Below are 90,416 nucleotides of genomic sequence, written 5' to 3' on the forward strand. Positions count from 1 at the left end.
CGCGGGCTCGTAGGCGTCGAGCACCCGGTTCAGCAGGTCGAAATCGGACTGGTACTTCTCGAACAGCGAGCGGGCCAGCACATCTCGCAGCAGGAGCACGATGCCGAGCACCTCGTCGGTCTCCACCCCTCGGGGGAAGATGCGCTCGGACAGGTCGCGCGCGTAGGCCTGCAGCGCCTCGACGCTACCGGTCTCCAGCACCGCCACGTAGTTGTCGTAGACCGCGGTGACCTCGGAGAACATCTCCTCGGCTGTCATCGCGGTGAGCAGCTGCGCCTCGGTGATGAGCCGCGCCCACTCCTCGCGCAGGGCGGTCCGGTTCTGCCTGAGGTGTCGCACCAGTTCCGATAACAGACCGGCCCCGCCGCCGTTCACGCCGATTTCGGTCGCGACGGGGTCGAACACATCGGACACGTGGCCCTCCATCGATTTCGCACCGAGGGGCATCAGCGGTACTCGGGAATCGTATACCCGAGCGCGTTTCGGGCGCGGGGGTTTCACCGGTGCCGCGCCATCCTCCGGACGACGTGTCAAGCCCGCGTCGCGGCCAGCTCCACGACGGTGATGTCGGAGGGCGCGCCGACCCGGACGGGCGGGCCCGCCGCACCGGCCCCGCGCGTCACGTACAGCTGTGTGTCGCCGTAGCGCTCCAGTCCGGCGAGCGTCGGATTCGCCAGCGCCGCAATGAAATTCCCCGGCCAGAGCTGGCCGCCGTGGGTGTGTCCCGACAGTTGCAGGTCGACGCCGTGCGCCACGGCGTCGTGAATCTGCACGGGCTGGTGCGCCAGCAGGACAGCGGTGCGCGCACGGTCGCGATCGCCGAGCGCCTTGGCGAAATCCGGTCCGTGCCCGGTGTGTTCGCCCTCCACGTCGTTGACGCCCGCGAGATCGAAACCGGGCAGCTCGGTCCGATCGTTGGCGAGCAGGCGCAGCCCGAGATCCTGCACGTGCTCGACCCATTCCTCCGCGCCGGAGAAGTACTCGTGGTTGCCGGTGACGAAGTACGCGCCGTGCCTGGCGCGCAGCCTGCTCAGCGGTTCCACGGCGGGGCGCAGGTCCTCGACGCTGCCGTCCACCAGATCGCCGACCACCGCGATCAGATCGGGCTGGGTGTCGTTGATCGTGCGGACAACTCGCTCGGCGAATCCCCTGCCGAGAATCGGGCCCAGGTGCACGTCGCTGACGACGGTGATCCGGAATCCGTGCGCCGAACGGGGAAGCTTGGCCAGCGGCACGGTCAGTCGTTTGACCTGCGGCCCGTTCAGCACGCCGTACGTGCCGACGCCGACGGTGGTCGCCGCGGTGAGCGCGGCGGTCCCGGCCACCGCGCGGGACACGAAGATCCGCCGCGAGATCGGCTTCGGCGTGGCGGTAACCGCCTGCGCCGCTTCGGTATCGCCACTCGTACCGGTGTGCTTCCGAGCGCTCGCAGCGTCGGCGGGATCTCGGACTTGCTGCGCCGGAGCTGCCGACGCGGATGTCCGGCCTCGATCTGTTGGTGTGCCTGCTATGTCGGTGGATGTCGCGTGGCTGGTGGCCGGAGTGGCTACGTCGGTGGATGCCGCGTGGCTGGTGGCTGGTGTGGTTGCCGCCGCGGTGGATGCCGCGTGGCTGGTGGCCGGTGCTCCCTCGGTGGATGCTGCGCGGCTCTTATCCGGAGTGGTCGGCATCTCTGCCGGTCCTACGCCGGGTTCGGCCGAAGCGCTTGTCGCGTAGGCGGATTCGTCCCGCCGTGTCGAAGTGCTTGTGCCCTCGGCGGATTTGCGCGCGAACCAGCGCAGCAGCAACGGCCGCATTGCCTCGCCGACCAGCAGCGCGAGCAACAGATACACCATCAGCGCGCCCCACAGATAACCCGGCCACGCGATGGCCCGCACCAACGGGAACGGCAGTCCGGCCGAGTCGCCGACGGACGCGCCGATCAGCAGCAGCGGACCCGCCACCAGCACCGCGGTCCCGATCCGCCGCGCCATCGTTCGCGGCGCGGTGGTGTCCCGCACCAAGCGCCGCCACAAGTACAAATGCAGCCCGGCGAACACCGCGAGCACCCCGACACCGACCAGTACCATCACAACGACCACCGCGCAGCCCTCTCCCGTACCGACCGTCCCGACCTTACGCGGGACCGCCGTGCGGAGCTCGCGACGATGTCGGACACCCTCGGTAGCCTCGAAGCATGTGCCGAAACATCACTGCCCTGCGCGGGCTGGAGCCCGCGGCGACACCGGAGGAGATCCAGGCGGCGGCGCTGCAGTACGTGCGCAAGGTCGCAGGTCTGTCCAGCGTCTCCGCGGCGACGCGTCCGGTGGTGGAGTCCGCGGTGGCCGACATCGCCGCGGTGACGACCCGCCTGCTCGCCGAGCTGCCGGACCGCAAGGTGCCGCCGAAGTCGGTGCCGCCGCTGCGCCGCCCCGAGGTACAGGCCAGGATCGCCGCGCGGAGCTGAGCCGCCGCCGAAAAATCGGATGCGCCCGCGGACGCGTTTGGCTTACTGTCGCGCCCATGCGAATCGTGAGCGGCAAGCAGATCCGCGAGGTGGACGTCGGTTAAGCCCGAGAGCTGATCGGCCGCCATCCGGCGGTCCAGATCGACCTCGGTACGGGCGACGGACGCGCGGTGCTCGCCGCGGCGGCCGCCGTCCCGGAGCGGCTGGTGATCGGCGTGGACGCCCATGCGGCGGGCATGTCCGGGGCCTCCCGCAAGGCAGTGCGCGGCAAGCTCACGAACACGCTGTTCGTGGTGGCGGCCGCCGAGCGGCTGCCGCGGGAACTGGACGGCGTCGCCGACATCGTCACGGTGTATTTCCCCTGGGGTTCGCTGCTGCGCGGCGTAATCACCGCGGATCCGGTGATCGTCGCCGGGCTCGCGCGGGTGATGAAGCCGGGCGCGGCGCTGTCGATCCTCGTCTCGGTGACCGAGCACGACCGAGGTTCCGGCCTGCCGCCGATCGACGAGCACGCTCTGCGCGGTCTCGCCGAACCTTGTGCGGCACAAGGTCTCACGATCACCGGCGTGAATCCCGCGACGGCCGCCGACATCGCGGCCACCGGTTCCTCGTGGGGCAAACGCCTCGGCGCGGGATCGCAGCGCAGCGCCTGGCGGATCACCGCGTACCGCTCGGACGGTCCAGGCGATCCGGAACCCGCCACCGAGCATCGGGCGGTGCCCGCGTGAGGGCGGTCCGGAAGGCCGATGTGGCGTGGATCACCCGTCCCGGATGTCACGACGGCGAGGACGGGATCCGTCTCGAGTCTGTCAGCGAAAGATCGACAGCGAAGGACGCGACGATGACCGAGATCCTGATCCTTGGCGCGGGCTACACCGGCATGACGGCGGCGATGAGCCTGGCCGCCCGCACCCGCAAGCGTGACGACGTGCGCATCACCCTGGTCAACCCGCAGCGGCGGTTCACCGAGCGATTGCGCCTGCACCAGACCGCGGCAGGCGAAGAACTGACCGATCTCCGGATTCCCGACATGATCGAGGGCATGGGCATCGACTTCGTGCAAGGCCGGGTGACGGCGATCGACGCCGCCGCGCGGACGGTGCTGGTCGACGGCGCCCGGACGCTGGGCTACGACACCCTGGTCTATGCCCTGGGCAGCGTCGCGGACACCGAGTCGGTCCCCGGCGTGGCCGACCACGCGCACACCCTCTACAACCTCGCCGAGGCGCAGCGGCTCTCCTGGCGGCTGCGGGGCCTCGACGCAGGCGCCCGGGTGGTGGTCTGCGGCACCGGGCTCACCGGCGTGGAATCCGCCGCCGAGATCGCCGACCAGCACCCCGGCCTGCGCGTCACCCTGCTCGGCCGGACGGAGCCGGGCGCGGCGCTGAGCGACAAGGCGGGGACGTATCTGCGCGACGGGCTGGCGCGGCTGGGCGTCACCGTGCGCGCGGGTGTGGAGGTCGCGAAAGTCGGGCCCGACACCGTCGAGTTCGTCGGCGGCGACCACCTGCCCGCCGACGTGGTGCTGTGGACGGCGGGCGTGCGGGTCTCGCCGCTGGCGGAGCAGGCCGGGCTGACGGTCGACGACCACGGCCGGATCGTCACCGACACCGTGCTGCGCTCGGTCTCGCACCCGAACGTCTACGCCGTCGGCGACGCGGCCGCGGTGCGGCAGAACTACGGCGTCATCCACGGCACCTGCCAGAGCGGCATGCCGACCGGAGCGCACGCGGCGCTGGCCATCGCCCTCGAGCTGAAGGGCAAGCGGCCCAAGCCTTTCCGGTTCGGGTACTTCCATTTCCCGATCAGCCTCGGCCGCGGCGACGCGGTGGTGCAGTTCACCAGGCCCGACGACAGCCCGAACCGGTTCGTGCTCACCGGCAAGCGCGCGGTGGCCTACAAGGAGGCCGTCAACGCCGCGCCGTGGGATGTGTTCGCCCGGGTCAAGAAGTACGGCGCGCTGGCTTCGGCCGTGTGGCGCAAGGGCGGTCGCAGCACACGAATCGAGGCGGCATGACCGACCGGGATCAGGAAATCTTCGCCGAGTACCGGAATCTGTTGTTCGCGGTCGCCTATCGGATACTCGGGACCGCCGCCGACGCCGAGGACATCGTGCAGGACGCGTGGTTCAAATGGTCGGCGGCGGACCGGTCCTCGGTCGCGGATGCCAAAGCGTATCTGGCCAGAATCGTGTCGAATCTGGCGATGGATCGGCTGCGGTCGGTGCGGCACAAGCGGGAAACCTATGTGGGCCCGTGGCTTCCGGAGCCGATTCTCACCACCGGCGACACCGCCGACGCGGTGGCGGGCGCCGATTCGGTGTCGCTGGCCATGCTGGTCGTGCTGGAGACGCTGAGCCCGTTGGAGCGCTCGGTGTTCGTGCTGAAGGAGGTGTTCGACTTCAGCTACGCCGAAATCGCCTCGGCGGTGGAACGTTCGGAGCCCGCGGTGCGGCAGGCGGCGCTGCGCGCGCGCAAGCACGTGCACGCCCGCAGGCCGCGTTTCGAGGAGGACAGCGCCACCAAACAGCAGGCCACCGAACGATTCCTGAGCGCGGCCACCGGCGGCGACATCAACGCGCTGATGGAGTTGCTCGCCCCGGATGTCACGCTGTGGACCGACGGAGGAGGCAAGGTGCGCCAGGCGCTGCGCCCGATCGTCGGTGCGGGCACGGTGGCGGCCTGGTTCGCCGGGCTGGCCCGCCCGCGGACCTACGAGGGCGTCGAGGTCTCCGAGATGACCATCAGTGTGCTGCCGATCAACGGCGGGCCGGGCATCGTGTTCACCGGAGCCGACCGGGTGATCGCGGTGATCACCCTCGATCTGGACGCGCACGGCCGGATCGTCGCGGTGCACAACATCGCGAACCCGGACAAGCTGGGTGCCATCGCGGGCGGCACCGCGCACGACGTCGGTCCGCACCGCTGATGCGGCACGGACGTCACGTCGCCGCGCCGACGGTCCTGCCGAGGCCGGATCGGGCGCGGCAGTGTCGAATACCGTTGTGCCGCAGTAGAGGCCAGGTGGCACAACGGACTTCGCTCACAGCGACCTTGCGATGATCTCCTTCATGATCTCGTTGGTGCCCGCGTAGATCATCTGCACCCGGTTGTCGACCCACATGCGCGAGATCGGGTATTCGCTCATGTACCCGTATCCGCCGTGCAGCTGGAGGCATTCGCTGGCCACCGACATGGCGCGCTCGGTGGTCCACCACTTCGCCATGGCCACGGTCGGGATGTCGAGTTCGCCAACGATGTGCTTGGCGATGCAGTCGTCGGTGAAGACGCGCGCGATCTTCGCCTCGGTGGCGACCTCGGCCAGCTTGAACTTGGTGTTCTGGAAGCCGAAGACCGTGCGGCCGAACGCCTCGCGCTCCTTGACATAGCGCAGCGTGTGCTCCAGCGCGGTCTCCATGCCCGCCACCGAGCCCACCGCGATGATCAGGCGCTCCTGCGGCAGCTGCTGCATGAGCTGGATGAAGCCCTGACCCTCCTGCGTGCCGAGCAGGTTGGCGACCGGGATGCGCACGTCCTCGAAGAACAGCTCGGAGGTGTCCTGGCCCTTCTGGCCGATCTTGTCCAGCACCCGGCCGCGCCGGAAACCGGGCCGGTCCGCCTCCACGAGCACGAGGCTGATGCCCGCCGCGCCCTGGGTGGTGTCGGTCTTGACCACGACGATGATCAGGTCGGCCTGGGCGCCGTTGGTGATGAAGGTCTTGGAGCCGTTGACGACGTACTCGTCGCCGTCGCGGACCGCCTTGGTCTTGACGCTCTGCAGGTCGGAGCCGGTGCCGGGCTCGGTCATCGCGATCGCGCCGACCACCTCGCCGCTGGCCATCTTCGGCAGCCAGTGCCGCTTCTGCTCCTCGGTGCCGTAGGCGAGCAGGTAGTGCGCGACGATGCCGTTGTGCAGGCTCTGGCCCCACGCGGTGTCGACCACCCTGGCCTGCTCCTCGATCAGCACGGCCTCGTGCGCGAAGGTGCCGCCGCCACCGCCGTACTCCTCCGGGATGGACAGGCAGAGCAGGCCGAGTTCGCCGGCCTTGTTCCACAGGTCGCGATCGACGTGGTGCTGGGCGATGTACTTGTCGACGTTCGGCGCGACTTCCTTCTCGAAGAAGGCGCGCGCGAGTTCGCGCAGCGCGTCCAGGTCGTCGTTCATCCAACACGACCGGTAGGCGGCCATCGAGACTCCTTAGGCTCGGTGTACTACTGGCGATACTTGTGACCAGTATTTACGGGTACAGTGTGTACCATCGGGTGCGCTGGGACAAGACGGAACTTCGAGCGCCGAGGACGTCGGATACGGTGAGCCGCGTGGGACGACAGCGCTGGACCGACACCGCCGAAACCCGCCGCTCGGGCGCGCGGGGACCGGGCGGCGTCGAACGCCGCCGCGCGTTGGTGGCGGCGGCCGTCGCGGCGATCGAGGAACACGGACCCGACGCCTCGATCGGGCAGATCGCCGACCGTGCCGGACTGGTGCGCACGCACGTCTACCGGCACATCGCGGGCAAAGAGGAACTCGACCGCGCGGTCGCGCGCCACGCGCACGCGGAACTCACCGCCCGCATTCGGGCCACCTTCGACGTCGACGGCACGCCGATCGACGTCATCCGCGCTCCCATCGCCGAACACGTCGCCTGGGCGGGGGAGCATCCGAATCTGTATCGCTTCCTCGTGGAGCGCAACTACCGCAGCGGCAACGAGGAGCCGCGCATCGGCGGCAGCGCCTTCGCCTCCGAGATCTTCACCGCCGCAACGCGATACATTCCGCGCTTCGGTTCGGACCGGGCCGCGGCGGAGCGGCTCATCATCGCGCTGCTCGGGTTGATCGACGCCTCCGTGCGCTGGTGGCTCACGCATCGGGAGAGCACGAGGGAGGCGCTGGTCGACCAGCTCACCGCCGAGGCGTGGCTGCTGATCGACCACCGGCTGCGCGCGCTCGGCATCGAGCTCGACCCCGCGGCGCGACTGCGGGACCTGCTGATCGCCGGAGAGGACTACCGCGGCGAGGCCGCCGTGATGTGAGGCCGCGATCAGGAACCGAACTTCCGCCGCGCGTGCGCGACGATCGCGTCGAGCCGGGCGTGATGCGCGCCCTTCCAATAGGTTTGGCCGCAGTCGACGCACTGCGCGAAGGTGTCGTAGGTCTGTTCGGTCTGGTCGGGCAGCCGCCCGCGCATGTCCGCCTTGTCGGCCTCGCGCAACAGGCCGTTGCAGGTGGTGCATCGCGTCCACGGGGCGAGGCCGGGTACGAAGCGGGAGAGCACGTCGTCGAGTTGTTCGGCGGGCTTGTGGCTGTAAACGTAGGCGCCCGAGTAGATTTCGCGTCGCCGTAGCAGTCCGCGATCGCGGGAGAGCAGGATCCGACGCTCGGCCGCCGAGCGCGTGGCCAGGGCGGCGTCCCCGATGTCGGGGTTCTCGTAGGCGGCGTCGATGCCGAGCAGGCGCAGCCGCCGCGCCAAGGTGCCCAGGTGGATGTCGAGCAGGAAGCGCACCGGCTCGGGCATCCGCTGCGGACGCGTCACCGCCAGCACCGCGAGCGAATCCCCGTGGACGGGCACGTACGCGGGTCCCACCGTCTCGTCGTTCACCACCAACGCTCCCACCTCGGTGAGCGGCGTCCCGAGTGACTCGACCACGTGCCCCACGGTCGACACCCCGTCGACGCGCACGGTCGACGGACCCCCGCGCAGCCCCGCGGCGACGAACAACGTCAGCTCGGCCGCGAACTCGACCGTGATCTCCCCGGTACTCACCAGCCAAGCATGCCAGGCTGGGTACTGTGAGGCAGCCCGGCGAGCTCGCCGGTCGCGCACGTAGCCGACGTACCGTCTGCACTCGCGCTCGATCGGGATGCGTATGCCAATGCCTTGGGCGAGCGTCTGGCGATACCCGGCGCGGCGCTTGTCTGTGGCCTCGGCCCCGCGCTGTCCCGGCGCCGGCGTGCATCGGTGTCTCGGTGCGGCCCCCTTTCGGCGCCGTGGCGCTGCGCCTTTCGCTGTCGCTGCCGTGCAGAGCCGTAAGTCGTCTGAGGATCGGCGCCCTATCGCTGCCGTGGCACGGCGCTCCCCATCAGCGCCTCGGCGAACTCGGCGAACTCCGCGCGGAAATCCACATAGGACGCGCGAAGTTCGCGGCCCGGCCAGTGCGGGGGCAGGAGCTCGGCGGGCAGCATCGGGTCGTTGAGGATGTGGCGCACGGTCGCGGCGGCGACTTCGAAACGGTCGCCGATGAATTCCGCCTGCGCCATCGCGGACAACAGTAACCGGGCGTTCTCGGCCCAGGCGTCCGGCCGGAAAAGCCGTTCGGCCAGTTCGCCGTCCGGTTCACCGGGATGGCCGGTGAACGCGGTCAGGCGGCGTGCCGCGCCGGCGGGGAACTCGGTGCCGAGATTGTCCGGGCGAGTCCACACGCCCTCGCGCAACTCGCCGAACTTCTTGGCGCGCAACATTTCCCGGAAAGCAGCCCGGTCGGTGGAGTCGTCCGCACCGACGGTGACGATGGCCAGCCGCCAAGTGCCGTCCCATGCGCCGGTGGGCGGGTGCATGGCCTCGTCCTGGCGGTGCTGGCGTTCGATCAGCCGCGGCGCGAGGCGGTAGGCGCTGTCGCGGCGCTCCAGATCGCCGCCCGCCACCATCCTGGTCAGCGCCGCGCGCACCGCCGACTCCTGGAGCCCGAGCCCGACCGCCACCCGCACGATCCAGCTCACCGGCGCCTCGGCGGGATGCGCGCCGAGCAGCGCGCTCAGGATCGCCGACCGCGCGGTGAGCTTGCGCACCGGCGTCCCACGCGAATCCATGCCCCGATGCTAACCACTTCCGGTTCCCGCACATCTCGTGCACGCCTCGCACAGCCACCGCCTGTGTGAGGCGTGTGGACGGGGTGTGGCAGCGGCAGGGTATTGCAAAGTTGTGGCGCGTGACGCAGGGTTGTAATAGTCGAGTTGGAGGACGGGGTGCGATGGCGACGCATGTGGTGACGAATCAGGTTCCGCCGTTGGTGGATTTCGACGCGGCCGAGCAGCCGGCGATTCTGGAGGCGCTGCGCAGGGCGGGGGCCGAGCGGGCCATCGAGGACGTGCGGTCGGTCGGGAGGCTGGCGGGCAGCGCCGAAGCCCAGGCGCTCGGCGACCTCGCGGAGGCGCACCCGCCGGTGCTGCGGACGCACGACCGCTACGGGCATCGGATCGACGAGGTCGAATACGACCCGAGCTATCACCGGCTGATGGAGTACGCGGTGGGCTTCGGCCTGCACGGCGCGCCGTGGGCCGACAGCGGTCCGAGCCCGCACCTGGTCCGCGCCGCGAAGATGAGCGTGTGGAGCCAGGTCGACGCCGGGCACGGGTGCCCGATCTCGATGACCTACGCCGTAGTGCCCGCGCTGCGCGCCAACGCCGAACTCGCGGCGCAGTACGAACCGCTGCTCGTGGCCAAGGAATACGATCCCGGCCTGCGGGTGCCGTCGACCAAACGCGGTCTTATCGCTGGCATGTCGATGACCGAGAAGCAGGGCGGCTCGGACGTCCGCGCGAACACGACGACCGCCGTGCCGGTCGCGGACGGCACGTACCGCCTCACCGGGCACAAGTGGTTCACTTCGGCGCCCATGTCGGACCTCTTCCTGGTGCTGGCGCAAGCGCCGGGCGGACTGTCGTGCTTCTTCGTCCCGCGCGTGCTGCCCGACGGCACCCGCAACACGTTCAATCTCCAGCGGCTGAAGGACAAACTCGGCAACCACTCCAACGCGAGCAGCGAGGTCGAGTACGACGACACCGTCGGCTGGCTGGTCGGCGAGGAGGGCCGCGGCGTGCCGACCATCATCGAGATGGTGAACCTGACCCGGCTCGACTGCACGCTCGGCTCGGCCTCCGGTATGCGCGCGGGCGTCGCCATGGCCGTGCACCACGCCACCCACCGCCGTGCTTTCGGCGCGCACCTGATCGACCAGCCGCTGATGCGCAACGTCCTCGCCGACCTGGCGCTGGAGGCCGAGGGCGCGACCACCGTCGGGCTGTGGCTCGCCGAGGTGACCGACCGGGCCGTCTCCGGCGACGAGACCGCCGATCGGCTTCGCCGGATCGCCTTGGCGGTCAGCAAGTACTACGTGTGCAAGCGCGGGCCGATGCACGCGGCCGAAGCGCTGGAATGCCTCGGCGGCAACGGGTACGTCGAGGAATCGCGGATGCCGCGGCTGTACCGGGAGGCGCCGCTGATGTCGGTGTGGGAGGGCTCGGGCAATGTGGCCGCCCTCGATACGCTGCGCGCGCTGGCCAAACAGCCGGAGACCCTCGGCGTCTTCTTCGACGAGGTCGAGTTGGCCCGCGGCGCGGACGCCCGGCTCGATGCCGCGGTCGACGACCTGCGCGGCCGATTCGCCGACTTCGACACGATCCAGTACCGCGCCCGCCGCATCGTCGGCGAGATGGCGCAGGTACTTCAGGCCTCGCTGCTGGTGCGCTACGGCCATCCGGCCGTCGCCGACGGGTTCGTCGTCAGCAGGCTCGGTCACGATCGCGGCGATGTGTTCGGAACCCTGCCCAACGGACTCGACACCGGGGCGATCATCGAACGCGTCACGCCCAAGTTCTGACCCGCACCCGTCCGATCCTCGAAGGGAATTCCCGTTGCCCGACTACACCGACCACGCAGGCACCCGTCCGGCCGCCTGGTACGAAGGCCTGACCGAAGGCAAGGACTCCTTGTTCGCCGACCGGGAGCAGGCGCCGTCCGACATCAGGTACCGAACACTGACCTACGAGGTCACCGATCGGGTCGCGCGCATCACCTTCGACCGTCCCGAACACGGCAACGCGATCACCGCCGACACCCCGATCGAGCTCGCCGCGGCGGTCGAGCGGGCCGACCTCGATCCGCGCGTGCACGTGATCCTGGTGTCCGGGCGCGGCAAGGGCTTCTGCGGCGGCTACGACCTGTCGATCTTCGCGGAGAACGGCTTCACGCCCGACGGCGGCGCGGCGCCGGTCGACGGCACCGTCCTCGACCCGGCAGTGCAGGCACGCAACCACAATCCCTGGGGCACCTGGGATCCGATGGTCGACTACCAGATGATGAGCCGCTTCAACCGCGGCTTCGCCAGCCTGCTGCACGCGAACAAACCGACCGTGGCCAAGCTGCACGGCTTCGCGGTGGCGGGCGGCACCGACATCGCGCTGTTCGCCGACCAGATCATCTGCGCCGACGACACCAAGATCGGCTACCCGCCCACCCGCGTGTGGGGCATCCCGGCGGCGGGCATGTGGGCGCACCGGCTCGGCGACCAGCTCGCCAAGCGGCTGCTGTTCACCGGCGACTGCCTCAGCGGCAAGCAGGCCGCCGAATGGGGTCTCGCCGTCGAATCGTGCCCGGCCGACGAACTCGACGAGCGCACCGAGGCGCTGGTCGCCCGCATCGCGCGGATGCCGGTCAACCAGCTCATCATGGCCAAGCTCGCGCTCAACAGCGCGCTGCTCGCGCAAGGCGTGGCCAATTCGGGCATGGTCAGCACCGTGTTCGACGGCATCTCCCGGCACACCCGCGAGGGCTACGCCTTCCAGTTGCGCTCGGCCACCGTCGGATTCCGCGAGGCCGTGCGCGAGCGCGACGAACCGTACGGCGACTGGAAACGCGCGCAGTTCCGCGCATCCGGTGAGGAGGACGCCGAGCACTGACCGTTCAATCCGGCAGCTGACGCATCTCCAGCAGGGTGAGGCCGAGATTGTCGATCATGGCCAGAATGGCGCGCATCGCCGTGGGATCGGACACCGGCCCGAACAGCGAGGTGGTGCCGCTGCTGGACGGCGCGGCATCGAGATCGGGGAAGGCGGCCACGGCGCGGTCGGACAGCTCGCCGTCGATGATGAACTGGTATCTGGTCGGGACCGGCATGGCTCTCCTCCCTGTGGTTGCGCGATGGTCGAGTCTGCCGCGCCGCGCGCGTGGCTCACCTCACACACCGCGGATGAGATTTCCGGAAAGGCGAGCGCGCGTGGTCAGAGCACGCCGCTGCGCCGGGCGTAATCGAGCGCCGCGACGCGGGAGTTCGCGCCGAATTTCGCGTAGATCGACCGCAGATGCGTTTTCACGGTATTGATCGAGACGCCGAGGTCGGCCGCGATCTGTTGCGCGGTCCGGCCCGAGGGAAGGTGTTTGAGCACGGTCATCTCGGCCTCGGTCAGCGCCGGGTGCGTCGAGTTCCTCGCGGCGTTGCGATTCTGCCGGACGATATCGCCGAACGCGTCGAGGCGACCGAATCGGCCCGCGTACACGTCGAGCAGTTCTATCGCGTTCGGAACGTCGAGGAAGGGACGGACCAGGTGATCGACCGCGGCGTCCCGCAACGCGTTCTCCAGACCGCTGTGCGCCTTCGCGCCGTTGCCGAGGCTGTGGTGTGCCGACGAGTACAGCAACCATCCGGTGATCCGGGTGGACGGCCGCACGGCGCCGGCGCACTCGAGCAAGGGCTCGAGCAGCGCCAGCGCGGCCTGGCTGTGCTCGGCCGTCTCCGCCACCGCGGCGCGGGCCACGACGACGTCGGGCAGGTCGCCCAGCAACTGCTGTGCCCGTTCGGCCAGCAGCTGCGCGGCCAAGGGTTCGTGCACGCTCAGCAGGGCCCACACCACGTGCGGAATCACGGTGGCGGTCACGCCGGGCACGCTGTTCTTGTCGAGCAGCAACTGCGTACTGCGCCGCAGGTCGTCGATGGCGGCGCGCTTGTCGGCGGCCTGTTCGACGGCCAGTAGTTGTCCGATCACGTAACCGTGCCATCCGGCCAGCGGGCTCGCCGACCCGTCCTGCACCGCGTGACGGGTCAGCGCCGCCGCGACGTGCGCCCGATCGGGCTGCTCGCCGCGCAGGTAGGCGGCCACGCCTGCGGCCGTCATCGCCTGTGCCGCATCCGGTGTGTCGTTCAGGTCGTGCTCGGCGGCGACGACGAGCGCCTTGGCCGCCCTGTCCCGCATCGAGGCGGTGGCCTCGCGTCCGCAGGCGATGAAGGTGAGGCGGGTGAGCGCGCGCAGCGCCAGGCGCGGATGGCCGGTGTGCGATGCCAGCGCGAGACCGCGCAGCAGCACCTCCTCGCCTCGGTCGAGCTGTCCGCCGACCACCATCGCGGTGGCCGACTGAATCGCCAGGTAGCAATCGATATCGGGGTTGCCGGTCGGCGCGGCGTCCATGGCGAGATCGCCCGACACCGATCCGGTGGCGACGGCGGCATCCACCGTCGCGGCGAGGGTCAGCGCGTCGATCCAGTGTGCGGGCACGAACGAGGGCCGGTCCCGGCGCGAGCCCGCGACATCCAGGTAGGCCAGCGCGTCGGCGGCGCTGCCGTGGAAGAGCGCGTCGAGGACGCGCAACAGCCACACGAACGGGTCGTCGAGCAGGCTCGGCCGCGCGCGGTGCAGCTCACCGAACAGCGCCGCGCCGTCTCCGTCGAGGACCATCGTCGTCCCGCATTCGGCGAGGAACTCGCGCAGGTGCCGCGGATCGGCGACGGCGAGTAGATGCGTCAGCGCGTGACGCGGCAGCCCGGCGGCGCGCAGCGCGTTCGCGGTCCGCAGGTGCAGTTCGGAACGGGCCCGCGCGCCGAGGCGGTTCACCTCGGCGAGGAAGTACGCCCGGAGCATCGGGTGGAAGGTGAACCAGATGTCGTCGCCGCGCGCGATCGAGGTGAGCGGGAAGTTCATCCGGTCCAGTTCGTACAGCGTGAGTGCGGACCCGCCGCCGATCAGGTCGTCGGCCAGCCGCTCGGTGAACGAGTCGGGAACGCTGGTGTAGGTCAGGAACAATCGCACGTTCAGCGGCAGGGCGCCGATCAGTTCGCCGACCAGGAAGTCGGAGACGGCGCGCGGCGGCCGGGCCAGCACGGCCAGCGCCGCGGACCGGTCGGGATTGGCGGCCAAGTACATCGCGGCGATGCGGACGAGCGCGGCCCACCCGTGGGTCAGGTCGAGGACCGTGGCGAGTTCGGACTCGTCGAGTTCGCAGTGGTGTTCGCGGCACAGCGCGGCGATCTCCGCGCCGGACATCGCGAGGTCCGTTGCGCCCCAGCGGGTCGATCGCTCGGTCAGCCCGAGCAGATGCCAGCGCAGCGGCGGGGCGAAGCGGCCGGACACCACGGTGGTGACCGTCGGCGGCGCGTGCAGCAGGAAGTGTTCCAGCCCGGCGAGGGCGAGCGGTCCGGTGACGAGGTGGGCGTCATCGATGACGATCACGGTCGGTGTTCCACGTGCGGTCAGCGTCTCGACGAGCTGTGCCGCGTCGAAGCCGGGAGCCTGGACGGACGGGCGTTGCGGCGGTTTCGGCAGCCCCAGCTGGTCGCGCAGCGTCTGCCACAGTGCGGCACCGGGTTCGGGATGCTCGGACACCGAGACCCACCCGAGCGCCGGACGCCGGGCCGTCCGCGCCCGGAGCCGGCTCGCCCAGTCGGCGAGCAGGACGGTCTTGCCGCTCCCGGCGGGCGCGCAAACCACCAGCACCCGCAGTTGGTCGCCCGTGAGGAAGGCGTCGAGTCGGTCGATCAGCGTCGATCTGGCAATCGGCGCCGACGAGAACGTCGGCATTTCCGAAGGAATTCCGCTGTCGTCAGCGGAGATCGAACGTAGAGCAGGGCCGTGCGAGATGGTCACCGTGCCTCCTGGACCGACTGCCGACATAATTTTTCGCGCCTGGCTCAGGAATCTCTGTATTTCGGTTTTCATACTAAAGGTGTCCGGAAGGGAAATAGCGACGGCGCATCCGAATTTCGTGTGGCACGGATCGGAGCATGCACTGGCGTGTCATCGGAGAGATATCACCGCCCGGCATGCGAGGCTTGTCCGGTTGTACCCACGGAAAACGGAAAGGAGACACGATGACCCTCGGTTCCGCCGTGCTCGATCTGGTTACTACGGTGTTCGGAGTCCTCATGGATGTCATCGAGCTCGTCACCGGCTCAGCGGATTAAGAGTCCGGGCGAAGCTGGAGCGCGGGGAGGGGTGTGCGCCCCTCCCCGCGTCCGCGTCACCCCCGCGCGCGGAAAGCGTTCGTGTGGTGGGAGTACAGGTTCAACAGCCCGAGGACCTGCCCGTCCGAGACGAGCGGATGACAGTACAGCGACCGTATGTCGAGTTCGCGCAGGTGGGCGCAGTAGTCGCGCCAGCGCGTCTCCTCGGCCAGATCGGTGATCAGCATCCTCTTGCGCGTCCGGATGACGTCCATGCCAGGCGAATCCGGGAAGTCGGCGAGGGCCTGCTCCAGTTGCGCGGCCTGCCGACTCGACCAGCCGACGACTTCGAGGCCGTCGAGGCCCCAGGCCGTGATGCCGACCAGGGGGTGGTTGGGCAGCAGGCGCGCTATGTTCGCAGCGGCCTGCGCGGGTATCGCCGATGACTTGTTCGGGAAAAGACCGACTGAACCGGGGAAATTCGTCGAAATGGGTCGGGTATCGAGCATTCGGACACCTCACTCCACGGCGCGCACCGGCGGCAGGGCCACACGGGCCGACCTGCTGGTGTCTCCGGACGCGCCGACTTGCTACCACCTTGGAGCTGCCCTATCGGCAGCTTCGCCTCGCCCGTCCCCCGAACGGGCTCCTGCCACCCCGGTGTGACCGGTGGTGGCGTGAACGGTTGTGCGCCTGGGTCTCTCGAACCGCTGCCCAGGGCTTCCGGAGAGAACCGTTCACCTTCACGCGGGTCACATGCCACCGTGCGGCGATGTGACGGCCACCACATTAACACCGGGTGGTCGGTTCGGGTTCGGGTTTTCGCGGCCGAATCCGACCAACTGGCACGAGCATGTTTCGGTTTACGGCCGAGCGCAGTGTCGCAGCATCTGTCTCAGTCGCGCGTCGGTCAATTAGTAACAAGAACTGCTGATCCCTACGAAAATCGCGCCGAAAGGGTGGCGCGACACTCGATCGATTGCGACTGTCTGGGTCACACTTCTACGGTCGCGTAGGAAACAACTTCTACGCCCGAGTAAGTCACGGGAGACCTCGCCAACCAGTCGGTGGCCTGGCTTTCCGTGTGCTCCGACGAAGGGGACGCAGTCACGTGAGCTTGCCTGGACGTGCTCACCATGAGCCCGTTGACCGGCGCGATCTCGGGATTCGCCCCCACGAGGGAGCTGGCTCCGCTGCTGGCCACCTATGACCACTGCTTCCACCAGTTCCTCGACCCCGTCGACGTCGCGTTCTCGGCGCTGAAAGTGGCCGTGTTCGTGCTGCTCTCGACGTTCGTGTAGTGCTACTCCGGGTTCGTCGCCTCGGACGGCCCCGAGGGTGAACTCGCTGTCGGAGACGCTGGTCAGGCGGTCCAAGGCGACGGTGTCTCGCTCAGCGCGCTGATCACCCAGGCCGCGGATCTGGCGAATGGCCAGGGCGCTCGTCACTGGGTTGGACGAGCAGGGCGAGATGCTGAGGGTGGCCTTCGATCGGATCGCCGTCGACCGACCGGCTCGTGAGTCTGGTCGCGGAAATCCAACCGGGCATGGCCCGGGCCCAGCAGTACGCGACCACGGCCCGTGCCCGCGCTGCCACTATCCCGCACGCGCGTATCTGGTCACCACGGTCTTCGACGATGGCACGCACAGCGCGGCCACCGTCGCGACTTGCGATCTGACCTGCGGGTGGAGCGGCCCGGCCCCGCTGACCGCCATGACTCCGATTCCGTGCGCGAAACAAGCTGCGCCACAACGAGAATCACATAATCCAGCGCGGAGGATACCTCCCAGCCGACCCCGATGAGGCGTATTGTTCCAGGTGACCAACTTTCCGTCTTTCTTTCTTCCGATTGCCCAGTGACATCGCGGCGCCGTCGCTCGATACTCGGCAGCATCGGTTGATAGCTACTGCACGGCAACGTCGCTGGCGGAACGGAGTGGACATGCTCGCACATCCCTGTCCGGACGGCGAACTGCTCGGCCAGAGCGGCGATGCCGGGGTCGTCGCGAAATTCACCGACCGCGCCTTGCGCCGGTTCGCCCAGACCGTCGAAGGTCTCCCCGAGGCCACCCTGGAAGAGATCCTCGCGGTGGTGGACCTCTTCCGTGTGGCCGAAGGCATTCACATCGGCGTCGGCGACGTCTGAAGCCGGTGCTGCCGCGCGTGTCCGCTACGACCGGCGGCGCGCGCGGTTCCCGGTGGACGCGCGGCGGCGTGCGCCCTCCGCGGAGGGCGGTCGGTGCTCGGCCGCCACGCGGTTGTCGGTCGCGTCACGGAACAGCGCGACGGGCGGACCGTCGCCGATCGCGAGGGCGGCGAGCCGTTCGCCGTTCGCCGGGTCCAGATCCGCGGGGACGCCGACGACGGGGGAGAGGTCGATGCCTTCGCCCGGCCCGAGCACGCGCAAGCCGCGGTCGGCGCAGAATCCGTCGAGATCGGCGTCGGCGGTGAACGAGCCGTACATCAGCCGGACGCGTCCGGCGGCCGCGCGGTCGGCGGCGCAGCGCAGCAGCTTCGCGCCGACGCCCGCGTTGCGGAACTCCGGCTCCACCGCGAGCACGCCCACCTTCATGAGGCCGACGAGGGCGCGGGCCTGCGCGGTGGTTCCCCAGGGCTGGAGGCGTTGCACCACAAACGCTTCCGGTCCCGCGTAGAGCCCGCCGATGACCTCGCGATCGCGCTGGGCGACCAGGACCAGGCTGCGCGCGGCGACCGCGCCCGTCAGCCCGCCCCGGCCCGCGGCCGCCGAGATCGCGCGGACACGCGAGGGCGCCATGCCGGAGGCGAGCAGGCCGCGCCGCTGCGCCTGCGCGAGCTCCTGGCCGTAGCCGCCCAGTGGCGTGTCGCCCATGCCTGCCATGGCGCACCACCGCCGGTAGTTGCCCTCGATCTCCGCCGCCGACGCGTACGAGATCGTCACTCGCTCTGGTGAACTCATGTGCACAACACCTCATCGCTACCGTGGGACCGGCCGTCGGCGCCGTGATCCCCCGGGGCGGACTCGCGTCCGCCGAGCGCGCCGATCGTGCCCGCTCGATCGCGGCGATGACCGCCGCGTGCGCCACGGTTCGCCGTGGCGCCGACCTGGCGCCACTCAGTGTACAGTTGTGCACCGAATCTTGTGGTGTTCGGTAAGGGCGCCCGCCCCCGTCGGCACGGGTAGGTCAGCTCACCAGGCCTCGGCGAGCCAGCAGCGGTTCGATCTCGGGGGCGCGTCCGCGGAAGGACTCGAAGGCGGTGAGCGGATCCACCGAGCCGCCACGGGAGAGCAGTTCGCGCCGGAAGATCTCACCTTTCTCGCGGACGGGCGCTGCGCCGTCCTCGAACCACCGCACGGTGTCCGCGTCCAACACCTCGCTCCAGATGTAGGAGTAATAGCCCGCCGCGTAGCCGCCGGAGAAGATGTGGGCGAAATACCCGGTCCGGTACCGCGGCGGGATCGTCGCCATGGCCACGCCCGCTTTCTCGAGCGCCTGCTCCTCGAACGCCTCGGCGTCGACGTCGGTCAGCGCGTCGGGACCGGGGACGCGGTGCCACGCCCAGTCCAGCAGCGCCGCGGCCAGGTACTCGACGGTGCGGAACCCCTCGCCGAATCGCCCGGCCGCCGCCATCCGTTCGACCAGCTCGGCGGGCATCGGCTCACCCGTCTCGACGTGCTTGGCGTAATTGGCCAGCACCTCCGGCCTGCTCATCCACATCTCGTTGACCTGCGAGGGGAATTCGACGAAGTCGCGCGGCACCTCGGTCCCGGCGAAGAAGGGGAATCGAACATCCGAGAACAGGCCGTGCAGGGCGTGCCCGAACTCGTGGAAGAGCGTCCGGACGTTGTCCCAGGTGAGCAAGGCGGGCGCACCTTCGGGTGGCTTCGCGATGTTCAGGTTGTTGACCACCACCGGCCGCGTGCCGAGCAACCGGGACTGGCTGACCAGCTCGTTCATCCACGCTCCGCCGCGCTTCGACGGCCTGGCGAAGAAATCGGCGAGGAAGAGTCCCAGCGCGCCGCCGTCGGCGTCGAACACCTCGAAGACGCGGACCTCCGGGTGATAGCCCACCAGATCGTCGCGCTCCGCGAAGGTGATTCCGTAGACCTGCTCGGCGGCGAAGAAGACGCCGTCGCGCAGCACCCGCTCGAGTTCGAAGTAGGGGCGCAGCGCCTCGGTGTCCAGCGAAAACCGTTCCGCCCTGAGCTTTTCCGACTCGAACTGCCAATCCCATGCGCGCAGGTCGGCGTCCGCGTCGTCCGCGCGCATGGCCGCGGTGAGCTCCGCCGCCTCCCGTTCGGCATTGGCGATCGCAGGCGGTACCAGCCGCCCGAGCATGTCCTCCACCGCACCCGCGGTCTTCGCGGTCTGGTCCTCCACCGCGTACGCCGCGTGGTCCGGGTAGCCGAGCAGCGCCGCCCGCTCGGCCCGGAGGGCGGCGATGCGAACGGCCAGGGCGGCGTTGCGGCTGTCCGGGCCGAACCCGCGCCCGAGCGAGGCCGCCAGCATCCGGCGTCGCACGTCGCGGTCGGCGAGCTCAGCGAGAACAGGCTGGTTCGAGACGTTCTGGAGGGGCAGCGCCCACGCGTTCTCCCGGCCCAGCGAGCGGGCGTTCTCGGCAGCGGCGGACACCGCTGCGGACCCGAGACCGGACAGCTCCTCCTCGTGCTCGACCACGAGCGTCGCCGCGTTTGTCGCCGCAAGCAGGTTCTGGCCGAACTCGGTTGCCGCTGTGGTCAATTCCGCGTTGAGCTCGCGCAACCCGGCCTGACCCTCGGTGTCCAGCCGCGCGCCCGCCCGGACGAACCGGATGTGGTACTGCTCCAGCAGTCGCGCTTCCTCGGCCTCCAGCCCGAGCTCCGTGCGCCGCTGATACAGCGAGTCGATCCTGGCGAACAACTTCGGATCGAGGTACACGGCATCCCGGTGCGCGGCCAGCCGCGGGGAGATCTCCGCCTCGATCGCCTCGATCCGCTCGCTCGAATCCGAGCTCACGACATTGAAGAACACATTCAGCACCCGCGTCAGCAGCGCACCCGAACGTTCCAGCGCCACAACGGTATCGGCGAAGGTCGGCGTCCCTCCGTCCACCGTGATCGCCCCGATCTCGGCCAACTGCTCCGCCATCCCCCGCTCGAACGCGGGCAGATAATGCTCGTCGCGGATCTCCGCGAACGGCGGCAGCTCGTAGGGCAGCGCACTGCGCTCGAAGAACGGGTTGCTCGTCATGGGTGAACTCTATGCCCGCCCGGCACACCGCGGACAAGGGTTTCCCGCACGCCCGACCGAACGACGAGGCTGGGGCACACCGTCTGTCCTGGCAGTTATACGGCCGCGAATCGAATGTGAGGTGTGTAACAAGCAAGCTGCTGCGGCCGAATAGCACTGCGTCGCCGCTCGATTGCGGTGCCGATGCAATGGGGGTCAGCATCTGGACCGGCTGAACCCGACTGACTGTGATCGCGTGTGCCGAATCGAAGAGGGGTTCTCAGCTGTGACATCTCCGATGCTGTCCAAGGGCCAGAATGTGCCGCTTCCGGACGATGTCGATCGCATCGACGTCGTCATCGGATGGACCGAATCGGAAGTCGAGGTCGACGCGTCTGCGCTGTTGCTCGGTGCAGGCCGGAAGGTCGGTTCCGACGCCGACTTCGTCTTCTACAACCAGCCCGAATCGCAGGACGGCTCGGTACGGTTTCTCGGTACCAGTGCAACCGAGGAGGGCGCGCAGGCACGGATCGCGATCGACTTGTCGTCCGTTCCGAACACCGTCCACATGGTTGCCCTCGCGGGCAGCGTCGGCACCGGAACGTTCGGGGAACTGGGCAAACTCGCGCTGCGGGTGGTTGACGCTGCTGGCTTGTCGCTGGCGGAGTATGTCACTGCGGATGCCACCACGGAGTCGGCCTTCGTCTTCGGGGAGATCTATCGCCGAGAGGGCGAGTGGAAGGTCCGTGCGGTCGGGCAAGGGTGGGAATCCGGGCTGGCAGGTTTGGCAAAGGACTTCGGTGTCGACGTCGACGACGCCGAACACGAAACAGCCACTGCGGAACCGGACGCGCCGAACGTGAGCGAACCGGTGCCATCCGCCATCGTCGCCGATCCCGTCAGCCGCGCTGAGCAGGCGCCTGCGTCGAACGCGCGGACTTCCGGGGTGAGGCGAGGCGTGCGCACAGCCAAGCGGGCCATCAAGAAGGCCAAGCCGATGGAGTTCGAGCTGGCAGAGTTGGACACCTGGCAACCGGCCCGACTGTTCTCGGTGGTCGGTGTCGGTGCGGGGGAGGAACAGGAGCGTCGCGCCACATCGGCCCTGATTGCCGCGATGCAGGCCGTCCGGCCGTTCGCGCGTGCGGTGTGCGCCAGGATGGGCGCTCCGGTCGGCGCCTTCGAGGGGTATGTCGAGGTGCAATACGAACGAGGCGAATCGAAGGTCATCCCGGACGCAGTCCTGAGGGTGTCGCGAGGCGGCAGGGTGTGGACCGCGCTGCTCGAGGTCAAGACCGGAAACGGGAAGCTCAAGCGTGACCAGCTCGAGAGCTATCTCGATGTGGCACGCAAGAAGAAGTACGACGCGGTGGTCAGCTTGTCGAACGATGTCCCGGCAAGTCCCGGCGAGCTTCCGGTCGAAGTCGACCGGCGCAAGCTGGCCAAGGTCGCCCTGCGGCATCTGTCGTGGGCGGAAGTGGCTCACGAGGCGCGAATGCTGCTCTCACACGGCGGCATCGACAACGAGCTGCACGCCTGGATACTGAGCGAGTTCCTGCGTTACCTCGACCACCCGCGTTCCGGGGCAGCCGAGTTCGTCGACATGGGACGACACTGGGTGTCGGTGCGTGACGCCGTGACTGCAGGCACCTTGCGAGCAGGCGACCAGAAGGCATTTGCCGTCGCCGACACCTGGGTCTCGTTGTCGCGGCACCTCGCCTTGCGGCTGACCGCCGAGCTCGGCGTCACGGTCAAGCACGTCTTGCCTCGTCGGCACCGCTCCGAGCCCGCTGTCCGCAACGCGGCGGTCGCTGAGCGGCTGGCGGCGGACGGAACGTTCGAAGCGGTGTTGCGCATTCCCGACACCGCGGGAGATCTGGTCGTGGTCGCGGACGTACGCACGAACAAGGTTCGCTGCCGCACCGTTCTCGATGCGCCGAACGAGGGATCGGCAGGTCGACGAATGTCGTGGCTGCTGAGGCAATTGGAGGACGCACCGGGGGACGTCCAAGTCGAGGCCGTCTTCTCGGAGCGCGGCAATGAAGCATGCGAGCACCTCGCGACGGTCCGTGCGAATCCGAAGGTGCTGACCGATGGTCGATCGGGCGTGATCGTGTCGTTCTCGTTGGAGCAGACGTTCCCGATGGGCAACCGGCGATCCGGAACGGCGGCTAGTTTCATCGCCAGCGTGACCTCGGCGACCGATACCTTCTACGGATCGATTGTGCAGCCGTTACGCGGGTGGGTGCCCGCCGCGCCGAAACAGCCGGAGTCGGCGCAGTCCGATATCGCAGTCTCCACGGACGCATGACATCTCGAGATGCGGGGAATGCCCACGTCTAGTCAGCCGGGGCGCGGGGCTATCGTGGAGGTGTGGGCGTCATCGGTGAGCTGTTCCCGAGTAAGAAGCTGACCGACGAGGGCAGTGCGGACAGCGATGGACAGGTGTACGAACCGCGGGTCGACGTGGATCTGGACGCGGGCGTGGTGCGGCTGTCTCGCCCCGCACGCGTGGAGGACGAGCTGAGCGAGTGAACTCGCGTCGCCCGGCGGGTTGTTGTTGTATCACTTCGCCTTGCGCGATCAGGCCGTGACCTCGGGACTCATGTTCGACTGGTGGTCCACAGTGCGCTGATCGGCAGGCAGGACAGGCCGTCGCCGAATGGAAGTTGCTGGTCACCGCAGTAGAGGACGAAGCCGGCGTGAAAACGTTCGCCCAAACGACGTTGCAGCACGCGTAAGCCTCGGAAGTCGTCGGTTCGAATTGTCTCGGCTGCTTTGACTTCTATGGCGACGATCCGCCCGGCATCGTCCTCGAGAACAGCGTCGACTTCGTAACCGTCTCGGTCGCGGTAGTGATGAAGCGGAGCCATGGTCTGGCTCCAAGTGAGCCGACAAGGTTGCTGTCGATCTGCCGAAGGTTTGGGCGTTGTTTTGCCGAGAGGTATGCCGTCGATCTGCCGAAGCGAGTGCCGACGATCTGCCGACCGTATTGCCGTCGATCTGCCGATCGCTCGTCGGCCGCGAAAGCGCGAGATCGACCGCGAGCGGGTGCCGAAGGAGTGACGCGCGGAGGACGAGCCGAGCGAGTGAATTCGCGCCGTCGGCGGTCGAGTTGCGTCGTATCACTTCGCAGTGGTCCGACCGGGCCGTGACCCCGGCTGGGACGTCGATCAGCCGTCGGTCTGCCGATGGGTGGACGCGCTTCGTTTGCGGCGGAGGGCGGCGGACGAACGAGCGGACAGCTATCGTCGTCGGCGGAGCCGGTTTTCGGGCGCCGGCCCGGTTCGATGAGGGCCTGGCTCCCTTGCACCTCAGGCGGTTTCGGCGAGGGCGGGGCGGGGTTGGCGTCGGGTGAGGAGCCAGCCGACGATGGTCGCGAGCGGGAACATCAGGACGCCGTAAACGGCTGCGGGTACGGCCATTTCGGTGCTGTCGAGGACGCTGATGGCGATGGTGATCGCGATGGTGCTGTTGTGGATGCCCACCTCCATGGAGCAGGCGATGGCCTGGCGGTCGTCGACGCCGAGCCACCGGGGGACGAAGTAGCCCGCGGTCAGGCTGACGAGACAGAACAGCGTCGTGACCGCGCCGACGTCCAGGGCGTAGTCGACCAGGTTGTCCCGCTCGGCGGCCATGGTGCCGACGATGACGAGCAGGAGCGTCAGCGCGGACCCGATGCGCACCGGCCGATCCATGCGATCGGCGAAGTCGGTGGACAGCCGCCGCACGGCCATCCCGATCGCGACCGGAACCAGCACGATGGCGAACACCTGGACCACCTTGCCGAATTGCAGGCCGACGGTGCCCGCGCCCTGCTCGGGTTCGAAGTAGTCGATCGCGAAGTTGGTCGCCAGCGGCACCGTGACCACCGCGATGATCGAATTGACCGCGGTGAGCGACACATTGAGCGCGACGTCACCGCGGAACAGGTGGCTGAACAAGTTCGCGGTGGTCCCGCCTGGCGAGGAGGCGAGCAGCATCATGCCGACCGCGAGGATCGGCGGCAGATCGAACAGCAGCACCAAACCGAACGCGGCGACCGGCAACACCAGCAGTTGACAGGTGAGCGCGATCGCGACGGTCTTCGGGTTTCGTGCGATCCGGGTGAAGTCCGCGACCGTCAGCGACAAGCCGAGGCCGAACATGATCACCGCCAAAGCGAGCGGCAGGGCGACGGATACGAGCGGAGAGTCCATATTCTTCCTCGACATTCCGCGGGTAGGGCCCGCATCTGAGACCAATTCGTCTCAGAATGAATGGAGGGTAGCGGGATGTGACCTACGTCGCAACCAGTTCGGAGCGAATCGGGCCGCCTGGGAACGAGAAACCCCTTCCGGGCGAGCGGAAGGGGTTTCGGCATCCGACCCCGGGGTCGTCGGAGATTCCTACTTGCCGGAACCGCTCGCCGACAGCGAGCTCAGCAGGCAGCCCCAGTGCGGAGCGCCGCCGGGGCAGCCCGGATTGGCGACCTGCTCGGACTGCTGGGCCGGTTCGGCGGGCTCCAGCGGGATGGCCGACGCGGGCACGGCTGTGGCCAAGGGGGCCAGCAGGATGGCGCCGGTGAGCATGCCGGCGCGAAGGTACTTGCGCATCGAGAGATTCCTTTCGAGCGGCGAGGGGTGGCCGCTGCCGGAGACGCTATCGATGGCGATGGTCGCGGACAGACGAGGAAAGGTGGGCCACCGAAACTGGGGTCGGCGTACCAGCGTCTTCGCGCGATGCGTCCATCGACCGGGCATTACCGCTTTTCGCGGCCACCGATCTTGCACAATCGGTATATGGCCAAGCCCTGCTTGCTCTTGCAGTTGCGGCCCGAGCGTGCCGCGGCGGACGACGAGTATCGCGCGATCCTGCGCGCCGGCCTGCTCGACGCCGGCGATGTGGTGCGGGTGCAGATGGACGAGGAGTTCCCGCATATCGAGCTGGACGACTATTCGGCGGTCATCGTCGGTGGCGGGCCGAGCAACGTCAGCAGCCCCGACGCCGACAAGTACGACTATCAGAAGCGCTTCGAGCCTCGGCTGAAGAAGCTGATGATCGAGATCATCGGCCGCGACTTCCCGTATTTGGGCGCCTGCTACGGGCTGGGCATTCTCGCCGACGCGCTCGGCGGGAAGGTCGGCGACGACCGCTACGGCGAGACAGCGGGCGCGCAGACCATCGAGCTCACCGAGCACGCCGATGACGACCCGCTGCTGCGTGATCTCCCGCAGTTGTTCCGCGCCTTCGTCGGGCACAAGGAGGCCTGCCAGGAGGTGCCCCCGGAATCGACCTTGCTGGCGGGCTCGTCCGGCTGCCCGGTGCAGATGATCCGGACCGGGCAGAACGTGTACGCGACCCAGTTCCACCCCGAACTGGATGGCGAGGGCCTCGCGATCCGCATCGATGCCTATCGCCACGCCGGGTATTTCGCGCCGGAGGAAGCGGACTACCTCACCGAACTCGGCCACCGCGAATCGATCACGGTGCCGCCCGAAATTCTGCGCCGATTCGTCACCCGATACCGCAGCGACTAGGTGAGGCGCGGCTCGGCGTCGAACCGGAGATTCGCTCCTGGGCCGTCCGAAGCTACCTCCAGGCGATCCACCACGGTCTGTGACCTGCATCGCCTCCGAGATCGGCGTGGATGTCCCGACGCCGCGGCTGCGTCTCGACCGCCTCGTCGCCGACCGCCCCGTGCCGGTCGGGTGTCTGGGTCACGTTGCCCTGTGGCTAAGATCTGGCAATCGTTGAGGCAGGCCCCTGCCTGGGCATATGTCGCTGACACGTCACGACGTCGCGACCTGTGGTCTGATAGGGGCCGAAATTGCCCCGACAAATCGATTCCTTCTTGCTTTGTTCGACACCGGGCCGCCCGACGGCGGACCGGATCCGGCCGGGTTCGTGGGTCTCGACGAAACCCGTCGGCTGGATGTGAGAAGGATGTTGTACTCGGATGGATGGAGTTCGTCGTGCTGTTCGGGGTCGAATTCGTCGCAGGTCGAGTAATCCGCTCTTCGTTCAGCTGCTGACGGCCACGGTCGAGTCCGCGCCCGATTCGATAGCGATCTCCTATGACCCCACCGGTGCACCGGGCGCCCGGCGCGAACTCAGCTACACCGAGCTGGACCAGGCTTCGTCGCGGCTGGCGCGTGAACTGATCGACCGCGGCGTGGGTCCCGGCGATGTCGTCGCCGTCGGCTTCACCCGTTCGATCGAGTCGGTGCTGGCCGTCTGGGCCATCGCCAAGACCGGGGCGGCCTACGCACCGGTCGACCCCGCCCTGCCTCCGGAGCGGATCGCCTATCTCGTCGCCGACTCCCGCGCCGTGCTCGGCCTCACCGACTCCACGCATCGCCCGCGGCTCGGTGACGGCGTCGAATGGTTCGAGCTCGACGATCCGCAGCACGCGGAGCGGATCGCGGCACGGCCCGCGCACCCGATCTCCTACGTCGACCGGGTGCGCGCGCTGAGCCAATTGCATCCGGCCTACGTCATCTACACCTCCGGCTCGACCGGTCGCCCGAAGGGCGTCGTCGTGACGCACGCCGGTCTCGCGAGCCTCGTCACCGCCGTCCGGGAGCGCTACGCGGTGGACGCTGGTGCGCGGGTCCTGCACGTGTGCTCGCCGAACTTCGACGTCTCGGTGCTCGAACTGCTGCTCGCCTTCGGCTCGGGCGCCACGCTCGTGGTGTCGCCGCCGACGGTGTTCGGCGGCGCCGAGCTCGCCGACCTGCTCCGCCGCGAGCGCGTCACCCACCTGCTGATCACGCCCGCCGCGCTGGAGTCGGTCGATCCGGCCGGGCTCGACGCGTTGCAGGTGGTGGTCGTCGCCGGTGACGCGTTCGGTCCCGCGCTCGTCGAGCGGTGGGCGGTCCCCGGCCGGTCGTTCTACAACGGCTACGGCCCCACCGAGGCCACCATCCTCGCGACCGGAAGCACCGCGCTGGAGCCGGGCCGGCCGATCACCATCGGCGCCGCCCTGCCCGGCGTCGGCGCGGTGGTGCTCGACGCGCGGTTGCGTCCGGTGCCACCCGACGTGACCGGCGAGCTGTACCTGTCCGGTCCCGCGCTGGCGCAGGGCTACCTGGGGCGGGCAGCGCTCACGGCGGAGCGATTCGTGGCCGGTCCGTTCGGCGGGGAACCAGGCGCGCGCATGTATCGCACCGGTGACCTGGTGCGCCGCACCGCGGACGGCGACTTCGAATACCTGGGCCGCACTGACTTCCAGGTGAAGATCCGCGGCTTCCGCATCGAACTCGGTGAGATCGACGCCGCGCTCACCGCCCACCCCGATGTCGACTACGCCGCGACGCTCGGCAAGGTCGCACCCTCGGGCGCCACCGTGCTGGTTTCGTATGTGCTTGCCAGGGAAGGCGTTTCGCTGGACTTCGGCGAACTGTCCCGCTTCGCGGGGGCCGCGCTGCCTGGCCACATGGTGCCGTCCGCGTTCGTGACGCTCGACGCGATCCCCTTGACTCCCAACGGAAAACTCGATCGGCAGTCCTTGCCCGAGCCGGTGTTCGAGGCGGTGTCGCGTGCACCGCAGGGTGAGGTGGAATCCCGCATCGCCGAACTGTTCGCCCAGGTGCTCGGTGTGCGGCGGGTCGGGGCGGAGGATTCGTTCTTCGCCGCGGGCGGCGACAGCATTCTGTCCATTCAGCTGGTGTCGCGGGCCAGGGCGGCGGGAATCTCCTTCACCCCGCAGGATGTGTTCGAACACCGCACGGTCGCCGGGCTGGCGCGCGTCGCGGTGCTCGGCGCCGAGTCCGCTCCCGCGCTCGCCGAATTGCCGGGCGGCGGGGTCGGAGAGATTCCGCTGACGCCGGTGCTGGCCGCCTATCTGGCAGACGGCCAGTCGTTCGGGCGCTTCACCCAGCACATGGTGCTCGCGCTGCCCGAGCACATCGATCGTGCGGGCCTGGTGGCCACGCTCGCCGCGGTGCTGGACCACCACGACATCCTGCGCGCCCAGGTCCGGTCCGTCGACGGGCACTGGCGGCTGCGCACTCTCCCCGTGGGCGCGATGGACGTGGACGCGCTGATCACCCGCGTCGACGTCCCCGCGGGTCTCGGCCTCGAAGAGCTATGCGAAACCGCCAGCACCGCAATGGATTCCGCCATCGACACGTTGGAACCCGCGGCGGCCCGGATGATCGCCTGCACCTGGCTGTCCCGCCCGGACGGCCGTGACGCGCTGATCATCGCCGCGCACCACTACGTGATCGACGGTGTGTCGTGGCGAATCCTGATCGCGGACCTGGTGGCCGCGTGCGCGCAGCACACCGGCGGGCACCGGATCACCCTGCCGGCCGTTGGCACGTCGTTCCGGCGGTGGGCGCACGGCCTGGTCGAGGCGGCCGCCGACCGCGCCGACGAATTGCCCTACTGGCGGCGAACTCTGGCCGTCGCCGACCCGCCGCTCGGCGCGCGGGCGCTGAATCCGGCCGTCGACACTTCGGACACGGTGCGGCGCTTCACGATTGCCGTGCCCGCCGACGTCACGCGCGCGGTCCTGACCGAGCTGCCGACGGTGTACCGGGCCGGGACCAACGACGGTCTGCTCGCCGCGCTGGCGCTTGCAACGCGCGTCTGGCGGGCGAACAGGGGCGTCGACGCCGCGGCGACAAGGGTGCGGCTCGAGGGGCACGGCCGCGAGGAGGCCACCGTCGCGGGCGCCGATCTGACCCGCACCGTCGGCTGGTTCACCACCATGTACCCGGTGGCGCTCGATCTGTCCGGTATCGACGCCGAGGCCGCTTGGCGCGGCGGTGAGGCGACGGCGGCGCTGGTCAAGGCGGTGAAGGAGCAACTGCTAGCGGTGCCGGACAAGGGCATCGGTTTCGGCATGCTGCGGTACCTGAACCTGGACACCGCGCCCGAACTCGACGGTGCGCTCGGCCAGATCGGCTTCAACTATCTCGGCCGGATCTCCGCGGGCGACCTGCCGGAGGCGCTGACCGATCGGAGCTGGCTGCCGACCGACGACTGGGGCGCTCCGGACGCCGCGCAGGACGCGGCCATGCCCGCCGCCGCGGTGGTCGACATCAACGCGCTCGTCACCGACACCGACGCGGGCGCGCAGCTGACCGCGTCCTTCGCCTATGCGTCCGAGATCCTCGACGCGGACGCCGTCCGGGAGCTGGCCGAGCACTGGGTGGCCGCACTCACCGTCCTGGCCGGGCACGTGCGCGATTCGTCCGCGGGCGGTCTGACCCCGGCCGACGTCCCGCTGGTGCGGGTCGAACAAGCGGAGCTCGACACCTGGCGGCGGGAGCGCCCCGGGCTGGTCGACGTGCTGCCGCTCTCGCCGCTACAGCTCGGATTGCTGTTCCTCACCCAGATATCGCCGACCGCGGACCCCTATCTGCTCCAGCTGGCGGTGGAACTGTCCGGCGACATCGATCTGGAGCGCCTCCGGCGGGCAGCGCAGGCGGTGCTGGATCGGCACCCCATCCTGCGATCCGCGTTCGGGTCCTCGGCCGCGGGCGCCTCGGTCCAGTTCGTCTGCGAGGAACTGGAGGTGCCGTGGCGGGTCGTCGACACGCCGGACACCGATCCGGCGGCGTTCTTCGCCGCCGAGCAGCGCCTCGGATTCGATCCGGCGCGGGCGCCGCTCGTGCGATTCACGGTGTACCGCGGCGATTTCGGGCGCACGCACCTGGTGCTGACCGTGCATCACATCCTGCTCGACGGCTGGTCGATGCCGTTGCTGATGAAGGATCTGCTGATTTCCTATGCCGCGGACGGCGTTTCGTCGCCGCTGCCGGTGGTCCGGCCGTATCGCGACTATCTCGCGTGGCTCTCGCACTACGACCGGGACGCCGCCCTGCGCACGTGGGGCCGAGCGCTGGACGGCCTGACGCCGACCAGGCTGGCCGCCTCCGTCGCACCGCCCGTCCACCCCGCCGACGGCTACGGCGTGTGCGCCGCCGACCTGTCGCGGGACGAGACCGCGGCCCTGACGGCGTTCGCCGCGGCGGCGGAGGTCACCGTGAACACGGTGGTGCAGGCGGCGTGGGGCCTGGTGCTCGCGGCCTGTGCCGGACGCGACGACGTGGTCTTCGGCGCGGTGGTGTCCGGGCGGCCGCCACAGCTCGACGGCGTCGACGCCATGGTCGGCCTGTTCGCCAACACCGTCCCGGTCCGGGTCCGGTTCGACGCGGACACCTCGCTACGGCAGCTGCTGACTCGGCTTCAGGCCGAACAGGTTTCGCTGCTCGACGGTCATCACGTCGGGCTGGCCGACATCCAGCGTGCCGCCGGTGCGGGCGAGCTGTTCGATTCGCTCCTGGCCTACGAGTCGTACCCCGTCGACGCCGACGGCCTGCGGCAGGCCTACGGGACGATCGACGGCCTCGAGATCGTCGACCTGCAAGCCGTCAACTTCACCCACTACCCGGTGGCCGTCCAGGTCGACATGGGCGCCGAGCTGCGGCTGCAAGTCCAGCACCGCCGCGACACGATCACCGCCCCGGCCGCACGGGCCCTCACGGACCGATTGCGGACGCTGATAGGCGAATTCGTCACGACGCCGGAACGCACGGCGACGGAAACGCTCGCGCTGCTGGACGATGGCAACGATCTGATCGCGCAGACGAGGTACTGGCGCGACGCGCTCGCGGACCTGCCGGACGAGCTGAACCTGCCCACCGATCGCCCGAGGCCCGCGGCGCCCACCGCTGCGGACGGCCGGATCGGCTTCTCGATCGATGCCGACCTGCACCGGCGACTACACCAGGTCGCGCGGACGGCCGACACGACCGTGTTCACCGTCGTCCACGCGGCTTTCGCGGTCCTGCTGGCCCGACTATCCGGCGCCGACGACATAGCGATCGGCACACCGGTCACCGACGGATCGGGCAACACCCTGGTGTTGCGCACCCGGGTGCCGGGTGACCTCCCCTTCGACCATCTGCTGGCGCACACGAAAGACGTTGCGCTACAAGCCTTCGCGCGAACCGACCTGCCTTTCGACGGCCTGGCGGCGCTGCTGGATTCGGACCACCCGCTGGTGCGGACGATGTTCTCGGCCGGAGATCGGGCTCCCCATGCGGCCGAGCCCTCCGGTTCCGGTGACCCTCACTCGAAATACGACCTTTCCCTGCACATTCGGGAGCACGCGGCAGGTGTCGCGGCCGACGTCACCTTCTCGCGGGCGCTGTTCGACGAGCGCACCGTTCAGGCGTTCGCCGAGCGCCTCCTCCGGCTGCTCGCGGCCGCCGTGCGCCGACCGGAAGTTCCCGTCGGCGACCTCCCGCTGCTCGACGCGCACGAGCAGGCGCTGCTGACCCGAGTCGCCGCCGACGACGTCATGGCCACCGGCCTCTTGCCCGACCTGTTGACCAGCGGCGTCGCGCTGGGTCGCGATCGCATCGCGGTGCGCGACCGGAACCGTTCGATCGGCTACGGCGAACTCGACGAGCGCACTTCGCGATTGGCACGCGTGCTGATCCGCCGCGGCGTGGGCCCCGAGCGATCGGTCGCTGTCGCCCTGCCTCGCTCGGCCGACCTGGCGGCCGCGGTGCTGGCCATCGCCAAAGCCGGTGGCGCGCACGTGCCGATCGATCCGGGGTATCCCGCGGAACGGGTACGGCACATGGTGTCCGACTCCGGCGCGGTGCTCGGCATCACCAGCGCCGAGTACGCGGATCGGCTGCCCGGCGGCGTGGACTGGCTGGTGCTCGACGACCCGGCTACCGAGCGGGAATGCGCCGCTCAGTCGCCCGACCCGGTGACGGACGCGGATCGCCTTGCGCCGCTGCGCATGCGACACCCGGCGTACGTCATCTACACGTCCGGTTCGACGGGTGTGCCCAAGGGCGTCACCGTGACCCACGCAGGTCTGGGCGGCATGCTGGACGAAACGGTGAAACGCTATCGGCTGGAGCCGCATCACCGGTTCCTGCAGGTCTGCTCGCCGTGCTTCGACCCTTCGGTGCTCGAGTGGCTGTGCGCGTTCTCCGTGGGCGCGACGTTGGTCGTCGTGCCGCCCGGTGTGGTCGGCGGGGCCGAGCTCGGCGACCTTTTGCGCGACGAGGCGGTCACGCACACGATCATCACCCCGGCGGTCCTCGGCACCGTCGACCCGGCCGGGCTGGACGCGCTGGCGGTGGTGGCCGTCGGCGGCGACGTGACGACCCCGGAGCTACTGGCGAAGTGGCAGCCGGGCCGGCGCTATCTCAACGCCTACGGCCCGACCGAGGCGACCATCGTGTCGACGTTCGCGGAATTGTCGGCCGGACAGCCCATTACGATCGGCACGACGGTACACGGCCTGTCCGCGCTGGTCTTGGACGCGCGGCTGAACCCGGTGCCGCCGGGTGTGGCGGGCGAGCTGTATCTCGCGGGCGGGGCCCTGGCCCGCGGCTACCGCAATCGGGCCGGCTTGACCGCCGAGCGTTTCCTCCCCAACCCGTGGGGCGGACCCGGCGCGCGGATGTACCGCACCGGCGACGTGGTGCGCCTGCGTCCGGCATCCACCTGCACCGCCGCGGGATCGCACTCGGCGCCTTGGGATCTCGACTACGTGGGCCGCGCCGATACGCAGGTCAAGGTGCGCGGCTTCCGCATCGAGCTCGGCGAGATCGACGCGGTGGTCGCCGGACACGACGACGTCGACTTCGCGGTCACGATCGGACGGACGATGGCGTCGGGATCGACGGCGCTGGTGTCGTACGTGCTCGCCGCGCCGGGCCGCACGGTGGATCCGGCGCTGGTCACCGAGCACGCGGCGAGGATTCTGCCGCCGCACATGGTGCCTTCGGCGATCGTCGTCCTCGACGAACTCCCGCTGACCACCAACGGCAAACTGGATCGAAAGGCGTTGCCGGAGCCGGTCTTCGAGACCGCGCCGACTCGTGCGCCGCTCGGCCCCCTCGAATCGCGCCTCGCCGAGCTGTTCGCGCAGGTGCTCGGTGTGCAGTCGGTCGGGGCGAACGACTCGTTCTTCGCGGTCGGCGGCGACAGCATCATGTCGATCCAGCTGGTGTCGCGGGCGAAGGGAGCCGGAATCGTCTTCACGGCGCGCGACGTGTTCGAACACAAGACCGTGGCGGGACTGGCGCGCGTCGCGACGGCCGGCGCGGACGCGGCGCCGACGGTACTGGCGGAGTTGCCCGGCGGCGGTGTCGGGGAGGTGCCGCTGACGCCGGTGCTCGCCGAGTTCCTCGCCGACGGTTCCTGCGATCGCTTCGCCCAGACCGTCGTGCTCGCACTGCCCGATGGCATCGACCGTGCCGGACTCGTCGCGACGATCGCTGCGGTACTCGACCGGCACGAGGTGCTGCGTTCCCGGGTGTGGCAGGACGACGGCCGGTGGCGGTTCGAAACGCTGACGCGCGACGCGGTCGACGCCGACGCATTGGTCATCGAGATCGACGCGACTGCCGTGGCCGACTCCGAGTTGACCCGAACAGGTAGTGCGGCAATGGCTTCGGCGCTGGCCGCGCTGGATCCGGCCGCCGCCGAGATGATCGCCTTCGCGTGGGTGCGCAGGACGGGCGCGCGCGACGTGCTGGCCGTCGCGGCACACCACTACGTGATCGACGGGGTGTCCTGGCGCATCCTCATTCCCGATCTGGCGCTGGCCTGGGCGCAGCGTGCGGCGGGGCAGCCGATCGCGCTTCCCGCGGTCGGCACGTCGTTCCGGCGCTGGGCGCACGGCTTGGCCGACGCGGCCGCGGGCCGGGCCGCCGAAGCCGGTTACTGGCAGCGGGTGCTGGCCACGCCGGATCCGCTGCTCGGCGCGCGCACCGTCGACTGCGCGATCGACACCGAGCCGACCATGCGGTCGATCACCGTGCAGGTGCCGGTCGAGGTCACCGAGGCCATGCTGACCACGATTCCCGCGCTGTATCGCGGCGGCGTCAACGACGGACTGCTCGCCGCGCTGGCGCTGTCCGTGCGCGCCTGGCGTGCGCGGCGGGGTGTCGACGCACCGACGACCCGAATCCGGCTCGAAGGCCACGGACGCGAGGAAACCGCCGTTCCCGGAGCCGATCTCACGCGCACCCTCGGCTGGTTCACCAGCATCTACCCCGTCGCCATCGACCTGTCCGGCATCGACACCGAGCAGGCGCTCGCCGACGGCGCGGTACTCGCCGCCGTACTGAAGACGGTCAAGGAACAACTGCTCGCGGTGCCGGACAAGGGCATCGGCTTCGGCATGCTGCGCCATCTCGATCCGGGCACCGCCGGACGCCTCACCGGCGACATCGGACAGATCAGCTTCAACTATCTCGGCCGCGCCTCGGCGGGCGGCGCAGTCGATCAGATCGACGGAAGCTGGCTGCCGACAGCCGATCTCGGCGAGATCGAGATCGAATACGATCCCGCACTGCCCGCCGGGGCGGTGATCGATATCAACGCGATCGTCGCCGACACCGCGACCGGCCCGCGGATGGAGGCGAGCTTCCGCTACCCGAGCGGAATCCTCGACGAGGCGGCGGTGCGGGAACTCGCCGACGACTGGACGGCCGCGCTGGCCGCGGTCGCCGGGCACGTGCGGCACCCGGCCGCGGGCGGTCTCACGCCCTCGGATGTGCCGCTGACGCGGGTCTCCCAGGCCGAACTGGACGGCTGGCGCCGGACGTATCCCGGCCTGTCGGACGTGCTGCCGCTCTCGCCGTTGCAGTCCTCGCTGCTGGTGCTCATCGAGCTGCTCGCCGGGACGGTCGACGCCTACATCATCCAGTTGGCGGCCGAGCTGACCGGCGAGCTGGATACGAACCGGCTGCGCAGGGCGGCCCAGACCATCCTGGACCGGCACGCGAACCTGCGCTCCGCCTTCGTCGCCACGGCCGACGGGACGCCGGTGCAGCTGGTGATCGACGGCATCGAGATGCCGTGGCGGATCGTCGACGGCGTCGCCGATTCGGATCTGCCCGGCCTGCTGGCGGCCGAACAGCGCACCGAATTCGATCCGGCGGTGGCGCCGCTGCTGCGATTCACGCTGTACCGCACCGATTCCGGGCGCGGCCACCTGGTGCTGACCGGCCACCACATTCTGCTCGACGGCTGGTCGATGCCGCTGCTGATGAAGGAGCTGCTCGTTCTGTACGCGACCGGCGGCGACGCGTCGCCGCTGCCGCCGGTCCGCCCCTACCGCGACTACCTGCGGTGGCTGTCGCAGCAGGATCGCGCGGCCGCGGAGCGGGCCTGGTCGGAGGTGCTCTCGGGTGCCACGGCGACCATGCTCGCTCCCGAGCTGACCTGGCCCGCGGCCTCGGGCGACGGATTCGGCCTCTGCGAATTCGAGCTGTCCGTCGCGCAGACCGCCGAACTGACCGCGTACGCGGCCGCGACCGAGGTCACCGCCAATACGGTGATGCAGGTCGCGTGGGGTCTGGTCGTCGCGGCGGGCACCGGACGCGACGATGTCGTGTTCGGCGCGACCATCTCCGGCAGGCCCGCGGAACTCGACGGCATCGGCGAGATGATCGGCCTGTTCGTGGACGCGATCCCGGTGCGCGTCCGGTTCGATCAGGGCACGACGACCCGTTCCCTGATCGACAGCGTGCAGGCCGAGCAGGTTTCGCTGCTGGATCACCACCACCTCGGGCTCGGCGCCATTCAGCGCGTCGCGGGGCAGGGCGAGCTGTTCGACACGATGCTGGTCTTCGAGTCGTACCCGGTCGACGTGGAGGGCCTGCGGCAGGCGAGCGGCGCACTCGACGGAATGCGGGTGGACGGACTGAGCGGGGCCGACTACACCCACTATCCGATCACCGTGCTGGTCTTCCTCGGCAGCCGCACGCTGGTGCAGCTGAAGTACCGGCGCGACGTCGTCGCCGACACGACGGCGCAGGCCGTCGCCGACCGGCTGCGTCGCGTGCTCGGTGATCTGGTCGACGCACCCGACCGCCGCGCCGCCGAGACCGCGCTGCTGCTCGACGTCGAATCGGACGACGCCATCACCCGATCCCGGTACTGGCGCACCGCATTGGCGGGCTTGCCGGAACTGGAGTTGCCCGCAGCCGGGCCGACCACACCGCATTCGAATGATCGTGGGCGAGTGGACTTCTGGCTATCCGACGAGACGCAGCGTGGTCTGCGCCTGCTCGCGGACGCGGAAGGGGTGACCTGGTCGGCGGTCGTGCGCACGGCATTGGCGGTGCTGCTGGCACGGCTGTCCGGCGTCGACGACATCGCGATCGGATCGCCCGTGCGGGACGGCCGGTGCGCCGAACTGGTGTTGCGCACCAAGGTGGATCGGCGCGCGCGTTTCGTCGACCTCCTGCCGGACGCGCACCGGGTCGAGCTGGAGGGCTTCGCGCACTCGGGCATTCCGTTCGACGACCTGGTCGATTTGCTCGGCGTGCGGCGGTCGTCGGCTCGGCATCCGCTGTTCCAGGCGGCGCTGTCGTTCCACGGACCCGCGGAAGCGGTGGGGGATCTCGCCCTCTCGCTGACGGACGACGCCTTCGGAGTCCGTGGCGAGATGTGCTATGCCCGTGATCGTTTCGGCGACTTCGACGCGGATGCGTTCGCGCAGCGGTTCGTTCGAGTGCTGACCGCACTCGCGGACCGGCCCTACTTGCCGGTCGGTGATCTGCCGCTGCTGGCCGCGGACGAGTACGAGCGGTTGACCCGGATGGGTGGCGGCTGTCCGGCCGCGGTCGGCACGCTGCCGGAACTGCTGGTCCGTGGCGTCCGCTTCGGTCGTAACCGGATCGCCGTGCGCGACGCGGGGCGGTCCTACACCTACGGCGAACTCGACGAGTCGTCCTCGCGGCTGGCGCGCGTCCTGATCGAGCGCGGCGTCGCGCCGGAAACCGTTGTCGCGTTGGCGATGCGGCGCTCCTACGGGATGGTCGTCGCGGTGTGGGCCGTCGCCAAGGCCGGTGGCGCGTACCTGCCGGTCGATCCGACCTATCCGGCGGAACGGGTGCGCTACATGGTCGCCGATTCCGGTGCGGCGATGGGCATCACCGTCGCGGACGAGGCCGCCGGTCTGTCCGGCACCGTGGACTGGCTGGTGCTGGACGATCCCGCGGTACTAACTCGCTGCGCCGCGACTTCGGCTGCGGCGCTGAACGACACGGACCGGCGCGCGCCGCTGCGCATGTCGCATCCGGCGTATGTGATCTACACGTCGGGATCGACGGGTCTGCCCAAGGGCGTCGCCGTCACGCACGCCGGGCTCGGCGGACTGGTCGGCTACACGGTCGACATGCTCCGGCTCGCGCCGGAACACCGGATGCTGCATGTGTGTTCGCCGAGTTTCGACCAATCGGTGGAGGAGCTGTCCAGCGCCTTCCACAGCGGGGCCACGCTGGTGATCGCGCCCCCGGACACCGTCGGCGGCGCGGAACTGCGCGAACTGCTGCGCGCCGAGCGGGTGACGCACACGATCATCACGCCCGCCCTGCTCGGCACCGTCGACCCGCGCGGGCTGGACGACTTGGCCGTGGTGTCCGCCGGTGGCGAGGCCACCACCCCTGAACTGGTGGCCAGGTGGCAGCCGGGTCGCCGATTCATCAACGGCTACGGCCCGACCGAGGCGACGATCGGCGCTACCTACACGACTCTGGCCGCGGGACAACGCGTCACGATCGGCCGCCCGGTCCCGGGCGTGGGTGCGATGGTGCTCGACGAGCGATTGCATCCGGTACCGGCGGGCGTTGCGGGCGAGCTGTATCTGGCGGGTCCGGCGCTCGCGCGCGGCTATCACGGACGCGCCGGTGCGACGGCGGAACGTTTCGTCGCGCATCCGTGGCTGCCCGGCCACCGGATGTACCGGACCGGCGACCTGGTCCGGTGGGTGCCCGCCGCCGAATCGAGTGGCTGGGAGCTGGAATGCCTGGGCCGCACCGACTTCCAGGTGAAGATCCGCGGCTTCCGCATCGAGCTCGGCGAGATCGACGCGGTGCTCGCCGGTCATCCCGATGTCGAGTACGCGGTGACCGTGGGGCGTGAGAATTCCAGCGGAGCAACGGTTCTGGTCTCGTACGTGACCGGTCGCGACATCGATTCCGACCGGCTGGTGGGATGGGCCGCGCGGACGCTGCCGTCGCACATGGTGCCCGCGGCGGTTGTAGTGCTCGACGAGTTTCCGCGGACCGCGGTCGGCAAACTCGACCGAAATGCCCTTCCGGAACCGGAGTTCGCGGCCCGCGCCTACCGGGAACCGGCCACGGAACTGGAGCGGACGGTCGCCTCGGTGCTCGCCGAGGTGCTCGGCGCCGACCGGATCGGCGCGGACGACGACTTCTTCGAGCTGGGCGGCAACTCGCTGCTGGCCACCAGGGTGACCGCGCGCCTCGGCGCGGCGGTGGACGCCAGGGTTCCGGTGCGGCTGCTGTTCGCCGCACCCACCGTCGCGGGTTTCGCGCGCGAGGTCGCGAAGCTGACCGGCGCCGGAGGCCGTCCCGCCCTGGTGGCGGGCCAGCGGCCGGAACGTGTTCCGCTGTCGCCCGCCCAGCGGCGGATGTGGTTCCTCAACAGGTTCGACACCGCGTCGGCCGCCTACAACATTCCGGTCGCGATCCGCCTGACCGGCGACCTCGATGTCGACGCGTTGCGGCGGGCGTTCGCCGATCTCGTCGCGCGACACGAGATCCTGCGCACGGTGTATCCGCAGCTCGAGGACGGACCGGTGCAGGTCGTCCTGCCGCCCGACCACCCCGATGTGCCGCCGCTGCGGGTACGGCAGGTCACCGATATCGAATCTGCTGTGGCGGAGGCACTTTCGACGGTCTTCGACGTCACCTGCGAGGTGCCCGTACACTCCGTCCTTCTCCAGGCGGGCGCCCGCGAGTTCGTCTTGGCCATGGTGATCCACCACATCTCCGGCGACGGTTTCTCGGGTGGCCCGCTGACCCGTGATCTGGCGGCCGCCTACGCGGCCCGTGCGCTGGGGCAGGAACCGCGGTGGGCGCCGCTGGCGGTGCAGTACGCGGACTACGCGCTGTGGCAGCGCGCGTTGCTCGGTCGCGAGGACGAGCCGGGGTCGGTGGCGGCCGAGCAGATCGCCTACTGGCGGCAGGCGCTCGCCGACCTGCCGGATCAGCTGGAACTGCCGAGGGATCGGCCGCGGCCCGCGGTGCAGTCCTTCGCGGGCGGCCGCGTGCCGCTGCGCATCGAGCCGTCCACCCACGCGGCGCTCGCGGAGCTGGCGCGGGCGCGGGGCGCGACGCTGTTCATGGTCGTGCACACCGCGTTGGCTGTGCTGCTGGCCCGGCTGTCGGGCACCGACGACATCGCGATCGGCACGCCGGTGGCGGGTCGCGGTGACGCGGTGCTGGACGATCTGATCGGCATGTTCGTCAACACGCTGGTGTTCCGCACCCGGGTGGACCCGGACGCGAGCTTCACGGAATTGCTCGAGCGTCAGCGCGACGCCGATCTACAGGCCTTCGCCCACGCGGACGTGCCGTTCGAGCGCCTGGTCGAGGTGCTCGATCCGGCGCGTTCCACCGCCCGGCATCCGCTGTTCCAGGTGGGTCTGTCGTTCCAGAATCTGGCCGAGGTCCGCATGGAACTGCCGGGCTTGACGGTCGCCGCGTGGGAAACGGATCGGCGGCTGTCGCAGTTCGATCTGCACGTCATCGTGGCGGACGGCTATGACGAGCAGGGCGCGCCCACGGGTATCGGCGGCTTCCTGACCTACGCCGCGGATCTGTTCGACGAGGCGACGGTGCGTGGTTTCGCGGACCGGTTCGTCCGGCTGCTGGGCGCGGTGGTCGCGGACGCGACGGCGCCGGTCGGTGCGCTCGAGCTGCTGGTGCCGCGCGAGCGCGCTCGGATTCTCACGGCCTGGAACGACACCGCCCATCCGCTGGACACGAGCGCCACGCTGGTGTCCCTGCTCGACGCCACCGTCGCCGCAGCTCCGGACGCGGTGGCGCTGGTCACCGCCGACGGTATGCGATCGAGCTATGCGGAACTGGATGCGCGCGTCAATCGTCTTGCGCGGCATTTGATCTCGCTCGGCGTCCGTCCGGAATCGCGGGTGGCGCTCGCCATCCGGCGTTCGGTGGATCTGGTCGTCGCGATGTACGCGGTGAGCAAGGCGGGCGGCGCGTACGTGCCGGTGGATCCGGATCAGCCCGCGCGGCGTTCGGAGTACATCCTGGAGACGGCGGCCCCGATCTGCGTACTGACCGATGCCGACACGGATTTCGCCACCTCGGTCGCGCCGGTGGTGCGTCTGGATCGGGTCGATCTGTCCGGGGTGGACGCTTCGGTGATCACGGACGCGGACCGCATCGCGCCGTTGCGCGCCGAGCACACGGCGTATGTGATCTTCACATCCGGCTCCACCGGGCGCCCGAAGGGCGTCGCCGTGTCCCACGGTGCGATCGTGAACCAGTTGCGCTGGAAGACAGCCGAATTCAAGATGACCGACGACGACGCGGTGCTGTTGAAGACGGCGGCGACCTTCGACCTGTCCGTGTGGGAGTTCTGGTCGGCGGCGACGTGCGGCGGCCGGTTGGTGATCGCCGCACCCGATGGTCATCGGGATCCGGCGCACCTGAACGGGCTCATGGCGCGCGAGGGCGTCACCACGCTGCACACGGTGCCGTCGATGCTGGACGCCCTGCTGACCGGCCCGTTGCCGGATTCGCTGCGCCGGGTGCTGGCCATCGGCGAGACCTTGCCCGCCGCACTCGCGCGCCGGTTCGCGGCGGCGGCGCCGGGAACCGCGTTGTTCGATGTGTACGGTCCGACCGAGGCGGCGGTGTCGATCACCAGCCACGCGGTGTGCCCGGCCGACGAGGCGGACGTGCCGATCGGCGCTCCGGTCTGGAACAGTCAGGTGTACGTGCTGGATTCGCGATTGCGGCCGGTGCCGGTCGGTGTGCCGGGCGAGCTCTATGTGGCGGGTGCGCAGCTGGCCCGCGGATACTTCGGCCGGGTGGATCTGACGGCGGAGCGATTCGTCGCGAACCCCTTCGAGCCGGGTGCGCGGATGTACCGCACCGGTGACCTCGTCGCGTGGAATGCGATGGGGGAGTTGGAGTATCGAGGCCGCACCGATTTCCAGGTGAAGATCCGCGGCTTCCGCATCGAGCTGGGGGAGATCGACGCGGTGCTCGCCGAGCACGCGGACGTGGACTTCGCCGTCACCGTCGGCCGGGAGAATTCCGCCGGGGCAACGGTTCTGGTGTCGTACGTGGTGGCGGCTCCTGGCCGGGCCATCGATCCGGATCGGCTGACCGAATGGGCGGCGCGAATCTTGCCCGCGCACATGGCGCCCACGGTGATCGTCGTCCTCGACGACGTGCCGTTGACGTCGGTGGGCAAACTCGACCGCGCGGCGCTGCCGGAACCGGAATTCGCCGCCCGCGCCTATCGCGCACCGTCGACGGCGCTGGAGACCACCGTCTGCGCGGTGTTCGCGGCCGTGCTGCGCCGCGATCGGATCGGGCTGGACGACAACTTCTTCGAGCTGGGCGGCAACTCGCTGATCGCGACCGCGCTGACCGCGCGGCTGAGCGAGGCGGTCGGCACGACGGTCCCGGTGATGTGGGTGTTCACCGCGCCCACTCCGGCGGGCATCGCCGCCGAGCTGCGCGCGGGCGGCGCCGACAGCGCGGGCGCGGCCTTCGATGTGCTGCTACCGCTGCGGACCTCCGGCGCCGCCGAGCCGCTGTTCTGCGTCCACCCGATCGGCGGCATCGCCTGGTCGTTCGCCGGACTCGCCGCGCACGTGGACGCGGACCGGCCACTCTACGGACTCCAGTCACCCGCCTTGAGTTCCGCCGACCCCCTTCCCGATTCGATCGAGGACTGGGCACGGCTCTACGTCGAGCAGATCCGCGCCGTGCAGCCGGAAGGGCCCTACCACCTGCTCGGCTGGTCGCTCGGCGGCGTGCTGGCGCACGCCATGGCCGTGCGACTCCAGGACGAGGGCGAACGGGTGGCGCTGCTCGGCATGCTGGACAGCCACCTGCGCATGGGCGCGGACCTGTCCGGCGCGGTGCCGGTGCCGGAACTGCTCGGCGGACTGCTCGGCGATGGAGTTGTGGATTTCGACCTGGACGACACGGTGGATCTGCCGCGGCTGGCCGAGCGGTTGAGCGCCCTGCCCGAACCGTTCGCCTCCTTCGGGACCGCGCGGATCGAACGAGTGGTGGACGCCGCCGGTGCGTCGGCGGCCGTGGCCGCGGCCTACCGCCCGCGACCGTTCGAGGGCGACCTCGTGTATTTCACCGCCGCCCAGGACGATTCGACCGGATCCGACGGCGCGTCGACCTGGCACGGGGCGATCACCGGCGCCGTGCACAACCACGCGGTGGACGCCACGCACTGGCGTATGACCACCGACGGTGCGCTGCGACGGATCGCGGAGGCGCTGCGCGTCTGGCTGTGAGGATCGGCGGGATCGGCCGGGGTGCGTACCCGTCCGCCGATCCCGCCGCCCACGGTCTATCGTCCGGCCTTCAGCGCGGCTCCCCGCGCCCGGAGGTCGTCGGCCAGCCGCTTGCCCTGCGCCCGCGCCTCGGCCCGCACCTGCGCGATCTCCTGCTTGGTCGGCCGGACGAAACCCTGGGCCTCCTCGATCCGCAGACCGGATCGCGCCTGCGCCGCCTCCGCCGCGGCCATCCGCTGATCGGCCTTCGCGCCGGCGGTCTCCATGCGGGCGGCGAGCAGGTCCGAGAGGGTGTTGTGCGACATCGTTCTTCTCCTTGTGTTGGCGCCGGATCTCGTTGTTTCCGGCTGACAAGAAAGACAATGACCGCCGCCGCTGACAGCGCACCGACAGTCCGCTGACAGCCCCGCGGGCTCAGTAGTCGCAGAGCATGATCCAGCACGTCAGGGGTCGGCGCCGGGCAAACGCTGAAGAAGTCCTTGCAGCGTCGTCGAGTGCGATCGCTGTGGGAACCGGCACACGCACGCATCGTCGAGTAACGCTGGGCGGGTCCGTATTTGATATATCCATCGCCGCAGTCGACCTGCCGGAGCGATCGGAGATCACGACAATGCCAGTCATGCCAAGAACTTTCGGTCAACACGAACCAACCCTCCGCGCGTCGACGAGGCGATTCGCCGTCATGCTCGCGTCGGCGTTGGCGCTCGCGGCCCTGCCGGCGATCGCGACGGCCGATACGCCGCCGTCCCCCGGCTCGGTCGTCGCGACCGAGCTGCTCCCCGAATCCCAGCGGCTCCCGGGATCGGCGGCGTCGACGAAAGTCACCTATTGGACAGCTGATTCGCGCGACCGGCCTCGGCTGAGCTCCGGGGCAGTCTTCGTCCCCGAGGGTTCGCCTCCGCCCGGTGGCTGGCCGACGATCTCCTGGGGACACGGCTCCAACGGCCTGGGCGACCAGTGCGCGCCCACCGTCTTGGGACGGCCCGCACCGGAGTCGGCCTACCTCGCCGGCCTGCTGGCCGACGGCTTCGCGGTGGTCGCGAGCGACTACATCGGGCTCGGCACCGAGGGTCTGCCGAACTACCTCGACAGCGGCGGTGAAGCGAACGCTGTGATCGACATCGTGCGTGCGGCGCGCGAGCTCTATCCCGCGTTCGGCCCAGTCTGGCTGGCGCAAGGCCATTCGCAGGGCGCGCACGCGGCATTGAACACGGCGCCGCGGGCGAAGAGCTATGCGCCAGAACTCGACTATCGCGGCACAGTCGCCACCAGCGCGCCGCCCCAGATCGACGCGGTCGTCGGCCTGATCGGCCCGCAGATGCCGCCGATCCCTGCTCCCACTTCGCTGTTCGTGATGGCCATCGCCGGATTCCGCGACCTGCGACCCGACCTGGACGTCGACGGTCACCTCACCGAACTCGGGCGCCGCACCGTCGCGCTCGCCGAAACCCTGTGCAGCCCAGAGCTCGACGAGCGGACCGAGCACCTCTCGATCAGCGAGCTCGTCTCACAACCCCTCGGTGAGCTGACCGCACCGTTCCAGGACTATCTGCGGCTGCCGGTAGCGGGCTACCACGGCCCGCTGTTCCTCGGGCACGGAACGCACGACGAGACCCTGCCGTATCCGCTCGTCTTCACCCTGCTCACCGGTCTGCTGATCAATGGCGTTGCGGTCGACTTCCACAGCTACGACGCCGGTCACGACAGCATCATCCCGATCGCCGCCTCCGACGTGCGCGCCTTCCTCGCCGCTGCCGTGGACTAGCCGAGGTCGCGCACCGGTAGGACTCAGCGCTTGGTCGCGGCCCGCGCGACGGCGCGGAACGCGCGTTGCTTCAGGTGCCGCCGCGCCCTGGTGAGCAATGGCGCTTCCGGCAGCGGCGCCGCACCACCGAACCGGGGAAACAGCGCGGCCGCGTTCGTGCGCTCGATGCCGCGGCGGGCGGTCTCGTCGAGGTGCGGGTATTCGTGGAGCCCGGCATTGAAGTAGTGCACCGCGGGTGCGGGGGCGAACGGCCAATCGCTGCCGTACAGGACGTGCCCGGGCTCGGCGAAGGCGAGCAGGCTCGGCAGCGCGGCGGCGCTGGCGGACAGCGCGGTGTCGAAATAGAAGCTCGCGAAGTCGTCGAGGACGTCCACGGGACTCGCGCCGGTCTGGTTGACGATGCTCAACGCCATGCGGTGGGAGGCGAACGGGACGAAGCCGCCCGCATGGCCGAGGATGAAGCGAATGTTGGGGTAGCGGCGGCGGATTCCGTTGCGCACCAATAGATACGCCGCGCGCGTCGTGTCGAGCAGGAAGTCCGCGGCGAAGGGTGGGATGCCGGGCACCGTCTCGGCGGGCAGGTCCGCGGGATGGACGAGGACCACCGCCGAGCGGTCGTCGAGGACGCGGAACAGCTCGTCCTGCCCTTCCGCGCCGAGGTAGGTTCCCCGTGCATTGCCCAGGAGGACGACGCCGTCGGCCGCCAGATCGTCCAGGGCCCGTCGGGCCTCGGTGGCGGCCGCGGCCACATCGGGCATCGGCAGCGTGGCGAAGAAGCCGAAGCGCTCCGGGTGATCGGCGGCGAGTTTCGCGGTGTAGTCGTTGACCGCGCGGGCGAGTTCCGCGGCCTCGGCGGTATCGGCGAGGAACGCGGTGCCGGGAGTCGACACCGAGAGAACGGCGGACGCGATGCCCGCCTCCGACATCAACCCGAGCGCCGCCTCCGGCGTCCATTCGGGCAGCTCACGGCCGCCGGCCGCGTCGATGCCGTGCGCTCGCAAGGCCGCTAGGTAGACGGGCGGGATCAAGTGTTGATGCACGTCGATGCGGTTGCTCGACACGTCGATTCCTTCCTGCGCTGCCGACGAGCGAGGCGACGTGGTGCCTGCACGACTCCGCGACGCTACAGGTGCCGGGCCCTCGGCCGGAACTGCCGAGGGTGCCGTCGGCCGACATGTCCCAGGTCATACCGCCTCTCTTTGTGACGATATCATCAATAAAGACGAATCTCTAGATTCATGATGAAAGAATCAAATGACTTCGCGGTACCGCACCCGCGCTCCGGTGTACGACGGATCGAGGACGCGCGTGAGGAAATCGAGCTGGTCGGCCAGGACTCGCTGCTGGAACGGACCTTGGTAGACGTCGAAGTGGTCGACGGGGTACTCGCGCAGTTGGGCCAGCTGTCCGGCCTTCGCGGCGGTCCGGCGGGCCGCGTCCGGCGGCGCGACACGATCGTTCGTGCCGACCTGCATCAGCATCGGGCACGGCACGCGGCGCGCGAAGGTGGTCGGCCGGTTCAACCCGACCTCGAGCGCGGTGCGCGCGCACACCTCGTTGCGCCAGGTCGGCCCGGCCATCGAGAGGCAGGCCTCCTCGGCGCCGGGGGTGCTCATCATCGCCGCCGACCCGGGCTGCCCGACGATCGGTACGTGATGCGGTGACAGCTTCACGAGGGCACGGGCGACATCGAGCAGCCCGTGTCCGGCCGCCCGCGCGAGTCGGCCGACCCCTCCCTGACGCACGAGATGGGCCAAGGTGGCGAGTCCGTCCGTCGCCGGTGTCAGCGAGATTATCGCGGCGATACGCCGGTCCTGCGCCGCGACCGCGATGGCGTGACCGCCGGAGTACGAGGTGCCCCACAGCGCGATCCGGTCCGGGTCGACGCCGGGCAGATGCCGGGCCGCCGCGATGGCCGCGTGATAGTCCTCGCGCTGCCGACGGACCGAAACATCTTGGCGCGGTGTGCCTTCGGAGTCGCCGAAGCCCCGGTAGTCGAAGACGAGCACGTCGAAACCGGCGTCGGCGAAGGACTCGGCATAGCCGAGCAGGCCGGTGTCGCGGGTGCCGCCGAAGCCGTGTGCCATGACCACGCAGGGGCGACCGCCCGCGGTGTCTCTGCCCGCGGTGAGATGCCAGGCCGCACAGCGGACGCCGTGGCTGGTGAAGGAGATCTCGTTCTTCTTCATCGCGTTCCTTCCTGGGCGGACGCCGACAGAGCGGGCGCGGCGGCGGTGAATCGCAGCGCGCTGTCCTCGACCGGACCCTCACGCAGCCGCTCGGCATCGTCTTCGTAGGCCATCTCGACCGTCCACGAGCCTTTGGTCCCGGCCTTCGGGAACTGCGCGATTCCCCGCTGGACATAGCCCGAGCTCAAGTCGTGCACGAGCGGTACGCGCTCCATGTGCGGGTCGGTCAGGACCGGCTCGACTGTGCGGTAGCCGTGGGAGTCCATGTGATCGAGCAAGCGGCAGAAGTGCTCGCAGACCAGATCGACCTTGAGTGTCCAGGAGATATTGGTGTAGCCGACGACGAATGCGAGGTTGGGCACCCCGGAGAGCATCATCGACTTGTAGACGGTCGTGTCCGGCAGATTCACCTGCCGTCCGTCGACCTCGAACCGGATCTTGCCGAGCGGCGACATGGAGAAACCGGTTGCCGTCACGACGATATCGGCGGCCAATTCCTGGCCCGACTCCAGCAGAATGCCCGTCTTGGTGAACCGGGCGATCCGGTCGGTGACCACCGAAGCCCGTCCGGTCGAGAGCGTCTTGAACAGGTCGCCATTGGGCACCATGCACAGGCGCTGCTCCCACGGGTTGTAGCGCGGGGTGAAGTGCGTGTCGACGTCGAAATGGGCGGGCAGCTGCCTGCGCACGGCGGCGATCAGCAGCTTGCGCGCCAACCTCGGAGCGCGGTGGCACGCCTTGTAGATCGCGCGGGAGATCATGATGTTCTTGCGCCGGATGATCCGGTAGGCGCGCTCGTGGCCGAGCGCCTTGTTCAGCGCGCCGGCGGTGACGTCCTCGGCCGGAAGCGAGAACACATAGCTCGGCGAGCGTTGCAGCATGGTGATGTGGCTCGTCTTGCCTGCCATCGACGGGATGAGCGTCACGGCCGTCGCGCCGCTGCCGATCACGACCACGCGCTTACCGGTGTAGTCCAGATCTTGCGGCCAATGCTGGGGGTGGACGAGTCGGCCGTCGAAGTCCTCGACACCGGTGAACTCGGGCGTGAAACCCGTCTGGTGGTCGTAGATCCCGGTGCCGAGGAGCAGGAATCGTGCGGTGAATCGCGTCGTCTCGTCGCTGCCGGAGTGCTGTGCGGTCACGGTCCACAGCCCGGTGGCCGAGGAGAACTCTGCGCCGATCACCCGGTGGCCGAAACGGATATGGTCCGTCAGCCCGTTCTCGGCGACGGTCTCCCGCAGGTAGTCCAGGATGAGGTGCCCGTCGGCGATCGACTTGCGATGTGTCCACGGCTTGAAGCTGAAACCGTAGGTGGGCATGTCCGAGTCCGATCGGATGCCGGGGTACTGGAACAGGCTCCAGGTGCCGCCGATCGAGTCGCGGCCCTCCAGGACGGCGAACGACGTGCCGGGGCGGCGGGTTTTCAAGTGATAGGCAGCGCCGATACCGGAAATTCCGGCGCCGATGATCAACACATCGAAATCGGCGGTCTGGGTATGGCTGATGGTCGCGATCGTCACTGATCTTCTCCTGGCCGCGGGAAGGGCGGGGTTGTGATGCGGTTCACGCTAGGTCCGGCGACGTCCCTTCGGTATGTCACTTCGCCTAGACTTTGTTTCGAAATATGTGCGGTGGCACACTGAAGGTCATGAGCGATCCGACGTTGCCGCCCGAGATCGTCGAGCTCATGGGCGACGTGGCCGAGTTGATGCTGGCCGACGTCGACGAACTGGTCGCCGAGATGGACGCCGCGGAAATCGAACTGACGCCGATGGTGGGCGCCGACGCGGCGCTCATCGCGGACATGTCGGCGAGCAATCGCGCCAACGCCGTACGCCTGCTGACCACGTTCGCCCGCCGCGACGCCGGGCCGTTGCCGAGCGACGTCCCACCCGAGGCGCTCGACGTCGCCCGCACCGTCGCCCGGCGCGGCATCGACCTCGACGTGATCTTCCAGTCCTACCGGCGCGGGCAGAACATCGCCTGGCGGCGGTACATGGCGCACGCCACCCGCGTCGTCCCGTCGGGCCCGCTGCTCGTGCAGCTCCTGGAGATCTCCTCGCAGCGCATGTTCGAGTACGTCGACCGCGTCATAGGCCGGGTCATCGCCGCCGCGCAGCGCGAGCGCGAGGAGGTGCTCGGCGGTGCGCTCGCGCGGCGCACCGAGACCGTCCGGCTGATCCTCGACGGCGCGCCGATCGACAGCAGGCGGGCGGGCGAGCGGCTGGGATACGAGCTCGGCCGTCTGCACACCGCGCTCGTGCTGTGGGCGCAGCCGCCCGGTGAGATCCAGGGTGCGCTGGAGTCCGCCGCCACCGTGCTGGCGCGTTCCGCCGGGGCGCGGACTCCGCTCACGATGTCCGCCGGTGCTTCCGCGCTCTGGGCCTGGCTGGGTACCGACTCCGATCCCGTGGTCGACGCGCTGCGCGATGCGCTCGACCGAGTGCAACCGAACATTCGCGTCGCCGTCGGCCCCACGCGTCCTGGCATCACCGGGTTCCGCCGCTCGCACGACGCGGCTCTGGCCATCCACAATCTGCTCGCGGGGCACCCGGGCGGCGCTCGGCTCGCGCTCTACCGTGACCTGGAGGTCACCGCGCTGGCCGCGCAGAACAATGATCGCGCGGCCGAATTCGTCGCGGCGACACTCGGCCCGCTCGCCGCGGACACACCGGGCGCGGCGCGCTTGCGCGAGACCCTCCGGGTCTTCCTCGACGAAGCCGAGAACGGGCCTCGCGCCGCCGCTCGCCTGCACACGCACCGCAACACGGTGTTGCAGCGCATCGCCCGCGCGACCGAGCTGCTCGGCCACCAGCCCGGCGAGCGCAGGCTGGCGGTCGAACTGGCTCTCGAACTCGCCCATCAGATCGGTCCCCGGGTTCTGACACGGGTTTGATCAGCGCGAACGCGATCTCGTTCGCGCGACTGTTACGATTTCGAATCGTGTTCGATAACCGGCCGACGTCGCGGGCATCCGCTCGCCCCGCTCCAGTGCAGCGGCGCGGAGTCGAGCGCGTGCAGGCCATCCTGGACGCGGCCGAGGCGCTGCTCGTCGAACAGGGCTACGAGGCCGCCACCCTCAAGGCGATCGGCGAGCGGGCGGGCATCCCGATCGCGTCCGTGTATCACTACTTCGCCGACCGGCATCAAGTCGACGCCGAGCTCGCGCAGCGCTATGTGCGCGAGCTCGATGAGCGCCTCGCCGCGACACTGGACCGCGCCGAGTCGCGTACTGTGCGCGAGGCTTGCGACGCGGTCATCGACGTGCTGCTCGCCTACTTTCGCGAGCACCCGAGTTTCGTCGAGCTCTGGTACCCAGGACGCAGCTCGACACTCAGCGAACTGGCACGCGCGTTCGACGCGTCGCAGGCGGCGCAGCTCTGGCGCTTGCTCATCGAGCGGAACCTGATCCGTGCCGACACCCCGCAGTTCGTCCTGGAGCTGGCCTTCGAGGCCGGTGACCGACTCTTCGACGTGGCGTTCCGGCGTTCCCCGACCGGGGACGATGCGACGATCGACGAGGCGCGACGACTCGTCACCGCCTACGTCGAGACCTACGCGCCGTAAGACTGACGTGAGGCCCTACGCGTCGCAGGGCTGACGCGAGGATCCGCTCGCCGCGTGCATTGATGGGGATCAGCGCCCGGCGCTCATGAGTGCGAAGTGTCCGGGCCTGCACCGTCGTCCGGGCCTGAACCGACAACTGTTGACAGCGTCACGCACCCTTCCTAAACTCGAACTCTATTCGACATCGAATTCTCTCGCGCAGGCCGTCGAGCCGATCGCAATTCGACAATCGCCTTCTGTACGGCGATGCCAAAGAGAACGGAGCGGGCCAATGGCCAACTGTTATGACAATGCGCTGACCGGTCGCGGCCTTGCCCAGGTGATCGCATGACCGCGCGCAAGGGCCGACGCGCGGCGGCGGAGCAGGGTGGCGGCGCGGCGCCGCGGCGGGTCGTCTTCATCGGCGCCGCGGGCGAGATGTGCCGGGTGGCCATCGAGCGCTTCGCCAAGGCGGACGGCGATGGGGAGTTGGTCCTCACCGATATCCGGCCCGAGATTCTCGAGCCGCTGGCCAAGCGACTGCCCGCCGGGCGTGCCACCATCCGGCGGCTGGATCTGTTCGATCAGAAGGACCTCCGCGCGGCGATCGACGGCGCGGCGCTCGTCGTGCTGGGCGCCGGGCCTTACATCCGGACTTCCAGCCCGGTGATCGAAGCGTGCCTCGAGGCCAAGGTGCCGTACCTCGATTTCGACGACGATGTCGAGAGCACCGAGCACGCGCTGTCGCTGCACGAGAAGGCGAAGGCGGCGGGCATCCCGATCTACGTCGGCTGCGGCGCTTCGCCGGGGATGAGCAACGTGCTGGTGGCCGACGCCGCCGCCGAGCTCGACACCGTCGAGAACATCGAGGTGGGCTGGCTCGTCGGCGACGAGCGGCCCGATGTGGGCCGGGCGGTGCTCCATCACCTCATGCACATCTCCGCCGGGCCGTGCCTGACCTGGGAGAACGGTGGCCCGGCCACGCACGAGAGCTACGTCGAGACCGGCATCGTGCAGATGGGCGGCATCGGCGAGGTCCTGCTGTACGAGACCGCGCACCCAGAGCCCGTCACCCTGCCCCGCCGCTATCCGGAGGCCAAGCGCATCCGCTGTATCGGCGGCCTCGCGCCCGCACCGTTCAACGGCATTGCCCGCGGTCTGGGCCTGGCCGTGCACGAAGGCAAGCTGACCGCGGACGAGGCGGTCGACTTCATCCTGGACATCCTGAAGAACCGCTACTTCACCAATGCCAAGGCCTTGCGTTACGCGCTGGGCGGGATGCTCGGCCAGGTCCGCCGCAAGGAGAGGGGGGCGGGCACGTTGGTCGAGTTCCTCCTGAAATCGGCCGTGCGGCGCACCTATCGTTGGGAAGGCGGCCTGCTGGCCCGCGTCACCGGTACCCGGAACGGGATGCCCGCGGTGGCTGTCCGGCGCACGCCGATCAGCGGCCCGGAAACGTACGCCGTGCGCAGCATGGGCGCCTTGACCGGGACTGCCTGCGCCGCGTTCATGGTGCTGGCGATCGACGAGAACGGTACGCGCGCAGGCGCGTTCGCCCCTGAGGACTGGGCCGACCCGAAGGCGTTCTACAACGCCCTCGAGCGTGTCGGCACTCCACGCTCCGAGATCGTCGAGGCCGTGCTGTAGCCCGGCATTCCTGACAACGCCGGGGGTCGGTGACCTCCGGCGCCCCCAGATCCCGAAGTTTCCAGAGGAAAGACCATCACGATGCTCGTAGCCACTCCGCGCCGCCGCACGGAGGCCGCCCAATGACCGGTGCAGTCATCGAAATCACGCGCTCGCGCAATCCTTTCGAGCGATGGGGTTCGACGCGAGACGCGAACGGCGTCACGCACTACGCGGGTGTGCCCGCGACGCTGCTCGACATGGTGCGGGCGCACGTCGACGCGCGACCCGATGCCGAGGCGGTCGCCGAGATCGGCGGTGATCGGCTGACCTACGCGCAGCTGTGGGAGCGCGCGTCGCGAGTGGCCGGTGGGCTGCGGGCCCTGGGGATTCAGCGCGGAGACCGGGTGGCCCTGCGGTATCCGGCGGGGACGAACTGGGTTCTCGCCTTCTGGGGCACGATCATGGCGGGCGGCATCGCGGTGCCGGTCAATACGCGGTCGGCGCAACCGGAGGTCGAGTTCGTCCTCGACGACGCAGGCGTGACAGTCGATCTGGCGTCCGACACCCCACTGCCGGACGGCGACCCCTATGCGGCAGAGGGTCTGCGCGCCACCGATGTGGCCGCCCTCTTCTACACCTCGGGCACGACCGGACATCCCAAGGGCGTTCCGACCACGCACGAGGCCTTCGTCACCAACACCGAGAACATGATTCGGTCCCTCGGCATGTCCCGCGAGGTCGGGCCTGCCCTGCGCACGCTGATCTCCGTGCCGCTGTTCCATGTGACGGCGTGCAATTCGCAACGGCTGGTCGCCGCGTACGTCGGCGGCGCCTCGGTGATCCTCCCCGCGCTGGACCTGCCGACTGTGATCGAATCGATTGCCGCCGAACATATTTCCTTCCTGGTGACGGTACCCGCGGTGTATTCCCTGCTGCTTCGTCACCCCAGGTTCGCCGACGCCGACGTGTCCGGGGTCCGCACGGTCGGATACGGCGGCGCCCCGATCGCGCCGTCGCTGGTGCGATCGCTGAAAGCGGCGTTCCCGCGGGCGACGGTGATGAACGGGTACGGCATGACCGAGACGGCGTCGCTGATCACCGTCCTGCCGGACCAGGACGCGGTCGAGCACGCGGATTCCGTGGGGTACGCGGTGCCGTCGGTGGACCTCGGCATCGTGCCGATCGACGACGACCCGAACACCGGCGAGCTGGTGGTCCGCGGCGCCAATGTGACGGCCGGATACTGGAATCGGGCGCAGGCCACGGCGGAGACGATCGTGGACGGCTGGCTGCACACCGGCGATGTCGTCCGGGTCGACGACGCCGGACGTGTCCACATCGTCGACCGGATCAAGGACATCATCAATCGCGGCGGCGAGAACATCTCCAGCGTCGAAGTCGAGGCGGTGCTGCTCTCGGCTCCCGGCGTCGCGGTGCTCGCCGTACCCGACGACGTGATGGGCGAGAAGGTCGGCGCCGTCCTCTACGGCGACCAGGCGCCGATCGATATCGACGGCGTCCTGGCACACTGCCGAAACCACCTCGCCGACTTCAAGATTCCGCAATATGCCGCGGTCGTCACCGAGGCATTGCCGCGTAACGCGGGCGGCAAGCTCCTCAAGAACCACTTGCGCTGGCAAGTGCGGTGGGGCGCACCGCTGCGATAACGACCGATTTCGAGTCAGAGACAAAGGATCAACGTGCAGGTTCACAGCAAGCTCGGTGCGCATCGCCATCGAGAGTTCGGGCAAGTGTCGCGACACCGTGCCGGTGTCTCCCGACCGCGTCGAAGGCCGCGTTGATCCACCTCACCGAGCAACTGGCGCTCGAACTGTCGCCGCGGGTGCGGGTCAATGCCATCGCGCCGGGTGTCGTGCGCACGAAGCTGGCCGAGGCGCTGTGGAAAGACCAGGAAAGCCAATTGAATTCGGCCATAGCGTTGTCGCGGATCGGGGAACCCGAGGACGTCGGCTCCGCCATCGCCTTCCTCGTCTCCGATGCGGCGAGCTGGGTGACAGGGGAGACGTTCGTGATCGACGGCGGCCAGCGCCTCGGCGACGCCGAGCTTTTCCGGAAGGAGGCGATCGCGCATGCTTGAGACCGGGGAAGTCGTCGGCGTCGACGCCGAGGCGGTGTCGCGGTGGTTCACCGAACTCGGCATCGAATACGCGGCGCCACTGCGTTTTCAGCGGATCGGTCTCGGGCAGTCGAACCTCACCTACCGCGTCACCGACGCCGCTGCCGGAGCCTGGGTGCTGCGTCGCCCACCGCTGGGTCATCTGCTGGCCTCGGCCCACGATGTGGTGCGTGAGGCGCGGATCATCGCGGCGTTGGCAGGCACCGGCGTACCCGTCCCTCGAATCATCGCTGTGACAGAGGATTCCGAGTTCGCCGAGGTGCCTTTGGTGTTGATGGAGTTCGTCGACGGTCCGGTCGTCGACACGATGGATGCCGCCGAGGAGCTGACACCGCCGCAGCGTCGGCAGATCGCCCTGACACTGCCGCGCGCCCTGGCGAAGATCCACGCCGTCGACCTCGAGAAAGTGGGTCTCGACGGATTGGCGAGCCACAAGCCCTATGCACAGCGCCAGCTCAGGCGATGGGCGGGGCAATGGGCCGTGTCCAAGACACGGGACCTGCCAGAACTGGACGATCTCACCCGTCGACTCGCCGCCGCCATTCCCGAGCAACGCGAAATCAGCCTGGTGCACGGCGACTTTCACCTGCGCAACCTCATCTTCTCCCACGCGACCGGCGAGGTGGCGGCGGTACTGGACTGGGAACTGTCGACGCTGGGTGACCCGCTCGCGGACATGGGCAGCCTGCTCACCTACTGGCCGGAGCCCGGTGAGACGACAGGCGGCGACTTCGCGCCGTCGACCCTGGACGGGTTTCCCGATCGCGCGGAGATGGCGCGGCTGTACCTGGCCGAGACAGGCCGCGACGCAGCGGCTTTGCAGTACTGGCACGCACTAGGGCTGTGGAAACTGGCGATCATAGGCGAGGGCGTCATGCGCCGCGCGATGGACCGGCCGCAGAACAAAGCAGCCGCGGGCACACCCACCGCCGCCCGAATAGACGCCCTGGTGCACAAGGCGCGGGAAATCGCCGACACCGCGGGGATTTAGGCGATACCTTCTCGACCGCGGATTACCACGAACCTCCGGTAGCCCGCTCCTCCCGACGGCTGCACTCCTAGCAAAAGGACCCTGTGCACGGTGGCGGTGGAGTTGTGGTCGGCGGCGGTATCTCCACGATGTCATTCGCGTCGACCGCGATGAAGCCGTCGGCGACTTCTGGTGCTGAGCTCGAGACGGTGAAGGCTACCGAGTAGGTCTTGCCGCTCGCCGAGACGATCGTGAGATGGTGCTCGCCTTCGCCGATGTCGGTCGGCACCGTGAATCGTACTGCGCCGATACGGCTCTCGTCTGTCGTGAAGGTGCCGACCTCGACCGGAGTCGACTGGAGGACGCACCGATGCTCGCTGTTCGGCTCGGTGAGTTTGCCGATGCAGAACACTTCGGCGCCTGGACGGAAGGCTCGTACGGCGGGCGCGGGTGATGGTTCGGGAAAGCTTCCCGAAGGCACCGGATAGCCGAATGCGTTGAGCGCCAGCGCCGCCGCGCAATCGGTCGCGGTGATGGTCAGCCCTGCGGCGGGTAGCCCCTGGGCGTGACACGACATATCGCGACTCGAGTAGCCGTTGTGGATGGACACGCCGATCGAAACATTGAAGACATTGTTCGGTCCCAGGAACGGCGCCAGTTTCAGGTTTGCCGAGGTATCGCACACGACGTCGAAAGCAGCGCAGAACGACGTGACCATTCCCGGGTGCGTCGAGATCCACGTATCGGTGGCGGGATCGACCGCCAGCGGCGCACCTGTCTGCCTGCGTATCCCCAGTCCGTCGGTGTTGAGTACCTCCGTCGTCTGGCCACCGATCCGCGCCGGATTCCCGAAATAGAACACAGCTTTCACGTTCTGGAAGGCGGCCGGGGCATTCTCGTGGTGCACTTGGGCCATGGCGGTGTTGATCACGTCGGCCCCTTGCGAGTAGCCCGCGAGAACGATCCGCACCGATTGCCCTACGCAGGCAACGTTGATGCGTTCCAACTCGCCTCGCAGGTTGGCGGCGCCGTGCTCGATCGAGTTCTGGTAGTCCTCACCGTATTGGCCGAGATTCAATGGGTTGGCGTCGACCGGTATCGCTCTGTACACCACCCCGGCTCCGGCAAACTCCGGAGCGGGCATCGTGGCTCGCAACAAGCGGGTCAGCGCGCCATACGTCGCCTCGAGCGGGATCCCCATACCTTCCCCCGCCACTGTCCCACGCGGATAGGTGCGCCCTCCCGGCGTCGCCCCGCTACCCTGCGGATTCTCCCCTGATCCACGTATCGCGAAGTAGTACAGCGGTTTACACCCGGTTTCCGCGGGTCCGCCGAATCCGTTGACGTCCACGGTCGTGGAACTTGCGGTGGTGGTTCCGTTACCCAGCTGGCCACGGCTGTTCCACCCCCAGCACTTGACGGCGCCGCCTGAGATCACGACGCAGTTGTGATCGGTACCGACATCGAGCGACGTCGCTGCGGAGACACCGGAAACCTGCACGGGCACCGAAGACGGGTTGGTCGTTCCGTCGCCGAGCTGGCCTCCTGCGTTGGACCCCCAGCACCGCGCGGAGCCCCCGGTGAGCAGAGCACACGAATAGTGGTTGTTCGCGTCGACGGCGATCGCGGTGCCCAGTCCGGCCACCTCGACTGCCGTGTGGCGGTCTTCGGTCGTGCCGTCACCCAGACCTCCAACGGCGTTGCGGCCCCAGCACTTCACCGTCCCGCCCGACAGCAAGGCGCAGGTATGCATGTTTCCCGCGGAAACCGAGACTGCGCCGGACACCCCCACGACATCTGTGGGAGTGTGTCTTTCCATCTTGGTCCCATCGCCGAGGTATCCGAACTCGTTGGCACCCCAGCACTTCACGCCGCCCCCGACTACCGCGCACGTGTGGTGATCACCCGCCGATATCGCGGTGGCTCCGCTGATCCCCACCACGTTCACCGGCGTGGATGGGCCCGGCGTGTTGGTGCGGTTACCGTCGCCGAGTTGGCCGAAGTAATTCACTCCCCAGCATTCGATGGTGCCGTCGACCATCAGCGCGCATGCGTGACCACCGCCTACCGAGATTGCGGTCGCGCCGCTGATTCCCGAAACCTTCACCGGGGTGAGGCTGTCGGTCGTCGTCCCATCTCCGAGGCTCCCCGCGGCGTTCTTCCCCCAGCACATCACCTCGCCCTGCGTGACCAGGGCGCAGGTGAAACCGCCGATTCCGATGCTCGGGTCCGCGCTGCTCGCCGATATCGTGGTGGCTCCGGTGAGTCCGGCCACCGTCACTGGCGTCGAGCTGTCTGTCCGGGTCGCGTTCCCCAGCTGCCCTTCCCCGTTGGCGCCCCAGCACCTACCAGTGCCGTCGGTGACCACCGCGCAGCTGTACTCAGCCCCTGTGCTGACCTGCGTCGCCACAGCCGAAGGTGCGGCCGCCGCATCATTGGTCTCACGGACCAGCAGCACCCACGCCACGGCCACGACGACCACGGACACGACAATCAAGCCGCGCTGACCGAGTATGCGCATCGACGAACTCCTCGACAGGTGGATACCGGGCAATGTCTTCAGATCTCGAAAGCCAGGCGAGACAAACGTCGACATTGCTATCACACGACCGGCGCCATGACCGCCTGATCGCCACGTCAGACGAAATCGTCACGGCGAGTCGGACTTTCGGAGGTGGCCGTGTCGCCGGGGTTGGTTCGGGAACGGTGATGAGTCCTGGGCCGCTGAGGCGGGAAGCGCGATCCGTTGCTCCGGAGCTAATCGGTGCTGCCGTATCTGGGCCTATTGCCGCTGATGCTCGGATTGCGCGCCGCCTGGAATGTCTGGCGGCGCCGCGACGACGGTGATGCCGACGGCCAGGCCGATCCGGGCTCCCGGCCGGGCGTCCTCTCGGTCGCCGCGGTCACCTTCGCCAACGGTGGCGACAACATCGGGGTCTACGTCCCGGTGTTCGCCACCACGGGCAACGGCGGGCTGATCGTGTTCTCCAGCGTTTTCAAGGTGACGGTCGTGACGTTTCGGCCGGAGTCCTTGTTCACCGCGGACTTCCACCCCGGCGTCGCCTCGGTATCGACGGTCGTGACGCCGGGAATCTCCACCGCCAACCCGACGGTCGGGCTGCCGCCGGCCGACTCGTTCGGTACCCGGAACACCAATACCGCCGATCCGCCCCTGGAAGCGTCCGACGCCGACACCGTGACGTGGGCGAGGGCTGTGCCGGTGGCTCCGGCGACGGCGATCGCGGCCGCCACGGCCGCCACCGCGCTATGCGCAAATGCAGAACCGTTCATCGATCAGCCTCTCCTTCGACATGAGGAAACGAACACAACCGATGCGGACCGACAATAGGCCATCGCCGGGTCCTACCTGCGGATATCGCCCAAGATGCCGGACTGCGTCAGCTGGGACCAATGGTGGTGCGCCCTGCCCGGCGACGCAGGTCAGCGGACTGTTCGGCCATGCCGAAGTATGTGCCGGCGAGCTGTTGACAGCATCGCTCCCGACTTCTAAAGTCGAAACTCGATTCGAAATCGAATCTCTCTCGCGGAAGCCGTCGAACCGGCCGCGATTCTGAAGTCGCCCGGCGTGCGGTGACGCCAAGAGAATGGAGTGGGCCTATGGGCAACTATCAGATGTCGGCAGCGACGAACCCGTACGAGAACGACATCCTGGAATTCGCCACCGAGTGGGCCCCTTACGGCGGCAACGACGACGAAGCCTTCGTGCGATTCGGCCTTTCTTCGAAGGAATTCCACACTCGCCTGATGCGCCTGCTCGGTTCACCGGCCGCTCGCGCGCTGAGCAAGTCGACCGTCGTCGAACTTCGTGACCAGTGCATCGATCGATTGACCCGAGCCGGCGTCCGGTTCGATCGCTGATCGGGCCTGTGGGCACATCGAACATCCGGCATTCCTCGCCGATCGTGCAGGTCCAGGGTTTGTGAAACGGTGACACTGCGATCCGGCGAGTGCGAACGCGGGATCGGCCGAAACCTGTGTACTGTCCCTGCCGAGATCCGCTTCGATGTCCTTTCCGGCGGCGAGTCGCGCGAGATAGTCGAAATTCCGTCGGCCACTGTTCGGCGGCTGCGTCCGCGTTTGTGCATACCACCTGTTCGGCAGACCTTTGCTCTGGAAAACGGAGGCGTTGTGGACTGGGAATCGTGGCAGTGCAGTTGGGATCGGCAGCAGGAGCTGTATCTACCCGAACGCGAGGAACGGTTCCGGGTGATGATGGATGTGGTGGCGGCCGCGGTCGGGCCGACGCCCCACGTGCTGGATCTGGCGTGTGGGACGGGCACCATCAGCCGACGGCTTTTGGAGCGAATGCCGCGAGCGAGGTCGGTCGCGGTCGACGTGGATCCGACGATGCTGGCGATCGCCCGTGGATCGTTCGCCGGGGATTCGCGGATCACGGTCGTGACGGCTGATCTGGCCGATCCCGCCTGGACGGAGTCGTTGCCGATCGAGCCGTTCGACGCCGTGCTCACCGCGACCTCGTCGCATTGGATGACGAGCGAATCGGTGACGCGGCTGTATACCGATCTGGCGAAGCTGGTTCGACCGGGCGGAGTGTTTCTCAACGCCGATCACATGCCCGATCCGGAGACGCCGATGCTCAACGCCATCGACGAGGTCATCCAGAACGCACACCAGGGGCAAGCCCGCGTCGAGGGTGCGCTGGATTGGGAGCAATGGTGGGCGACGGTGGCCCGCGACCCGGGCTTGGCCGAGGAACACGCGGGCAGCCGAGCCATTTTCGACCGGCACGGTGGCGGCGAGGAACATCCGATCGGGTGGCACTGCCTGCGGTTGCGGGAAGCCGGGTTTCTGGAGACGGGCGTGGCGTGGCGGTCGATCAACGACGCGATGGTCGTCGCGATCAGGTGACTTCCGCCGTACGCACCGAGTGTGCGGCGGTGTGAGCGCGCGGATCGTCGACCAGCGCGGCGAGTTCGGCATCTGCCCGAGATCTCCTGGCTCACCGTGAATTCGCGCCGCGATTGCTGATCCGGCGCTGAATTCGCGTCCCTGCCTTTCGCATCGCCCAGCGCAAGGGCGCGGACTGTGAACCGCTGCGCCGAGATTCGACACCTGCGCCCGAAGACCCTCTGGGCGACAATGGATCCTGCGGTGCGGCAGCGTTGCGCGTCATCCGCGCACGTGGCCGTCGCCGGAACGACTGGTCGGCTATATCGTGCCGTGCATGGGTGATTTCGTCGGACGGGTGCGCGAGTCGGAGTTGCTCGCCGCCCGTCTCGACCAGGCGGTCGCCGGTCACGGTCAGGTGGTCCTGATCGCCGGCGAGCCGGGAATCGGCAAGACCCGCCTCGCCCAGGAGATCGCGGCGCGCGCCGAGGCGGCCGGTCTGCCGGTTTCCTCGGGACGGGCGAGCGATGACGAAGGCAGTCCGCCGTACTGGATCTTCCACCAGGCCGTCCGCGCGCTCGATGCCGGGCTGCCGCCCGCGCTGACCGGCGGTGGCACCGAAAGTGGTTCGGCCACTGCACGATTCGAGGCGTTCGAAGCGTTCGCCGAGCGGCTGCGGGAGATCGCCGAGCCGTGCGGGCTGCTCGTCGTGCTCGACGATCTGCACTGGGCCGACGCCGGGTCGGTGGGACTGCTCGTTCACCTGGCCCGTGGTATGTCCGGATCCCGCCTGATGCTGGTGGCGACCTATCGGGACACCGAGCTCGGCGACCGTGCGGCGCTGACCGCGGCATTGGCCGCGCTCACTCACGAGGCGGGGCAGACCCGGATTCGCCTGACCGGACTCCCTCCGGCGGATGTGCGACGCCGGCTCGAACTCGTCACCGGCCGCGATGTATCGGCCGATATCGCCGCCGAGGTGAGCCGCCGCACCGGGGGCAACCCGTTCTTCGTCGACGAACTCGCTCCATTGATCGGCGCGGACGTGAGCACGCTGCCCGGCGGTGTGCTCGACAGCGTCCGGGCGCGCTTGGACCGGCTCAGCGAACCTTGCCGCGAATTGCTCTGCACCGCAGCCGCTCTCGGAGACGATCTGGACTCGTCGGCGCTTGCCGCGGTGACCGATCATCCGGTCGCGGCGGTGCTGAGCGCGCTCGACGAAGCGGGCGCGGCGGGTCTGCTGACCCACGCGACAGGCTGGCGCTTCCGGCACGACCTCATTCGCGAAGGGGCGCGGGCGAGCCTGCCGGCAGCGGCGCGAGCCGTCGCCCACGCGCGGTTCGCGGCCTGGCTGACCGACCGGTCCGATGCCATCGAGCGGGCCGCCGAAATCGCCCATCACTGGTTGACCGCTCTTCCCGTCGGCGAGCCGCGGCAGGCCATGGAATGGGCCGAACGGGCGGGCGACCGGGCGCTGGCGGGCTTGGCCTGGGAGCAGGCCGCCGACTTCTACCGACGTGCCTTGGAGGTGGAGGCGAAGCTGGCCCCTGGCGACCGGGCACGCTTGCTCCTTCGCCGCGGCACCGCGTTGCTCCGCAATGGCGACATCCGCACCGCCGCAACGCTTCTGGCCAGATCGGCCGAGACAGCGCGCGCTGCGGGCGACCCGTACGCGCTCGGTGCGGTCGCGTTGGCGATGGAAGGCATGTCCGACCCTTGGGACACCTTCAGCGGCGAACAGCTGGCGGCCGAGGCGCTGGCCCGACTGCCCGACGGGGACAACCCGATGCGGGTGCGGCTGCTGGCTCTACAGGCGGGCGAGACCGGATTCACCGGCGGCGCAGACGGCGATCGGATCTCGGACGAGGCGCTCGCGATGGCGCGCAGGCTTGGCGATGCCGCGGTGCTGCGTTCGGCGCTGCGGTCCCGGCAGATGGCCCGCTCCGGTCCGGACGGGGTGCACGAACGGCTCGGTCTCGGCGACCGGATGCTCGTCCTCGGCGCGGCCGAGCGCGACGACGACACGCTGCTCTGGGGCCGAATGTGGCGCTTCGACGCGCTGATGATGCTCGGCAGGCTGGACGAGGCGGAAGCGGAACTCGCACCGATGCGGCAGTTGGTGCGACGCCTGCGCACGCCGCTCGCCCGATGGCACTACCTGCGCTGTACGGCGGCCACGGCGATCTCGCGGGGCCGATTCGACGAGGCCGTCACGGACACCCGCGAAGGATTGCGCCTGATCGAGGGTCGCTCGCACGAATCGCTCGTCGGCACTTCTGTTTTCGCGCTGATCATCATCGACGGCCTCACCGGCCGCGGCCTCGTCGACGTTGAGCAGTTCGAGGAAAACGACCGCAACGTACCGGGATTCCTCGTGCCGGCCCACGGCGTCCACTGGGCTCGGCGCGGTGACGTCGAACGTGCCCGTCGGCTGTTCCGCGCCGCCCCCGGCATCGAGACGGTTCCGCCGCCGGCGCTGCTGACCGCCCTGGCGACCAGGATCGAACTCGCGGCGATGTTCGACGCCCCCGATGCCGCCGCGGACCTGGCGGCCCGGCTACGCCCGCATGCCGATCTGTTCGTCACCGGTGGAGCCTCGACCCTGGTGAACTTCGGCTCGGCACGCGCCTACCTCGGCATCGCGCTCGGCGCCTGCGGACGTCTCGACGAAGCCGTCAACGAACTCCGGAAAGGCGTGGCCGCCAACGACAGTGCCGGCACTGCGCCGTACGCGGCACTCGCCAGATTCGAGCTGGCCCGAATCCTCGCCCGCCGACGTCGGCCCGGCGATGGTGACGAGGCCGCCGCACTGTGCGCGAGCGTCGGCTCGGCGGCAGCGCAATTGGGTATGGCACCGCTGCGGGGCCGCGCTGCCGAGCTCGCGACTGCCCTCCGCGGCGATCCTCCGAGCGGACTGACGCGTCGCGAGGCCGAGGTCGCGGCACACGTGGCGCAGGGCCTCACCAATCGGCAGATCGCCTCGCTCATGCGCATTTCCGAGCGCACGGCCGAAAGCCACGTCCAGCACATCCTCACCAAGCTCGGATTGGTCAACCGCACCCAGATCGCCGCCTGGGCCGCGCGGCAGCGCTGAACCTCCGTACCGCTCCTCCGTGGCTGTACGGATTTCCCGCTCGCGCGATTCGGACACGATTGATCGCGGCGAAGCGTTCGGGCGTCGCCGGAACCGAAATCCGAGGGGACAATCATGAATTCACCATCCATGCCGCGCCGCCTGGTGTCCGCCGCGTTCGCCGCCCTGGCCTGCGCCGCGATCGGCATCACCGTCTCGGCCGCTCCGGCATCCGCGGGATACGGCTACGGCTGTCCGGGCGGAACATTCTGCGGTTGGGACGATCCCGACGGCACAGGCAGCATGATCGTGCAGGTCGATGCGAACTGCGTACTGCACGACATCGGCAACGGCGGCGTCGGCGACCGCCTGACCTCCTACTGGAACCGCACCCGCAAGACCGTGGCGGTCTACAACTGGACCGGCGATCACTGGCAACTGCTCGTATCCATCCCGGACAACGGCCGGGGGAACATGCCACGTGGCACAGACAACACCGCCGACGCGGTACGTGTCTGCGCCTGAACCTCGGACCGGTGATGCTCCAGGACTTCTCGGCTCTCGCGCCGAATTCCCGGGGCATCGCCGGATCGTGCTGGGGTGCAAGGACTATTGCCGTCCGGCATCTGTCGAACTGCCGTGCCGTGGAGGAACTCGAACACAAGCCGGTCGTCTTCGTTGCCGCTGATCTCGGTAAACGCCACATATTGATCGGGTACGCAATGCGCGAGCCGATTCACGCGTCCGGCTGTGGATCTGGTGGCAGTGGCGCACAGCGACAGCCGCCGAACCCATTGTGAGCGGAAGGTTCTTCGTCGGAGACCGACTGCCTTTGCCTGTCCTCGAGGAGATTCCAGGATGCCGATAGCCGCGAGTGGTCGCTGATACCCCCGATCGACACGGTCAGGGAACTGGAAACGGCAACGGTCTGCGGTGCAACCGGATGTCGATACACTCGTCGCCGCGGTGACCGGCTGTAGCGCGGCGACCGGCGACGACGAGGTGAAACCTGTGAACAACCAACCTGTGCCCGTAGTGCAGACCTTGGATTGCCGCACCGTGTCCGAGCTGATCGGCGACCATCTCGCCGGCCTCCGGGTGTGGCAACGGGACACCGAGCCGGATCGAATCGAGGGCACGGTCGCGTGCGCGTGGGAGGAGGACGGCGGGCCGCGCAGCATCCAGGTGACGATGGTGCCGACAGAGACCTCACAGGATGAACTCGGCCGTATCCGCGCGGGACAGGTCTATGCCGGAAACTATCCGCCCTACGAGATCATCGACACCGAACGGCTCCGCGCCGCCGATGCTGTGGGCGCCCTTGTGGTGGACGCGGATTCCGGTGACACGCCCGAGGAGATCGCCAGCATCCGGCTGATCACCATCCACAACCCGCACACGAAGATCGTGGTGGTCGGCTGGAAAGCCGCCCAGATCATCGAGATCGGTACCCGGGTGGCTGAGAAGCTCCAGCAAACGCGGCCGCGCTGAGACTTACGGGAACCGGCGACCGGGCGCTACGGAGAAAGTAGCCTGCGCCGTAACCCCAGAACCAACGCCAAACCGGCACCCACCAGCAGTGCGGCGACAGCGAAAGCCCAGTGTGTTCCCCGCGCTATCTCGGTAGGTGTGCCCGTGGCGACATCCCGCGTCCCCGCGGCGCGCGCGAAGACGGCGCCTATGACCGACGCGCCGGTCATCAGCCCCAGGTTCCGGGAGAGGTTCAGCATCCCGGACACCAGCCCGCGTTCTTGTGCGGCAACGTCTTTCATGACGGCGGTGTTGTTGGCCGCTTGGAATGTCGCGTAGGAGGCGGTGCAGACGATCAATGGCAGGACGTAGCCGAGCACACCCGCCGCTGTGGGCATTACCGACAAGGTCAGCGCGGCGCCGATGATGCCGACGAGTCCGACGATCACCATGGTCCTCGATCCGAAACGGTCGGTGACGCGCCCCGCAGGGACGCCGGTGAGCGCCGACACCGCCGGACCCGCCGACATCACGAGCCCCACCATGGCAGGCCCGAGCCCCAGCGCCCCGGCGAGGTGGAACGGGCCGACGATCAGGGTCGTCATCATGACGGCGGAGACCACGGTGCTCGTCGTCAGTCCAACGGCGAGCACCGGATCGCGCAACATGCCGAGGGTCAACAGCGGGTACGCGACCTTGCTCTCGGTGACACCGAAAAGCACCAAGCCCGCACCGGCGACGCCGAGCAAGCCGATGGAGAGCGGCCCGAAGGCCCCGACCGTCATGGCGAGCGCATAGGCGCCCAGCGTGACGGCCAGCAATGCCGTGCCCAGTGTGTCGAAACGCCGTGGCGTTGACCCGGCCGCCGTGTCGGCCGACATCGGGAGGGTGAGCGTCAGCGCGAGCACGCCGATCGGCACGATAGCCAAAAAGATTGCCCGCCAACCGAAAGTCGCGATCAGCACTCCGCCGAGCGAAGGCCCGAGCGCCGTTCCGACGGCCGACATCGTGCCGAGCAATCCCATCGCGCTACCCGTGCGATGTTCGGGCACGACCGCGCCGACGGAGGCCATCGTCAGCGCCATCATGCAGGCGGCGCCGACCCCTTGCAGCGCCCGCGCGGCGATCAGGAGGAACAGATTCGGGGCGAGACCGCACAGCAGCGTCGCGACCGTGAACACGCCGATACCGATCACCAGGAGGCGACCGCGGCCGACCAGGTCGCCGAGCCGACCGACCCCGACGATCAGCGTCGTGATGGCCAGCAGGTAGGCGATCACGACCCACTGCACCTCGTTGAAGGACGCGCCCAGTGCCGCCGCCATCGACGGCAGGCCCACGCTGGCGATGCTGATGCTGAGCGAAGGCAACAGCATGGACAGCGAGAGTGCGGTGAGCACCCAGGTCGGTGAGCGACGGCCCGCAGGCTCGAACCCGACGCCGGGAGGCGCTGCTGATCTGGACATGAAGGTCTTCCTCCTGGCCTCGACGGTAGGTATCGAACGTAAATTCCGTTCTGACCTGGCGGAAGACGCAAAGAAGTAAACGCAATTGTGCACCGGACGCCAGGTGTGCTGGCCCCTGTGCGATCCTGTCCGCATGGCGCGGCCCGACCTGAACTTGCTCGTCACACTGGATGTCCTGCTCGAGGAGGGCAGCGTGACGCGGGCGGGTGAACGGCTCGCGCTGAGTCCGTCCGCGATGAGTCGCGCGCTCGCGCGGCTGCGGCGCGCCACCGGCGACCCGTTGCTCGTACGCGCGGGACGAGGTCTGGTGCCCACGCCTCGCGCCGTCGAGTTGCGCGCACGCGTGCGCGGGCTCGTCCAAGAGGCCGAAGCGGTGTTGCGGCCGGTCGAGAAACTCGATTTGGCCACGCTGCAAAGGACTTTCGCGCTGCGTGGCAGCGACGGATTCGTGGAGAGATTCGGGCCCGCGCTCGTCGCCGAGGTCGCCGCCGCGGCGCCGGGCGTGCGATTGCGGTTCCTGCAGAAGACCAAGAAGGACACCGCCCCCCTGCGCGAGGGCGTCGTCGACCTGGAAACCGGCGTGATCGAGGACGCGCTGCCGCCGGACGTGCTCAGCACACCACTGTTCACGGATCGCTTCATCGGCGTGGTCCGCGACGAGCATCCCCTCGGTACCGGCGCGATGACCGCCGCACGGTACGCCGCGGCGCGGCACGTGCACGTCTCCCGTCGCGGACTGACCGCCGGTCTGGTGGACGAGGCGCTACAACCGACCGGCCACCGACGCGACGTCGTGACGGTCGTGGACGGCTTCGGTGCGGCGCTGGCCCTGGCGCGAGCCACCGATCTCGTCGCGACGGTCCCGCGGCGGCACACGGCGAACCTGCGAGAGGGACTGCGCTCCTTCGAATTGCCGTTCCGCGCACCCGAAGTGACGATCTCGCTGCTGTGGCACGTCCGGCTCGACGCTGACCCGGCGCACCGGTGGCTGCGTGATCGCGTGGCGGCGGTGTGTCACTTCGACGACGCGGACTGACATGACAGACTGAACCCGCTCCGCACGCACACTCGAAGGGAAACAATCGGAGGACATCGGGTGCGAGCCGCATACATCGAACGAATCGGGGCGCCGGAGTCGATTGTCTACGGCGAGTTGCCGCCGCCGGTGTGCGGACCGGACGACGTTCTGGTCGAAGTCGCGGCCACGTCGGTGAACCACGTCGACACGTTCGTACGCTCCGGGCGATATCCGACCGCGATGGAGTTTCCTTTCGTGATCGGCCGCGATCTGGTTGGAAAAGTCATCGGATCGTGTTCGCCGGAATTCCTTGCCGGCGACCGAGTCTGGTGTAACAGCCTCGGGCACGAGGGGCGGCAGGGGGCGGCCTCCGAACTCGCTGTCGTTCCCGTCGATCGCCTCTACCATCTGCCGCACGGGGTGTCTCCCACGCAGGCAGTGGCCCTCGTCCATCCGGCGGCCACCGCCTATCTCGCCGCGTTCACGCACGGGGATCTCCGGTCCGGCGACACGGCACTGATCGCGGGCGCGGCAGGCAATGTCGGCAGCGCGCTCGTCGCCATGATCGCCCGCGCCGGGGGTACGGTCATCGCGACAGCTCACCCCGGCGACCACGATTACTGTCGGCGCATCGGCGCCGCGCACACGATCGACTATCGCACGCGGAAAATCGTCGAAGAAGTGCGCGAGATCGCCGAAAACGGCGTCGATCTCTATATCGATACCTCGGGCCGGAACAACATGGTGGACGCCGTGGAGTTGCTCGCGGTCGGTGGCCGGGTCGTCATTGTCGCGGGCACCGGTTCTCGCACCGAACTGCCCACGGGAACGCTGTATCTGAAGGACGGTTCCATTCGCGGTTTCGTGATCTCCCGCGCGACCACCGCGCAATTACGCGACGCCGCGACCGTGATCAATCGCCTTCTACTCGACCGGGCGCTGCGGCCGCGAGTGGTCGAAGTTCTTCCGCTCGCCGCCGCTGCCGAGGCGCATCGCCGAATCGAGACGGAGCAACTGCACGGCACGCGTCTCGTGTTGGAAATCTGAGGCGGCGCTAATCGGGCCAGACGGGCGGGCGCTTCTCCAGGAAGGCCGCCATCCCTTCGCGGGCGCCGGGAAGTTGCGCGGCGGCGGCCATCACTTCCAGGGCGAGGGCGTAGGCGTCTGCTTCGGGGCGGTCGAGCTGGGCGTAGAGAGTGCGTTTGCCGAGCGCCTTGTTTGCCCGGCTGCCCCGGGTAGCGCGGGCCAGCAACTCGTCCACGGCGGTGTCCAGCTCGGCGTCCGGCACCGCTCGGTTGATCAAGCCCCACTGTTCGGCGGTGCGGGCATCGATCGGGTCGCCGGTGAGGGCCAGCTCCATCAGGCGTTTACGGCCCACGGCGCGGGCCACCGGCACCGCCGGGGTGTGACAGAACCAGCCACCCTTGCCGCCGGGGAGCGCGAAACCGGCCGATTCGGCGGCGACGGCCAGATCGCACGAGGCCACCAGCTGGCAGCCCGCGGCCGTGGCCAGACCGTGCACCCGGGCGATCACCACCTGCGGCACCGACTCGATGGTCGACATGAGCTCGGTGCACAGCGTCAGCAGCTCCCGCACGCCGAGCAGGTCGCGCGCGGCGACGTCGGCGAAATCATGTCCCGCGGAGAACACCGGACCGTGCGCCCCGAGCACTATCCCGGTGGCGTCGGTCTCGCCCGCGGCCCGGAACGCGGCGAGCAGTTCGCCCAGATGCTCGCCCGACAGCGCATTGCGCCGATCCGGCCGGTTCATGGTGATGCGCACCGTGTCGCCGTCCCGCGCGACGAGCACGTGCCGATACTCCAAGGCGGTCATATCTCCACCGTAGATCTCAACGGGCAACGACACGACACCTCTGGAAATAAGCGACTTCCGGCTCGCCGGCTGCGGCGGTGACGGTGGCGGGCTGGTCGTGACGATGCGCGGTCGATCGCGCTTGGGCAATACGCTCGGGCGGTGACAAGTATCGAACTTGCCGACCGAAACCTTCAGCTTGCGCTGCTCGACGAGGTTTACACCGATCGTGTCGATGATTACTACTGGCTGTCGTCGCTGCGCGAGGAATACACCGCCTATCAGGCGTCGGCCGGGGGCCCGGTCTGGGACGAGATCTGCAGCCGCCTCGGTATCGACCGCTTGCCAGAGCTGGAGAATTTTCTGCTCACACTTCCGTTGACCTCGGAAGACCTGGCACAGGTGGAGAATCTGTGCCTGGACGGCGATCGGGAGATCTACACGCTCTACCCCGGGTGGTGGCACTTCGGTCGGCACTTCTCGATCACGAGTCTGGACGGGATCGGTCGGTGCACGGCGCTGGTCGATCTCGATCTCAACTCGATGGTCGAAGCGTGCAGTCTTGCCCCACTCGCCGGGCTGACCAGGCTGCGGCGCCTCGGAGTGGATGCAGTCCAGCAGTATTCCGACATCGATGTCGTCCTCGGTCTTCCCGCCCTGACCGAGCTTGTGGTCTTCAACAAAGCCATCTCAGAAGACAAAGGGGAGTGGATCGACGTCATGAGTGCGCTGCGGGCGCGGGGCGTAGCGGTGCACGGGTAGTCGCGCATCACCGCGCCCATCAGCAGGCAGCGGGGTCGACGGGGTTCGGGCCGGTTATCGCTATGGGGCGCCTGCGTTTTGAGTGGCCATGGCCAGCAGTATCAGAGCGTCGTGTTCGGCTGTGCCGGGCGGAGCCTGGTAGAGCAGCACTCGCTGCCCGCCGCCTGCGTGGTGGAGTATTTCGTTCGCGAGGGTGACCTGGCCGATCAGCGGATGCCGGAATGCCGTCTCGCCGCCGCGCTTGACCAATACTTCGTGCCGTCGCCACAGCGCGGCGAATTCATTACTGGCCGCGGATAGTTCGTCGACCAGCGCGGCGACGGGGACCGGAGAAGTCGGTTCGGCGGAGTGCAGGTGCGCGACGCAGTTGCGGGCCACCCGGTCCCAGTCGGCGAACAGTGTCCGGGCGGCGGTGTGCAGAAAGGTGTAGCGGATCGTATTGCGTACCGCGGGAGGCCAGTCGCCGAGCCCCGGCATCAGCGCCAGCCCCTCCGGGTTGGCGGCCAGCACATCATTGACCTCGTCGAGCACGTACGCCGGGCTGGGCCGGACCGAATCCAGCAGCAATCGCAGGCCCGGGCGGACGGGCTCGGGGTCGGCGGCGCGCCCGCGCGGCGAACGACCGGCGGTCCGGTCGGTGTGTACGGCCCGACCGCTCGGGTCTCCACCGACATCGCCCGTTCCGTCCTGAACACCAAGCTGCTGGGCGCGTGGCTGGTCGGCAAGCATGCGGTCGGGAAAGTGACCGGATCGCTCACCTTCACTTCGGGCATCAACGCGTATCGACCGAACGGATCGAACACGATCATGGCCGCGGCCAACGGCGCGCTGGCCTCCCTGGTCTCCGGGCTGGCGATCGAAATGGCGCCGGTGCGGGTGAACGCGATATCACCCGGCTGGGTGGACACTCCCATCTGGAACCAGCTCGGCATGGACAAGCAAGCCGCATTCGCCGAACTGGCCCAGCGACTGCCCGCCCGCCGCATCGGCACTCCCGACGACATCGCCCAGGCGTTCCTGGCGGTGATGCGCAACCAGTTCATCACCGCGACCGTGCTCCATGTCGATGGCGGTCACCGTCTCACCTGATCGGCCATCCGAACCGGCCAGGTCGATGTGGGTGTTCATGCCGTGGAGCGCCAGTGGTCGCTGGTGATCGCGTACTCGACTTCGCCCTGCTCTGCCCCAGGGATCGGGTGCTCCCACTGAAGGTGGAAGGTGCGGACGTATTCCATCCCGATGGATGCCATGGTGGCACGGGATGCCGTGTTGATCATCATCGTTTCGGCGAAGATTCGTGTGAGTCCGAGGTCCTCGAAGCCGTGTCGGAGCAGTTCCCGGGCTCCTTCGCGGGCCAAGCCCTGTCTCCAGTGCTGTGGCAGCAATCGGTAGCCGAGTTCGGCCTGTCCCTCGACGGGCCCCTGGTCCGGTCGTCCGGGAGCTGCGAGAACCCACCATCCGACGAAGTGGTCGTCGACGAGCCCGATCCAGTACCCGAGGCCGGGCGTGAGTGCCGCAGCGGTGAGCCGACGGCGGTGGGCCTCTTCGACCTCCGGGTGGGACCGCGCCGTGCCGTTGCCGAGATAGCGCATCACCTCGGGGTCGGAGTCCAACTCGACCTCGTAGTCGAGATGTTCGTCGGCGAGCGGAACCAGCGTGATCCGGGGTGAGCGCAGCGCGGCTTGTGGCATGGGCCGATCCTCGGCCCCCGTGTGCGGAGTTGTCCACGACGTGTGCGTGACGTCTGGCTGTGTATTGGGACCGGGGTTCGAGCGGAAATCGGTTGCGCATGAAGATCGGACTGCGCGACGCTGCGTGACGTGGACATGCACCCCGACCAGATGGTCGGTGACCGTCAGGACCGGCGCCCGCGCCGGTGGTGGTGATGGCGGTGTCGATCCAGTTGACGCCGGAGGCGATGGCGTGCCGGATTGCCGCGACCGACTCGGCATCGTCGGTGGCGCCCAGCCGAAATGCCAGCCCGAACCCGAGACGGCCCAGGAGCCGAAACCGAGTCGGGTGATGTCCATCCCGGTGCCGCCGAGCGGACGGGTAGGCAGTGCGGTGTTCTCGCACATGTTCCTCTTTCATTTGTACTTCTGTTGTCCCACATGCACGTCGGTGTCCGGTGGCGTCGGAAATCGAGATGCCGTACGCCGAAATCGATCCAGGCGCAAGATCGTGTGGATCAGCTCCCGAGGGGTGCTGACGTGATATCGGCCGGTGATGTGCGGATCGTCCGATGTCCCGCTGCGGCATCGGCGGTTCGGCGTGCGCGGAGGCCGCCGATCAGGCAGAGCACTGCGCCGAGCGTGACCCAGGCGACCAGGACCGCGACGGCGTGCGTGGCGCCGCGGCCGTCGAAGAAGGCGGTCGACCGCAGCAACCGGCCACCGGCGCCTGGCGGCAGTAACTGGCCGAGGTCACCGGACCAGCCGGGCAGCATCTCGGGCGCGGTCGCGGTACCGGAGAAGGGGTTGCCGATGAGCATCATGACCACGGCGCCGATCCCGATTCCGGCGTATCCGAGTAGGGATTCCAGTCCGAGCACCGTCAGGGAGGTGGCCGCGATACTGAGGGCGACCGCACCGGCGTTGGCCGGGTAGGACCCGCTGAGCGAGCCGAGCCAGAACTGCAGGATCGCTGCCACGGCCAAGCCCCCGGTCGCCGCGAAGGCGAGAGCCCCGGTGACCCGGCGTGCGGTTCCGCGAACGAGCCTGGTCAGCAGCACTGCGGACAGCAGACCGCCCATGACCAGTGGCAGGGCGCCCGCGGCCAGGCCCGCGCCGCGCGGATCGTCGGCGGGGAGGGCGGCGAGGTCGTGGACAGCGACCGGTGCGCGGGGTTTCTCGGTCTGGCCGAGGCCGGTCGCCATGGTCTGCAAGGTCTGCGCGATCGCGGTGCTTGCGGCGGAGGCGAGGATGACTTGCGGTGTGCCGGAACTGAAGTCGATCGCCCCGTACACCTGCCGGTCGCGGACGAGTTGTTCCGCGGCGGCGGTGTCGGCGACTTCGGTGATCTCGAAGCCGCCCGGCAGACGCTGATCGAGTGCGGTGCGGATCTGCGCGACCGCGGTGGTCGGCCCGGCGACGGCGATCGGCACATCGTGGACCGACGACCGCACCGATGGCCAGGCGAAGGCGATGAGCAGGCCACTGACGATCGCCGTGAGCAGGGCGACGGCCGTGGCCACCGTCTGCCATCGCGACGGAAGCGCATCGGTGGCGAGCGGGGTCCGCGTGCTCATGTCTACTCCTCGAACAGTGGGGTTGTGGCCGGTGTTCATCGCAGCGTGAGTGGGGTCTCGGATTCGATGTGGCTCAGTTTGTGCGGGTTGCGCACGTAGTAGAGGCCGGTGATGCGGGTGTCCTCGACACACATCGCGATGACGCCGTCGAGTTGTCCGTCGACGTGCAGAGCCAGCGCGGCGCTGCCGTTGACCGTGGTCGGCTCGACGGACAACGCGACGCCGTTCTTGGTGAGACCACCGACGATGAACCGGGCCACCTTGTCGGCGCTCATGATCGGCCGCGGTGTGGCCTGCTTGATGCCGCCGCCGTCGCTGATCGCCACGACGTCGGGTGCGAGCACGTCGAGCATGCCCTGCAGGTCGCGGGTCTCGAGCGCACGCCGGAACGCCTCGACAGCCGCCTCGGCCTGGCGCGCGGTGACCGTGCGGCGCGGCCTGCGGGCTTCGACGTGGCGGCGGGCGCGGTGGGCGATCTGCTGCACGGCCGCAGAGGTTTTGCCGACCGCGGCCGCGATCTCGTCGTAGCCGATCCCGAATGCTTCGCGCAGCACGTACACCGCCCGTTCGGTCGGGGTCAGTGTCTCGAGCACGAGCATCAGCGCCATCGAAACGCTTTCGGCGAGTTCGACGTCGGCGGCCACATCCGGAGTGGTGACCAGTGGTTCCGGCAGCCAGGAGCCCACATATTCCTCCCGGCGGCGTTTCATCGAGCGCAGCCGGTTGAGCGCTTGGCGGGTGGTGATCCGAACCAGATAGGCGCGCGGGTCGTCGACGTGCGCCGCGTCGACCTCGACCCAGCGCAACCAGGTTTCCTGCAAGACGTCGTCGGCGTCGGCCGCCGATCCGAGCATCTCGTAGGCGACGGTGAACAGCAGCCTGCGGTGGGCGACGAACGTCTCGGTCGCCTCGACGGTGGCGCGGTCGCTGCCGGTGGATTCAGGTGGGGTGTCCATGGGGCCCTCTCCCGTGCGTTGTGAGGTCCGAGTTCGGGTCGCCGATGACGCACGATGCGCGGCAGCGTCCGAGGGGATCCGGGCGATGACGCACATCGTGCGGCCGAGATCACTGACAGCCAACAATGGTTTCGGTGTTCTACGCGACCGGTGCCACCGCGTCGGCGCTCTGGGCCAGCAGCAGCGCCGGCCGGTGCTTGCCGTCCTTGGGCCAGTGGTGCGAACCGGGCTTACGGGCTTCGTTCACCAGATGTTTCACGCTGGCGGCGCAGGAGAACTCCTTGAGCTTCTTGCCCGCGAACCCGCTGAAGTACAGCCGCATCGCGGTGTCGTCTTTGTGGCCGAGCTGGAAGATCCCGGCGCCCCGGCCGAAGCTGATGCACATCGCGGGGAACGACAGGTCGATCGCCGACGGCTGCTCTTCCGCGATTCGGCTCAGCACCGTGTCGGCGGCGTGCGCGCCCAGGCATCCCGCGGCGTAGGCGCTCATCCGGAATGGCAGGCCCGAGGGCGCCGACGAATCGCCCGCGGCGACGATGCGGTCGTCATCGAGGCTGGTCAGAGTTTCGTCGGTGAGCAGACGTCCGGCGGCATCGGTGCGCAATCCGCTACGGTCGGCCAGATCGGGCACACCGAAGCCCACCGTCCAGATGGTGACCTCACTCGCCAGAACGCGACCGTCAGAGAGTCCCACGGCCGCCTCGGTCACCTCGGCGACCGAGGCGTCGGGGCCTTCCAGCACCGTGACGCCCAGTCTGGCAAGGTATTTGCGGGCGGTGCGCCGCGCCCTCGGGTGCAGGTACGGACCGAGGAGACCGCCGCAGACCAACGTGACCGCGCGCCCCTGCTCCGCCAGTTCGGTAGCGGTCTCGATGCCCGTCGGGCCGCCACCGACGACCGTCACCGGGGCCGACATCGGCGTGTCGAAGAGCGCCGACCGCAGCCGCTGGGCCGCCTCCAAAGTGGCGACCGGGTAGGAGAACTCGGCCGCGCCCGGCACCTGCGGGCCCGCGCTGCCGCTGCCCACCGCGTAGATCAGGTAGTCGTAGCCGATCGTGCCGCCCTCGGCCAGGGTCACACTGCGCCCGGCCGCATCGATCCGCGTCACGTTGTCGACGACCAGCCGCACACCATCGGCCAGCACTTCCGCATAGTCGACGACCGCGTCGTGCGTCCCACCCACCAGCTGATGCAGACGCAGCCGCGGAACGAAGACCGGGCGCGGATTGATCACGGTCACCGTCACGTCCTCGCGCTGCGTCAGACGATTGGCCGCCATCACACCGGCATATCCGCCGCCGATCACGACCACATCGATGTTCTTGCTCATGGTGTCTCCTTCGCTCCGAGAGGCTCGAGAACTAGACACCGCAGCGCCGAAGAACCTGACATCCTGTGATGCAGGTCACTGAATGGCTCGCGCGATCGCCGACCGGAAAGCGGACGCCCGGACCGGTCGTGAGGCCGATGCCGACCGGTACGCCGAGGCTGGCGCAGTGGTTCGAGCACTACCTCGACGACACCGGGTGGTGGGTCGCGGCCGAGGAGGGTGAAGACGTCGACGAGATGTCGCTGTGGCCGCACGCGCGAAAACGCGCCGGCTGAGCACAGCCCACGCGGACGCGCCGAGACTCGAGAGCGGTGGTGGTTACGCGTTCGGGGTGAGGTGTGTGGTCAGGAAGTCGATCTGGTCGGCGACGATCTGCTCGACCGCGGGCGGGTGATAGACGGTGAAGTGGTCGGCCTCGTAGTGCTTCAGGACGGCCCCCGGCGCGGTGGCGGCCACCCGTCCGGCGATGGCGGGGTCGATGAGGTTCTCGTGCTCGCAGGCACACACCAGCAGTGGGCAGCGTACGCGTGGCGCGGCGGATGCGGCGTTGTAGAACAGCATGCCGAGGCCGGAGGCCGCCGTGATTCGATTGTCGAAGCGGTAACCGGGGGGCGTCACCGACTGCCACCCTTCGAGGGCGCCGGGTTGGGTCACGAACGCCGGTTCGCCGGGCTTTCCGACCAGTGGAACGTAGCGGCGTGGCCGTCGGAGTGCGGCGCGTGTCAGGTCGGCGGCGATCGGGACCGTGAACCGCAGTAGATGCCGTACTCCCGCTCGGGACACGACCGCGCGTCCGCTGAAGACCGGGCACTGGACGACCGCGGCACACAGGTCGTGGTGGCGGGCGGCTGCGGCCAGCACGTGGCTGGCGCCGAAGGAGGTGCCCCAGAGTGCGATCCGGTGCGGATCCAGTTCGGGCCTGGAGCGGGCGAAGGCCAGTGCGGCGTCGACATCCTCGGCGTAGCGGCGCTGGCTCACCAGCTGGCGTGGGTGACCACCTGATTCGCCGAGGTGCCGAAAGTCGAAGGCCACCACGGCGAATCCGGCCCGTGCGAACCACTTCTCGTACTGCGCGAGCATCATCTCGTGTGTCGCGCCGCCGCCGTGGACGAGAACGACACCGGGGTGCGGGCCGGGGCGCTCGGGCAGCGTCAGCCACGCCGCGCATTCGTCTGATCCGGACGGGAACGTGGTGCGTATGGTCATGCGAACCTCCATTTAGGTACGTTGTACGTGAACGATCGCCAGTTAATCACGTACGACGTACTTGAACAAGGGAGGGTCATGCCGGCACCCAGAAAGTTCAGCCGGGAACAGCTCCAGACGGCCGCACTGGCATTGGTGGACGAGCAGGGGCTCGCCGGTCTCACCATGCGCAACCTCGCCGCCGAACTGGGGACAGGGGCGATGACGATCTACAACTACGTCGACGGTCGCGACGGTCTCGAAGAATTGGTCACCGAGGCCGTGATGGCCGAGACGCAGTGGACGGACGAGGGCGGCGATTGGGAGACGCGCGTTTTCGCGATCGCCGAGGCCATGTGGCGGGCGGCGCGCGCGCACCCGCACGCCATCCCATTGGTCCTCACTAGGCGCACCTTCGACATCCCCACTCTCGCACCCGCAGAGGTGCTGCTGCAGGCACTCGCCGACTCGGGAAGATCGGGGCTCGATCTGCTGGTCGCCTTCCGTGTGGTGTCCGGCTTCGTGACCGGCTTCGCCCAAGCCGAATTCGCCAACCCCCTCTCGGCACCCGCTGGCAGGGACCGCGCCGCTGCCACCGATCGCGTCGCGCAACTACCCGCCGACCGATTCCCCAGACTGATCGAGATCGCCCACGCGGCCGCCGCTGGAGATCCGGAAATCGAATTCCGCGACGGACTGGAAGTCGTCCTGGCCGGACTTCGGGCCAAGCTCTGAGATCGGATTTCGGCGACGCAGCCCGCCCGGCCGACGCATTGACATGACGGACATCATGCGAGAGTGTAAGTCGCATGACGGTCAACATGCGAAAGTCAGCCAGTGGGGAGGGGCAGCGAGCGCAACAGAAACGAGAGTCATTGACCCGTATCCTCGACGCGGGCGCCGCACGGCTGCGGGCGGATGGTCCCGATGGCGGCGCCATCGGCAAGGTCATGCAAGACGCGGGACTGACGCACGGAGCCTTCTACTCGCACTTCGCGAACAAGGACGAGCTGGCCATCGCGGCCTTCCGGCACGGGCTCGCCGGAACCAGGCCGCGCTGGATCGGTAAGACGCGGGACGCATCGTGGGGCGCCCGTGCCGCCCGGCTCGCGCGTGGCTATCTCAACCGGACGCACCGCGACGATCGCGCCGATTCGTGTGCGTTCTCGGCGGTCGGGTCCGACGCCGCGCGCATGCCCGCCGAGTTCCGGGTTGCCTACGAGGAGGAGTTGCGCAAGACCCTCAACGCGATGGGCGGACGCCCGGTGGACGATGCGTGGGAGCACGAGTTCTACGACGAGGCCATCGCGACGCTGGCCTTGTGCATCGGTGGACTCGTGTTGTCGCGGGCGGTGGAATCCGAGTCCTTCTCGACGCGGATTCTCAGAGTCTGCCGGAATGCGGTGGCGCAGAGGGGTGCTGCGGTCGACGAACACACCGGCCGCGGACATGGGGCAGAGGCATGAGCTGTCAACGCGAGGCACAACAACTCGTACGAGCCAGCCGAAGCCATGACGGCCGCGAAGGTGTTCAGGCCTTCGTGCAGCGGCGTCGACCTGCCTTCGCAAGGCACTGATCAACTAGGAGAATTCTCGATGTCCTACAGCACAGAGCCTTTCGCGCCGAAGAAGTTCGCGGATGTTCGCGGGCAACGTATGGCCTACATCGACGAGGGGCAGGGCGACGCCATCGTCTTCCAACACGGCAACCCCACCTCCTCGTACCTGTGGCGCAATGTCATGCCCCACTGCCAGGGGCTGGGGCGGTTGGTCGCCTGTGACCTCGTCGGCATGGGCGATTCCAGCAAGCTTCCGGACTTCGGCCCCGACCGTTACACGTATGCCGAGCACCGTGACCATCTCTTCGGCCTGTGGGATGCGCTCGACCTCGGCAACAACGTGGTGCTGGTCCTGCACGACTGGGGGTCGGCACTGGGATTCGATTGGGCGAACCAACACCGCGACCGGGTCCGGGCGATCGTCTACATGGAAAGCATCGTCATGCCGGTCACCTGGGAACAGTGGCCGGAGGGTGCGCGCGGTGTGTTCCAGGGCTTCCGGTCGACTGCCGGTGAGGGAATGGTGCTGGAGAAGAATATCTTCGTGGAGAGGGTACTTCCCGGATCGGTGCTGCGGCCACTGAGCGACGCGGAGATGGCCGAATACCGGCGGCCGTTCGCGTCCCCGGGTGAGGACCGCCGACCCACTCTGAGCTGGCCTCGCCAGATACCGATCGACGGAGAGCCGAAGGATGTCGTCGAGGTGGTCGAGAACTACGGACGATGGCTGAGCACAAGCGAAATCCCGAAGCTGTTCGTCAACGCGGAACCGGGTTCCATCCTCACCGGCGACCAACGCGAATTCTGTCGCACCTGGCCCAACCAGCGCGAAATCACCGTCTCCGGATCACATTTCATCCAGGAGGACAGTCCGGATGAGATCGGCTCTGCCATAGCGGGATTCGTCAGGGAACTGCGCCGCTGAGGTAGCCGGACAATCCTTCGAGATGGGGTGCGATAGTCGTAGCGTCGTCCTGGCTACGAGGGTGGCGGCGACCGGTCGCCACCACCCCCGGGCGGGTCTAGCGGGGGAGGAAGATCATGCAGGTTGTGGTGGCGTGCGCGACGAGTTTGCCGTTCTCGTCGAGAGCCTTGCTCTGGGCGGTGGCGACCGTGCGTCCGACGTGGATCACCGTGCCCTCGGCGGTGATTCGTCCGGCGTCGAGCGCGACGGCGCGGATGTAGTTCACCTTCAGCTCCAGGGTGGTGTAGCGGGCTCCGGCCGGAAGGGTGGTGTGTACCGCGCACGCCATGACCGAGTCGAGCAGGGTGGCGGCAATGCCGCCGTGGACTTGGCCGAGCGGGTTGGAGAAGTCGGGCTGGGTTTGTATCGACATGGCCGCGTACCCCTTTTCGACCTCGTCGATCCGGATGCCGATGAGCCGGCCGATGGACGGTATGTCGGCGGGCCGTTCCCGCTGGGCCCAGCGAATCAGCTCCAGCCCGGTCATCGAGGTGAAGTCCGAAGTGCTCATGGTTGTTTCCTGTCGATGTCGGCGAAGCAGGCCGTCGGCTGGCTCACGGTTGCTCGGTGGCGATGGTGGCGGGGCGAACGAAGACGGGTTTGTATCCGACCTCGAGGATCGCTTGGTCGGCGCTGTCGAACGGGATCACGTCGCTGATGATCAGTTCCGGACGCAGGCGGCCGCCCGACAGCAGGTTCAGCACCTCGGGCATGTGCGCGCGGGCGTTGCTGAGCGCGCTGCAGAAGTGGATGCCCTTCATATGCATCGCGGGTACCGGCAGTTCGACATCGGTGAAGTAGAACGAGCTGCTCTCGACATGACCGCCGGGAGCTGTCGCCGAGATCGCGTCCCGGAAGGCGCGGCGTGATCCGCCGGAGTGGTTGAGGGCGATCTGATATTCGTGCTCGCCGGGCTCGAACTCCTCGGGAGCGCTGGTCCGGGCGCCCAGCTCGGCGGCGATGCGGCGTCTGTCAGCGTCGCGGTCGACATAATGCACGAGACCGGCGCCGCAGGCACGAGCGACGTCGGCGCTGTAGAGGCCGATGGCGCCGCCGCTCATCACCAGCACGTCGGCGCCGGGATCGCGGCGTAGATGCGGAACCACCGAGCGCCACGCGTCGGCGAGGTTGTCGCCCGCCGAAACAGCCTGGACCGGTGACACGTTCGGTGGTAGCGGCAGTAGTGAATAGTTCGCGAACGGGATTCGCACGAGTTCGGAGAACAAACCGCCGTAGCCGCCGCCGAACGGGATTCCGTAGGCCGCCACACCGTGAGCGGCGGTTGCCCGGCAGTAGAGCGGCAGACCCGCCAAGCATCGGTCGCAGCTGCCGCAGGACACGTGGTAGGGGATCGCGACCAGGTCGCCGGGGGCGATGCCGGTGACCGCGTCCCCGACCTCGACGACTTCGCCTACGCCTTCGTGACCGAGGGCGAACGGTGCGTCGACACCCGGCAGGGGCACCGAGCCGCGGATCACCCGCTGATCCAGGTCACAGGTCGAGACCGCGACGGGTCGCACCAAGGCGTCGGTCCGGCTTCGGATCACCGGCTCGGGATCGTCGCGCCATTCCAAACCTCCGGCACCGTTGTAGTAGAGCGCTCGCATGCTTGCTGCTTTCGTCTCGGTCCGGCGGCACTGCCGGACTGGTTGGGGTATGTCATTCGGTCATGCTCGATGGGTGATGATCGGCGGATGCCCGACATCGACAGGTGTCGCGGATTGTTCGAACGACTCCGGCGCTGTGGTTGTGGCACTGCTGCTCACCCTCGATCGACCGGCGAGTCTCGCTTCGGCCACCGGTGCAGCGCGTGCGGATGCTCAGGCGCAGAACTGTGCCGTTTCGAGAAGCCATAGTTAATGAGTTGATTATTCTTTGGTGCATTGTCACGTTTGCGACGCTAACCATCGGCAGGGATGGGATTGCGACAACGAGACCAGGGTTTGCGACAGAATGTGTGGCCTACGCTGCTGAGAACTGTCCAAGTCGGTGTTCCGACGGGTTGTGCGTAGCCTAGTGCGCTAGATAGTGTCTTGGCCTCGGCTATCGTGGCCCAAGTAGTAAGAATGTTGACTTTGTTGTTAGTCGAGTAGATGCCCGGAGAGGGCTTGCCATGGCCGTCCGGCACGCCTTGCCGCGCCGCCGAATTCATCCCGTGCCCGAGGGCGTCGTACGCAGCAAGGAGAGAAATCCGTTGGCTCAGAGTTACTTCCAAGTGATCGCGCACTACCACGCGCAACCGGAGCACTTGGCGGCCGTGCTCGAACTGCTGGCCCGGTTGCGCGCCGCCAGTCGCGAAGAACCGGCCAACCTGTCCTACGACTACTTCCAAAACGTCGACGACCCAGCGCATGTGGTGATCCTCGAGCGCTACATCGATGCCGAAGGCTTCGCCGCCCACCGCGAATACGAGCACTTCCGGACGCTTGGAATCGACGGAATCATTCCGCGCTTGGACCGCAGGCAGGTCGACGCCTATCCGGTCGTGGCCGACTGACACCGCATTCCGGCACTGCACCGCAGAAGCCGCGCGGGAACAGCGGTGCAACGCTCGGTTGATCCGGCTGCATCCGGCGTCAGTCCGACGTCGACGACCCGCATTCCTGGTGGAGCGTTAGCTGCACCAGGAATGCGGGTCGCCATAGCAGGACGTCCACCGACTTGGACACCTTCACGAGGCGCGTGGCCGACAAGGCAGCACATTCACGCGCGCACTCCATCGGAGGCCCTATCGGCTGTGTCCCGCGCGGGCGTCGCGTGCCGAGGGGGCCGGATCCCGGCTCAGGCGCGGGCGAGGGATGCCGTCCGATCCACGGTTGATTTCGCTTGCCGTGCAAGCAGATACGCCGCGATCGCGGCCGGGCCGGCCATGACGATGCCGTAGGTCGCGCCCGGCACGGCCATGGTTTCGTTCCCGAGCGCCGACACCGCGACCGCAATGGTGAGCGTCGCATTGTGGATGCCGATCTCCATGGACGAGGCGATGGCCTGGCCGGTGCCGACCCCGAACAATCGCGGCACGAAGTACCCGATCGACAGGCTCAGCACCGACAGCGTCAGCGTGATCGACCCCAGTCGCCCGAAATTGTCACGCAGCGTGTCGAATTCGGACATCACCGCTGCGATGATGGCCATGACCAGCACCACCACGGAACCGGCCTTCACCGGTCTGCGCATCCGCTCGGAAAACCTGGGGAAGGCGCGATCGACCCACATACCGATCGCCACCGGCACGAGCACGATCACGATCACCTGCACGAACTTGGCCGGTTGCAGCCCGACGGAGGCGTCGTCGTCCATGAACTCGGCGACCGACAGCGCGATCACGATCGGCATCGTGAACGCCGCGAGCACCGAATTGATCGCGGTGAGCGTGATGTTCAACGCCACATCCCCACCCGCGAGGTGACTGAACAGATTCGCCGACGTGCCCCCCGGCGAGGCGACCAGCAACATCATGCCCACGGCCAGCGCTCCGGTCAGCCCGAACAGCTTGACCAGCAGCAGACAGAGGGCGGGCAGCACCACCATCTGACAGCCAAGCGCGATCAACGCCGCCTTCGGATACCGCACCACCCGGTGAAAATCTCCGGGTGTCAGCGTCAGACCCAACCCGAACATCACCAGCGCCAGTGCGGCCGGTAAGAGGATCGTGAAAATCGAGAAACCCATCATCACTCCCGTTGCGCCCAGTCACCCACCCGGGCAACAAATCTGTGGGTTTGCCTCTTCGACTCCGTCACACGCTGTCACCGGTTTCGTGAATCGACGAGGACAACGCGTCTGCGACCATCAACTGGCCTAGGGCAATACCTCCGTCGTTGGGGGGGACTTGGCGGTGGCTGTAAACCTCGAAGCCCTCTCGTTCGAGCATCGTGATGCAGTTGACCAGGAGGAATTCGTTGAGGAACACACCGCCGGAAAGCACGACCCGCCGTATGCCGGTTTCGCGGGAGATCTCGCCGCACTGCCGTCGCACCATGGTGACCACGCCGGAATGAAACCGACGGCTGATCTCGGCGAGCGATATGTCGGCAGCGAGGTCCGCCGCGATCGCACGGATCACAGGTCTGAAGTCGACTTCGGTTGTGTTGTGCTCGAATTCGTATCCGTCGACCAGGTCGAGGTCGCGGTTGAGCAAGCCCTCCAACTCGATCGGGCCTTGGGCTTCGTACTCGGCATGCGAGCACACACCCAGCAGGGCAGCCACTCCGTCGAACAGCCGACCCATGCTCGACACTTCGGGCGAGTTGATGCCTCGCGCTCGCATCGTCGAATACGCATGTCGGCGGTCCCGTTCGAGGCGACCGATTTCCGGGAAGGCCTTCACTGCCACGTCGATGTCGCCGAACGTGTCCAAAGCAATGGATACCCCGGTTCGAATCGGTTGGCGTACCGCGTGGTCACCGCCGATCAGCGCCAAGCGTCGCAGATGCGTTGCGCGCTCGAACCGTTCGAAGCCCCCGACCAGGAATTCCCCGCCCCAGATGGTGCCGTCGGCGCCGTAGCCTGCCCCGTCGAAGACCACGCCGATGGTCTCTCCGGCGAGTTGATTCTCCGCCATGCACGAGGCCATATGAGCGTGATGGTGCTGGACGAACATCGGATCGCCCTGTTCGCCGATACCTTCGTGCGCACCACTGCCGCGGAACTCCGGGTGCATGTCGTAAACGCCCGCCGCGGGGTGTAATTCATAGAGCGAAGCCAGGTGTGCCGCGGTCTTTCGATGAGAGGCAAAGGTTTCGTCGTTCTTCAGGTCGCCGATATGTTGGCTGAGGTAGACGCGGGAACCGGCGGACAGGGCCACCGTCGTCTTGAGTTCGGCACCATAGGCGACGAGAGGAGCCAGTGGACGGCCGACTTCCACCGGATACGGTGCGTAACCGCGCGCTCTCCGCAGGAATGTCAGTAATGGGCCGTCCAATTCGGGATGTGAGGACAACCGGACCACGGAATCGTCTACTCTGATCTCGATTTCACGGTCGTGGTAGAGGATCACATCAGCGATCTCGAAGAGCTGGTGAAGGGCATCCTCGTTCCGATGGACGATCGGATAGCCGGAGATGTTTCCACTGGTCATGACCAGTACGTCCAAGCCGGATTCGTCCAGGAGCAGGTGATGATGCGGTGCCGAGGGCAGCATCAGACCCAGATTCGGATTCCTCGGAGCGACACTTTCCGGGAGCGAACCGGGGCGCTTGCGAGCGAGCAGGATCGGCCTCGCAGGCGACCGCAGCAGTTCTTCCTCCGCCGCGGATAGTTCCACGATCCGATGGGCGGTGGCCAGATCCCGAACCATGACGGCGAAGGGTTTCGAATCCCGGCGTTTGCGCCGACGGAGCAAGGCCACCGACTCGGCGCTCCGCGCATCCACGGCGAGGTGGAAGCCGCCGACACTCTTGACAGCCGCGACACGTCCTGCCATCAACTCCCGTGCGCACTGCCGCAATGCCGCCTCGCCTTCGAGGACCGTTCCGCGCCTGTCGGCAAGAAACAGACGAGGTCCGCATTCCGCACAGGCATTGGGCTGAGCGTGAAAGCGCCGGCTTTCCGGATCCCGATACTCCTTGTCGCACCTCTCGCACATCACGAAGGAATGCATTGTGGTTTGCGACCGATCGTAAGGTAGCGCGCGAACGATCGAATACCGTGGGCCGCAGTTCGTGCAGTTGATGAACGGGTACCTGTAACGGCGGTCGGTTGGATCGCGCAACTCGGCGAGACAGTCGGCACACACGTGCGTGTCAGCGGGCACCAGGGCCACTTTTGCCCCGGTGTGTTCACTGTTCACGATTTCGAAACTGGTGGCCGCCGACTGCCCCGCCGACGTGCTGAGGGCTGCCACGTGATCGACTCGGGCCAGCTCCGGAGCCTCGCTTGCCAGCTCCTCGCAGAAAAGGTGCAGCGCCGACTCGCGGCCACTCGCCTCGATGAGCACGCCCTCCGGATCGTTGCGAACCCATCCAGCCAGTTGCCGCTCACGGGCAAGCTTGTAGACGAACGGGCGATAGCCCACTCCCTGAACGACGCCGGTAACCCTGATCTGCCAGGTTGCTTGTTCGGTCATGACGATGGGTCAGCACAGCCGGGGCAGCTCTGCGCCCCGGAGAGGTTGCAGCGTCGACTCGTGGCCCTTGGAATCCCGGAGAACTACCGCGGCGCCATGTCGGGAAGTTACTTCGCCGATCGCTGCGGCGTGCCTGCCGTACTCGTGCCCGTGCAGTGCGGCGAGCACGTCATCGGTCGCGTCGGGATCGACAAAAATCGCCAGGCAACCTTCGTTGGCGCAGTGCAGAGGATTGATCCCCAGCATGTCCGCCGCCATCGCGGTCTCGTGCTGGATGGGCAATGCCGGTGCCTCGATCACGATGGCTTTGTCCAATTTGCCTGCGTACTCGTGCAGTACAGCGGAGAGCCCGCCTCGCGTGACATCACGCATCGAGTGAACCGACCCGGCAGGCACGGCGGAGAACAATCGGTCGATCATGGTGTTGAGCGGTGCGCAGTCGCTGAGGACGCGGCTTTCGAAGCCGAGACCTTCCCGGATCGACAGCAGATGAACCGTGTGGTTACCGAGGGGGCCGGACAGGATGACCGCATCTCCGGGGCGCACAGAATCCATCCGCAGGGGCTCCCGTGCGAAGAAGCCGACCCCACTTGTGTTGAGGTACAACTGATCCGCTTCGCCGGCGCGGACGACCTTCGTATCGCCGCACACAATCTGCACACCTGCTTCTCGCGCAGTCTCCCGAATGGAGGTCAGCACACGGAACAAGTGGTCGAACGACAGTCCCGTCTCGAGGATCATTCCGAGCGTGAGATAGCGGGGGGATGCTCCTGATACGGCGAGATCGTTGACGGTCCCGCAGACCGCGATCTTTCCGATGTCGCCGTTGCCGAAGAACGGCGGGTCGACCACGAAGCTATCCGTAGTCATCGCGATACGGCTGCCTTCTACAGGGAGGACCGCGCTGTCCTCCATCTCACCCGCATAGACATCGCTCAATGTCTCCGCGATGAAGTCCACGAGCTCGTTGGACAGTGCCGCACCCGTGCCGTGGTCGAGTTGGATCTGCTGGGTGGTGAGAGTCATGGTGTCTTGGTCTCCTTCCGAGGGAGGCCGCCGTTCTCATCTATCGTCCGAAGGATCTCTTCGGAACTGGCAACCGTGGCGCAGTAACCGTCGAGCCATTCGAGTGCACGCTGACGGTCGGCTTCGAGAGCGGAGAACACGCAGTCGCTCGGCACCCCGACGATGTATCCACGAAAGAATGCGTCGGCTGCCGTCGTCTGAATACAGATCTGTGTTTGCAGACCGACGAGTACCAAGGTCTCGACCCCCAGAGCTTGGAGCCTTTCGTGCAGGTCGGTCTCGTAAAAGCCGCTGTCTTTGCTCCTCTCCTGAACAACATCCTCCGAGTCGAGGAACTGGCGAACCACGTCGGCGCCCGCTGTGCCTCGCAGGGCAGGGACGCGGCCGTCGTACCTCTCGGCGAGGGGATCGTCCGGTTCGTTGAGGAGTTGCAGGTGAAACACGGGATGGCCGCGTCGCCGCATGGCGGACAAGAATCCTGACAAATGCGGAGTGGCCGCGACAATTGCCGCCTCACGCTCCGGATTCTTTCCGACGATATCGTACTGCAGGCCGCTGGTTATAACTGCAATTTTTGACATGCCGACTCCACTGGTAAATGTATGAGCCCGTCGCCGAGCCCTAGATGAGTGGTTCCAAAAGGAAGTATTTTGCAGATCTCAAGCCGACATGGAATTCGGCGAGCTGTTCTTCGCGGTATGCGGGCCAGTTTGCAGGTCCTGGGCGATCCTCGACCAGTTGGCGGCGCATTGTTGCGCGAATTCGATCATATGGTCGCGGGAATGGGGCCGAATGGTGTCGGCTATCTTCTGGGCATCGTCGCTGTTCACTGCGCGCTGATGCAGCCAGCGAAGGAGTTCGCGACCGCTGGCGCTCATCCGTAGCGCTGGGTCACGTGAGAGCAACGCCAGTAGGGCATCGAGATCAGCGGTCTTCTTGGGATAAGGAGAGGGCATACATCGATCGGCCGCGTCCGATAGCTCGCTCTCTGACGCCGATCGTGTACGTGGGGCCTTGTTTTCGTCTGACTGGATGAGCGGATCCTCCCCGCGTTTGAGCCTGGCGCGTACGTCACGAACGGTTGACGGAGAGAGACCCACCTCTTGGGCAATGCTACGCAGGGACGCATCGGGGCGGGCGATGATGAGCTCGGCGGCAGCTTGCCGGGCCGAGTTGGTGTCTACGGGTCGTAGTCGGCCATCACTACCCAAGCGATGGCTCGACCGCGAATTGTCGTCGATAGAGCTCCGGATCGATGCCACCGTCTTGGCGGACAAGCCCGCAGTAGTCGCGATCGAACGGTCCGACCAGTGCGGATGCGTTCTGATAATTCGCTCGGCGGCGGTACGCCGATCGGCCAAGGACAACGGCAGGCCGTGGGTTACGTTTTCTTGGACCCCGACGATGAATGCGAGTTCCTCGGAGCCATCCACCAGATAGGCATCAATATGTGTGAATCCCTTCAGCCGCGCGGCGACTGTGCGGTGAAATCCGTCGATCACTCGCATTGTGGGCCGATGGACGAGAATGGGCGGCAAAGGCCATTCGGCCTCGATCAACCGTTCTATGTGCGACTGATCCTCACCCTCGGATCTGGGGGAGCCGACTGTTAAAAGCGATGCGATCTCTAGAGATTGTTTGACGCGATTCAATTTCGAGGAATGATTCAAGTGCTCAGTCCCCCTACCTTTCGAGATCAGATCTGCTTTCGCAAATTACCGCAGGCGCATCCGTCGGGCAAGTGACTGGCATCGTGGTTGGCGTAGCAAAGATTTGTCTATGGTCCGCGAGGTGAGTCTCAGACGCCCGGATGCATTTATTGGGTCCACAACCTGCTCTGTTCGGGCCGGTAGCGCCGACGCGCTCGGTGCGCTGCGAGGCTGTGCCGATCCACCCATGGGTGACGTCCACCCGGGGGCTGTGCAACTGGGTGGAAGCCGCAGTTGCACAGCATGATTCCGTCCATCGCCGCAGGTCACCTACCTAGCGTGGGTGCACAGACGTACCGGCCTCGCGGCTGGGGAGTCCGGTCGGGCCTTACTGATAGCACCGCTCAGCCGGTAGGGGAACGAATAGTTCGAATTGTTCGAATTGTTCACGGGAGCATCCGGGTGGCAATTGAATTCGTAGAGGGAGTTACGTTTCTGGGACAATCATCGGTCCTGCTCGAATAGGGCCCTCGGTGTACGCTCCATCGGGGCGGTCGGCGGCATGGTGTGCGCATCGGCGGAATCACTTGTGGCAGAGCCCGTTCCGGCAGCCTCTCGCGGAGGCAGTTCTCGAATCTCGTCCGATACCGAAGTGTCGGACGCTCGCTGAGTCGCCGAGGTCGACACACAAAAAGTTGGATCTGCAAGCGGAGGGGGCGCGCCGAGAGTACCGCCCGCGGCTGCTCCGTGACCCGGCCGCTGTGCCCGGTATGGCCATCGAGAGCCCTGCGCTTTCGATTGTGCTGTCTCGCTGAGGAACTCGGTGCAGGGTCCATGAAAGGAAAGAGGGCACCAGATGAGCTATGCCAACCGCAAGGACGATCATGTCCGTCTGGCCGTCGCGCAACAACGCGAGTCGATGACGGGGCGTCGCCCGTGTCCGTTCGACGAAGTGGCGTTCGTCCACCACGCCCTACGGGGCACCGCGGAGCGCGCTGTTTCTCTTGCCACCGAGGTGGGCGGCGCGACCTGGCCCGTGCCGTTGTACATCAACGCGATGACCGGCGGCAGCTCCCGCACCGGCGAGGTGAATCGCGGGCTGGCGATCGCCGCCCGTGAGACCGGCTTGGCCATCGCGTCGGGCTCGATGAGCGCGTACCTGGCAGACAGTTCGGTCGCCGAGACATATCGCATACTGCGCCGCGAGAATCCGGACGGTTACGTCATCGCCAATGTCAACGCCAACGCCACACCGCAGATGGCGGCGCGGGCGGTGGAGCTGTTGCGAGCCGATGCGCTGCAGGTGCACGTCAATGCGATCCAGGAGATCGTGATGCCGGAGGGGGACCGGGACTTCTCGGCCTGGCCGCGCAATATCGCTCGCCTCACGGAGACGCTCGGTATACCGGTGATCGTCAAGGAAGTCGGGTTCGGGATCAGCGCCGACACGGTCCTGCAGCTGGCCGACCTCGGCGTGCGGATCGTCGACGTATCCGGCACCGGCGGAACGAATTTCGCGTTGATCGAGAACGCAAGGAGGCAACGAGCCGACTTCGACCTTCTTGCCGACTGGGGCTTGTCCACCCCGGCCTGCCTGGTCGACGCAGCCGAGGTGGCCCTTCGGCGCGGGCTCACACTGCTCGCCTCCGGTGGGGTGCGAACCCCGCTCGATGTCGTTCGCAGCCTCGCGCTCGGCGCCCGGGCGGTGGGGGTATCCGGACATTTCCTGTCGATTCTCGAAGCAGAGGGCATTGATGCGCTGATCGCGGCGATCAACACGTGGATCACTCGGATCCGGCAGCTCATGGTGCTGCTCGGCGCCGAAACCGTTGGCGCCCTTGCGGACACCGACGTGCTGCTGACCGGCCGACTCGCCGAGATCTGCCGACTGCGCGGAATCGACCCGGCCGCCTACGCCCGGCGCTCCCGGAGTTCATTGCGGCCGATCACGACGACGAACCGCGTCCTCTGACCTACTGGCGGGTAATATGGCCTAAGTTACCCGTGAGTAACTTAAGCCATATTATGATGCGGCGAAGACGAGCGACGCAGCGTCGCCTCGGGAGGGAAAGGTCACTGCATGAGCCCCCTGGTAATAGCGTTGGGTGTCATCTCTGTACTGGTCGGCGTCTTCGCGTGGTCTGGGTTCGTGTTGGCGGTGCGCGATATCGTGCGCACCATCCGGCTGGGCCAGCCGGCCCCGGACCGGTTCGGGCCGTTCCTGCCGCGATTCGCCACCATGGTCAAGGAATTCGCCGCGCACACCCGCATGGTGAAGTTCCGGACCGTCGGCTGGGCACACTGGCTGGTGATGGTCGGCTTCATGATCGGCTTCGTCACGGTCTTCCAAGCCCAGGGGCAGATCTTCAGCCCCACCTTCACGTGGCCGTGGGTCGGTAATACCTTCGTTTATCACCTCCTAGACGAGCTGTTGGCCCTGGGCACCATCGTCGGTGCTGTGGCGCTGATCATCATTCGGCAGGCGAACCACCCGCGTCGGCCCGAACGGCTCTCGCGGTTCTCCGGCTCCAACTTCCTGGCGGCCTACTTCGTCGAATCCGTCGTGCTCATCGAGGGCGTCAGCATGCTGGGTGCGAAGGCATTGGTGCTGGCCTACACCGGTGAGCACCATGCCAGCAGCGACTTCGTCAGTATGCATATCGCCGAGCTGCTGCCCGCGAGTGCCGCGCTGGTGTCGGTCTTCGCCTTCTGCAAGCTGATGGCGGCGCTGGTGTGGGTGATCGTGGTCAGCCGCAACATCAACTGGGGTGTGGCGTGGCACCGTTTCTCGGCCTTCCCGAACATCTATTTCAAGCGTGAGGACGATGGCGGGGTTGCGCTGGGTGCGGCCAAGCCGATGATGTCGGGT

General features: G+C 68.1%; 68 protein-coding genes and 2 pseudogenes. 37 read left to right on the forward strand and 33 right to left on the reverse strand.

Features of this window, described 5'->3' with window-relative positions; all coding sequences use genetic code 11:
- Both AC3EO7_RS33220 and AC3EO7_RS33225 read right to left on the reverse strand, forming a co-directional pair.
- Positions 1 to 426: pseudogene (locus AC3EO7_RS33220) on the reverse strand (STAS domain-containing protein); the annotation flags it as partial.
- 104 nt (positions 427 to 530) lie between these two features.
- Positions 531 to 2,069 carry a metallophosphoesterase gene (locus tag AC3EO7_RS33225; RefSeq protein ID WP_435593400.1) on the reverse strand — a complete coding sequence of 513 codons (1,539 nt, stop codon included), beginning with the start codon at positions 2,067 to 2,069 and terminating at the stop codon, positions 531 to 533.
- Between the two features lie 107 nt (positions 2,070 to 2,176).
- On the opposite strand from AC3EO7_RS33225, the gene AC3EO7_RS33230 reads away from it, so the two are divergent.
- The 4 genes from AC3EO7_RS33230 to AC3EO7_RS33245 all read left to right on the forward strand — a co-directional run bounded on the left by AC3EO7_RS33230 (position 2,177) and on the right by AC3EO7_RS33245 (position 5,374).
- Positions 2,177 to 2,446 carry a DUF2277 domain-containing protein gene (locus tag AC3EO7_RS33230; RefSeq protein ID WP_431962338.1) on the forward strand — a complete coding sequence of 90 codons (270 nt, stop codon included), beginning with the start codon at positions 2,177 to 2,179 and terminating at the stop codon, positions 2,444 to 2,446.
- A gap of 116 nt (positions 2,447 to 2,562) precedes the next feature.
- Positions 2,563 to 3,174, forward strand: a complete 612-nt coding sequence (locus AC3EO7_RS33235; protein ID WP_435593401.1) for a methyltransferase domain-containing protein — start codon at positions 2,563 to 2,565, stop codon at positions 3,172 to 3,174.
- Positions 3,175 to 3,287: 113 nt separating this feature from the next.
- Complete coding sequence (locus AC3EO7_RS33240) at positions 3,288 to 4,463, forward strand: NAD(P)/FAD-dependent oxidoreductase (protein ID WP_431962340.1); 1,176 nt, start codon at positions 3,288 to 3,290, stop codon at positions 4,461 to 4,463.
- Complete coding sequence (locus AC3EO7_RS33245) at positions 4,460 to 5,374, forward strand: RNA polymerase sigma-70 factor (RefSeq protein ID WP_431962342.1); 915 nt, start codon at positions 4,460 to 4,462, stop codon at positions 5,372 to 5,374. Before AC3EO7_RS33240 ends, AC3EO7_RS33245 begins: the two co-directional genes overlap by 4 nt.
- Positions 5,375 to 5,488: 114 nt before the next feature.
- Here the strand turns inward: AC3EO7_RS33245 and AC3EO7_RS33250 are convergent, their stop codons facing one another.
- Positions 5,489 to 6,634 carry an acyl-CoA dehydrogenase family protein gene (locus AC3EO7_RS33250; protein WP_431962344.1) on the reverse strand — a complete coding sequence of 382 codons (1,146 nt, stop codon included), beginning with the start codon at positions 6,632 to 6,634 and terminating at the stop codon, positions 5,489 to 5,491.
- A 131-nt stretch (positions 6,635 to 6,765) separates the two neighbouring features.
- Between AC3EO7_RS33250 and AC3EO7_RS33255 the strand changes: the two genes are divergently transcribed.
- Positions 6,766 to 7,479 (forward strand): TetR/AcrR family transcriptional regulator, encoded by a 714-nt coding sequence (locus AC3EO7_RS33255; protein ID WP_431962346.1) that lies wholly within the window; start codon positions 6,766 to 6,768, stop codon positions 7,477 to 7,479.
- 8 nt (positions 7,480 to 7,487) lie between these two features.
- On the opposite strand, the gene AC3EO7_RS33260 is transcribed toward AC3EO7_RS33255, so the two are convergent.
- Together AC3EO7_RS33260 and AC3EO7_RS33265 are read right to left on the reverse strand one after the other, a co-directional pair.
- Complete coding sequence (locus AC3EO7_RS33260) at positions 7,488 to 8,210, reverse strand: Mut7-C RNAse domain-containing protein (protein ID WP_435593358.1); 723 nt, start codon at positions 8,208 to 8,210, stop codon at positions 7,488 to 7,490.
- Between the two features lie 287 nt (positions 8,211 to 8,497).
- Positions 8,498 to 9,253 carry a PaaX family transcriptional regulator C-terminal domain-containing protein gene (locus tag AC3EO7_RS33265; protein ID WP_435593359.1) on the reverse strand — a complete coding sequence of 252 codons (756 nt, stop codon included), beginning with the start codon at positions 9,251 to 9,253 and terminating at the stop codon, positions 8,498 to 8,500.
- A gap of 161 nt (positions 9,254 to 9,414) precedes the next feature.
- On the opposite strand from AC3EO7_RS33265, the gene AC3EO7_RS33270 reads away from it, so the two are divergent.
- Positions 9,415 to 11,043 carry an acyl-CoA dehydrogenase family protein gene (locus AC3EO7_RS33270; RefSeq protein ID WP_431962352.1) on the forward strand — a complete coding sequence of 543 codons (1,629 nt, stop codon included), beginning with the start codon at positions 9,415 to 9,417 and terminating at the stop codon, positions 11,041 to 11,043.
- Positions 11,044 to 11,077: 34 nt separating this feature from the next.
- Positions 11,078 to 12,121, forward strand: a complete 1,044-nt coding sequence (locus tag AC3EO7_RS33275) for a crotonase/enoyl-CoA hydratase family protein (protein WP_431962354.1) — start codon at positions 11,078 to 11,080, stop codon at positions 12,119 to 12,121.
- A gap of 4 nt (positions 12,122 to 12,125) precedes the next feature.
- Here the strand turns inward: AC3EO7_RS33275 and AC3EO7_RS33280 are convergent, their stop codons facing one another.
- The 3 genes from AC3EO7_RS33280 to AC3EO7_RS33290 all read right to left on the reverse strand — a co-directional run bounded on the left by AC3EO7_RS33280 (position 12,126) and on the right by AC3EO7_RS33290 (position 15,881).
- The gene (locus tag AC3EO7_RS33280) at positions 12,126 to 12,338 is read right to left on the reverse strand and encodes a hypothetical protein (RefSeq protein WP_431962356.1); all 213 of its coding nucleotides are present in this window, start codon (positions 12,336 to 12,338) and stop codon (positions 12,126 to 12,128) included.
- Between the two features lie 104 nt (positions 12,339 to 12,442).
- Positions 12,443 to 15,010, reverse strand: coding sequence for a LuxR C-terminal-related transcriptional regulator (locus AC3EO7_RS33285; RefSeq protein ID WP_488186304.1), 2,568 nt, complete (start codon positions 15,008 to 15,010; stop codon positions 12,443 to 12,445).
- 439 nt (positions 15,011 to 15,449) lie between these two features.
- Positions 15,450 to 15,881, reverse strand: a complete 432-nt coding sequence (locus tag AC3EO7_RS33290; RefSeq protein WP_431962360.1) for a GAF domain-containing protein — start codon at positions 15,879 to 15,881, stop codon at positions 15,450 to 15,452.
- 627 nt (positions 15,882 to 16,508) lie between these two features.
- On the opposite strand from AC3EO7_RS33290, the gene AC3EO7_RS33295 reads away from it, so the two are divergent.
- Together AC3EO7_RS33295 and AC3EO7_RS33300 are read left to right on the forward strand one after the other, a co-directional pair.
- On the forward strand, positions 16,509 to 16,673 hold the full coding sequence (locus tag AC3EO7_RS33295; protein WP_435593361.1) for a hypothetical protein: 165 nt from the start codon (positions 16,509 to 16,511) through the stop codon (positions 16,671 to 16,673).
- Positions 16,674 to 17,314: 641 nt separating this feature from the next.
- Positions 17,315 to 17,518 carry a hypothetical protein gene (locus tag AC3EO7_RS33300; protein ID WP_431962364.1) on the forward strand — a complete coding sequence of 68 codons (204 nt, stop codon included), beginning with the start codon at positions 17,315 to 17,317 and terminating at the stop codon, positions 17,516 to 17,518.
- Positions 17,519 to 17,542: 24 nt separating this feature from the next.
- Here the strand turns inward: AC3EO7_RS33300 and AC3EO7_RS33305 are convergent, their stop codons facing one another.
- Both AC3EO7_RS33305 and AC3EO7_RS33310 read right to left on the reverse strand, forming a co-directional pair.
- A complete protein-coding gene (locus AC3EO7_RS33305; protein WP_435593362.1) occupies positions 17,543 to 18,310 on the reverse strand; it encodes a GNAT family N-acetyltransferase in 768 nt (255 codons plus the stop codon).
- A 226-nt stretch (positions 18,311 to 18,536) separates the two neighbouring features.
- Complete coding sequence (locus AC3EO7_RS33310) at positions 18,537 to 20,582, reverse strand: M3 family metallopeptidase (RefSeq protein WP_435593363.1); 2,046 nt, start codon at positions 20,580 to 20,582, stop codon at positions 18,537 to 18,539.
- 265 nt (positions 20,583 to 20,847) lie between these two features.
- Between AC3EO7_RS33310 and AC3EO7_RS33315 the strand changes: the two genes are divergently transcribed.
- Together AC3EO7_RS33315 and AC3EO7_RS33320 are read left to right on the forward strand one after the other, a co-directional pair.
- Entirely contained in the window at positions 20,848 to 22,869 is a 2,022-nt protein-coding gene (locus tag AC3EO7_RS33315) for a TerD family protein (RefSeq protein ID WP_435593364.1), read from the forward strand.
- Positions 22,870 to 22,931: 62 nt separating this feature from the next.
- The gene (locus AC3EO7_RS33320; RefSeq protein ID WP_431962372.1) at positions 22,932 to 23,093 is read left to right on the forward strand and encodes a hypothetical protein; all 162 of its coding nucleotides are present in this window, start codon (positions 22,932 to 22,934) and stop codon (positions 23,091 to 23,093) included.
- A 68-nt stretch (positions 23,094 to 23,161) separates the two neighbouring features.
- Here AC3EO7_RS33320 and AC3EO7_RS33325 read toward each other — a convergent pair whose 3' ends face one another.
- The 3 genes from AC3EO7_RS33325 to AC3EO7_RS33335 form a co-directional block, all read right to left on the reverse strand.
- On the reverse strand, positions 23,162 to 23,653 hold the full coding sequence (locus AC3EO7_RS33325; RefSeq protein WP_488186306.1) for a DUF4143 domain-containing protein: 492 nt from the start codon (positions 23,651 to 23,653) through the stop codon (positions 23,162 to 23,164).
- Positions 23,654 to 23,872: 219 nt separating this feature from the next.
- Positions 23,873 to 24,757: a bile acid:sodium symporter family protein gene (locus AC3EO7_RS33330; RefSeq protein ID WP_431962376.1), complete on the reverse strand. Its 885-nt coding sequence runs from the start codon at positions 24,755 to 24,757 to the stop codon at positions 23,873 to 23,875.
- Between the two features lie 189 nt (positions 24,758 to 24,946).
- Positions 24,947 to 25,153 (reverse strand): hypothetical protein, encoded by a 207-nt coding sequence (locus AC3EO7_RS33335; protein ID WP_435593366.1) that lies wholly within the window; start codon positions 25,151 to 25,153, stop codon positions 24,947 to 24,949.
- Positions 25,154 to 25,339: 186 nt separating this feature from the next.
- Between AC3EO7_RS33335 and AC3EO7_RS33340 the strand changes: the two genes are divergently transcribed.
- Both AC3EO7_RS33340 and AC3EO7_RS33345 read left to right on the forward strand, forming a co-directional pair.
- A complete protein-coding gene (locus AC3EO7_RS33340) occupies positions 25,340 to 26,077 on the forward strand; it encodes a glutamine amidotransferase (protein WP_431962378.1) in 738 nt (245 codons plus the stop codon).
- A 419-nt stretch (positions 26,078 to 26,496) separates the two neighbouring features.
- Entirely contained in the window at positions 26,497 to 42,858 is a 16,362-nt protein-coding gene (locus AC3EO7_RS33345; RefSeq protein ID WP_435593367.1) for an amino acid adenylation domain-containing protein, read from the forward strand.
- 56 nt (positions 42,859 to 42,914) lie between these two features.
- On the opposite strand, the gene AC3EO7_RS33350 is transcribed toward AC3EO7_RS33345, so the two are convergent.
- Positions 42,915 to 43,163 carry a hypothetical protein gene (locus AC3EO7_RS33350; RefSeq protein ID WP_435593368.1) on the reverse strand — a complete coding sequence of 83 codons (249 nt, stop codon included), beginning with the start codon at positions 43,161 to 43,163 and terminating at the stop codon, positions 42,915 to 42,917.
- Positions 43,164 to 43,477: 314 nt separating this feature from the next.
- Here AC3EO7_RS33350 and AC3EO7_RS33355 point away from each other — a divergent pair, with 314 nt between their 5' ends.
- Positions 43,478 to 44,623 carry a lipase family protein gene (locus tag AC3EO7_RS33355; RefSeq protein WP_435593369.1) on the forward strand — a complete coding sequence of 382 codons (1,146 nt, stop codon included), beginning with the start codon at positions 43,478 to 43,480 and terminating at the stop codon, positions 44,621 to 44,623.
- A gap of 23 nt (positions 44,624 to 44,646) precedes the next feature.
- Here the strand turns inward: AC3EO7_RS33355 and AC3EO7_RS33360 are convergent, their stop codons facing one another.
- The 3 genes from AC3EO7_RS33360 to AC3EO7_RS33370 all read right to left on the reverse strand — a co-directional run bounded on the left by AC3EO7_RS33360 (position 44,647) and on the right by AC3EO7_RS33370 (position 48,332).
- Positions 44,647 to 45,684, reverse strand: coding sequence for an amidohydrolase family protein (locus AC3EO7_RS33360; protein WP_435593370.1), 1,038 nt, complete (start codon positions 45,682 to 45,684; stop codon positions 44,647 to 44,649).
- Between the two features lie 189 nt (positions 45,685 to 45,873).
- Positions 45,874 to 46,812: an alpha/beta hydrolase gene (locus AC3EO7_RS33365; protein ID WP_435593371.1), complete on the reverse strand. Its 939-nt coding sequence runs from the start codon at positions 46,810 to 46,812 to the stop codon at positions 45,874 to 45,876.
- Positions 46,809 to 48,332, reverse strand: coding sequence for a flavin-containing monooxygenase (locus AC3EO7_RS33370; RefSeq protein ID WP_431962390.1), 1,524 nt, complete (start codon positions 48,330 to 48,332; stop codon positions 46,809 to 46,811). Before AC3EO7_RS33370 ends, AC3EO7_RS33365 begins: the two co-directional genes overlap by 4 nt.
- Before the next feature lie 128 nt (positions 48,333 to 48,460).
- On the opposite strand from AC3EO7_RS33370, the gene AC3EO7_RS33375 reads away from it, so the two are divergent.
- The 6 genes from AC3EO7_RS33375 (at position 48,461) to AC3EO7_RS33400 (ending at position 55,115) form a co-directional block, all read left to right on the forward strand.
- Positions 48,461 to 49,708 carry a PucR family transcriptional regulator gene (locus tag AC3EO7_RS33375; protein ID WP_435593372.1) on the forward strand — a complete coding sequence of 416 codons (1,248 nt, stop codon included), beginning with the start codon at positions 48,461 to 48,463 and terminating at the stop codon, positions 49,706 to 49,708.
- A 47-nt stretch (positions 49,709 to 49,755) separates the two neighbouring features.
- Positions 49,756 to 50,379, forward strand: a complete 624-nt coding sequence (locus AC3EO7_RS33380) for a TetR/AcrR family transcriptional regulator (protein WP_435593373.1) — start codon at positions 49,756 to 49,758, stop codon at positions 50,377 to 50,379.
- 327 nt (positions 50,380 to 50,706) lie between these two features.
- Positions 50,707 to 52,005, forward strand: coding sequence for a saccharopine dehydrogenase family protein (locus AC3EO7_RS33385; protein WP_435593374.1), 1,299 nt, complete (start codon positions 50,707 to 50,709; stop codon positions 52,003 to 52,005).
- Between the two features lie 122 nt (positions 52,006 to 52,127).
- Positions 52,128 to 53,654, forward strand: coding sequence for a class I adenylate-forming enzyme family protein (locus AC3EO7_RS33390; RefSeq protein ID WP_435593375.1), 1,527 nt, complete (start codon positions 52,128 to 52,130; stop codon positions 53,652 to 53,654).
- Positions 53,633 to 54,085: an SDR family oxidoreductase gene (locus AC3EO7_RS33395; protein WP_435593376.1), complete on the forward strand. Its 453-nt coding sequence runs from the start codon at positions 53,633 to 53,635 to the stop codon at positions 54,083 to 54,085. Before AC3EO7_RS33390 ends, AC3EO7_RS33395 begins: the two co-directional genes overlap by 22 nt.
- A complete protein-coding gene (locus tag AC3EO7_RS33400) occupies positions 54,078 to 55,115 on the forward strand; it encodes a phosphotransferase family protein (RefSeq protein WP_431962402.1) in 1,038 nt (345 codons plus the stop codon). Before AC3EO7_RS33395 ends, AC3EO7_RS33400 begins: the two co-directional genes overlap by 8 nt.
- Positions 55,116 to 55,182: 67 nt before the next feature.
- On the opposite strand, the gene AC3EO7_RS33405 is transcribed toward AC3EO7_RS33400, so the two are convergent.
- A complete protein-coding gene (locus tag AC3EO7_RS33405; RefSeq protein ID WP_435593377.1) occupies positions 55,183 to 57,690 on the reverse strand; it encodes an RCC1 domain-containing protein in 2,508 nt (835 codons plus the stop codon).
- A gap of 168 nt (positions 57,691 to 57,858) precedes the next feature.
- Between AC3EO7_RS33405 and AC3EO7_RS33410 the strand changes: the two genes are divergently transcribed.
- From AC3EO7_RS33410 to AC3EO7_RS33435, 6 genes are all read left to right on the forward strand, one after another.
- The gene (locus AC3EO7_RS33410; protein ID WP_435593378.1) at positions 57,859 to 58,443 is read left to right on the forward strand and encodes a cadmium resistance transporter; all 585 of its coding nucleotides are present in this window, start codon (positions 57,859 to 57,861) and stop codon (positions 58,441 to 58,443) included.
- A 269-nt stretch (positions 58,444 to 58,712) separates the two neighbouring features.
- Complete coding sequence (locus tag AC3EO7_RS33415) at positions 58,713 to 58,973, forward strand: DUF3263 domain-containing protein (protein ID WP_431962408.1); 261 nt, start codon at positions 58,713 to 58,715, stop codon at positions 58,971 to 58,973.
- Positions 58,974 to 59,243: 270 nt separating this feature from the next.
- Positions 59,244 to 59,984 carry a class I SAM-dependent methyltransferase gene (locus AC3EO7_RS33420; protein ID WP_435593379.1) on the forward strand — a complete coding sequence of 247 codons (741 nt, stop codon included), beginning with the start codon at positions 59,244 to 59,246 and terminating at the stop codon, positions 59,982 to 59,984.
- 316 nt (positions 59,985 to 60,300) lie between these two features.
- Complete coding sequence (locus AC3EO7_RS33425; RefSeq protein ID WP_435593380.1) at positions 60,301 to 63,057, forward strand: helix-turn-helix transcriptional regulator; 2,757 nt, start codon at positions 60,301 to 60,303, stop codon at positions 63,055 to 63,057.
- A gap of 114 nt (positions 63,058 to 63,171) precedes the next feature.
- On the forward strand, positions 63,172 to 63,561 hold the full coding sequence (locus AC3EO7_RS33430; RefSeq protein ID WP_435593381.1) for a peptidase inhibitor family I36 protein: 390 nt from the start codon (positions 63,172 to 63,174) through the stop codon (positions 63,559 to 63,561).
- 441 nt (positions 63,562 to 64,002) lie between these two features.
- The gene (locus tag AC3EO7_RS33435; RefSeq protein WP_435593382.1) at positions 64,003 to 64,527 is read left to right on the forward strand and encodes a hypothetical protein; all 525 of its coding nucleotides are present in this window, start codon (positions 64,003 to 64,005) and stop codon (positions 64,525 to 64,527) included.
- Positions 64,528 to 64,553: 26 nt separating this feature from the next.
- Here the strand turns inward: AC3EO7_RS33435 and AC3EO7_RS33440 are convergent, their stop codons facing one another.
- On the reverse strand, positions 64,554 to 65,972 hold the full coding sequence (locus AC3EO7_RS33440) for an MFS transporter (RefSeq protein ID WP_435593383.1): 1,419 nt from the start codon (positions 65,970 to 65,972) through the stop codon (positions 64,554 to 64,556).
- A gap of 133 nt (positions 65,973 to 66,105) precedes the next feature.
- Here AC3EO7_RS33440 and AC3EO7_RS33445 point away from each other — a divergent pair, with 133 nt between their 5' ends.
- The gene (locus AC3EO7_RS33445; protein ID WP_431962420.1) at positions 66,106 to 67,008 is read left to right on the forward strand and encodes a LysR family transcriptional regulator; all 903 of its coding nucleotides are present in this window, start codon (positions 66,106 to 66,108) and stop codon (positions 67,006 to 67,008) included.
- A 117-nt stretch (positions 67,009 to 67,125) separates the two neighbouring features.
- Positions 67,126 to 68,037 carry an NADPH:quinone reductase gene (locus AC3EO7_RS33450; protein ID WP_435593384.1) on the forward strand — a complete coding sequence of 304 codons (912 nt, stop codon included), beginning with the start codon at positions 67,126 to 67,128 and terminating at the stop codon, positions 68,035 to 68,037.
- 7 nt (positions 68,038 to 68,044) lie between these two features.
- Here the strand turns inward: AC3EO7_RS33450 and AC3EO7_RS33455 are convergent, their stop codons facing one another.
- On the reverse strand, positions 68,045 to 68,824 hold the full coding sequence (locus tag AC3EO7_RS33455; RefSeq protein WP_431962424.1) for an enoyl-CoA hydratase-related protein: 780 nt from the start codon (positions 68,822 to 68,824) through the stop codon (positions 68,045 to 68,047).
- Positions 68,825 to 68,965: 141 nt separating this feature from the next.
- Between AC3EO7_RS33455 and AC3EO7_RS33460 the strand changes: the two genes are divergently transcribed.
- A complete protein-coding gene (locus tag AC3EO7_RS33460; RefSeq protein WP_435593385.1) occupies positions 68,966 to 69,565 on the forward strand; it encodes a DUF6892 domain-containing protein in 600 nt (199 codons plus the stop codon).
- Positions 69,566 to 69,625: 60 nt separating this feature from the next.
- Here the strand turns inward: AC3EO7_RS33460 and AC3EO7_RS33465 are convergent, their stop codons facing one another.
- A complete protein-coding gene (locus AC3EO7_RS33465; RefSeq protein WP_435593386.1) occupies positions 69,626 to 70,294 on the reverse strand; it encodes an MmyB family transcriptional regulator in 669 nt (222 codons plus the stop codon).
- On the opposite strand from AC3EO7_RS33465, the gene AC3EO7_RS33470 reads away from it, so the two are divergent.
- Complete coding sequence (locus AC3EO7_RS33470) at positions 70,205 to 70,654, forward strand: SDR family oxidoreductase (RefSeq protein WP_435593387.1); 450 nt, start codon at positions 70,205 to 70,207, stop codon at positions 70,652 to 70,654. The two genes, AC3EO7_RS33465 and AC3EO7_RS33470, sit on opposite strands and share 90 nt — an antisense overlap.
- Positions 70,655 to 70,689: 35 nt before the next feature.
- Here AC3EO7_RS33470 and AC3EO7_RS33475 read toward each other — a convergent pair whose 3' ends face one another.
- From AC3EO7_RS33475 to AC3EO7_RS33490, 4 genes are all read right to left on the reverse strand, one after another.
- The gene (locus tag AC3EO7_RS33475) at positions 70,690 to 71,256 is read right to left on the reverse strand and encodes a GNAT family N-acetyltransferase (RefSeq protein WP_435593388.1); all 567 of its coding nucleotides are present in this window, start codon (positions 71,254 to 71,256) and stop codon (positions 70,690 to 70,692) included.
- Between the two features lie 497 nt (positions 71,257 to 71,753).
- Positions 71,754 to 72,812, reverse strand: coding sequence for a hypothetical protein (locus AC3EO7_RS33480; protein ID WP_435593389.1), 1,059 nt, complete (start codon positions 72,810 to 72,812; stop codon positions 71,754 to 71,756).
- 35 nt (positions 72,813 to 72,847) lie between these two features.
- A complete protein-coding gene (locus AC3EO7_RS33485; RefSeq protein WP_435593390.1) occupies positions 72,848 to 73,768 on the reverse strand; it encodes an RNA polymerase sigma-70 factor in 921 nt (306 codons plus the stop codon).
- Between the two features lie 139 nt (positions 73,769 to 73,907).
- On the reverse strand, positions 73,908 to 75,098 hold the full coding sequence (locus tag AC3EO7_RS33490) for an NAD(P)/FAD-dependent oxidoreductase (protein ID WP_431962438.1): 1,191 nt from the start codon (positions 75,096 to 75,098) through the stop codon (positions 73,908 to 73,910).
- 137 nt (positions 75,099 to 75,235) lie between these two features.
- On the opposite strand from AC3EO7_RS33490, the gene AC3EO7_RS33495 reads away from it, so the two are divergent.
- Positions 75,236 to 75,373 (forward strand): hypothetical protein, encoded by a 138-nt coding sequence (locus AC3EO7_RS33495; protein WP_435593391.1) that lies wholly within the window; start codon positions 75,236 to 75,238, stop codon positions 75,371 to 75,373.
- Positions 75,374 to 75,416: 43 nt separating this feature from the next.
- Here AC3EO7_RS33495 and AC3EO7_RS33500 read toward each other — a convergent pair whose 3' ends face one another.
- Positions 75,417 to 76,304: an alpha/beta hydrolase gene (locus AC3EO7_RS33500; RefSeq protein WP_435593392.1), complete on the reverse strand. Its 888-nt coding sequence runs from the start codon at positions 76,302 to 76,304 to the stop codon at positions 75,417 to 75,419.
- A gap of 78 nt (positions 76,305 to 76,382) precedes the next feature.
- Here AC3EO7_RS33500 and AC3EO7_RS33505 point away from each other — a divergent pair, with 78 nt between their 5' ends.
- The 3 genes from AC3EO7_RS33505 to AC3EO7_RS33515 all read left to right on the forward strand — a co-directional run bounded on the left by AC3EO7_RS33505 (position 76,383) and on the right by AC3EO7_RS33515 (position 78,766).
- Positions 76,383 to 77,018 carry a TetR/AcrR family transcriptional regulator gene (locus AC3EO7_RS33505; protein WP_431962444.1) on the forward strand — a complete coding sequence of 212 codons (636 nt, stop codon included), beginning with the start codon at positions 76,383 to 76,385 and terminating at the stop codon, positions 77,016 to 77,018.
- 140 nt (positions 77,019 to 77,158) lie between these two features.
- A complete protein-coding gene (locus tag AC3EO7_RS33510; RefSeq protein ID WP_435593393.1) occupies positions 77,159 to 77,749 on the forward strand; it encodes a TetR/AcrR family transcriptional regulator in 591 nt (196 codons plus the stop codon).
- Between the two features lie 129 nt (positions 77,750 to 77,878).
- Positions 77,879 to 78,766 (forward strand): haloalkane dehalogenase, encoded by an 888-nt coding sequence (locus AC3EO7_RS33515; RefSeq protein WP_431963548.1) that lies wholly within the window; start codon positions 77,879 to 77,881, stop codon positions 78,764 to 78,766.
- A gap of 97 nt (positions 78,767 to 78,863) precedes the next feature.
- On the opposite strand, the gene AC3EO7_RS33520 is transcribed toward AC3EO7_RS33515, so the two are convergent.
- Positions 78,864 to 79,316 (reverse strand): PaaI family thioesterase, encoded by a 453-nt coding sequence (locus AC3EO7_RS33520; protein ID WP_435593394.1) that lies wholly within the window; start codon positions 79,314 to 79,316, stop codon positions 78,864 to 78,866.
- Positions 79,317 to 79,359: 43 nt separating this feature from the next.
- Positions 79,360 to 80,412 carry a zinc-dependent alcohol dehydrogenase gene (locus AC3EO7_RS33525; protein ID WP_435593395.1) on the reverse strand — a complete coding sequence of 351 codons (1,053 nt, stop codon included), beginning with the start codon at positions 80,410 to 80,412 and terminating at the stop codon, positions 79,360 to 79,362.
- 587 nt (positions 80,413 to 80,999) lie between these two features.
- Between AC3EO7_RS33525 and AC3EO7_RS33530 the strand changes: the two genes are divergently transcribed.
- Positions 81,000 to 81,302, forward strand: a complete 303-nt coding sequence (locus tag AC3EO7_RS33530) for a putative quinol monooxygenase (RefSeq protein ID WP_435593396.1) — start codon at positions 81,000 to 81,002, stop codon at positions 81,300 to 81,302.
- Positions 81,303 to 81,586: 284 nt separating this feature from the next.
- On the opposite strand, the gene AC3EO7_RS33535 is transcribed toward AC3EO7_RS33530, so the two are convergent.
- The 5 genes from AC3EO7_RS33535 to AC3EO7_RS33555 all read right to left on the reverse strand — a co-directional run bounded on the left by AC3EO7_RS33535 (position 81,587) and on the right by AC3EO7_RS33555 (position 87,400).
- Positions 81,587 to 82,477 (reverse strand): bile acid:sodium symporter family protein, encoded by an 891-nt coding sequence (locus AC3EO7_RS33535; RefSeq protein WP_431962454.1) that lies wholly within the window; start codon positions 82,475 to 82,477, stop codon positions 81,587 to 81,589.
- A 67-nt stretch (positions 82,478 to 82,544) separates the two neighbouring features.
- Positions 82,545 to 84,872, reverse strand: a complete 2,328-nt coding sequence (gene hypF, locus AC3EO7_RS33540) for a carbamoyltransferase HypF (RefSeq protein WP_435593397.1) — start codon at positions 84,870 to 84,872, stop codon at positions 82,545 to 82,547.
- A gap of 9 nt (positions 84,873 to 84,881) precedes the next feature.
- On the reverse strand, positions 84,882 to 85,898 hold the full coding sequence (gene hypE, locus AC3EO7_RS33545; RefSeq protein ID WP_431962458.1) for a hydrogenase expression/formation protein HypE: 1,017 nt from the start codon (positions 85,896 to 85,898) through the stop codon (positions 84,882 to 84,884).
- Entirely contained in the window at positions 85,895 to 86,479 is a 585-nt protein-coding gene (locus tag AC3EO7_RS33550) for a cysteine hydrolase family protein (protein ID WP_431962460.1), read from the reverse strand. The genes hypE and AC3EO7_RS33550 overlap by 4 nt, the downstream gene beginning before the upstream one ends.
- A 78-nt stretch (positions 86,480 to 86,557) precedes the next feature.
- Positions 86,558 to 87,400: a hypothetical protein gene (locus AC3EO7_RS33555; RefSeq protein WP_488186305.1), complete on the reverse strand. Its 843-nt coding sequence runs from the start codon at positions 87,398 to 87,400 to the stop codon at positions 86,558 to 86,560.
- 1,003 nt (positions 87,401 to 88,403) lie between these two features.
- On the opposite strand from AC3EO7_RS33555, the gene fni reads away from it, so the two are divergent.
- Positions 88,404 to 89,519, forward strand: coding sequence for a type 2 isopentenyl-diphosphate Delta-isomerase (gene fni, locus AC3EO7_RS33560; RefSeq protein ID WP_435593399.1), 1,116 nt, complete (start codon positions 88,404 to 88,406; stop codon positions 89,517 to 89,519).
- Positions 89,520 to 89,627: 108 nt separating this feature from the next.
- Positions 89,628 to 90,416: pseudogene (locus AC3EO7_RS33565) on the forward strand (Fe-S oxidoreductase); the annotation flags it as partial.

The sequence above is a fragment of the Nocardia sp. bgisy118 genome, assembly GCF_057708605.1.

Bases quoted from the DNA above. Each gene is read 5' to 3' on its own strand.
- AC3EO7_RS33515 (WP_431963548.1), top strand. From the start codon at position 77,879: ATGTCCTACAGCACAGAGCCTTTCGCGCCGAAGAAGTTCGCGGATGTT.
- AC3EO7_RS33330 (WP_431962376.1), bottom strand. From the start codon at position 24,757: ATGGACTCTCCGCTCGTATCCGTCGCCCTGCCGCTCGCTTTGGCGGTG.
- AC3EO7_RS33520 (WP_435593394.1), bottom strand. From the start codon at position 79,316: ATGAGCACTTCGGACTTCACCTCGATGACCGGGCTGGAGCTGATTCGC.
- AC3EO7_RS33505 (WP_431962444.1), top strand. From the start codon at position 76,383: ATGCCGGCACCCAGAAAGTTCAGCCGGGAACAGCTCCAGACGGCCGCA.
- AC3EO7_RS33230 (WP_431962338.1), top strand. From the start codon at position 2,177: ATGTGCCGAAACATCACTGCCCTGCGCGGGCTGGAGCCCGCGGCGACA.
- AC3EO7_RS33345 (WP_435593367.1), top strand. From the start codon at position 26,497: ATGGATGGAGTTCGTCGTGCTGTTCGGGGTCGAATTCGTCGCAGGTCG.
- AC3EO7_RS33430 (WP_435593381.1), top strand. From the start codon at position 63,172: ATGAATTCACCATCCATGCCGCGCCGCCTGGTGTCCGCCGCGTTCGCC.
- hypF (WP_435593397.1), bottom strand. From the start codon at position 84,872: ATGACCGAACAAGCAACCTGGCAGATCAGGGTTACCGGCGTCGTTCAG.
- AC3EO7_RS33495 (WP_435593391.1), top strand. From the start codon at position 75,236: ATGCCGACCGGTACGCCGAGGCTGGCGCAGTGGTTCGAGCACTACCTC.
- AC3EO7_RS33440 (WP_435593383.1), bottom strand. From the start codon at position 65,972: ATGTCCAGATCAGCAGCGCCTCCCGGCGTCGGGTTCGAGCCTGCGGGC.
- AC3EO7_RS33475 (WP_435593388.1), bottom strand. From the start codon at position 71,256: ATGCCACAAGCCGCGCTGCGCTCACCCCGGATCACGCTGGTTCCGCTC.
- AC3EO7_RS33295 (WP_435593361.1), top strand. From the start codon at position 16,509: ATGAGCCCGTTGACCGGCGCGATCTCGGGATTCGCCCCCACGAGGGAG.
- AC3EO7_RS33405 (WP_435593377.1), bottom strand. From the start codon at position 57,690: ATGTCGACGTTTGTCTCGCCTGGCTTTCGAGATCTGAAGACATTGCCC.
- AC3EO7_RS33300 (WP_431962364.1), top strand. From the start codon at position 17,315: ATGCTCGCACATCCCTGTCCGGACGGCGAACTGCTCGGCCAGAGCGGC.
- AC3EO7_RS33445 (WP_431962420.1), top strand. From the start codon at position 66,106: ATGGCGCGGCCCGACCTGAACTTGCTCGTCACACTGGATGTCCTGCTC.
- fni (WP_435593399.1), top strand. From the start codon at position 88,404: ATGAGCTATGCCAACCGCAAGGACGATCATGTCCGTCTGGCCGTCGCG.
- AC3EO7_RS33485 (WP_435593390.1), bottom strand. From the start codon at position 73,768: ATGGACACCCCACCTGAATCCACCGGCAGCGACCGCGCCACCGTCGAG.
- AC3EO7_RS33550 (WP_431962460.1), bottom strand. From the start codon at position 86,479: ATGTCAAAAATTGCAGTTATAACCAGCGGCCTGCAGTACGATATCGTC.
- AC3EO7_RS33425 (WP_435593380.1), top strand. From the start codon at position 60,301: ATGGGTGATTTCGTCGGACGGGTGCGCGAGTCGGAGTTGCTCGCCGCC.
- AC3EO7_RS33240 (WP_431962340.1), top strand. From the start codon at position 3,288: ATGACCGAGATCCTGATCCTTGGCGCGGGCTACACCGGCATGACGGCG.
- AC3EO7_RS33385 (WP_435593374.1), top strand. From the start codon at position 50,707: ATGACCGCGCGCAAGGGCCGACGCGCGGCGGCGGAGCAGGGTGGCGGC.
- AC3EO7_RS33280 (WP_431962356.1), bottom strand. From the start codon at position 12,338: ATGCCGGTCCCGACCAGATACCAGTTCATCATCGACGGCGAGCTGTCC.
- AC3EO7_RS33390 (WP_435593375.1), top strand. From the start codon at position 52,128: ATGACCGGTGCAGTCATCGAAATCACGCGCTCGCGCAATCCTTTCGAG.
- AC3EO7_RS33400 (WP_431962402.1), top strand. From the start codon at position 54,078: ATGCTTGAGACCGGGGAAGTCGTCGGCGTCGACGCCGAGGCGGTGTCG.
- hypE (WP_431962458.1), bottom strand. From the start codon at position 85,898: ATGACTCTCACCACCCAGCAGATCCAACTCGACCACGGCACGGGTGCG.
- AC3EO7_RS33480 (WP_435593389.1), bottom strand. From the start codon at position 72,812: ATGAGCACGCGGACCCCGCTCGCCACCGATGCGCTTCCGTCGCGATGG.
- AC3EO7_RS33455 (WP_431962424.1), bottom strand. From the start codon at position 68,824: ATGACCGCCTTGGAGTATCGGCACGTGCTCGTCGCGCGGGACGGCGAC.
- AC3EO7_RS33225 (WP_435593400.1), bottom strand. From the start codon at position 2,069: ATGGTACTGGTCGGTGTCGGGGTGCTCGCGGTGTTCGCCGGGCTGCAT.
- AC3EO7_RS33490 (WP_431962438.1), bottom strand. From the start codon at position 75,098: ATGAGCAAGAACATCGATGTGGTCGTGATCGGCGGCGGATATGCCGGT.
- AC3EO7_RS33415 (WP_431962408.1), top strand. From the start codon at position 58,713: ATGGGCAACTATCAGATGTCGGCAGCGACGAACCCGTACGAGAACGAC.
- AC3EO7_RS33245 (WP_431962342.1), top strand. From the start codon at position 4,460: ATGACCGACCGGGATCAGGAAATCTTCGCCGAGTACCGGAATCTGTTG.
- AC3EO7_RS33290 (WP_431962360.1), bottom strand. From the start codon at position 15,881: ATGCTCGATACCCGACCCATTTCGACGAATTTCCCCGGTTCAGTCGGT.
- AC3EO7_RS33500 (WP_435593392.1), bottom strand. From the start codon at position 76,304: ATGACCATACGCACCACGTTCCCGTCCGGATCAGACGAATGCGCGGCG.
- AC3EO7_RS33525 (WP_435593395.1), bottom strand. From the start codon at position 80,412: ATGCGAGCGCTCTACTACAACGGTGCCGGAGGTTTGGAATGGCGCGAC.
- AC3EO7_RS33270 (WP_431962352.1), top strand. From the start codon at position 9,415: ATGGCGACGCATGTGGTGACGAATCAGGTTCCGCCGTTGGTGGATTTC.
- AC3EO7_RS33465 (WP_435593386.1), bottom strand. From the start codon at position 70,294: ATGCTTGCCGACCAGCCACGCGCCCAGCAGCTTGGTGTTCAGGACGGA.
- AC3EO7_RS33265 (WP_435593359.1), bottom strand. From the start codon at position 9,253: ATGGATTCGCGTGGGACGCCGGTGCGCAAGCTCACCGCGCGGTCGGCG.
- AC3EO7_RS33335 (WP_435593366.1), bottom strand. From the start codon at position 25,153: ATGCGCAAGTACCTTCGCGCCGGCATGCTCACCGGCGCCATCCTGCTG.
- AC3EO7_RS33365 (WP_435593371.1), bottom strand. From the start codon at position 46,812: ATGAAGAAGAACGAGATCTCCTTCACCAGCCACGGCGTCCGCTGTGCG.
- AC3EO7_RS33305 (WP_435593362.1), bottom strand. From the start codon at position 18,310: ATGAGTTCACCAGAGCGAGTGACGATCTCGTACGCGTCGGCGGCGGAG.
- AC3EO7_RS33375 (WP_435593372.1), top strand. From the start codon at position 48,461: ATGAGCGATCCGACGTTGCCGCCCGAGATCGTCGAGCTCATGGGCGAC.
- AC3EO7_RS33340 (WP_431962378.1), top strand. From the start codon at position 25,340: ATGGCCAAGCCCTGCTTGCTCTTGCAGTTGCGGCCCGAGCGTGCCGCG.
- AC3EO7_RS33535 (WP_431962454.1), bottom strand. From the start codon at position 82,477: ATGGGTTTCTCGATTTTCACGATCCTCTTACCGGCCGCACTGGCGCTG.
- AC3EO7_RS33285 (WP_488186304.1), bottom strand. From the start codon at position 15,010: ATGCCGACGTTCTCGTCGGCGCCGATTGCCAGATCGACGCTGATCGAC.
- AC3EO7_RS33250 (WP_431962344.1), bottom strand. From the start codon at position 6,634: ATGGCCGCCTACCGGTCGTGTTGGATGAACGACGACCTGGACGCGCTG.
- AC3EO7_RS33310 (WP_435593363.1), bottom strand. From the start codon at position 20,582: ATGACGAGCAACCCGTTCTTCGAGCGCAGTGCGCTGCCCTACGAGCTG.
- AC3EO7_RS33350 (WP_435593368.1), bottom strand. From the start codon at position 43,163: ATGTCGCACAACACCCTCTCGGACCTGCTCGCCGCCCGCATGGAGACC.
- AC3EO7_RS33355 (WP_435593369.1), top strand. From the start codon at position 43,478: ATGCCAAGAACTTTCGGTCAACACGAACCAACCCTCCGCGCGTCGACG.